We start from the raw sequence: 113,019 nt of genomic DNA on the forward strand, positions 1-113,019 counted from the left end.
CGCTGGAAGCCCAGCTCGAAGCACGCGTGCTGATGATGTCGACCAACAATATCCTCTCGCCCGCCAACGGCAAGCCGATCATCGTGCCGTCGCAGGATATGGTGCTGGGCCTTTATTATCTTTCGATGGACCGCGAAGGCGAGCCGGGCGAAGGCAAGGTGCTGGCCGACATCAATGAAGTGCACCAGGCGCTGCATGTCGGCGCGGTCACGCTGCACTCCAAGATCACGACCCGCGTCCCGCAGACGGACGAGGACGGCAAGGAGTTCATGGCGCGGGTGGAAACCACGCCGGGCCGCATGCTGATCGGCGAATGCCTGCCCAAGAGCCACACCGTGCCGTTCGACGTCGTCAACCGCCTTCTCACCAAGAAGGAAATCGGCGACGTGATCGACCAGGTCTATCGCCACACCGGCCAGAAGGACACGGTGCTGTTTGCCGATGCCATCATGGCGCTGGGCTTCCGCCAGGCGTGCAAGGCCGGCATCAGCTTCGGCAAGGACGACATGATCATCCCCGACACGAAGGATGGCATGATCGCGGAGACGAAGTCGCTGGTTGCCGATTACGAGCAGCAGTATCAGGACGGCTTCATCACCCAGCAGGAAAAGTACAACAAGGTGATCGACGCCTGGAGCCGTTGCGGCGACCAGGTTGCGGCCGCCATGATGGACGAGATCAAGGCCACGCCGAAGGACAAGGACGGGCGCGAGGCGCAGGTCAATTCCATCTACATGATGAGCCATTCGGGCGCGCGCGGCAGCCCCGCGCAGATGAAGCAGCTTGCCGGTATGCGTGGCCTGATGGCCAAGCCGTCGGGCGAGATCATCGAAACCCCGATCATCTCGAACTTCAAGGAAGGTCTGACCGTTCTTGAATACTTCAACTCCACCCACGGCGCCCGCAAGGGTCTCGCGGATACGGCACTGAAAACGGCGAACTCGGGTTACCTGACGCGCCGCCTGGTCGACGTGTCGCAGGATTGCGTGATCGTGGAGGAAAACTGCAAGACCTCCAACGCGCTCGAAATGCGCGCCATCGTGCAGGGCGGCAGCGTGATCGCCTCCATCGGTGAGCGTATCCTCGGCCGCACCGTCGCCGAAGACATCGTCAACGCCGCCACGGACGAAGTGATCGTCAAGGCCGGCACGCTGGTGGACGAGGCCATGGTAAAGGTGATCGAGGAGGCCGAAACGCAGGTCGCCAAGATCCGCTCGCCGCTGGTCTGCGAAGCCGAGCAGGGCGTTTGCGCGACCTGCTACGGCCGTGATCTTGCACGCGGTACGCCGGTCAATATCGGCGAAGCCGTGGGCGTCATCGCGGCGCAGTCGATTGGTGAGCCGGGTACGCAGCTGACGATGCGGACCTTCCACATCGGCGGTGCGGCGCAGGTGAACGAAACCTCGCACCTTGAATCCATCTCGGACGGCAAGGTCGTCTATCGCGACATGCCGACCATCAAGGACAAGAAGGGTCGCCGCCTGTCGCTGGCCCGTTCGGGCGAGATGGTCGTCGTCGATGCCGAGGGCCGCGAGCGTGCAATCCACCGCGTGCCTTACGGCACCGTGCTCATGTTCGAGGACGGCGCCAAGGTGAAGGAAGGCGATCGTCTGGCGGAATGGGATCCTTTCACCCTGCCGATCATCACCGAAACCGCGGGCGTGGTGCGTTACCAGGACCTGGTCGAAGGCAAGACGCTTGAAGAGCGTGTGGACGATGCCACCGGCATCGCCCAGCGCGTCGTCACCGAATTGCAGTCGCGCAGCGCGAAGAAGGAAGACCTGCGTCCGCGCCTGACCCTGCTGGGTGAGGACGATGCCAAGGGCAAGGGCAAGTCAAAGAAGGACGAGGAAACCGAAGCGCAGCGTTATATGCTCGCTCCGGGCACCACGCTTTCGGTCGAGGATGGTCAGGAAGTGCAGGCGGGTGACATTCTTGCCCGTGCTTCGCGTGAAGCCGCCAAGACGCGCGACATCACCGGCGGTCTGCCGCGTGTTGCCGAGTTGTTCGAAGCGCGCATTCCGAAGGACGCTGCCGTCATCGCCAAGGTCGACGGCAAGATGGAATTTATCCGCGACTACAAGGCCAAGCGCAAGATCGCGATCGTTCCGGAAGAGGGCGAACCGGTCGAATATCTGGTTCCCAAGACCAAGGTGATCGACGTGCAGGAAGGCGACTTCGTGAAGAAGGGCGATACGCTCATCTCCGGATCGCCCAACCCGCACGATATCCTTGAGGTCATGGGTATCGAGGCACTCGCCGAGTATCTCTGCACCGAAATCCAGGAAGTCTATCGACTGCAGGGCGTGAAGATCAACGACAAGCACATCGAGGTGATCGTTCGCCAGATGCTGCAGAAGGTCGAGATCACCGATGGCGGCGACACCGTGCTGCTGCCGGGCGAACAGGTCGATCTGGAAGAGATGAACGAAGCCAACGCCAAGCTGCCGCCGCGCAAGAAGAAGGCGCAGGGCAAGCCGATCCTGCTCGGGATCACCAAGGCGAGCCTGCAGACTCGCAGCTTCATCTCCGCCGCCTCCTTCCAGGAAACCACGCGCGTGCTGACGCAGGCCGCGGTCGAAGGGAAGAAGGACACGCTGATCGGTCTCAAGGAGAACGTGATCGTGGGCCGCCTTATCCCCGCCGGTACCGGCGCGGGCATGAACCGGATGCGCGTCACCGCCTCGTCCCGCGATGCTGCGCTGCGCGCGCAGTACAAGAAGATGCAGGACGCTCTAGTCGCTGCTGAGGAGGCTGAAGCTGCCGAAAAGGAAGCGTCGCTTGCCGAGAAGGAGGCCGCCATCGTCATGCCGAACTCCGCCGAGGAAGAGCACGCAGCCGAGCTCGCCCAGGGTCCGGAAGCGGCAATCGGAGACGATCCGCTGGCCCGGATGCAAGGCGAGACCCACGGCACCGACGAAGACGCCGGCGATTACAAGCGCGATGACGAAGGCACCGCGCCCGAAGCAATCGCCAAGGACGAGCAGGCGTCCGAGGACGATGCGAAGGACGGCGAATAAGCCGGCCTTTCATTGCCAAAGATAACGAGCCCCGGTGGAGCGATCCACCGGGGCTTTTTCTTTGCGCGAGCGCCAAGATAGCGAGCGCGCCTCGGTTTGTTCACGCTATTGCAAATCATTCGCATTGCAATGCCTGTGCGAATGGGTAGTTTCGTTGCGAATCGTTCGCAAATAACGGAACCAAGCTATGCAGCCAGATCGCCGGACACCGCCCACGACAAAAGCCTCGCGCAACCATGCCGCTACTCTGATTCGCGATCTCAATCGCGTCCCGGAGCTGCCCTATCGCTCTCAGCGCGCGATGCAGACGGTGCTCGGCATCCGCTGGCTGGCTCTGTGCTCGCGCCGCCGTCACGATCCGATCGTGGAGCTGACCCGCCGTCTCGGCTCGATCACCGCGGCCAAGGCGTTTATCGATTTCGCCGATCTGGCGGGGAGATGCTGGCCAGAGAACATTACGGTGCTGCGCCCGTGCTGCTCCGTGCTCAGCCCGGACGAGACCGTGTTCGTCGACATGATCGAGGCTGCACGCATGGGTGACCGCGCCGCCTTTTCGTCAGCACTCGATGGCTTCATCCGCGCGGACCGGCATGACCGGCTCTACGCCGCAGCCGTCGCCGCAATCGCGCTGATGGACTAGCCTAGTCGGCGTCTTCGGCGTCGGCTTGCGTCGGATCGACGAAAGGCACGGACGGGCCGACTTCGAGGCGGGAGAACGACACGCGCGCATAATCGCCATTGGCGTAATCGGTCGCCCAATCGCCCGTTCCGCCGCAGCCTGCATACCAGAAGCCCGCCTCCGAACGCGTCGAGCACTGGTTGTAGGCTCCGGCTTTGAAATAGAGCGAGTCTCCGCCATAGCCGAGCGGATTGTCGAGCGCGTCGACGCCCTCGATCAGGCTGACGGCCTGGCCGACATAGCCGTGGCGCGCATTGTAAAACGTCACATACATCGTGTTGCCGTGGACGTTGATCTCGTAGGAGAATTCCTCGCCCAGCGCGATGCCCGCTTCGCCCGGATCGTCGCCATCGTCCCACAGATTGCCGAAGACGGGCACGGGAATGTCGATGCGGTCCTCGTCGCCGCGCGCGAGATTGCGCTCATATGTCCAGAAGACGGAGCCGTAATCGTGGCCCGGCCACTTCTTGTAATAGATCTTGATCGGCTCGTTTCCGTAGCCGAAGCCGCTGCTCGTATCGTCGTATTTCACCGAATGGATCTGGCCGACGACCACTGAGTAGGCGGGCTTGCGATCGGGATTGGCGGCGTTCAGCGCGACGTGATCGACGCTCAGCGTGGCCTGCATCCGGCCGCCCACCATGCCATAGCGATCGGAATCGCGGCGCGCGGCGACAGCGAAATTGTTGCCGCCCGAATGCGTGCCGATGCGCGTATTCGTGCCCCGCAGCATCTGGCGCAATTCGCTGCGCGTATTGGTCGAATTGGCGGTGGTGATGGCGCGGTTCGGCGCGGTGAAGACCATTCGCCCGGCGTCATCGACATAGAAATAATCGGGATGCGAGTAATCCTGGATGTCGCGCACATCCACCTCGTCCGGTTTGCCATCGCCATCCTCGTCCATCGGCAGCGTGATCTTCCAGTAGCTGAGATCGAAGAGTTCGCCGGGCGCAGGATCGTCTGACGAGACAGCGTAACCGCTCGTGGACAGGCCCAAGAGCGCGAGGGAGGTGATGGCGGATTTGAGGAGAAGAGACTTCACGATGCGGCACCCACTCTATTCGGTTTATCGATTGGACTAGCATAGCGGCTGGACGCTGAATGCCAAACAACCTGTCCGCTTTCGGCAGGTGTCGCTCCGCTGGCAAAGGCCGGTGTGCTGCGCTAATCGCGCGGCCATGAGTACCAGAACCCGCTTCGCTCCTTCGCCGACAGGGCATCTGCATGTCGGCAATATCCGCACGGCGCTCCACAACTGGATGCTGGCGCGACAGGCGGGCGGCGAGTTCTGGCTGCGCGTGGACGATACCGATGCCGAACGCAGCGAGGAGCGCTTCGTCCACGCGATCCGCAAGGATCTCGCCTGGCTCGGCCTCCACACCGATGGCGAGACCCGCCAGTCCGAGCGGTTGGCGCTTTACGAAGAGGCGTTCGACACCCTGCGCGATGCCGGGCGCATCTATCCCGCCTACGAAACCCAGCAGGAGCTGGAGCTGAAGCGCAAGATCCAGCTCGGTCGCGGTCTTCCGCCGATTTACGATCGCGGCGCGTTGAAACTGAGCGATGCCGAAAAAGCGCAGCATGAGGCCGATGGCGTGGTGCCGCATTGGCGTTTCAAACTGGGCCATGACGAGGCCATCGCGTGGGACGATGGCGTGCGAGGGACGCAGAAATTCGAACCGGCGCAACTGTCCGATCCGGTGATCCGCCGCGCCGATGGATCGTGGCTGTATATGCTGCCGAGCTGCGTGGACGATATCGAAATGGGAATCACGGACGTGCTGCGCGGGGAAGACCATGTCTCCAACACGGCGGTGCAGATCCAGATGTTCACCGCGCTCGGCGCGCAGCCGCCGCGCTTCGCGCATGAGGCGCTGCTGGTGGGCAGGGAAGGCAAGCTGTCGAAGCGCCTCGGCTCGCTCGGCTGCGACAGTTTCCGCGAGCGCGGGATCGAGGCGCAAGCGCTGGTCGCCATGCTGGCAAGGCTCGGCACGGCGCTGCCCGTCGAACCGATCGCTGACATCGAAGAACTGGTCGAGACCTTCGATCTTTCCACCTTCGGTCGCGCGCCCGCAAGGTTCGACGATGCAGAGCTGGATCGGGTCAATGCGGCGATTGTCCATCAGATGGGCTTCGCGCAGGTTTCGGATCGCCTGCCGGACGGGATGGACGAGAGCGGCTGGCACGCCATCCGCCCCAACATCTCCACGGTGCCGGAGGCGGCGGATTGGTGGCGGATCGTCACCGGACCGGTCGAGCCGCGCGACTTCGATGAGGAAACGCGCGTTTTCCTGGCGACCGCAGAGGATTTGCTCGAATGGAGCGATACGCCGTGGCAGGATCTGACCGCCACGCTGAAGGAGCGCACGGGCCGCAAGGGAAAGGCGCTGTTCCTGCCGCTTCGCCAGGCGCTGACCGGCCGCGACTTCGGCCCGGACATGGGCGAATTGCTGCCGCTGATCGGTGAAGATCGGGCCCGCGACAGGTTGCGCAAAGCCGCCGAAAGCTGACTTTCGTCGCGCGGAAATCGCGTTTCGCCGATTGCTGCACGAACCGGCTTGACCCTCTCGCGCACATTGCTAGAGCGCGATATGTTACATTATCACGCAATCCGAATTGACGGGAATCCAATGAAAAAGCTTGCGATCACGCTGCTCGCCACGGCAGCGATGCCTCTCTCCGCCCAGGCGCAGGACGCCTCCGACGAAGCCGACCGCGCCGACGAGCAGGACCGCGTCGTCCATATGGATCGTATCGTCGTCACCGCGCCGGGTGTCGAAGACCTCAGCGTCCTTGCGGGAGCCTCCGTCATCGATGGCGAGGATTTGCTCCGCAACCAGTCGGGGCAGATCGGCGAAGTGCTCGACAATCTGCCCGGCGTCGCCACCACCGGCTTCGCCCCCGGCGCATCGCGCCCGATCCTGCGCGGCCTGGATGGCGAGCGCGTGCGGGTGCTGAGCGACGGCATCGGCAATATCGATGCATCGAATACGTCCGCCGACCATGCCGTGTCGATCGATCCGCTGACGGCCGAGCGCGTCGAAGTGCTGCGCGGCCCGGCAACGCTGCTCTACGGTTCGCAGGCCATTGGCGGCGTGGTCAATGTCATCGACCGTCGCCTGCCGCGCGTCATGCCCGAAGGCGGTGTGCGCGTGGATGCGTTCGGATCCATCGACACGGCCTACGATCTTCGCGAAGGCGGCGCCGCGGTCGATCTCGGCCTCGGCGACGATTTCGTGCTGCATTTCCATGGTAGCTATCGCGAGACCGACGATTTCGAGATCCCAGGCTTCCAGCTGACCGAGGATTTGCGCGCAGACCTGCTCGCCGATGCGGCGGAGGAGCTCGAGGAAGGCAATGTCGAAGAAGCCGAGGAGCTGACCGAACAGGCCAACGTCACCGGCGTCGTGCCCAACAGCTTCACCGAAACCTACTCCTTCGGTGCGGGCGCAGGCTATATCGGCGAAGGCTTCCGCATCGCCGGCTCGGCCAGCTATTACGACACTTTCTATGGCATCCCTTCCGGCCCGGGCGGCCATCACCATGGTGAAGAAGGCGAGGGCGAATTCGAAGTCGAAGAGGAAGAGGGCGAGGAGAACGTCTCGATCACGCTGGAACAGGCGCGGTTCGACCTCCTCACCGGAATTTCCCTCGGCGGCTTTTTCGATGAGCTGGTCCTGCGCGTAGGCCATTCCAACTACACCCACACCGAGCTCGAGGGTGAGGAGACCGGCACCGTGTTCGACGTGCTCGGCACCGAAGGACGTCTCGAGCTGACGCAGGCACCGACGGAGAACTGGCGCGGCGCGGTGGGTGCGCAATTCTACCTGCGCGATTTCGAGGCGGTGGGTGAGGAAGCTTTCGTCGCTCCGAACGAGACCGAGCAGTTCGGCATCTTCACGCTACAGGAGTTGCAGTTCGGCGCGCTCGAAGTGGAAGTGGGCGGCCGTTACGAAAACACCGCGCAGTCGTCCGATCCGCTCGGCATCGAGCGCGATTTCGACACCTTCTCGGCGGCGGGCGGCATTTCCTACGGCGTCACGCCCACCATCCGCGTCGGCGCGAATGTCACGCGCACCGAACGCGCGCCTTCGGGCGAGGAGCTTTTCGCCAACGGTCCGCACCTCGCCACCCAGCAATTCGAGATCGGCGATCCCGACCTGGATGTGGAAACGGTGCTCGGCCTGGAGGGCTACGTCACCGCCGATATCGGCCCGGTCGAGGCGCGGCTGGCAGTGTTCAGCAACGCCTTCGACGACTTCATCTACCTGTCCGAAACGGGTGACGAGGAAGACGATCTGCCGGTCTTCGAATTCCTGCAGGACGATGCGGACTTCATCGGTTTCGAAGCCTCTGCCTCCGCCCCGCTGTTCAGCGTTGCGGGTGGCCAGTTCATCACCGACCTCGGCGCATCCTATGTCGAGGCGGAGCTGGACGACGGCACACCGCTGCCGCGCATTCCGCCGCTGGAGCTGTTCGGCGCGCTGGAATGGCAGTCCAATGCCTTCGACCTGCGCGGCGAAGTGGAATGGTATGACGACCAGACCCGCACCGCCCCGTTCGAGGAAGCGACCGACAGCTACGCGCTGGTAAACCTCTCTGCCGCGTTGCACCCGTTCCGCGACGACCGTATCGTGTTGCTGCTGCAGGCAAACAATGTGTTCGACGAGGAGGGCCGCCGCCACACCAGCTTCACCAAGGAATATGTGCCGGTCGCCGGCCGCAATTTCCGTGTGACGGCGCGCGCAAGCTTCTGACACAGCGCTTCGGCCCGATTAGGGCCATCAATCGAAGGGCGTCGTGGCGAACCGCACCACGGCGCCCTTTTTGCTGTTCGTCAGAGCTTGGGCAGGGTGACGCCGCGCTGGCCCATATATTTGCCCGCCCTGTCCGCATAGGTCACTTCGGGCCGCTCATTGCCCTGCAGGAACAGGAACTGGCATGCGCCTTCATTGGCATAGATCTTCGCGGGCAGCGGGGTGGTGTTGGAAAATTCCAGCGTCACATGGCCTTCCCAGCCCGGCTCCAGCGGGGTGACGTTCACGATGATCCCGCAGCGGGCATAGGTGCTCTTGCCGAGGCAAATGACCAGCACATCGTCCGGGATGCGGAAATATTCGACCGTGCGGGCGAGCGCGAAGCTGTTGGGCGGGATAATGCAGACATCGGTCTTGCGATCCACCAGGCTGTCACCGTCGAAATCCTTGGGATCGACCACGGCGGAATTGACATTGGTGAAAATCTTGAACTCGTCCGCCACCCGCGCGTCGTAGCCGTAGGAGGAGAGGCCATAGGAGATATTCCCCTCCCGCCGCTGCGCTTCCACGAACGGTTCGATCATGCCGCGCGACTGCGCCTGTTCACGAATCCATTTGTCAGAGAGAATGGCCATGCGAGAGAGATTGCCGATGGCCGGGGTGTGGGCAAGAGGGCGACCCGGTTATCCCCTTTTTCGGTTGGGACGATCCCCAACAGAGCCTTCCATAGTCGCGAGCGTCAAGACATAAGCAAATTATGGATGGATCAGAAAAGCCCGCACGTGTCATGTGCAGCCAATGCGGACAACGCGGAGCTGTATTTACAATTGGTCACGAGCCAGTTTGCATCCAATGCGAGCACATTTTTCAACAAAGCCGCTACATGCAGTTCGCTCAAAACGCGGCAATGTTCAACATGGCTGCCGAAGAAATGGATGCCGTGATCGGTTTCGGTCCGCGGTCTCCAACCATCCACATTCCGAATGCTCCAGTACCTCCCCTGTATTACAATGACCAAAGCGTAAAGGTCAGTGGCGGGAACGTTGGCGCAATCAACATGGGCGCGGCGCGTGACATTCAGGTCAGCCTCCAAACAATCACCAAGAATGGTGACGTTGAAGTAGCTGACAAACTGGCTGATCTGACCAACGCGATCATGAATGCACCTGAAACCGACGATATCGTAAAGAACGACCTACTGGAACAAATCGCTGTTCTCTCTGAGCAGGCGAGCGCGTCGAAGGACGAGCGGAAGCCTGGGGCGATCAAAGCGATATTCTCGGCGATTAAGGATGGCGCAGCAGCGATTTCTGGTGTTGGTGGCGCTTGGGAAACGGTGGAGCCACTGTTGACCAATCATTTCGGTCTCTAGTTCGGCGCAACTGCAAACCTAAATCCCTGCCAGCAAGCTCGCATTGCCGCCCGCCGCGGTGGTGTCGATCGTCGTCACCCGTTCCGTCGCGAACCGCGTCACATAGTGAGGGCCGCCCGCCTTGGGGCCAGTGCCTGAAAGGCCTTCGCCGCCAAACGGCTGGCTGCCGACCACCGCGCCGATCTGGTTGCGATTGACGTAGAAATTGCCGACGCGGGCGTGGCTCTCCACGAATTGCCGTGTTTCCACGATGCGACTGTGCAGGCCGAGCGTCAGGCCGTAGCCCGTCGCGTTGATGTCATCGATCACCTGCCGCAGGCCGTCCGCCGGATAGCGCACGACGTGCAGAATCGGGCCAAATTGCTCCTCGTCGATATCGAGGATGGAGCCGACTTCGATGATCGTCGGTGCGACGAAATGACCGTCCTTGCACTCGACGGGAAGCGGCAGGCGCCAGACCGGAAAACCGGCCTCTGCCATCTCGGCGACATGCGCCTGCAACTTGCCCTGCGCCTCGGCATCGATGACCGGGCCGACATCGGTCGAGAGATGTTTTGGGTCGCCCACCACCAGCGCCTCGAACGCGCCCTTGATCATGGTCAGCATCGTGTCGGCGACGTCTTCCTGCAGATAGAGCACGCGCAGTGCCGAGCAGCGCTGGCCCGCACTCTGGAATGCGCTGGAAACGACGTCGCGCGTCACCTGTTCGGGCAGGGCGCTGGAGTCGACGATCATCGCGTTCTGTCCGCCGGTCTCCGCGATCAGCGTTCCGATCGCGCCATCGCGCGCGGCGAGCGAGCGATTGATGGCGAGCGCGGTGTTGGTCGAGCCGGTAAAGGCGACGCCGGTGATGCGCGGATCGCCGGTGAGCGCCGCGCCGACCGAGCCATCGCCCGGCACCAGTTGCAGCACGTCCTTCGGAATGCCCGCCTGGTGCGCAAGGTCGATGGCGAGCGCGGCGATGAGCGGTGTCTGCTCTGCCGGTTTGGCGAGCACGGCATTGCCCGCGGCAAGCGCAGCCGCGGTCGGCCCCATGAAAATCGCCAGCGGAAAATTCCACGGGCTGATCGTGGCGAAGACGCCGCGGCCATGCAGCCGCAGCAGGTTCTGCTCACCCGTCGGGCCGGGCAGCGGTTGCGGCGCGCCGAACAGCATGCGCGCTTCGCAGGCGTAGTACCGAAGGAAATCGACCGCCTCGCGCACTTCGAGCACGGCATCGGGGATGCTTTTGCCCGCTTCTCGCCGGCACAGGTCGATAAGGCGCGCGGTGTTCTCTTCTAGCAGGTCGGAAGCGGCGACGAGCAATTCGGCCCGGCGTTCACCGCCCAGTGCGTCCCATGTCGGCTGTGCGGCGGTGGCGCGCGCGATGGCGAGATCGACGTCCTTGTCGCTCGCCGCTACCCACTCGCCCACCGGTCTGCCGGAATAGGGCGCGAGCACCGGGTGCCGCTTGCCTCCACGCTCGGCGCGCAGAGTCGGCGTCGCGCGCGGCGTGGTGCTGCGCCATTCGGCCAGTTCTTCGGATAGCGGACCCCAGACCAGCGGATCGGCGAGGTCGACGCCTGCACTGTTGCGGCGATTGGGATAGATATGCGCGGGCAGCGGGATGTGCGGATTGCGATAGGGTGTCATCGCCGAAAGCTCCGCCATCGGGTCGCCCGTCATCTCCTCCACCGGCACATCGGCATCGGCCATGCGGTTGACGAAGCTGCTGTTCGCGCCGTTCTCCAACAGGCGGCGCACGAGATAGGCGAGCAATTCCTTATGCCCGCCGACCGGTGCGTAGATGCGGACCGTGGTGCGGCGATTGTCCTCGATCTGGGCAAGCGTGTCGTAAACTTCCTCACCCATGCCGTGCAGCCGCTGGAACTCATAGGGTTGTTCGCCCGCCAGCGATTTGATCGCGGCGATGGTGTAGGCATTGTGTGTCGCGAAGGCGGGGTAGATGCAGTCCTCCGCCTTCAGCAGCTCTGCCGCGCAGGCGAGATAGGACACATCGGTGCCGATCTTGCGGGTGAAGACCGGGTAACCCTTGTATCCGCCGACCTGGCTCAGCTTGATTTCGGCATCCCAATAGGCGCCCTTTACCAGCCGCACGAACAGCCGGCGGTCATGCTTGCGCGCGGCCTTGGTGACCCATTTGCACAGCGGCACGGCGCGCTTCTGATAGCCTTGTATGGCGAGGCCGAAACCGTCCCACTGGCTGCCATCGGCGCGGGTGAAAAGCGCGTCGTCGGCGAGCAGCGTCTCGATGATGTCCATGCTGAGTTCGAGCCGCTCGGCTTCCTCGGCATCGACGGTGAAGTGGATGTCCGCTTCGCGCGCGGCCTCTGCCAATTCCCGCAACACCGGCACGATATGGGCGTGAGCCGCTTCCGCGTGGAGAAAATCGTATTTCGGGTAAAGCGCGGAGAGTTTGACGGAGATACCCGGCCCGCCATGCACGCCGCCTTCTTCCTTGGCGAGCCGCGCGATGGCACCGGCATAGGCGCGGCGATATTTCTTCGCATCTTCCATCGTCATCGCCGCTTCGCCCAGCATGTCGAAACTGTGGGCAAGGTGGCGCTTGCGCTCCGGTGCGGCGCGCTTCATCGCCTCCTCGATGGTGCGTGCGTAGACGAATTGACCGCCGAGGATCTTCATCGCCTGCTGGGTCGCCTGCCGGATCACCGGCTCGCCCAGCCTGCCGGTGGTCCGGCGCAGCGTGTTGGCAAGACCCGCCTCGCTGCGCGATCCGCCACGCAGGACTTCTCCCGTCAGCATGAGCGAGAAGGTGGCTGCGTTCACGAAGACGGATTTGCTTTCGCCCAGATGCTCTGCCCAATCGACATTGGCGAGCTTGTCCCGGATCAGCGCGTCTGCGGTCTGCTCGTCCGGCACGCGCAGCAGCGCCTCGGCCAGGCACATCAGCGCGATGCCTTCTTCGGTATTGAGGCCGTAAGTCGCCATGAAGGCGTCGAGACCCTTGCTCGTGCGTTTGCGGGCGCCTTCGATCAGGCGCGCGGCAAGGTCCGCCGAAGTATCGTGAAGGGCGGAGACGGGCTTGGCCTGATCGATGCGCTGCGCGAGGCATTCATCCTCGTCCATGCGATAGGCTTCGCGAAGCTGTGTGCGGTCGATTGTCATTCGCTGGTGCCCATCGCATATCGTTTCATCGGCAATCAAGCGAAGTCGGTCGGTGGTTCGGTCGGGCGCGTCTGCAAGAAGGGGCATGACACTGAAAATCATCCTGTCCCGCAAGGGTTTCGACAGTGCGTCGGGCGGTGGTCCGTCTCCGGTGGTCGGTGGACGCGCGATAAGCCTGCCGATCCCCGATACGCAGGGAATTTCGCGCACGACCTACGGCAAGTTGCGGCTGGGCGGCCATGCGAAACGCGCGAGCCGCGGCAGGTTTTCAGGCCGCCATCTTTGCCACAACGATCCGCTGTTCTGCGAGAAAGGGCGCGCCCTGCTCGGCCAGTGCGGCGCGGCGCAGACGCATCTCGCGAATCACGGCGTGGGTGTCGGCGACCTGTTCCTGTTCTTCGGCCTGTTCCGGGAGAATGGTGCCGCGCCGCATCACCGAATCTTCGGCTATCTCCGCGTGGAAGAGGTTGTCTCGCTTTGGGATTGCAGCGATGAACGGCGCGGGGAGCTGGCGGCGCTCGGTCACCCGCATGCGCTCGGCATGCACGCCGCCAACGACGCGATTTATTGCGGACGCGGGGCCAGCGGCGCTCCGGCGAGCGACGCGCTGCGGCTCACAGTGCCGGAGGGTTCGCCCAGCATCTGGCGCGTGCCGAAATGGCTACGCGAAACTGGCCTGAGCTATCACGGCAGGGCCGACCGCTGGCTGGCCGATGACTGCCTGCAAAGCGTGGCGCGGGGACAGGAATTCGTTTGCGATGTTGGGACACGCGACGACGCGCATCGCTGGGCGGAGCGAATGATCGCTGAAATCGAGCGCTAATCCAAGCGCTCGGGAGCGTTCAGCGCATTAATGCCTTCGTGCACCCGCGCTTCGATCTCCGCGCGCTCGAGACCCGGCTCGATCACTTCGCCGAAATGCCAGGTGATCGTGCCGCGCGGCTTCAGCGTATTGCGATAGATGGGCCCGCTATCCACCGCGACTGGGACGACAGGCAGGCGCAGCAGCTTGTAAAGCCCGGCAAAGCCCGAACGCAGCGGCGGGCGCTGGCCATGGGGGATGCGCGTTCCTTCGGGGAAAATCACGACAGGCCGCCCTTGCTTTATCGCCGGGCGCGCAGCCTTCAGCATGGCACGCAGCGCCGAGGCGCCCTGGTCGCGCGCCACCGGGATAAGGCCATAGGCGATCCCTGCACGGCCCCACCCGGGCAGGTCGAAAAGTTCCGCCTTGGCGATGCCTGCCGGGTGATCGAACATGTGCGCCATCGCAATCGCTTCGTAAAAGCTTTCATGCTTGATGGCGTAGAGGGCGGGGTAGTCGGGGCGCGTCCCGGTTTCGCGGATCGTGATGCCAAGGAGGCGCGTTACGCACCAGTGATGCCAGTCGCTCCACGCATCGCAGAGCGGCTTCACCCATGCCGGGCGCACATAGGATGCGGCTGCTGCAGCAAAGGAAAGCATCAGCGATCCGGGATAGAAGAACAGATAGAAAGCGAGGTTGCGCAGCAGGATCATCGCTCGGCCTCAGCTCAGCGCATTGACCAGCCAGACGGCCAGGAATTTGTGATATTCGAGGAACAGCGTGTAGAGGCTGACTTCGGATCGCACGGCATCGCGGGAAATGTCGATCGTATCGGGCAACTGCTCCGCCAGCTCTTCCGCCGCGCGCCGCATGTGCCAGTCTGCCGTCACCAGGCGCAGCGAATTGTAGCCTCGTTCCTCCATCCACTGCGCCGTCTCACGGGCATTACCGCGCGTATCGAGAGCGGAAAAGCCAAGCGTCACGCAGCAATCCATCGCCCGGTCCGGCACGGCGAATTCGGCCTGGAATTCGTCGGGCTGCACGGCCGGGTCTACGCCGGTGACGAGCATCTGTTCGGCCGCGCCCAGCTGCAGCACTTCGAGGCCGCGCTCGATCCGGCCGCCGCTGCCCGTTGGGACGACGATGGCATCGGTCTCGGACACGGCCAGCGGGCGCGGCAGCGCGGCGGCAAACCAGACGAAACCGAGCGCCCAGGCGACCAGCAGGATGGCGAGTATTCGGCGGATCACGTCTTTGCCCCTACAGCATGCGCCTTAACGCTGCGATGACGGTGAAACGCGCCGTTATCACAGCCAGCGCGATGCCGATAACGGGAATTGCGACAATCGCGATCCAGTCCACCACGCCGAGCCCGCCCCCGGCGACGAGACCCGAGCCGAGCTGGGAGAATTGGCGGCCAAGTACGAAAATCGCCGCGAGCCCCAGCAGCAATCCGGCAAGCCCGCCGAGCGCGGCATCCTTGCCGATGGAGCGCTGGAAAATACGGGCGATCTGTCGGTCGGTCCCGCCAAGGTGATGGATGACCTCGATCGTGTCGCGATTGGTGCCGAGCGCACTTCGCGCCGCCAGCCACACTGCGGCCGCGCTCGTCACGGCAAGCAGCATGACGAGGCCGATGGCAAGCCATTGCAGCGAACGGACCGCGTCGAAAACCGGGCCTAGCCAGGACGCCTGCGCATCCATGCGGGCCGATGGCGCCACTTCGAGCAATTCGGCGCGAAGGGCGCGCAGGCGTTCCGCAGTCACCGGACCGGAGAGGCGCACATCGACCATCGCCGGGATCGGCACGGTGTCCTGTTCCGCACGCCCGATTTCGCCGAGCCAGGGCTCGAGCAATTCGGCGAGTTCCTCGTCCGGCACGCGGCGCACGTCAGCCACGTCTTCGCGATTGGCGAAATAGGATACGGCGCGTTCGGCCTGCCTGTCGCGCGACGCGGGCGCGCCCTCGACGATCTGCACGGTGATGCCGCCCGCAATCTCGGCGCGGGCGTTGGCGGCAAGATTGCCCAGCGCCAGCCCGGCGCTTGCCGCCATGACGGTGAGCGCGATCATGATGGCGATGACCCACGGCATCGGCCCCGCGATGCGCGCCTGCTGCAGAATGCGCGCGCTTTCGCCGATGCGCGGGCTGCGGCGACGGATGGGGGAGGGTGCCTCTTCGCTCATGCACCGACCGCCTCGCGCCGGGGCGGGTACCGCAGCGCACCGGTCGGGTCTGACAGCGTGCCCTTGTCGAGCCGCATGATCAGCGAATCCGGCACCTTGCGCAGCAAATGCACGTCGTGCGTCGCGACCACCACCGTGGTCCCCAATCGGTTGAGCGCCTCGAACAGTCGCAGCAGCTTTACCGCCATTTCCGGATCGACATTGCCCGTCGGTTCGTCCGCCACGAGGATGCGCGGGCGGGCGATCACGGCGCGGGCGATGGCGACGCGCTGCTGCTCCCCGCCCGAAAGGGTTGCAGGCTTGGCATCGGCGCGGTGGCCGAGGCCGACCCAATTGAGCATGTCGTCCACCGGCTTGGCGAGCTTGCCTTCCGACATGCCTGCAAGCCGCAACGGCAGCGCGACATTGTCGAACGTGCTGAGATGCTCGACGAGGCGGAAATCCTGGAACACGACGCCGATCCGGCGGCGAAGAGCCGGCAGCTCTTCGCGCGGAAGCGTTATCGCATCCTCTCCGAACATGGAGATCATGCCGCGACTGGGCCGCTGGGCGAGATATAGGAGGCGCAGCAGGCTCGTCTTGCCCGCGCCGCTCGCGCCGGTGAGGAAATAGAAGCTGCCGGGGTAGAGCGTGAAGGAGATATCGCTCAGCACTTCGCGGTCCGAGCCATAGCGCAGACCGACATTGGTGAACTGTACGATGGAGCCTTCCGCGTCGCTCATGCGGCCTGAATAGGCACACATGGCTCTCGCGCAAAGGCCGCAATGCGTGGCTTTGCGCACCTTCGTGCCGCGTCGCTTGTGGAAAAGCCCTGCCAATCGCCTCTCGTCCACACCGTTCGGCTTGTTGCGGCGGCGGGCGGGGCGTAGGCATTTCGCGAAAGCGCATGATCATCCAGTGTCCCGCCTGCGCGACGAAATATGTCGTGCCCGATGCCGCTGTCGGCGTGGAAGGCCGGACCGTGCGCTGCGCGAAGTGTCGTGAAAGCTGGTTTCAGGAAGGTCCGGCGCTCGATCTTGCAGACCGCGAGGATGTCGCTGTCGAGCCGGCTGCGCCTCCTCCGTCTCCTCCGCCTCCGCCAGGGGCACCCGCATCGCAGGAGACGGTCGAGAATGACGTCGCGCCTCCGCCCGATGGCCCCTCTGCCTCTGCCTGGCGTGACGAAGTGCGTCCGCCCCGCGCGCAGCAGCCTGTCGATTACGGCGATCCGCCGCATTCGCATTTCGATCACGAGCCACCCTTTCGCCCTCGCCGCAACTGGCTGAAAGTGTGGACCTGGGCGGGTGCGATCTTCGCGGTCGTCGCTGCGGCGCTAATCGTTGCCGTCTCCTATTGGGGCTTGCCCGACTGGGTGCCGGTGGAGCGGCCGACCTTCGCCGCCGGGGAGCCCGATCTGCAGCTCGACTTTCCGCAGCAGCAACAGGAACGCCGCCAGCTTCCCAACGGCACGGAATTTTTCGGGGCGAGCGGGACGATCACCAATGTCGGCACAGTGACGCGGACGATCCCGACCATATTGATCGTTCTGCGCGATTCGCGCGACCGCATCGTCTATAGCTGGGAAGTCCCGCCGCCCCAGCGAACCCTCGCGCCAGGCGAAACGGTGACGGTGAACGAGGCTGTGACGGATTTCCCCCGCTCCGCGCGCGCGGTGCAGATCGGCTGGAAGCCCGAATAGGCCCGCGAGAGCGCATGACAGCGCTTGCGGGCGTGAAACCTCTTTGCTAGGGGCGCGCTCCTACCGGGGCGGGCCTGCGGGCCTGTCTTCCAATCGATGTGCGGTCGTGGCGGAACTGGTAGACGCGCAACGTTGAGGTCGTTGTGGGTGAATAACCCGTGGAAGTTCGAGTCTTCTCGACCGCACCATCCCCCTTTCCCGCCGGAACCAGTGAGCCTTTTCGGGCGTTCGTCGGGAAAGGAGTATTACGATGATTGGTAAGCTTATCGGTGCGGCCGCAGGTGCCGCAATCAGCAAGGAAACCCGCAAGTTGGGCGGCGCTGGCGGCGCCATTCTGGGCGCGCTCGCCGTGCCCATCATCACGCGCATGCGCCTGCCGACGCTGCTGGCGCTCGGCTTTGGCGGCTATGCCGTGAAGAAGCTGTCGGAGAAGGACAAGTCGGGACGCATCGAAAACCCCGCCGCCGCGATCTGACGCAACGCATAAAAGAATAGACGGCCTCGCCATTGCGGCGGGGCCGTTTTCGCATGTGCGGCAAAGGCGTTGAGAAGCGGGCGGGCTTTGCTTGCACCGAATCGGGGGGCTTCCTACGTCGGTGGCCTGACGCGAGGAATTAACGACGCCATGACCACCCACAAGACCCGCATGCTCATCATCGGCTCCGGCCCGGCAGGCTATTCCGCCGCCATATATGGCGCGCGCGCCGGGATGGAGCCGATCGTGGTGCAGGGCCTCCAGCCCGGCGGCCAGCTGACCATCACCACCGACGTCGAGAATTATCCCGGATTCGAAGACGTGATCCAGGGCCCGTGGCTGATGGAGCAAATGCAGAAACAGGCCGAGCATGTCGGCACGCGGATGATGTGGGACACGATCGTCGACGTCGATCTGGAAGGCGGCTCGCCGTTCAGGGCCATCGGCGACAGCGGCGACGAGTATGTCGGCGATGTGCTGGTGATCGCCACCGGCGCGCAGGCCAAGTGGCTCGGCGTGCCGGGAGAGGCCGAACTGGGCGGCAAGGGCGTATCCGCCTGCGCGACCTGCGACGGTTTCTTCTATCGCGGAAAGAAGGTGGCGGTGATCGGCGGCGGCAACACCGCGGTCGAGGAAGCGCTGTACCTCACCAACCATTCCGACGACGTCACCCTGATCCATCGCCGCGACGAACTTCGCAGCGAGAAGATCCTGCAGGACCGCCTCTTCGCCAGCGAGAAGATCACGCCGATGTGGAACAAGACGGTCGAGAGTTTCGAAGCGGGCGAGAATGGCGCGCTTGGCCATCTGGTACTGATCGACACGCAGACCGGCGAACGCAGCACGCTGGAAGTTGACGGCGCCTTCGTCGCCATCGGCCATGCGCCCGCGACGGAGCTGTTCAAGGGCAAGCTGCCGATGGACGATGGCGGCTATCTGCTGGTCGAGCCCGGCACGCCGAAAACGAGCATTCCCGGCGTCTTTGCGTGCGGCGATGTGATGGATCACACCTATCGTCAGGCTGTGACCGCGGCGGGTACGGGCTGCATGGCCGCGCTCGACGCGGAACGCTTCCTCGCCACGCTGGAATTTGCCGAAAGGGAAATGGAAGCGGCCGAGTAAGGCGCGCGCCTCCCGCGCGCCTAGAATTTCGGCGCGCGCTTTTCCATGAAGGCGGTGAAGGCTTCGCGGGCCTCGGCGCTGGTCAGGCGCTGGCCGAAGATGCGGTTCTCCCGGTCCATCGCTGCGCCCACGGCGTCGCTATCGCGCATCAGCGCCTTCGTTGCGGCCACCGCTTCGGGCGGCAGTGCGGCGATGCGCATCGTCGCCGCCTCGACCGCCTGATCGAGCTTTTCCAGCGGCACCACTTCGTTCGCGAGGCCGCAGCCATGCGCATCTGCGGCGCTCATCGGCTGGCCCATGGCGAGCATGGAAAAGGCGCGCTGGTGGCCGATGGCGGCGGGCAGCAGGCGGCTGGAGGCGGCTTCGGGCACCAGGCCGAGCGTGACGAAGGGCGTTTTCAACTCGGCATTCTCCGTCAGCACGACGTAGTCGCAATGCAGCAGCATGGTCATGCCGATGCCGACTGCCTTGCCCTGGACGCCCGCCACCAGCGGCTTTCCGAACGTGCCGAGCAGGCGGATGAAGCGGAAGACGTGCGCGTCCGCCATGTTTGCGCCCGCCGCCAGGAAATCGCCGATATCGTTGCCAGCCGTGAACATGTCGCCCGCTCCGCGAATGGCGACCACGCGAACAGATGTGTCGTCCTCGGCCGCTTCCATCGCGTCGGACAGCGCCTCGTACATCGCGTCGGTCAGCGCGTTTTTCTTGTCCGTGCGATTCAGCGTCAGCGTCAACACGCCGCCTTCGGTTTGGGTCCTGACATGCTCGCTCATTCGCTCGTCTCCTGCGTGTGATCGGCGCGCCCGAAATCGGGCCGCGCATCGTCTTGTCCCTGTTCCAGAATACCGCGCCGGATTGCGCGGGTCCGGGTGAACAGGTCGAACATCGCTTCGCCGTCGCCCGCGTCGATGGCGTTCCGCATACTGCCCAGATCGCGAAGGAACCGGTCCATCATTTCCAGAACCGCGTCGCGGTTGTGAAGAAATACGTCGCGCCACATGGTGGGATCGCTCGCGGCGATGCGCGTAAAGTCGCGAAAACCGCCGGCGGAATATTTGATGACTTCGCTGCGCGTCACCTCCTCCAGATCGCTGGCCGTGCCGACGATGGTGTAGGCCACGAGGTGGGGGATATGGCTGGTGACGGCGAGCACCATGTCGTGATGCGCGGCGTCCATCACCTCGACCGTGGAGCCGAGCGCGCGCCAGAATTGCATCAACGCCCCGACTTTGGCCTCGTCGGCATGCGCGGGCGGCGTGAGAATGCACCAGCGCCCGGCGAACAGGCTGGCGAAACCGGCATCGGGGCCGGACCGCTCGGTCCCGGCCACGGGGTGCGCGGGGATGATCGTGTGATCGGGCAGGGTTTCGGCCAGTACGCGCGCGACGCGCTCCTTCGATGAGCCGACATCGCTGACCACAGCACCGGGAGAGAGAGCGGGCGCAATGGCCTCCGCAGCTGTCCGCATCGCACCGACCGGAACGCAGAGAATTACGAGATCGGCATCCTGCACGGCGATTGCCGCATCCTCGGCCACGCTGCCGCACAATCCAAGTTCGCGCGCTCGGCTGCGCACGTCGGAGTCCGCATCGAAGCCGACCGTCTCGAGGCTCGGCAGCCGCTCGCGAACAGCCAGGCCTATCGAACCGCCGAGCAGGCCGAGGCCGATGATCGCGACCTTGTTAAAGGGCATTCGCTCCGCCTGTCAGCTCGGCCAGCAAATCGGCGATCGCGTCCATATCTTCGCGCCGCCCGATAGTTATGCGCAGCGCATCGCCGAGCCCCTGGCCCGGCAGATGCCGCACGGCATAGCCCGCCTCGGCCATGGCGTTGAGCGCCGTCTCCGCGGTCAGTTCTCCGGTAAACCGCACCAGCAGGAAATTGGCCTTGCTCGGCACGGCAGCCAGCCCGCGATTGCCGAGCATGGCGATCCTCTCGGCAAAGCGCTCCCGCTCGGCGGCGTTATGATCGCGGCTGGCGGTGACGAAGTCCTGGTCCTCAAGCGCCGCGACGGCCGCTCTCTGCCCGCTGGTGGTGACGTTGAAAGGCCCCCTGATGCGGTTGAGGGCGTCCACCAGATGCGGCGCGCCGGTCGCCCAGCCGATGCGTTCTCCGGCCAGACCGTAGATCTTCGAGAAGGTGCGGGTGACGAGCACATTGCCATGCGCATCGGCGAGCGCCATGGCGCCATCGTCCTCGTCCGCCTCCAGATATTCGCCGTAAGCATGGTCCACCACCAGCAGCACATTGTCCGGCAGCCCGGCATGCAGCCGTTCGAGCTCTGCGCGGGGCAGGAAGGTGCCGGTCGGGTTGTTCGGGTTGGCGATGAAGACCACACGGGTCCGCTCGGTCACCGCGGCCAGCATGGCGTCGACGTCCGCTCCGAAATCGCGGTCCGCAACTTCGACGATGGTCGCACCGCAGCGCAGCGCAGCGATTTCGTAGACGACGAAGCTGTAGCGGCTGAAGACGACCTCGTCGCCCTCTCCGGCAAAGCCCTGCACGGCGAGGTTGAGCAATTCGTCCGACCCGGTCCCGCACACGATCCGCTCCGGCTCGATTCCGTGCAGCGCCCCGATGGCTTCGCGCAATCGGGTCGCGCCGGGATCGGGATAGAAAGCCGGCGCGCCTGCCAGGCCGAGCGCCTGCATCGCCAGCGGGGAGCAACCAAGCGGATTTTCATTCGCGGACAGCTTGATGAGCTGGCGACCGTCCGACGCCTTGGCCTTGCCCGGCACATAGGCGTGGATCTTCGCCACGTAGGGCTTCATCTGCGGGCGGTCGGTAGAGGCAATGTCGGTCACGGTTGCGGCGCATACCGCCGCGCGCACGCGATTGACAGAGGCAAGGCGCTCGCCCAATCGCCTTGGCCCGATGGCCCGCGCGCAAACCGCCGACTTTCGCAGCATCGCGCTGCCCGATCCGCTGCCGCTCGACAGCGGACGAGAGCTGGCGGACGTGCAGATCGCCTATGAGACCTATGGCGAGCTGAACGAGCGACGCGACAATGCGATTATGGTCTTCCACGCGCTGACCGGCGACCAGTTCGTCGCCAGCACCCATCCAATGACAGGCAAGCCGGGCTGGTGGGAGCGCATGGTCGGCCCGGGCAAGCCGGTCGACACCGACCGGTTCCATGTCATCTGCGCCAATGTGCTGGGCAGTTGCATGGGATCCACCGGGCCGGGCAGCGCGAATGCCGGGGGCGACCGCTACGCCATGAATTTCCCCGTCATCACGATCCGCGACATGGTCCGCGCGCAGATGCGCCTGCTCGATGCGCTGGGGATCGAGACGCTCCACGCCGTCGTCGGCGGATCGATGGGCGGCATGCAGGCGCTCTCCTGCGCGGCAAATTTCCCGGAACGCACGCAGCGCGTCCTCGCCATCGCCACCACCGCGCGGCACAGTGCACAGAACATCGCCTTTCACGAAGTCGGGCGGCAGGCGATCATGGCCGATCCGGACTGGCGAGGCGGGGACTATTACGGCGGCGAAGCGCCGACCAAGGGGCTGAGCGTAGCGCGCATGGCGGCGCACATCACCTATCTTTCCGAAGCCGGGCTGACGGAGAAATTCGGGCGGCGGCTGCAGGCCAAGGACGGAAAACCCGGTGCCAAGAGCTTCGGCTTCGATGCCGATTTCCAGGTGGAAAGCTATCTGCGCCACCAGGGCATCGCCTTTACCGATCGCTTCGATGCCAACAGTTATCTCTACATCACCCGCGCGATGGACTATTTCGATCTCGCCGAAGAACATGGCGGAAGATTGGCGGATGCTTTCGCAGACGCGAGCGACACGCGCTTCTGTCTTGTCAGCTTCGACACGGACTGGCTCTATACCACCGCCGACATGCGCGAAGTGGTGCATGCGCTGAACGCCGTCGCCGCGCCGGTCAGCTTCGTGGAGCTATCCGCACCCTACGGCCATGACAGCTTCCTGCTCGACGTGCCCGCGCTCGATCGCGTGGTGAGGGGTTTCATCCAGTGAGCAAGCTGCGCGCCGATCTCGCCCGGATCGCCGAATGCGTGCCGCAAGGCGTGCGCGTACTCGATGTCGGCTGCGGAGACGGGGCGCTTATGGCCGTCCTGCGCGATCGCAAGCAGGCTGACGCGCGCGGGATCGAGATCGATCCGGAAGCTGTGGAGCAGGCCGTCGCGCGCGGGCTTAGCGTGGTGCAGGGGGATGCTGACCGTGATCTGGCCGATTACCCGGACGCCGCCTTCGATGTCGCGATCCTCAGCCAGACATTGCAGACCGCCCGGCGACCGGATTGGCTGCTCGATCAGCTTCTGCGCGTCGGGCAGGAGGCCTTCGTCAGCTTCCCCAATTTCGCCTATTGGCGCATGCGCTTCGCCCTACTGGCTAAGGGGCGTATGCCGGTTGTGCGGCATCTACCCGTAAGCTGGTATGAAACGCCGAACATCCACCACCTGACCGTTGCCGATTTTCGCGAATTGCTCGTTGAAAAAGGCGTATCGGTAACAGGCAATTGGTTCTTCGCCGGTGGCCGGGAGATCTCCCCCTCGCGCGCGAACTGGCGTGCCGAGCATGCTGTGTTCCGCTTGCGCCGTTAGATCGCCGAACCCGCCACCGCTGCGAGCGAGATGGCGGGGAGCATGCCGAGCAGGCTGGCGGTGAGGAAGCTGCGGGCGCTGATCGGGGTTGCGGCGCAGCCTGCGGTCACGACGATATGCGGAACGCCCGTCAGCCGCGCGCCTGCCACGTATAGCGGCCCGCGGCGCGCAAGGTGGTCGCCCACGGAATCGAGCTTTGCGCCAAAGCGTCGGCGCATGAATCCCGACAGCCAGCGGCGGGAGGCGAGGAACAGGATGTGACTGCCCAGTGCCGCACCCAGCACCACCACCAATATGCCGCCAAAACCCATCAGCAGGCCGGAAAGGAAGGCCGTCGGCGTCAGCGCGCCGGGAACGGAAAAGGTCACGATGGACGTTGCCAGCAAGCCGATCGCGAGCGGGACGAGCACACCGCCATGCGGCGTCGCGGCGAGCGCCTCCACAAAGCCCAGCGGCAACCATGTCGCGATTCCGGTTTCCATACACTTATCCAGCGCAGCAAAGGGCTTGGGGTTCCCCAGATGCTTCGCCCGGATGGCCTGTATGGTTACCGACCGGACCCGGTGTCAGGCCTTCAACCGCTCCGCATGCCAGGCGATATGGTCGGATACGAAGGTGGAGACGAAGAAGTAAGAGTGGTCGTAGCCCTCCTGCATTCTGATCGTGGCGTTCATTCCCGCGTCGCGGCAGGCTTCTTCGAACAGGTGGGTCTTGAGTTCACCATCGAGCCATTCGTCCGCCGTGCCCTGGTCCACCAGCACCTCGTCCAGCCGCGCGCCGTCCTCGATCAGTGCGACGCTGTCATATTCGCGCCATGCCTGTCGGTCCTCGCCCAGATAGCCGGTCAGCGCCTTGTCGCCCCACGGGCAATTGAGCGGGCTGACGATGGGCGCGAAGGCGCTGGTCGAGTGGAAGCGGCCCGGATTGCGAAGGCTTACGGTAAGCGCGCCGTGCCCGCCCATGGAATGGCCGGAAATGCCCTGGCGATCCATGTCGACCGGGAAGCTCTTCGCGATCAGCGCGGGCAGTTCGTCCTCGATATAGCTGCGGATCTGGAAATGCTTGGCCCATGGATCTTGCGTCGCGTCGACATAGAAGCCCGCACCCTGGCCGAAATCGTAATCCTCATGATCCGGCACACCTTCGCCGCGCGGGCTTGTGTCCGGGCATACGACGATCATGCCATGCTCGGCCGCGGCGCGCTTGTACTCGCATTTGATCATCGCATTTTCATGCGTGCAGGTCAGGCCTGACAGCCACCAGAGCACAGGCAGCTTCGCGCCTTCCTCGTGGTCGGGAATGTAAATGGCAAAGGTCATCGGTGTGCCGGTGGCCGCGCTTTCGTGCCGCCAGACCTGCTGCTCGCCCGCATAGCAGCGCGAAGTCGAGATGTGTTCCAGCTCACTCATGCCTTGGGCCGGTGGATGGCGCAGATCTTATGACCGTCGAGGTCGCGGAAATAGGCGAGGTGGAGCGGACCGAGCGCACCGCCTTCGCGAAGGCCGGGCGGGTCCTCGATGCTGGTGCCGCCCGCTTCGACCGCCGCATCGTGCATTTCCTGGACCTGCTCGGGCGAATTGCAGGTGAAGCCGACGGTCATGCCGTTGGCGCAGGTCGCCGCCTCTCCGTCGATCGGTTCGCTCAGCATGAAGACGCTGCCATCGTGCATGAACATGGCCCGCATCGCGCCGCTCTTCGCTTGGTTCATTATCGGTTCGCGCGCGCCGATAACTCCCAAGACCTTGGCATAGAATGCGGCCGATTTTTCGATATCATTGGTGCCGATCATGATGTGGCTGAACATATGTTTCTCCTAATAGACGACGACGCTGCGGATGCTTTCGCCGGAATGCATCAGGTCGAAGCCCGTGTTGATTTCGTCGAGCGTCAGGCGATGGGTGATCATGGGGTCGATGGCGATCTTACCATTCATGTACCAGTCGACGATCTTGGGAACGTCGGTGCGCCCTTTCGCCCCGCCGAACGCCGTGCCGCGCCAGTTGCGGCCCGTCACCAGCTGGAACGGGCGGGTGGCGATCTCTTTCCCGGCTTCGGCGACCCCGATGATGATGGAGGTGCCCCAGCCCTTGTGACAGCATTCGAGCGCTGCACGCATTACATCGGTGTTGCCGGTGCAATCGAAGCTGTAATCCGCGCCGCCATCGAGCAGGTCGACAAGATGAGCGACCACGTTCGAGGTATCCTTCGGATTGACGAAATCGGTCATGCCGAACTTCTCGCCCCATTCGCGCTTCGCCGGATTGATATCGACGCCGACGATCCGATCCGCCCCCGCCATCCTCGCGCCCTGGATGACGTTGAGCCCGATCCCGCCCAGCCCGAACACGACGACGTTGTCGCCGGGCTTGACCTGCGCGGTATTCACAACTGCGCCCACGCCCGTCGTCACGCCGCAGCCGATGTAGCAGGAGGTATCGAACGGCGCGTCGGTGCGGATCTTGGCGACGGCGATTTCGGGAAGCACGGTGAAGTTCGAAAAGGTCGAGCAGCCCATATAGTGGTAGATCGTCTCACCCTTGTACGAAAAGCGACTGGTGCCGTCCGGCATCAGCCCCTTGCCCTGCGTTTCGCGGATGGCGCTGCACAGATTGGTCTTGCCGGAGAGGCACATTTTGCATGCCCGGCATTCCGGCGTGTAAAGCGGGATGACATGGTCGCCCGGCGCAACGCTCGTGACGCCAGCGCCCACTTCGCGCACCACGCCGGCCCCCTCATGTCCCAGAACGGACGGGAACAACCCCTCGCTATCCAGTCCATCGAGCGTATAGGCATCGGTATGGCAGATGCCCGTCGCCATGATCTCGACCAGTACCTCGCCCGCCTTCGGGCCTTCGAGGTCGAGCTCGACGATCTCGAGCGGCTTCTTCGGTTCGAAAGCGACGGCGGCGCGGGTCTTCATCGGCTGGTGTCTCCTTCCAACCGACCATAGGCGTCCGGTGCTTGCGGGCAATGCCCCTTGCGCATGAAAGGGGCCGAAGCGAAAGCCTCGGCCCCTTTCATGATGCTATCGAAAGCTGTGTGTATTACCAGGCAGCCTGGAAGCCGGCGCGCGCGCCGATTTCGCCTTCATCGAAGCCGAAGCCGACACCGCCGGTGAGATACGTGCTGTCGCTGATACGAGCCGAGAAGCTCGCTGCTGCGGCAGCGCGATCATTGTAATAGCCGACGCCGCCCGCAATGCCGAAGGAATCGGTGGGCATCAGTATCGGAGTGTCCATGGCGAGTGCCAGCGCGACACCTTCGTTCGCTTCGCGCACGCCGGTGGCGTTCTCATTGGCGAGGTCGAACAAGGCGACGGTCTGACCCTGCAGTGCACCGATGGCCGATGCGTTGGCGGCGATATTGCCCGTGTTGGCGGCGATGAGGCCCGAGTTCACATCGATATCGGCGCGCGCACCATCGAGCTGTGCCGACGTGGCAATGCTTGCCGAACGACCCAGCGTGCCGTTGTCGTCCGCCGTCACCACGAAGATCGAGCCCGTCTGCGAACCTGTGCTCGTGCCAAGCCCGGCAATCACGACCTGACCATCATTGGTGGCCATTGCGCCATTGCCGATAGCGATGGAATTTTCGCCCGACGCCACGCTTTCATTGCCGATCGATACGGCACCATCGCCGCTTGCCGTTGCCGCTTCACCCACGGCGACCGAGCGTACGCCATTGGCATTTGCGAGGTGACCGAGGGCCGTTGCGCGTTCGGCATCGGCGATCGAACGCCAGCCAAGCGCAGTCGCGCCCGGACCCTGCGCGATGCTTTCGCCGCCGATTGCCGTGGTCGAATTGCCGATCGCCTGTGCGCCGCCGGTCCCGTCGACACCGCCGCCAACCGCGAGAGCGTCTACGCCATCCGCAAAGGCTGCTTCACCGACCGCCGTGGCCGCAAGGCCATTGGCGGAAGCGAGGTGTCCAAGAGCGGTGGAGCGTTCGGAATTGGCTGTTGCGCGCCAGCCGAATGCCGTCGAACCGGGGCCCGTGGCGACGCTTTCGCCGCCCACTGCAGTGGTCGACGGGCCCATCGCCATCGCGGTGTCACCGATGCTCAATGCGTCGGTGCCATTGGCGATCGCTTCATTGCCGATGGCCGTCGAGAAATCGGTCTGCGCGTCGGCATTCTCACCGACGGCGAGAGAGCGCACGCCGCGTGCGGTTGCGAGGTGGCCAAGCGCGGTGGCACGTTCGGCACCGGCTTCGGCGCGCCAGCCAAAGGCGCTGGCCCCCGGGCCATCGGCACGCGAGCGACCGCCGACTGCCGACGTGGAATTGCCGCTGGTCGAAGAAAGCGTGCCAAGGGCGATCGCATCCGTGCCGTCGGCGTCGGCGTCGTAACCCAAAGCGGTGGACTGAAAGCCGTCTGCTTCGGTGTCGGTCCCGATTGCCGTTGCACGATCAGCGCCCGTCGAAGCGTTCTCACCGCAAGCCAGCGAGTCTTCGCCCTCGGCATCGGAATTGGCACCGGTCGAGCTGCTCGTGTCGCTGCTCAGGACGCATTCGTAGCCATCATCGCCGTCTATCGACTGAGCGCTGGCGGACGTGGCCGTAAGGCCGACACCCGCAGTGCTTACCAACAGGGCTACTGAAAGGCTTTTCGTAAATTTCGACATTGCAGTTCCTCACTCGTTGTATCGTTCGCGTTCAGAAAATGCGCACGATGCGATGTGAGAAGATGTGCCAACGCCTGCCCCTTTGCCCCGTTTGCGGTTCTCTGACCGGCCCGGTTCGTCCAGACACGGGACATAGAGAGCAAGTTTGTGATCGAATAAAGGCAAATAATTGATCAGTCTGAATATTTGTCCCGGTGAGGGACTCTACTTATCCTTCGTGCACCGTCTTCGGCACCATGCAAGCCATCACGCCCTCGCGCCCGTCCTCGCTGCCATAGCCCGACCATTTAACCCCCCCGAAGGGCGCATCGACGGCGGAGACGCCGCCGGTATTAATCGCCAGCATTCCCGCCTCGACCTGCGCGGCAAGCCGGCGGCGGCGGGCGGGGCTGTCGGTCCAGGCATAGGCGGCGAGGCCGTAGGGAAGGCGGTTGGCCTCCTCGATCATCGCCTCCTCGCCTGGCATCGGATTGATCAGGGCGACGGGGCCGAACGGCTCCTCATTCATGATCTCGGCATCGGTGGGCACTTCGGACAGCACGGTCGGCTGGTGGAAGAAGCCCCGATTGCCGATCCGCTCTCCGCCTGTCAGCAGATTTGCGCCATGCTCGGTCGCATCGGCGATAAGCCTGCCGATATTGTCGCGCCCGCGGGCATTCGCCATCGGGCCAATGTCCACGCCCTTGTCGAGACCGTTGCCGACCGTGAGCTTCTTGGCGCGCTCGACGAAGCCGTCGCGGAAGCGCTCGAAGACGTTTTCCTGTACCAGGAAACGGGTGGGGCTGACGCAGACCTGCCCGGCATTGCGGAACTTGTTGCCTGCCATCGTGTCGATCGCCTTGTCGATATCGGTGTCGTCGAACACCAGCACCGGACCGTGCCCACCAAGCTCCATCGTTGCGATTTTCAGGTCTTCCGCCGCCAGCTTGGCCAGATGTTTGCCGACCGGAGTGGATCCGGTGAAAGTCAGTTTGCGGATGATAGGGGAGCCGAGCAGGTGCTCGCTTACCGTGCTCGGCACGCCGAACACGCATTGCACCGCGCCGCCCGGCACGCCTGCATCGAGCAGGGCCTGCACCACGGCGATGCCGGACGCGGGCGTTTCTTCGCTCGGCTTGACGATGACGGAGCAACCCGCGGCCAGCGGCCCGCCGATCTTGCGCATCACGTTGATCGCAGGGAAATTCCACGGCGCGAAACCGGCCACTGGGCCGACGGGATGGTATTGCACCTCCACCCGGCTGCCCTCGGGGCGCACCAGCGTGCGGCCGTAGAGCCGCTTGCATTCGCCGGCATAGAATTCGAGCAGGCTGGCCGAATAATTCGCTTCGCCCCTGCCCTCGGTCAGCGGCTTGCCCTGTTCACGGCTGAGATTGGCGCCGATCGTCTCGGCCCGCTCACGCAGCAGGTTCGCCGCCTTTACGAGGATCGACGAGCGCTGATCCGCCGACATGCCGCGCCATTTGCGAAAGCCGCGATCGGCGGCTTCCAGCGCGCGGTCGAGATCGTCACTGGTCGCATGCGGAAGCGTTCCGAGTACCTCTTCGGTCGCCGGGTCGATGACCTCTTCCGTGTCGCGCCCGCCGCCGGAGACAGGCTCGCCATCGATCAGCAGGTGAAGCTCGGGGTAGTCGGTCATGCTCGGATCCTCGAAACGCTCTTTGCAGCGCCATGTAGGGCGATGTTCATCGCGATGCCACTATTGCGAGCCTCATGATTCGCATCCTCGCCCCGCTCGCCATCCTTGCTGCGCCCGCCGTCGCCATCGCGCAGGACGCCGCGCCGCAAATGTCGCTGGAGCAGCGTATGCTCGCGCGCTGTGCCGCTGCCATTGCCATCACTGCAGAAGGGCAGGCGAACGGCAATACCGAGGCGCTGGCCTATCCCGACATGACCGAGCGAGGCCGTGAGTTCTTCGTGCGTGCGGGCGCGCGGCTGATGGATGAATTGCAGCTCGATCGCGATGGTGTTTCGGCGCTCCTGTCTCGCGAGGCGCAAGCGCTATGGGACGACGGCACCATTCAGAAGGTGATGCCCGTTTGCGTGCCGCTTCTGCCATCCGACTAGGCATTCAGCCCCGGCTCATCGTCGAAACGCTATCAAGCGGACAACCCGAAATCACCGGAGAATTGCCATGCGCATGCCCTTGATCGCCGCAGCCCTTCTGACGTCCGCATCCCTTGCCGCGCCTGCCGCCGCGCAGGAAACCGAAGAACGCCCGCTCGCCGGATTGACCGAAGCGATGGAGGACCCGGCCACGCAGGAGCAGGTCTCGCACACCGTCGCGGCGCTGGTCGGCGCATTGATGGAGATGCCGGTCGGTCCGCTGGTCGAGGCGATGGGCGAAATGACTGGCGAGCCAGGCCCGGATATCGACCCCGATGCACGCATTCGCGACCTTATGGGTGCGGAAGCGGCCGACGCGCCTGAAATTGTGGCCGAGCGGCTACCGGCGATGATGGGCGCCATGGCGCAGATGGCGGGCGCTTTCGAAGCCGTGCTGCCGCAGCTGCGCGAAGCTGCCGAGAGCCTGCCGCGCGATCTGCCTGCGCAGGAGTGAATTTTCCGCGGCATTGGCTGGACCGGCGCAGTGCCTTCGGGCATTAGCGCTGGCCACCGATGTGGCATCTCTATCACTTTCCGCTCTGCCCTTTCAGCCGCAAGGTGCAGCTGTCGCTTGGCGAGAAGAAAATCGGATATGAACTTGTCACGCTATACCCGTGGGATGCCGATGAAAGCTTCCATCGCCTGAACCCAGCGGGTCGCGTGCCCGTGCTTTACGACGCGGCGAAGAAGGTCGCGCTGATAGATAGCCAGGCGATCTGCGAATATCTGGAAGAGACGGTGTCCGATCGGCCGCTGCTGATCGGATCGGCCAGGGCGCGGGCGGAAATCCGCCGATTGGTGGCGCTGTTCGACGAGAATTTCTACGGCGATATCACCGGGCCGCTGCTGCACGAGAAGATGCGCAAGCGCCTCGTCCTGCGCCAGTCGCCCGACAGCCGGGTGCTGCGAGAGACGATGCGGCTGCTGCACGAACATCTCGACTATATCGATTGGCTGGTGGACAATCGCCGCTGGCTAGCGGGGGCGCAGCTGAGCCTCGCCGACTTTGCCGCCGCGTCACAGATTTCGGTGGTGGATTATCTCGGCGGGATCGACTGGTCGGATCACGAGAGCGCGCATGGCTGGTACCGGGTCATCAAGAGCCGCCCGAGCTTCGCGCCGCTGCTCCGCCAGAAGATGGACGGTCTTCCCGCGCCCAAGCACTATGCGGACGTGAATGCGTGAGCCTTTGTGTTGCGAAGCCGCATGCGCGGCTTCGTCCTTACTGGACGCGCAGGCAAGCTGCGCCCGCTGCGGGTGGGCGTTCGCCCTTGCGGTCCGCTAGTCGCGGCCCGATATATCTCCCAAGCGAAACGACAGGGCCGAACCGACGCTGGGTCGGCAAGGCCGAATTGGCCGCCCGCAGGTGCCCCGCAGCGGAGCGATGGGAACAGCACCGAGGATGCTCGCATGGAACTGCGAGCGAAAGGAAAACAAATGAACGACAAGGTCGAGCACACCGAAGCCGAATGGCGCGAGAAGCTGACGCCCGAGCAATTCCATGTCCTGCGCGAAGCGGGAACCGAGCGGGCCTTCACCGGCAAGTATGAGAAGAACAAGGCGGCCGGTGAATACAAATGTGCAGGCTGCGGTCAGCCCGTGTTCGAGAGCGAGGACAAATATGACAGCGGTTCCGGTTGGCCGAGCTTCACCGCGCCTGCCGATCCGCAAGCGGTCAAGATGAACCAGGACGAATCCCACGGTATGGTCCGTACCGAAGTCGTTTGCGCGCGGTGCGAAGGCCATCTCGGCCACGTTTTCCCCGATGGCCCCGGCCCCGAGGGCCTGCGCTATTGCATCAACTCCGCCGCGCTCGAATTCGAGCCGGAAGAGAAAGGCGGCGATTAAGGCTGAACGCCTGTTCACGCTGGATTACGCTTGTCCTATGCACGTTTTGTGCTGATCGGATCGCTCAGGCGCTTGGGCGCCGCGAAACAGGAATGTGAAGTCTGATGGCGAGACGCCGGGGCTCGGGCTCCCAGAAAAGAGGATATCGCTCGCGCAAGGCTGCCGCCAAGATGCGTGAGCAGGATGCAGGCCAGCGCGGATGGAAGGCTGGCCTCTGGCGCTGGACGAAGCGGCTGGTGGTGTTCGGCATCGTGGCCGTCCTGCTCGGCGCGCTCGGCCTGTTCACTTCCGTGTACTTCGCGGCACAATCCATGCCGTCCTTCGCCTCGCTCAAGCAGAGCCAGGTCGGCCAGACGATCCTGGTGCGCGCGCGCGACGGTTCGGAGATCGTCGAGCTGGGCCCGAGTTACGGCCAGTGGCTCGACGCCGATGAAATTCCGCAGGTCATGAAGGATGCGATGGTTTCTGTGGAAGACCACCGCTTCTATTCGCATCTCGGCGTCGATCCGATGGGCCTGGCGCGCGCCGTCTACAACGCCACGATGGAAGACCGGCGGGTCAGCGCGACTTCCACCATATCGCAGCAGCTCGCGCGCAACATCTTCCTCAATTCCAACCGCACGATCGACCGCAAGATGCGCGAGGCCGTGCTGGCGATGGCGCTCGAATACAATTTCACCAAGGACGAGATCCTCGAACTGTATCTCAACAAGGTGTATTTCGGCGGCGGTGCCTACGGCATCGACAGCGCCAGCCGCCGTTTCTTCAGCCACTCGGCGCGCGACCTTTCCCTGGAAGAGGCGGCGATCATCGCCGGGCTGGTCAAGGCGCCCAGCCGCTATGCCCCCACCGCCGATGTCGAGGCTGCGGTCGGCCGCGCCAATGTCGTCATCGCGCAGATGGTCAAATATGGCGATCTCGATCCTGCGGTGGCCCGGCAGGTCGATGTCGAGGCGGTCAATCTGCGGGAGACCGAGGGGCAGAACTCGATCCGCTATTTCACCGACTGGGTGTTGCCGCAGCTGGATCTGCTGCTGCCCAGCGGCACGTTCGAGCCGATCGAGGTGTGGACCACGCTCGACGTCGGCATGCAGCGCGCGGCTACTGCTGCGGTGCAGTCCAACGCGCCCAGCGGCGCGCAAGGTGCGCTGGTGAGCATGGACCGCGACGGGGCGATCCTCGCCCTGGTGGGCGGCACGGATTACGTCACCAGCAATTACAACCGGGCAACCGACGCGATGCGCCAGCCCGGCTCGGCCTTCAAGCTGTTCGTCTATCTCTCCGCACTGGAGGCCGGCTACAATCCGGACACGATGGTGAAGGACGTGCCGGTCGAGATCAATGGCTGGAGCCCGCGCAATTCGGGCGGAAGCTATGCCGGCGATATCGATCTGCGTACCGCCTTTGCCTATTCCAAGAATTCGGTTGCCGCGCAGCTTGGTAACGAGGTGGGTTTCTCGAATGTCGCCAGCATGGCGCGGCGCTTCGGCGTCACCACGTCTATCAGCACCGTGCCGTCCATGACGTTGGGATCGAACGAGGTCCGCCTGCTCGATATGACGCGCGCTTATGCCGCGGTCTCGGCGGGAGGAGAGTCGGTCGAGCCTTACGGCATCATGCGCGTCACCACCGTCGATGGGGAGGAGCTGTATCGCCACAAGCAGGCGCGCGCGTATCGCCTCGTGCCCGATTACGTCGCCGCCGGGATCACCGACCTGTTGCAGACGGCGGTGGCGACCGGCACCGGTCGGGCGGCGCAGATCGGTCGCCCGGTGGCGGGCAAGACCGGCACCACCAATTCCAATCGCGATGGCTATTTCGTGGGCTTTTCCAGCGGCATCACCACCGGTGTGTGGATGGGGCGGGACGACAATGCGCGCGTTTCCGCTCTGCAGGGCGGCAGCGCGCCCGCGCAGGCCTTTGCCGCCTTCATGCGCTACGCGGTGCGCGATCGCCCGGTGGAGGAATTCGATACCGACCTGAAGCTGCCCGAATGGCAGCTGGAGCCGGACGACGAATTCTATCTCGGCGATGAGGACGATTATTATTACTACATCGACGAGCAGGGCAATCTGGTCGAGCCGGGCGGCACGCGCCGCCCGCCCGAAGAGGATTTCGACATTGAGGGCGAGCGCCCGGGCACCCAGCGCGATCCGGCCCAGAGGGACCGGCCCGCCATGCGGCCCGAGCCGCAGCCGCGCGTCACGCGCCAGCCGCAGCTGGAACCACCACAAGCCGCAAGCGACGACTTCCTGGAGCGCGCGACGGGCCGCGAGCTGCCGCAGGACGAACCGCGCCAACGGCGCGTGGACGATCGCTACCGCGAACAGCGCGACTAGATAGGCGACATGGAAAAGCCCGCCTTCCGCTGTCCGGAGGGCGGGCTTTTTCGTAGCCGCTGATCGGCTTTATCAGTCGTCGAGCCGCACCGGGATCGAGCGCGCCTGACCGCGCTGCGGCTGGACACGCAGCAGGATCGCGCCACGCCCCTCTTCGCGTGCTTCCGCAATAACGCTTTCGAGCGCTTCCAGCGTCGGCACCGCACGGCCATTTGCGCTCAGGATCACGACCCGGCGTGCAAGGCCGCGACGTGCAGCATCTGACGTAGGATCGACGCCGGTAATGGCGAGACCGCGCGTATCCGAAGAAATGCCCAGCTGGCGGGCGATTGTCGGGTCGATCGCAACCGCGCTGATGCCAAGGGCATCTTCCACCATGCTGCTGTCACCGCCGGGCGCCATTTCGCCCTCTTCATCGTCCTCGTTCTGGAACATCTGCTGCTGGCGCAGTTCCTCGTCGCTCGGACGGCGGCCGACGGTCACATCGATGCGGCGACGCTCGCCATCGCGCAGGAAGGTGACCGGCACGCTCGTGCCCGGCGCGATATTCGCCACGATGCGCGAAAGCGTGTTGTCGCGGGTGATCGTCTCGTCGTTCACGGTGAGCACCACGTCGCCTGCCGCAAGCCCCGCCCGCTCGGCCGGTTCGCCCGGCTGCACGCGCTGCACCAGTTCGCCGCGATTTTCGGCGATGCCGAGCGCTTCGGCGATATCGTCCGTCACCGGCTCGATCTGCACGCCGAGATAACCGCGTTCGATTTCCTCGCCCGCGATCAGCGCTCTGACGATGGGCTCCGCATCCTCGGCCGGAATGGCCAGACCGATGCCGACACTGCCGCCCGAAGGGGACAGGATGGCATTGTTGATGCCGATGACATTGCCTTGCATGTCGAATAGCGGGCCGCCCGAATTGCCGCGATTGATCGCCGCGTCGGTCTGAATGTAGCTGTCGAAAGCGCCGCCCTGACCGGTCACGCGTTGTAGCGCGGAGACGATGCCGCTCGTCACGGTTCCACCGAGACCGAAGGGATTGCCGATGGCGATAACCCAATCGCCCACCCGCGCCTGATTGGAATCGCCGAAGCGGACGAACGGAAACGGTTCGCCGCGGGAAATCTTCAGCACCGCCAGATCGCTCTGCGGATCGGTGCCAATCAGTTCGGCGGGATATTCGGTGCCATCGGGTAGGGTGACAGTCACTTCTTCCAGCGTGGCGCGCGCGCCGGGCGCGACGACGTGATTGTTGGTCACCACATAACCGTCTGCCGAAACGATGAAGCCGGAGCCCAGCGACGTCGCCTCGCGCGTGGCCGGGCCATTGCCCTGTGGCGCGCGGCGACGGTTGAAGAACCGGTCCAGCGGGGAGCCTTCGAACGGGTTGGCGCGCTGCTCCACCGTCACCGTCTGGCGGGTGGAGATGTTGACGACCGCCGGCTGCAGTGCCTCGGTCAGGTCGGCGAAGCTGGCTGGCGCCCCTGCGCGCGGTACGACATCCTGCATTTGCAGCCGATCGTTCTGGGCCACCTGCGCTCCGGCAGGCACGCCGGTGATAAGGGAAATGGCCGCCCCGCCAGCAAGCAGGGCCGAGGTAATACCGTAGGAATAGCGCACGCTTTTCACGTCCTTTGTTTCCTTCATGTCAAATCCGTCTCCACCATCCGGGTATCCAATGCCCGGAACGTGCGAGGTTTCCAGCGCAGGCGGGCTGAACCCCCCTTTAACGACAGCTGTAGTCGTCGATCGAGGGCGTATCGGCCCCGATCAGCGACCGCCGCGGAATTGGCGCAGATAGTCGTTATCGGGGCTCAGGATGACAGAGCTGTTGCCCACATTTTCCGGATTTTCGCCCTGCTGGGCCGGGCCGAATGTGGTGCGATAGCTCTGCATCGCGCGGAAGAAATCGTAGAAGCCCGGATCCTGGTTATATGCCGAGGCATAGATCTCCGCCGCTTCGGCTTCTGCCGTGGCGCGGATGATTTGCGCATCGCGGCGTCCGCCAGCGCGGATCGTCTCGGCCTCTTCCTGCCGTTCCGATTCCATCCGGGTGAAAGCCGCCTGCAATGGCGTGCCCTGCGGCAGATCGGCGCGCTTGATCCGCACGTCGAGCACCTGCGCACCATACTGCCGGGCCTGCTCGTCGAGCTGGTCGCGAATATTGTTCATCGCATTGCCGCGTTCGGGCGTCAGCAGGCTGGCAAAGGTGCGTCGGCCAAGCTCCTGCCGCAGCACAGAGGTGAGGATCTGGTTGAGCTGCCCTTCCAACCGCTCTTCATTGCCGACGCGCTCCACGAACTTGACCGGATCGTAAATGCGATAGCGGGCATAGGCGTTCACCTCGAGGCGCTGCTGATCGTTCGACAACACCGTCTCGTTCTCCATATCGAGATCGAGAATGCGGCGGTCGACGAACTGCATGCGCTCGACGATCGGCAGTCGCCAGGTCAGGCCTGCACCCGTTTCGCCGAACTCCTCGTTCGGATCGAAACGGTTGACGACCGAGACGGGCTCACCCGTGCGGATCTTCACCGCTTGATGCGTTTCGGGGACGATGACCACGGTGGTGAGCAGCGCCAGCAGCAATGCGGCCACGGCGATGATCGAGAGTTTGTGGTTCTGCCAGACAGTGTCCATCTTACTGGCCTCCCTGCGGTGTCACGGTCAGCGACTCTGTGCTCCGGTTCGACTGACGATTGACTTCGGGCAGCGCGAGATACGGGGTGACGCCATCGGGCTCGATTACCGTCTTGTCCGTTCCGCGCAGCACGCTTTCCATGGTTTCGTAGTAAAGCCTGCGCCGCGTCACTTCGGGCGCGAGGCGATATTGCGAGTAGATCTCGTTGAACTCGGCCGCACTACCCTGCGCGGACGCAAGCAGCTGCTGTTCGTAACGGCGGGCCTGGTTCAGCGCGCGCTCGGCATCCTGACGGGCGGCGAGCACATCGTTGAAGGCCTCGATCACCTGTTGCGGCGCTTCCGTCCGCGCGATTTCGACACCCTGCACGGCAATACCCGCGCCATAGGCATCGAGAATGGACTGCATGCGAAGGCGCACGCGCGCCTCGACCTGCGCACGGCCTGCACCCGACAGCACGGTGTCGAGATTGGTTTCGGCGATACTCTCGCGCATGGCCGACTCCGCGATTTCGCGCACCGTTTCGGGCGGATCGGGCAGCTCGTATTCGTACTGCACAAGGTCGGAGATATTCCAGCGCACGAGATAGGACAGATCGACCAGATTCTGGTCTCCTGTCAGGATCAGGTTTTCGCCGCCTTGTCCGATCTGTTCCAGCCGGATTTCACTCACATCGCGGATCGTCACGGTCTGGATCGGCCACGGCAGCGTCAGTTCGGTACCGGGATCGATGGTGCGCGAATATTTTCCGCCGAGCCATGCGACGGTGCCCTGCTCGCGCGGCTGCACGAAGTGGACCGATGTAGCGAAAATCCACACCGCGACGATTGCCATCATCGCGACGGGAAACCAGCTCTTGCCGCCGGGCCGCTGAGGGATCCGGAAATTCGGACCGCCCGGGCCTCCGCCGCCGCTGCGACGCGGGCCTTCGGGGCCGCGGTTCTTGAAGATATCTTCGATATTGGCGCTGCGACGCGGGCCCTGGCTCTTGCCGCCGCCCGGCAGCCACGGATTGCGCGGGCCGCGCGGCGGATCCTCGCCCGAAGGCGGCGTGTCGCCCCCGTCGCTGCCACCATCGTCTCCGCCACCGCCGGACGGCTTGCCCCACGGGTTGCGCTTGCCGGCCATCGCCAATCCTATTCTGTCCAGAAATCCGCCCAATCGTTCCATGCCCTCTTCTATAGGTAGCCTCCGCGCAAAAAACAGGGGGTCTTATGGCCAATTGTGCTGACCGCGCGCACCAGGAAGGCTAGGCCAGCCGCCATGAGTGACGAAAAAGCCGTTCGCGCCGCGCTGCCCGCCGAGCTTGCCGACATGGTGAAAGCCATTCGCGTGGAGCATGGCCGCGCGACGCTGGTCGTGGATGCAGCCGGCCTCGGCCGCGCGGCGGGCGCGCAGGTGCAGGGCGAGCTGGAAGCGGCAGTGTCTGCCGTCGAAGGCGTGGGCGAGGTGCGCGTGGCGCTGATGGCGGACAGGCCGCAGCGCCGCATCGTCGCCGTGGGTTCGGGGAAGGGCGGCGTCGGCAAGTCTACGCTCACCGCCAATCTCGCCGTCGCTCTGGCGCGCGCGGGTCACAAGGTCGGCGTGGTCGATGCCGATATCTATGGCCCCTCGCAGCCGACATTGCTTGGCGGCGCGGATGAAAAGCTGCGCGCGGAAGGCAAGCAGCTCGTGCCCTTCGACAGCCCGCATGGCGTAAAGACCGTTTCGATGGGCCAGCTCGTGGAACGCGGCAAGGCCATTGCCTGGCGTGGGCCGATGGTAGGGCAGGCCCTCGCGCAGCTGATGGATGCCGATTGGGGCGACACCGAACTGCTGCTAATCGATCTGCCGCCGGGCACCGGCGACGTGCAGCTGACGATGCTGCAGAAGTTCCGGCCGATCGGCGCGGTGATCGTTTCCACCCCGCAGGATCTCGCGCTGATCGACGCCACCCGTGCGATCGACCTGTTCGGACAGGCAGGCGTTCCGGTGCTGGGCGTGGTCGAGAATATGGCGGGCTATGTCTGTCCGCATTGCGGTGAGGAAAGCGATCCGTTCGGCAGCGGCGGCGCGCAAGCGGCGGCCGAGCGTATCGGTATACCCTTCCTAGGCCGGGTGCCGCTGTCGCTGGAAATCCGCGAAGCCAGCGATGCCGGGCAGCCGCCAGCCGCGAGTGACGGTGCGGCAGGCAAGCCCTTTGCTGCTATCGCCGCGCAGCTGGCGGCGGCGCTCGCGTGAACGTATCGCGTCGCGGGCTGCTGGCCGGTGCCGCAGTCGGTGGCGGGATCGTCATCGCCTGGGCGCTGATGCCGCGCGCCTTCGAAGAACCGCTCGAGCCTGCACCGGGCGAAATTGCTTTCGACGCCTGGCTCAAGATCGCCAGCGACGGTGTGGTGACGGTCGCCGTCCCGCAGCTCGAGATGGGGCAGGGGGTTACGACGCTGCTGCCGCAGATTGTGGCGATGGAGCTGGGCGCGGACTGGCGGCAGGTCGCGGTCGAGCCTGCACCGGTCAGCGGAGCCTACGCCAATATCCCGCTCGCCGCACAGTGGCATAGGCTGTGGCGCCCCCTCATTCCCGCGCTGGCGGATGAGCCGGACGATCTGCTGCTACGCCGCTGGGCGCAGGACAATCGCTTCACCGCCACCGCGGGTGGAACCACGCTCGCCGCCTACGAGCAGGCCTGCCGCGAAGCGGGCGCGTCGGCGCGGGCGATGCTTTCCATGGCGGCGGCCGAGCGCTGGGACGTGCCGTGGGAGCAGTGCCGGGCGGAAAACGGCTTCATCTATCACGATGGCGAGCGGGCGAGCTTCGGTGAGCTGGCGCTGGAAGCGGCGGCGTTCGATCCGCCCGATCCGCCGCCGCTGCGACCCGATCCGCCTGCCGACACCGTGCCCGCCATCGCGGCGGAGGCTGCCGAGGTGCGGCTGATCGAGTGGCCCCGGCTCGACCTGCCGAGCAAGGTCGATGGCAGCCATATCTTCGCCGGTGACGTGCGCCTGCCGGACATGGTGTTTGCCGCGATCCGCCACGGTCCACACGCCAAATCCGAATTGCTCGATTTCGACGCTTCGCTCGCCAGCGGGCAGCGCGGCATCATCCAGCTGGTCCGCTCCAAGCGCTGGCTGGCGGCGGTGGCGGAAAACTGGTGGGCTGCGGAAGAAGCGCTGCGCAAGATCGCTCCGCGTTTCGCCATAGATCGCCCGGTCGACAGCGCGGCCATCGCCGATGCGCTCGACGAAGCGGTGCGGCGCGGCGCGGCGCAAACGATCGAGAGCCGCGGCACGGGCGATGTCGACTACGATCCGAATTTCGCGCTGCGCTACGACATTGCGCCTGCCCTCCATGCGACGCTGGAGACGACGACAGCAACCGCGCGCTTTGCCGATGGCACGCTGGAAATGTGGCTGCCGACACAGACGCCCGAAGCCGCCCGAGTGGCGGCGGCGCGCGCAGTCGGCATCGCGCCTGCCGATGTCGTGCTCTACCCAGTCGGCGCGGGCGGCAGTTTCGACAGGAGGCTGGACAATCAGGTGGCGATCGAGGCGGCGGTGATCGCGCAGGAAGTCGGTCGTCCGGTGCAGCTCATGTGGTCCCGCTGGCAGGAGCATGTGGCCAGCTATCCGCGCGCGCCCGTCGCCGCGCTCGTCGGCGCGGAGCTCAACCAGGAAGGTGCCATCGCCGCCATGCGCGCGCGCATCGCCTGCCCGCCCACCATGCGCGAATTCGGGCTGCGCCTGTTCGAGAACATGGCCGACTGGGCGACGGTGGGGGAAGTCGGCAATGAGGCCGATCCCTTCGCGGTCGAGGGCTTCGCACAGAGTTACGCCATACCCGACATGGCGGTGCAGCACGTGCCGGTTCCGCTGGCTCTGCCCACGGCCCGTATGCGCGGCGGGGCGCATGGCTACACTTGCTTCATCCGCGAAAGCTTCGTCGACGAGGTCGCGCTGCGCAATGGGCGCGAGCCTCTGTCCTATCGTATCGCGATGCTCGGCCAGGATGCACCGATGGTGGATTTGCTGCAGCGCGCCGGACGGTTGGCGGGCTGGGATGGCGGAGCGCAGGGCAGCGGGCAGGGCCTCGCCTGTCACCGCATGGACGCGCTCGGCGCGACCGGGCGGATCGCCTGCGTGGCCGAAGCAAGCGCGGGGGAGGGCGGCGTGCGTGTGCGGCGGCTGTTCGCGGCGGTCGATATCGGCCGCGTCGTCAATCGCGACATCGCCCTGCAGCAGATCGAAGGCGGCATGATCTTCGCGCTCGGCCAGGCGCTGGGCGGGGCGACTGGCTATATGGAAGGCCTGCCCACCGTGCAGCGGCTCGGCGCGCTTACTCTGCCGACCCTGGCGGATGCGCCGGAGATCGTGATCGAACTGGTCGAGAGCACGAACGAGCCCTTCGATCCGGGCGAGATCGGGGTGCCTGCGGTCGCGCCCGCCATCGCCAATGCGTTTTTCAGTGCAACGGGCCGTCGCCTTCGTCGCCTGCCGCTGCTATCGGCGCCTGCGTGACCTGGCAGAAACAACAGCTTCCGTCCGACCATCCGCCCGTGAAGAGCGGGCGCGTCGGCGTCCTCCTCGTCAATCTCGGCACGCCCGATGCGCCCGAGACCGGCCCGGTGCGACGTTATCTGAAGGAATTCCTGTCGGACAAGCGCGTGGTCGAAATTCCGGCCATCGCCTGGCAGCCAATCCTGCGTGGGATCATTCTCAACACGCGGCCCAAGAAAAGCGCCGCCGCCTATCGCGAAGTGTGGACCGAAGACGGCTCCCCGCTCGCCGCGATCACCAAGGCGCAGGCGGAGGGATTGCAGGCGCGGCTGGGGGACGCGGCGCATGTCGACTGGGCGATGCGGTACGGCACGCCCGCAATCCCCGATCGGCTGGAAGCGATGATGGACGCAGGCTGCGACCGTATTCTGCTCGCGCCGCTCTATCCGCAATATAGCGGCGCGACCTCCGCCACCGTGGTCGATAAGGCGAATGACTGGCTACGTGACCGGCGCTGGCAGCCCGCCATGCGGACGCTGCCGCCCTATCACGACGATCCCGCCTATATAGAAACGCTCGCCGCCGATCTTTCGGCGCAGCTCGACGCGCTGGCTTTCGAGCCGGAGGTGCTGCTGCTGAGCTTTCACGGCATGCCGCAGCGCACGCTGGAGCTGGGCGATCCCTATCACTGCCATTGCAGCAAGACCGCGCGGCTGGTGGGCGAAAAATTGCAGCGCCCCGGCATGCGTCTGGTGACCACGTTCCAGAGCCGCTTCGGCCCCGCCAAATGGCTCGAACCCGCGACCGACGACACGCTGGAAGCCGAGGCAAAAGCGGGCACGAAGCGCCTTGCCGTCGCTGCGCCGGGCTTCTCGGCAGATTGCCTCGAAACGCTGGAAGAGCTCGTGATCCAGGGCCGCGAGCAGTTTACCGAAGCGGGTGGTGAGCAATTCGCCGTGCTAGAATGCCTCAACGCCCGCGAGCCGGGAATGGCGATGCTGGAAGAGATGGTGCGGCGTGAATTGAGGGGGTGGGTTTGAGCCGTAGCCGCATTACCCTCAACCTCATACTTGCGCATGTTATCGGTATCATTGGCATGGCGGCGATTATGGGAGTTATCGAAGGGAGACTGGAAAGTGTCGCCTTTTACGTCGCGTTTGCAGGACTGTTCTCAATACCGTTCGTCGCGATTGCCTTGGCGTTTGCCTTTCTTATGCACGTCGATGTCGAGCGGCATCCTGTTGCCTTTTGCGTCATCGGCTCGATTGCAATGCTGGCTGTCGGAGCGACATTGCTGAAGCCAGTTTTCGAGGCCGTAATGCTGACAGTCTGCTTCGGAAGTGTTGCCTTCGTGGCGCTGTTGAAACCCGTCAAAGTGTGAGGCCTTCGGTTTCCGAGCCGTCAAAAATCGATGGCGATGCCCTTGTGCACCCAGTCACCGTAGCGGGTGGGGCTTAGCACTTCGTCGACTTCGCCCTTCGCCGGTTCGGGCGGCGGGTCGTTGCTCCAATGGGCGGGCTTTTCGAAGCCCTCTGGTCGTTTGGTCGCACGCTTTGTCATGGCATGAAGATGGGCGCACTGGCGCAGCTTCGCAACTGGTCCTAAGGCCCGCCCATGGCCGACATACCCGGAATGCCCGCGCGCCGTGCTGCGCTCAAGATGCTCGATGCGGTGCTGCGCCGGGGCGAGACGCTGGAGCAGGCGGGCGGCGCGGCCAATGGCTTGCCGCATCCGGCTGACCGGGCGCTGGCCCGCGCGCTGGCGAGCGAAGTGCTGCGCTGGCTGGTCGATCTCGACGCGCTGGTGGACAGCGCCACCAAGACCAATCTCCCTGCGGATGCCAAGGCGCGCATGGTGCTGCGGCTGATGCTGGCGGGCTGGCTGCGACTGGACACGCCGCCCCATGCGGTGGTGGCGACCGCGCTGCCGCTGCTCACCGGTGGACCGAAGCGGCTGGCGCATGGCGTCTTCGCCGCGCTCACCCGGCAGGATGTGAAACTTCCCGACGCGCCGACCTTGCCGGATGCGGTTGCGGCGCGCTGGGACGAGCGGGCTGGGCCGATCGCGGCGGCACTGGCCGAGCCGCCGCCGCTCGACCTGACATTGCGCACCGAAGATGCCACCGCACCGGACGGCACCAGCCTTGCGCCGAGACATATCCGCCTGCCGCGCGGCGCGACGGTGGAGACGCTGCCCGGTTTCGAGGACGGCGCGTGGTGGGTGCAGGATATTGCGGCATCGATCCCCGCGCGGCTGCTGGGGGAAGGAAAGGGACGGCGCGTGCTGGACCTGTGCGCCGCGCCGGGCGGCAAGACGCTGCAACTGGCGAGCCAGGGCTGGCAGGTGACGTCGCTCGACAATTCCTCTCGCCGGCTAACGCGGCTGGAGCAGAACCTCGCGCGCACCGGTTTCGCGGCAGAGATCGTGGAAGCCGACGCAATGGGCTGGCATCCCGACGAATTGTACGACGCCATCCTGCTGGACGCGCCCTGCACCGCGACCGGCACCTGCCGCCGCAATCCCGATGTGCTCCACCGCATCGGGGAGCGCCAGATCGAAGCGATGGCGGACTTGCAGAGACAGCTTCTGGCCCGCGCCGCCAACTGGCTGAAGCCCGGTGGTACCCTTGTTTACGTAGTCTGTTCGCTGGAGCGAGAAGAGGGCGAAAACGTGGCCGAAGCCTGCGACCTCAAGCCTGCTCCAGCAATGAAGGAAGAGTTACCAGATGGCCTCGAACCCACGCCCGAGGGGTGGGTCCGCACCGATCCCGGCATGCTGGCCGAGGCGGGCGGAATGGACGGGTTTTTCGTCGCGCGGTGGACGGCATAGGCTGGGCCGGCGACGCAAATTCGCGCTTTCCTACAGCGTTCGGGTCGTGCTGCTTTCCGGCGCATGGCCGACCGGACACATCTCCACGAAAAGGTATCAATTCGCCGCGCGAAGAGTGACACTTCGGTGCCGCGCAAGGTGACAATCCGGTGCCGGAAAAGTCACGGATCGCGAAGCAAGGGTCACACTTCTCGCGGCAACGGACACACTTTGCGGCGCAAGGTCACAGTTTTTGCCGCAAATGGTCACAGATCGCGGTTTTTGCTCCTGGACACTGTGCCACTTGTCACACCCCTATGCGAGCTGCTCGCTCGGCGGTACGCCGAGGGCAAGGGCAAATGCCCGCCCGCAGACGCCCCTGAGCGTAGCGAAGGGAACAGCGTTGAGGACGCTCGCGCGGAGACGCGAGCGACAGAGGTTACGCCTTCACCTTGTCGGCGAAGCTCTTGCGCAGCTTCATCAGCTTGGGCGGGATCACCGCCATGCAATAGGGGTTCCGCTGGCCTTCGCCTTCCCAGTACTCCTGGTGGTAGTCCTCGGCCGGATACCACTCGCCGCTCTCGATCGTGGTCACCGCTTCGCCGTCATGGCCCTCGTTCCAGCGGGCGATGGCGGCTTCGGCCTCCTCGCGCTGTTCGTCGGAAAGCGGGAAGATGGCGCTGCGATACTGGGTGCCGACATCGCCGCCCTGCCGGTTTAGCTGGGTCGGGTCATGCGTGCCCAGGAACATGTCGTAGATCTCGGGAAGCGTCACGGTGTCGGGGTCGAATGTCACCTTCACGCCTTCGGCATGGCCGGTCGTGCCGGTGCACACCGCCTTGTATGTCGGGTGCGGCACGTCGCCGCCGATATAGCCGCTCTCCACGCTCTCGACGCCGATCACGTCCTTGAACACCGCCTCGGTGCACCAGAAGCACCCGCCCGCAACGATAACCGTCTCGCTCATCAACTCGTCTCCTTCGCCTGCCAGATGGGGGCTATGGCGGCGCTTGTCATCCCGGCAATGGTCTGTAGGAGCTATGCGCAGACACCATCCCGGAGATTGCACATGCGTTTCGCCCCCATCCTTGCCGCCGCCGCCATCGCGCTGGCCGCGCCTGCCGCTGCTCACAGCCACGAGGAGCATCCCGATCTCGCCGAAGTGCTGGCGATGGATCACCGCGACGAGGACCGCGCGCGCGACCAGTATCGCCATCCTGCCGAAACGCTTGCCTTCTTCCAGGTCGAACCGGAGATGGCCGTGGCGGAATACGGCCCCGGCGGCGGCTGGTACACGCGCGTGCTGGCTCCGTGGATCTCGCCGCATGGCAAGTATATCGCCTTCCAGCGCCCGAGCGACCCGCGCGAGGACGGCACGACCTGGCCGCAGCGCTTCATCTCTGCTGTGGTCGAAGCGGGCCTGGCCGATGACGGCTACGTCACCGCGATCGAGAGCGACGCGATCCCCGAGGATGTGGCCGGCACGGTGGACCGCGTGCTGATCTTCCGCTCGATCCACGGCCTGCTGAATGGCAACCTTGCGGATAGCGAGCTACGCGCCATCCGAACCCTGCTGGCCGACGATGGCATGGTCGGCGTCGTCCAGCACCGCGCGCCCGAAACCGCCAGCTATGAAGACAGCAATGGCTCGCGCGGCTACCTGCGCCAGTCCGACGTCATCCGTCTGTTCGAACTCAACGGCTTCGAGCTGGCCGCGGCGAGCGAGATCAATGCCAATCCGAACGACACGGCGGACTATGAAGGCGGTGTCTGGACCCTGCCCCCCGTGCTGCGCCTGGGCGATGAAGATCGCGAGCGGTACATGGCCATCGGCGAAAGCGACCGCATGACGCTGCTCTTCAGGAAGCGCGACTGACGATGCGCGCGGCATTGCTGCTGACCCTGCCGCTTGCGCTGAGCGCTTGTGGCGACACCGTCTACGATCCGCGCGGGGTCGAGAAGGCGGAAACGCTGCTCTCGGTCAGCGCCACAGGGGAAGCCGACATGAGGCCCGACGAGGCGCGCTTCACCGCGGGCGTGCAGAACTGGGCGGGCAATGCCGAAGCGGCATCCCAGGAAACGCGCGAGGATATCGCCGAGATCGTCGCCGCCCTTACAGAACTGGGCGTGGCGGAGGAGGACATCCAGACCAGCACGGTCAGCGTCCAGCGCATCGACTATGGCGACAGGCGCGGCCAGTTTCAGGCGTCGAACACGCTGAGCGTGCGGGTGCGCGATGTCGATCAGGCGGGTGCCGCCGTGGCCGCCGCCACGGGTGTCGGCGCCAACATCGTGAGCGGGCCAGACCTGCGTCTCTCCGATCCCGAAGCCGCTGCCAACACCGCCTATGCGGACGCCTACGCCAATGCGCGAGCTCGGGCGGAAGCCTATGCGGAGGCCGCGGACATGGAGATATCGCGCGTCCTCTACATTCGCGATGCAGGCGGCTCTCAAGGCAATCGCTACTTCCAGGGCGCGCAGCAAATCAGCGAGGTCGCCGTGCAATCTGCTTCGCCACCTCCCCCCGTCGCTCCGCCGCCGCTGGCGCGCACGGCAATGCCCGAGGAAGGCGGGGCGACGATCATGCCGGGCCAGACAACCAGCAGCGTGACCGTGCAGGTCGATTTCGCGCTGGTGGAGCGCTGAGGCGATGACGGTGCTGAAAGTCGCGGCTCTCCAGCTCGAACTCGGGCGCGAGGACGAGGGCGATAACATTGCCGCCGTCGCCGCTCTGGTGGAAGAAGCCGCACAACGAGGTGCGCAAATCGTGCTGCCTCCGGAACTGTTCAGCGGTCCGTACTTCTGCCGCGAGGAAAAGGACGCCTTCTTCGCCCTCGCTCGCCCAACTGCCGAACATCCCTCCGTGATCGCGATGCAGAAACTGGCAGCGAAGCTGGGCGTGGCCATCCCGACGAGCTTCTTCGAGCGGGACGGGCATCACTATTACAACACCCTCGCCATGATCGGACCCGGCGGCGAGATAATGGGCACGTATCGCAAGAGCCACATTCCCGATGGGCCGGGTTATGAGGAAAAGTTCTACTTCCGCCCCGGCAATGACGGATTCAAGGTTTGGGACGTCTTCGGTGCCCGTATTGGCGTCGGCATCTGCTGGGACCAGTGGTATCCCGAATGCGCGCGCGTGATGGCGCTGAAGGGCGCGCAGGTGCTGTTCTATCCCACCGCCATCGGCAGCGAGCCCAAGGATGCTGAGATGGACACCAGCCGCATGTGGCGTCGCGCGATGATCGGCCATGCGGTGAGCAATTGCATGCCGGTTGTCGCAGCCAACCGCATTGGCCATGAAGGCGGCGAAGCGGACGGCACGACTTTCTACGGTCACTCCTTCATCTGCGACGAATGGGGCGATTATCTGAAGCAATTCGGCGCGGAGGAAACGGGCGTGCTCGTCGCCGAGCTGGACCTCGATGCTGCGCGCGAGCACCGCGCCAGCTGGGGTTTCTTCCGCGATCGCCGCCCGCAGCTTTACGGCCGCATCGCCGAGGACATTTGAGCGAAACCCATCACTACCTGATCGCCATTGGCAGCAATGTGCGGCACCCGAAGGTCGGCAATCCGCGCGCCGTCGTGCGCTTTACAATCGCAGCGCTGGAGGATGCGGGTCTGTATTTCGAAGCGGCGTCTTCGATCGTCGATAGCCGGCCCGTTGGCCCATCTCGGCGCGCTTATGCCAATGCCGTCGTCAGGGTGAAGACCGATCTTGAACCGGAGCGCCTGCTGCGCCTGTTGCAGGATATCGAGAGTTCCGCCGGCAGGGTGCGACGCGGGCAGCCTTGGCGTGCGCGCGTGCTCGATCTCGACATCATCCTGTGGGACGGAGGCGCATACAGCTCGCCCGACCTGCAGATACCGCATCCGCTTTTTCGGGAACGGGATTTCGTTCTCCATCCCGCCGCGCAGATCGCTCCAGGCTGGCGCGATCCGGTGACGGGGCGCACATTGCGCCAATTGGCCGCGCGGCGTTAGTCGAGAACCGAAGCGGTCCCGCTCACGACGATGGCCTGGCCGATTTCGACCGTCTGCCGCTCGCTCCCGAATTGGAGCGCGACGATGCCCTCGTCACGCAGCGATCGCTCGGCGCGGGTAGTAACCTCGTAGAAATTCCACTCGGGTCCGATTTGCAGCGTCGTGTCTCCAAATCCGGGATAGGGCTCTCGGTTCTGCTGAAACCGCACGAAGACCCGGCCTTTGCCGTCTTCCGCCGCGCTTTCGATTGTGCGCGCGAAGAAACCGACCGTCAGCGTGTCGCCGGCGTCGGTGCGCGCTAGCAGCGGGATATTGAGCCCGCCGGCATACGCCTCGCCTGGCCGAGAATTTATCACGCGCAGGGCTGCACCGCCGCCGGGGTAGCTTTCGTCCACGATCAGCTCTCGGCTGAAAGAAGCGCCGTATGTCGTCCAGTTCAGGTCAGTCGGATCGTTGAGCAATCCGCCAGTGAGCATATCGTCGATGGGCCGCAGCTCGGCAGGGAGGCCAGGCGTATTCCGCGGCTCCACGGAAGCGGCGTCCTGCGCGGTGGCGGGCGTGGCGGCAAGCAGACAGACAGGCAAAAGGGCAAAACGAAGCAAGGCGATCCTCCCCGTGCAAACTCGAATCCTGATAACGTTATCAGGAATCCCATTGAACTGCCACCGAATGTCCGGCCGATCAAGCGCGTGGAAGTGCGCTTGACCGGCCATCGCGCTCCCCCTAGGTGAGCGCCCGGTGGATGGGCCCTTAGCTCAGTCGGTAGAGCAACTGACTTTTAATCAGTAGGTCGCTGGTTCGAACCCAGCAGGGCTCACCACCTTCTTCCAACCCTCGACCGGTCAGAACCGGAATGGCAGGCGAACGCCCACGGTCATGTCCGGACTGTCGTCGGTCAGGCCGATGCCGACCGTGGTGACGAGCGACAGCCTGTCGCTCAGGCCGAAAGTGGCGCCGAGATTGACAAGCGCTACATTGGCGTCGCTGCCGATGATGCGCTGCCAATCCTGGCCCTCCAACCGCACCCTCGACTGCCCGACAAGGCGCTGCGAATAGGACATGGAGATGCTCGACTTGTCGTTCAGCGCGAAGGCCAGCCCTGCACCGAACTGAAAGGCATCGCCCACATCCACCCGCCCCGGCTGGTCGCCCGGATTCTCGTCGATATCGCCGAAGTTGCGTTCGAAGTTGCGGAAGTAGTTGACGCTGCCGAAGACCACCATCGGGTCGAGCGTCTTGAGAGCCGAAAGACCTATCGACGCGCCGTAGACACCGCTTCCGGTGGCCAGCTGCTCGGGCACCTGGAGATTGCCCTCGCTTCCCTCGACTTCGATGAAGTCGATTCCGAAAGGCTCTTGCCCGGTGGGGAATTTGAGGCGGCTGCTCACTACGAGATTGGGCCGGCGAGCCGTTTCGCGCAGCAGCTGGTAGCTCGCTCCGAAGCTGACATCGCCCAGCCCCCATTCGTCTATGGTGGCCTCCACCGGCTCGTTCGCCGCGCCGCCCGCGCCGCCGCTGCGGAAGGCAGTCGTCCGGTAGAGAAAGGGCAGACTTGCATCAAAGAACAGATCGTCCGTCGCGCTGTATCGCATGGTGAGATCGGAGGTGAAGATATCGGAGTCCACCTCGTCGATGCTGATCGTGCCGAGGAAGATCGCATCGAGCGCGAGGAAGCCGTCGAGATTGATGCGGGCATCGCCGAAATGCGTGTAGCCGAAGGACAGATCCGCGCCGAAGCGGCTGCGTTGAAGACCCTGCTGCTGCTGCACGATGTCCTCCACCGCGACGCTCGCATCGGGTTCTCGTTGCACCGGTTCGTCATCCTGCGGTGCGCCGAGCGGAGGGGCGGGATCCTGCCACGGGAAGATAAACTCCGCATCATTCGGGCTGCGCGTGGGCGCGGCGGTGCGAAAACCGTCGAGCTCGGGCAAGTTTGTCATCGGATTGCTGGCGTCCGGCACGTAGCGCCCGCGAATTGTGAGCGCTTCTTCTGCGGAGATCGGCTCCGCCTCGATGCGCAGCAGCCGTTCCTCCAATTGCTGCAACCGCTCCTCATAGGCCGCTTCGCGCGCCTGCATTTGCGCGACCTGCGCGCGCAGCGCTTCCAGCTCGCTCTGTTCGTCCTGCGCGTGGACCGGTTGCGCCAATGCGAGCGCCGTTCCAGTGCAAAGGGTGGCTTTCCAGAAATGTGCACTCATCTTATCCCTCCTGTTCGGGCGCGATCCGCAGTTCGGATGTGCTGGCAAGTCATGGGTTCAGCAGCGTCCAGAGCGTTGCCGGGTCCGGCACGCCGGTTTCGACGAGTTCGCTGCGTTGCTGAAACGCCAGCAATGCATTGCGCATTTCCGGTGAGAAGCTGCCGTCCGTAGGCCCGTCATACAGGCCGTGCTGGCGCAGCGCTGCCTGCGCCCGCTCCAGTATCGTGCGATAGACGAAGGCGCGGTTCTCGCCGCTTCCTACCTCGACCAGCGGCGAATAGGCGGCGATGCGGATCGGTCTCAACGCGCCGACCATGCGCTGCGCCACGGAGACGACGGGGTCGTCAGGGTTCTCGCTGCAATGATTGTGCAGGATAAGGTCGAACGCCGCCGCATTGTGCCAGGGCGAAAGGTCGAACGTGTCGGGCTCGTAACGGTTGGCCGCGCTCATATAGCCTTCGACGAAGCCGATCAGCCGCTGATATTCGGCAGAGCCGCGATCGCTGCGGGCCTGGTTGAACGCCTCGCAGGTCAGTCGGCCGGAACCCTCGACCGCGAATTGGCCGGCGCCTTCCTCCTGAGGCTCTGCAGCCCCCATCGCGAACGGCGCTGCAAGCGCCATGAGTAGTTGCATTCCCATCGTCGTTTCACCTCTTCCGCTTAGAAACCGTGGCCGTGCATCACCGACAGCGCCTCGGTCGCCCGGACGGAGTTGAAAGCGCCGTTTGCGGCATCGGTGCCGATGATGATCGCGGCATTGTTCGAGACCGCGTTCCCGTCGCTATTCAGGATCGTCTGTTGCAGCATGCGGCCAAGATCCCCGCCGATGCTCTGTAGCGTGCTGTCACTGCCGGAATTGCCAGTCATGGTGAGCGAAAGCGCGTTCGCCCCGACATGGAAGCCCAATGTGTCGCCATCGGCAAACACCTGAGAGAAGCTGCCATCGAGCGATTGCAGCCCATCCTGGGACAGGTTCGGCAGCTGCGATGTGGGCACCAGCGCGATCCGCATGCCGTTCAGCGCGGAATTGTTCGCGCCCGCTATGATATTGGCCTGCGCCGCGCCGTTGGTGGAGCCGAGACTGCCGATCGGCAGGACGTCCTCACTTGCAAGGATCGGGGTGTAGCCGCCGTGGCTGCCCGTCACATCCATGTCGGGATCGCCATCCCGCATCCAGCCGACCACAAGCGTCGGTACCGGATCGCCGCCGGTCCCGCTGCCGAGAAAATCGACATTGAAGACGAGGCGCGCGACGGTCGTGATGCCGCTATCGTCCTGCCAGCTCGTCACCATCGAAATTCCGAAGAAGGAGATCGAGTCCGCGCGCAGGAATTTGCCGCGGATCTCGCCCAGCTCCTCGTCCGCCACTGGCGTGCCGAGGCCGGTCAGCGCCGCGAAGGGGTCGCCGTCTTCTGCATGAGCAGCGGGCGGCTGTACCGTGAGGGCAAGCGCCGCCGCGCTGGCTAGCAGCAGGCTCCTTGTTTTCGAATTTCGGCGCGTCATGTCATCCTCCTCAGAATGTGAAGTCGTATCCGGGGGCAAAGCCGTATTCGGCGGCGGAGGCCGCAGGCAGGCTGGCGGTCGCCTCAAGCAGTCGGCTTGCGGAAAGCGGGGGTGGCGGATCGAGAAGCGAGTTCTCCGGCTCGTAGCCGTCACCCATCACGATGAAGGCGATGCCGTTCCATGCTTCTTCGAATTGCGGACGGGTCATCACCCTGTTGCCGAGCGCCGGATCGCCAATGGCGATGCGGTCACCGAAAATGCGGCGGGCAATGACGAAATGCTTGTATCCGCGCACATCGATCAGGACGATGGCGGGAATCTCGATCTCGGCCAGCTGGTCGTAATCGAGGCGATAGCCCTCAGCGGCCATACCGATCGAGGCCGCGTAATTCTTCATATCGAGCAGCGAGAAGCCGCGTTCGCGAACGATATCGGGATCGGCGATGCGCAGCATGTTCACGAGCACCTGGTGCTCATTGGTCGAATGGCCGTAGGCGTGGTTGAAGATCGTCGCCATTACCGCCGCGCCGCAGCTGAAGTCGGCCTGCTGGCGGACAAGCCCGTCGAACTTCATCTCCATCCAGCTGCGCGGTTGCGTGCTGACGACCGGAGCGCCCGGCGTCAGCTGGCCGAGCCAGATGTCTGTGGGGCCGGCGGGCGCAGTCGCGCAGGATGACAGCGTCATCGCCGCTGCCAGCACGGCCATTTTTGACGAAAGATTGGATATTTGAGACACTATCGGTCTGCCTCTTTGCTTCGGGCAGCAGGTGCCCTTGCCTATTGGGGGCGGGGTACCTCCCCGGCCGTTCGCGTGACCGGGGAGGTAGGGGCGAGACGATCATGCAGATTGCCCTGCCGATCGCCTCGTCCCCGCCGGGGGGCGTCCTCAGCTAGGGTCGCCGGGGTCGCCGGTGCCGGGATCGCCCATCCCGTCGCCCTGCGAGGCAGCGATGGTCAGCGAGTTCAGCTGCTGATTGCCAGCACCCGCCGCCATGTTCACGCCGATATTGCCGGACGCGCCGCTGACCGACAGAGTGCCGATGCGGTTGATGCTGTCCTGCTGCTCGACGCCGCTGAACGCGATGCTCTGGACAAGGCCGGCATTGGCCTCCGCCAGATCGGCATTGTTGGCGACAGCCAGCGTCATCAGGTTGGACTGCTGGTTGAAGCTGCCCGCTGCCGCGTTCACGCCGATATTGCCCGATCCGGAAACCGTCGCACCACGAATGGTGTTGCGGTCGCGGAAATTGTTGTGTCCGCCACCGGCTTCAGGATCGTCCTCATCGGGCACTTCGCCAGGGGTACCACCCTGGAATACGCCGAGGATCGACTGCAGCGACGTGGTCGAGGCTTCCGCCCAGCCACCCGATGCATCCGTTGCGCTGTCTTCCGAGATCGCAAGCGATGCGCTGTTCATCTGCATGTTGAAGTAACCCGTCGCCAGGTTCACGCCGACATTGCCCGAGGCATCCACGTCGAACGTGTCGATCGTGTTGATGATCGGAGCGAAGAAACCGACGCGAATGCGCGGTTGCTCATCGCCATCGAACAGGCCGTCATTCGGATCCTGTCCGGCTTCGCTCACGCCCGGTCCGAAGACCGCTGAAACGAAGCCGTTTTCCCCGTTCAGCTCGTTCTCTTCGCGATAGTTCACTTCAACGCCGAGCAGCGATTGCTTGGCATCGGTGACTGCAACAGCCGAGCTGTCGACTTCGATGTCACCGCGAAGACGGACATTGCCGCGAAGCGAAACGTCCTTCTCGTAGGTGACGTCCGTCGTCACGCTGGTGTCGATGTTGTTGGCGTAGCGCAGATCGACTTCGAACGAGGACTGGCCATCCTGGCTGCCCGGGTCGCTGTCGTCCTGTGCCATGGCAGGTGCCGAGACGGCCAGTGCCGTCACCGCAACTGCGGCCATGAGTGTATTCTTCATCATCCATACTCCTTTGCTTCGGTTCATCGTTCGCCCCCGGCCGGAAACTGCAGCACGAAGGTATTGGCGGAGGAGTTCCTCTCGCCTCCGACGACATTGAGCTGCACCAGCCCGCTGTTTCCGGCGAAGGCGGCATCGTCGATTGCGATGGCGTCATTGCCGGGAGCGGCGGATGGTGCGGCCGATGCCGCTGGAGTTGTTGGGGCGCGTGATTGCGCCAGCATCTGGTCGGAGAGCGATGCGCTCCCGAAAACGGACAGGCTTGCCAGGTTTGCAGACTGGTTCTGGCTGCCCGCGGTGACGTTGAGGCTCGTCATGCCGGAATTGTTGGAAAAGGCGCCCGCGCCGATCTCGATGCGGGTCGCGCGGTCGATGTCGTCGCTTGCAGCCATGTCCTGCCGCAGGCTGTGAGTCATCACGGTGACGTCGCCGATGGCGATGACGGCAGAGCCCGCCTGCTGGTTACGGTCGCCGGCTGCGATGTTGATGGCAACGCGACCGCTATTGCCGCTGCCATCGCCCTCCGCGACGACCACCGCGTCGGCGGGATCGTCCTGCGCGGCGACAGGCGCCGCAATTGCGCAGCCGATCAGAGCAGAGGTCGAAGCCAAGCGCAGACGGATCATTCCGGGCCTCCCACGCGGGACAGGACGGAGAGGGCACCGGGCAAAACGCTCAGCGCGCCCGCAACGATACCGCCTGCGCTGGTCCCCCCGCTTTCGGAGCGGGTGAAATCGGCATTCGCCGTGGGACCTGAAATAACGGAAAGCCCGGTCGCGATCGCCGTTTCGGCTGTCGCCAGACTGCGGGAAAGCGACGCCGTGACGCCCGCCTGCTCCACATCGGTCAACGGTTGTAGACCGAGGGCAAGCGCGGCTTCGATCGTTGCCGACTGGTCGGGCGCAACGGTGTGCGCTTCGCCTTGCGCAATGCGGCGGGTGGCCGTGCCGCGCGGTACGTCACGTGAATAGACGATCTGTCCCGGGTGGGCTTCCTGGTTGGTCGGCCAGACGCCTTCCTCCTGGGCGAGGGCGGGGCATGCGGGAGTGACGAGGTAGATGGCGGCAAGGCCGCATACGGCCGAAACGCAGAGCTTACCGACGGCGTGATTGCCAAGCATTAAACCTCTCCCAAAAAGCTATCGGCCAGAACCGATTCCCGGCGCGGAAGAAATTCTTCCAACCGTGACCTCCTATCTGGACGACCGCTTATTTCTGATTGCTATTGAAGAGAGGTACTAGAGCGATTCGTTTCGAGTCGCATCGGCACATGTGAGTAATCAATGTGAGTCATGTAAAAATGCGACAGAAAAACGCGCGCGGAGAGATCTATCTAAGTCTATAGGGCGAAACTGTTCTCCAGAGTTCTTCGCGGGAGGAGACGTCCATCTTGTCGTAGCAGTGACGGACATGCGCGCGCACGGTGTTCACCGACACACCAAGCTTGCTGGCGATTTCGACCGGACAATGCCCGCTCATCAACAGTTCGACGATATGCGCCTCGCTTGGCGTCAGCCCGAATGCTTCTGTCAGGTCGGCGAGTTCGGTTTCGCAATGTGGATGCGCGCATTGCACGGTGACCAGAACGGAGCGCTCGCACAGGCCGACGCCGCGAAAGATGCAATGGCCATCCATCCGGCTGCTTCGGCGCATGATGGTGAAGGTGTCTTCCGGTTCGAGCGCAAGCAACGCCGCCAGGCTTTCGCTGGCGCCGTTTCCATTGGCGCTCAGCCGGTCGTCCTTGAGGCTGATCGCATCCACGCACTGCACCGCATCGCGCGTTCGCGGGCTTTCGGCCTGCAAGCGTCCTGCGCGGTCCACGATGAAGCGCGCGCGGCCGTCGATCCGTTCGAGCCCGCAAAGAAGCGCCTGGAAGGCGTCCTTGATGGAGCTCGTTTCGATATCGGCTTGTGCCAGGCTGGCAAAGACGGTGATATCGTCCCGGCCCGGCCGGTGATGGCTTTCCAGATGTTCGCTCATGGCTCGCTAGCTCCCTCGAAGCCTGGAAGGCCCCGGTCGGGACCGCCCTGTTCACAAATACAATGCCGAGAACCGAAGTCCTCGAACTCGCAATTGCGACCTCGGAAGCCATTGCCGCGATCGCCTCTACGACTCGCGGCGCACTGGCAATGTCGGGCGGATGGGGATACGCTTTTTGCCTGTCCTATTAAGGGCATGCGCTAATTTCTTCTCAACGCATCTTATCCACCTGAAGGCACCTATACATTGGACGGCGCGATTTCGTCAAATTTTATTAGCATTCATCAATTTTGATTATACGCGCTGTGCCCCTCTTCGCGGATTTACTATGGCCATGTCACTGATTTGACTGGACAGGTTTCCCGTGCAACGGGCTTGGTTCGAGAGAGGAGCGCCAATGTCAGCCAATATTGCCGAGATGGAACGCCGCCGCGAGGCCGCCCGGATGGGCGGCGGGCAGAAGCGGATCGACGCGCAGCATGCCAAGGGCAAGCTGACCGCGCGCGAGCGGCTCGACGTCCTGCTGGACGAGGACAGCTTCGAGGAACTCGACCGCTATGTGGAGCATGACTGCACCGATTTCGGCATGGAGGATCAGAAGATTCCCGGCGACGGCGTCGTCACTGGTAGCGGCACGATCAATGGTCGGCTGGTCTACGTTTTCAGCCAGGATTTCACCGTGTTCGGCGGCTCTCTGAGCAAGCGCCATGCGGAGAAGATCTGCAAGGTGATGGACATGGCGATGAAGGTCGGCGCGCCTGTCATCGGCCTCAACGATTCAGGCGGCGCGCGCATCCAGGAGGGCGTGGCGAGCCTTGGCGGCTATGCCGAGGTGTTCCAGCGCAATGTGCTCGCATCGGGCGTGGTGCCGCAGCTCTCCCTCATAATGGGCCCGTGCGCGGGCGGCGCGGTGTATTCGCCCGCCATGACCGACTTCATCTTCATGGTGAAGGACAGCTCCTACATGTTCGTGACCGGCCCCGAAGTGGTGAAGACCGTCACCAACGAGGAAGTCACGCAGGAGGAACTGGGCGGCGCGGTGGTGCACACCACAAAGACCTCGGTCGCTGATCTCGCGCTGGAGAACGATATCGAGGCGCTGCTGGCCGTGCGCGAGCTGATGGGCTTCCTACCCGCTTCCAACCAGTCTGAATTGCCCGAACTGCCGACCAGCGACCCGTGGGACCGGTTGGAAGACAGCCTCGACACGCTGATCCCCGTCAACGCCAATATGCCTTACGATATGCACGAAGTGATCGCGAAGGTGGTGGACGAGGGCACCTTCTTCGAAATCCAGCCCGCGCACGGCGCGAACATCATCACCGGTTTCGGCAGGATCGAAGGGCGGCCTGTGGGTTTCGTCGCCAACCAGCCGATGGTGCTGGCGGGCGTGCTCGACATCAATGCCAGCCGCAAGGCCGCGCGCTTCGTGCGCTTCTGCGATGCTTTCAGCATTCCCATCGTGACGCTGGTGGACGTCCCCGGCTTCCTCCCCGGCACCGCGCAGGAGCACAACGGCATCATCAAGCACGGCGCAAAGCTGCTCTTCGCCTATGCCGAGGCGACCGTGCCCAAGATCACCGTCATCACCCGCAAGGCCTATGGCGGCGCCTATGACGTGATGGCGTCGAAGCACCTGCGCGGGGATCTGAACTACGCCTGGCCCACCGCCGAAATCGCCGTGATGGGCGCGAAAGGCGCAGTTGAGATCATCTTCCGCAAGGACCGCGACGATCCCGAAAAGATCGCCGAGAAAACGAAGGAATACGAAGACCGCTTCGCCAACCCCTTCGTGGCTGCCTCACGCGGCTATATCGACGAGGTGATCTACCCGCACTCGACCAGGCGGCGGATCGCGCTGGGGCTGCGGAAGCTGGCGAATAAGAGCCTTGAGAACCCGTGGAAGAAGCATGACAATCTGCCGTTGTGAGTATGCGCTACGTGCCTGACAAGAAGCCGGAGGCGACGCTTAAGGATCACCTTGGTAAGTGGTTCATGCGGATAGCTTTCTTCCTACTATTTAGCCCGTTCGTGATTGTGTTTCTGTTGGGCCTAACCGGCGAACCAATACCTGAAGGCGCTTTCGGCACGTGGTTTATGGGCGCGCTGACTGTAGCTGGATTGGTGACTAGTTGGGATATGTTCAGATCGGTAAAGCGGCACGGGGCTAGCGAGCTGGGGTGCGCACTTCCAATCGCGGCAGTGACCTGCTGGTGGGGTTGGATATTCTTGCGCGATCTGGGAGCCTTTGAATGAAACTCGGCCGTCTCAATCATATCGGTGTCGCCACGCCCTCCATCGCGGACTCCATCGGGCATTATCGCGAGACGATGGGCGCGGTGAAGGTGACCGAGCCGTTCGATCTCGAGGCGCAGGGGGTGAAGGTCTGCTTCGTCGACACGCCCGGCGAGAATGGTACCCACGGCACGCAGATCGAGCTGATCGAGCCTTTGTCCGATGCCTCGCCCATTGCCGGTTTCCTCGCCAAGAACCCGCTCGGCGGGCAGCACCATGTCTGTTTCGAGGTCGAGGATATCGCAGAAGCGCGCGAATGGTTCGAGGAGCAGGGCAAGCGCATTCTCGGCCCCACCCGCATCGGCGCGCATGGCACGCCGATCTTCTTCCTCCACCCCAAGGACATGATGGGCCAGCTGACCGAAATCATGGAAACGCCCAAGGAAGGCGCGCACTGGTCGAATTGACCGACCCTCGCGGAACACGACAATGACCGACAAACCCACCAAAGCCGACTGGCAGGAAAAGGCCGCAAAGGAAGTAAAGGGCCGCGACCTCACCTGGCACACGCCCGAGGGCATCGCCGTGCAGCCGCTCTACACGGCGCAGGACACGCCCGCCGAACCGTCGCCCCCCGGTTTTGAGCCTTTCACCCGCGGCCCCTATGCCAGTATGTATACCGGCCGCCCGTGGACCATCCGCCAATATGCGGGCTTCTCCACCGCCGAGGAATCTAACGCCTTCTACCGCCGCAACCTTGCCGCCGGGCAGAAGGGCCTGTCGGTGGCTTTCGATCTCGCCACCCACCGCGGTTATGACAGCGATCACCCGCGCGTGGTCGGCGATGTCGGCAAGGCGGGTGTCGCCATCGACACCGTGCGCGACATGGAGATCCTGTTCGACCAGATCCCGCTCGACACCATGAGCGTCAGCATGACCATGAACGGCGCTGTGATCCCGGTGATGGCGTTCTACATCGTCGCGGCGGAGCGGGCGGGCGTGCCGCAGGAGAAGCTTAGCGGCACCATCCAGAACGACATCCTCAAGGAGTTCATGGTCCGCAACACCTACATCTATCCGCCCGAGCCATCGATGCGGATCGTGTCGGACATCATCGCCTATACCAGCGCGAACATGCCGCGCTTCAACTCGATCTCGATCAGCGGCTATCACATGCATGAGGCGGGCGCGACGGCGGTGCAGGAGCTCGCTTTCACCATTGCCGACGGCAAGGAATACGCCAAACGCGCGATGGAAACGGGCCTCGATATCGATGCCTTCGCGCCGCGCCTCAGCTTCTTCTGGGGCATCGGCATGAACTTCTTCATGGAGATCGCAAAGATGCGCGCCGCGCGCACGCTGTGGCACGATGTGATGACCGAACTGGGCGCGCAGAACCCCAAATCGAAGATGCTGCGCACCCACTGCCAGACATCGGGCGTCTCGCTGCAGGAGCAGGACCCCTACAACAACGTGGTGCGCACCACGATCGAGGCGATGGCCGCGGTGCTGGGCGGCACGCAGTCGCTCCACACAAATGCGCTGGACGAGGCGCTTGCCCTGCCGACCGACTTCTCCGCCCGCATCGCGCGCAACACGCAGCTTATCCTGCAGGAGGAAAGCGGCATCACCAATGTCGCCGATCCGCTGGGCGGCAGCTATTACATCGAGGCGCTGACCGCCGAGATCACCGAAAAGGCGCGCGAGCTGATCGCCGAGGTGGATGCGCTAGGCGGCATGACCGAGGCGGTCGCCAGCGGCATGCCCAAGGCCCGGATCGAGGAAGCCGCAGCGGAAAAGCAGGCCAGCGTCGACAAGGGCGAGACGGTGATCGTCGGCGTGAACAAGTATCGCCGCGACGAGGAAGACGAGATCGACACGCTCGATATCGACAACCACGCCGTGCGCGCGAGCCAGGTGGAGCGGCTCAAGCGCGTGCGCGCCAGCCGCGACGAGGCCGCCTGTTCGGAGGCGCTGGAGGCGCTGACCCGCGCCGCCTACAGCTCCGGCAAGTCGGATCCGCGCCTGGCCGAAGGGGAGGACGAGAACGGCGTTGCGCTCCCGCCCTCGCAGCTGGAAAACCTTCCGGCGGAATCGGGCAACAATCTCCTTGCTCTCGCTGTCGAATGCGCCCGCCACGATGCGACACTGGGCGAGATCTCGGCAGCGATGGAGGAAGCCTTCGGTCGCTACGACACGGTGCCGACGCCGGTGAAGGGCGTTTATGCCGCGGCATATGCCGATGACGCGCGCTACGCGCAGGTCGTCGCTGGCGTGGAAGCGGTCGCGCGCAGGCTCGACCACACGCCGTGCGTGCTGGTCGCCAAGATGGGGCAGGACGGCCATGATCGCGGCGCGAACGTGATCGCCAGCGCCTTTGCCGATATGGGGTTCGATGTGATCTCCGGCCCGCTATTCCAGACGCCGGAGGAAACCGCCAAGATGGCGCTGGAGCGGGAGGTCGATGCCATCGGGGCCAGCTCGCTTGCGGCAGGGCATAAGACGCTTATCCCCGAACTCATCCAGCACCTACGCGATGCGGGCCGGGCCGATATCAAGGTGGTCGCGGGCGGCGTGATTCCGCCGCAGGATTACGACTTCCTCAAGAAGGCCGGCGTGCAGGGCATTTACGGCCCGGGCACCAATGTCGTCGAAGCGGCGGCGGACCTGCTGCGCCTGCTCGGCCATAACATGCCGCCCGCCGACGCAGCGCTGGAGGGGGCGGAGTGAACCGCCGCCGCATCCTGCGCTCGGCCATTCTCACCCTGGTCCTGCTGCCGACTTCCTGCCTCGCGGGCGTGACGGCGTCCGACCGGATGGACGCGCGCATCATCGCGCGCGGCGGTGCGCAGGACCCGCTGTGGTACGAGAACCTTCTATGGCTCGTCGCGCTTGCGCTGATGCTGGTATGGGCGTGGGCGATGAAGCGGTTGTGGGAGGGGGCCGAGTGAGGTTCGTAATTGCGGCTATCGCCGTCCTTATACTCGCCAACTTCATTTTGCTGATATCGGGCGAGCGCGTTCTCCTGACCGAGACGCTTGTACAACCCGGCGAGGCGGTGAGTGTCGAAGGCTTCGGAGATTTGAGCGGGAACGCGCAGGCCTCGTTAGTTTGCAAATACTGGACAGGTCGCTCAATGGTCACCACCGTTTTCTGGTACGCTCCGAACAACATCTTCGGGCGCGACCAATGTCCGTTTTTGAACGGTTCGGAAGGTTCGTAATGTTCTCCAAAATCCTCATCGCCAATCGTGGTGAAATCGCGTGCCGGGTCATTAAGACCGCGCAGCGTATGGGCATCGCCACCGTGGCGGTTTATTCGGATGCCGATGCGCGCGCGCCGTTTGTGCAGATGGCGGACGAGGCCGTCCACATTGGGCCGCCGCCTGCTGCCGAGAGCTACCTGCTCGCCGACAAGATCATTGCCGCGTGCAAGCAGACCGGGGCCGAGGCTGTGCATCCGGGCTATGGCTTCCTTTCCGAGCGCGCCAGCTTCGTCGAGGCGCTCGAAAAAGAGAACATCGCCTTCATCGGCCCGCCCGCCAGCGCGATTGCGGCGATGGGCGACAAGATCGAGTCCAAGAAGCTTGCCAAGGAAGCGGGCGTCAACACCGTGCCCGGCTCAGAGGACGCCATCGACACGACTGAGGAGGCGCTGAGCGTCTCCAAAGAAATCGGCTATCCGGTGATGATGAAGGCCAGCGCGGGCGGCGGCGGCAAGGGCATGCGGCTCGCCTATAACGACCAGGACGTGAAGGACGGGTTCGAGGCGACCAAGCGCGAAGGTCTCAGCAGCTTCGGCGATGACCGCGTCTTCATCGAGAAATTCATCCTCGACCCGCGCCACATCGAAATACAGGTGCTGGGCGACAAGCATGGCAATGTGCTCTATCTGAATGAGCGCGAATGCAGCATCCAGCGCCGCCACCAGAAGGTGGTGGAAGAAGCGCCCAGCCCTTTCGTTACGCCCGAAATGCGCCGCAAGATGGGCGAGCAGGCGGTCGCGCTGTCGAAGGCCGTCGGGTATCACTCGGCGGGCACGGTCGAGCTGATCGTCAGCGGCGCCGATCCGACAGGGGAGAGCTTCTACTTCCTCGAAATGAACACGCGCCTCCAGGTTGAGCATCCCGTGACCGAGGCGATCACCGGCATCGATCTCGTCGAGCAGATGATCCGCGTCGCGGCGGGCGAGAAGCTGCCCATGGCGCAGGACGATATCGGCATTGACGGATGGTCCATTGAAACGCGCGTCTATGCCGAGGATCCGTATCGCGGTTTCCTTCCGAGCACCGGCCGACTGGTGCGCTATCGCACGCCGGTGGAGCCGTGGTCCGGCGATCTGCGCGGGGTCGACGGCGTGCGTTTCGACAGCGGCGTGCAGGAAGGCGGCGAGGTCTCGATCTTCTACGACCCGATGATCGCCAAGCTGGTGACCTGGGGCGAGACGCGGAACGAGGCGGCGGATCTGCAGGTCGAGGCGCTCGACCGGATCGAACTCGATGGCCTTGGTCACAATGTCGATTTCCTCTCTGCGCTGATGCAGCATCCGCGGTTCCGTAGCGGCGAACTCACCACCGGTTTTATCGCGGAGGAATATCCCGACGGGTTCGAAGGCGCGGCCACGTCCGAGCGCACCGAGCAGGTGCTTGCCGCCGTCGCGGGCGTGATCGCCACCGCCGATGCCGACCGCGCGCGGCGAATTTCCGGCCAGCTCGACGGGCCGCAATTGCCGCCCGGTGACTGGTCTGTGCGCATCGGTGACGCCGATCACGAAGTGACGCTGGGCGAAGACGGATTGCTGGTCGATGGCGAGCAGGTCGTGCTCGAATTCCACTACACGCCGGGGGACCGCATGGTGGACGTCGCCTTGTTCAACAGCGCGGACGAGGATGCCGAGGCCGTCGCCAGCTACGGCATCCGCATCGCGGCCACCCGGCTTGGCTATCGCATGACCACGCATGGCCGCCAGCACGATATCCGCGTCCTGCAACAGCGCCACGCCGCGCTGGCGGGTCACATGATCGAGAAGGAGCCGCCGGACACGTCCAAGATGCTGCTCTGCCCGATGCCCGGCCTGCTGGTGACGCTGCATGTCGGCGAAGGCGATGCGGTCGAGAGCGGACAGCCGCTCGCGACGGTGGAAGCGATGAAGATGGAGAATATCCTGCGCGCCGAAAAGGCGGGCACGGTGGCGACCATTAATGCCGAGGAAGGCGAGACGCTGGTCGTCGACGCCGTGATCCTCGAACTCGAATAGGAACGCATGAATGGCTTACGAAAACATCACCGTCGACACCAAGGGCGCCGTCACCGTGGTGACGCTGAACCGCCCGCAGGCGCTGAACGCGCTCAACACCGCGGTGCTGGGCGAGCTCACCGAGGCGCTCGCCGCTTTCGATGCCGATGACAGCCAGCGCTGCGCCGTCATCACCGGGTCGGGCGACAAGGCCTTTGCCGCGGGCGCCGATATTAAGGAAATGGCGGACAAGCCGGCCGCCGATTTCTACCTCGAGGATTTCTTCGCCGGCTGGAACGCAATGACCGCGAAGACGCGCAAGCCTTGGATTGCGGCGGTGAACGGCTTTGCGCTGGGCGGCGGGTGCGAGCTCGCCATGATGGCGGACTTCATCATCGCATCCGAGAATGCGCGCTTCGGCCAGCCCGAGATCAAGCTGGGCGTTGCCCCCGGCATGGGCGGCAGCCAGCGCCTCACCCGCGCTGTCGGCAAGGCGAAGGCGATGGATCTGTGCCTGACGGGTCGAATGATGGACGCCGCGGAAGCCGAGCGGGCCGGTCTGGTCTCCCGCGTGGTGCCGCATGAAGAGCTGATGGACGAGGCGATGAAGGCCGCCGAAGCCATCGCCGGAATGCCGCCCATGGCCGCGATGGTGAACAAGGAACTGGTCGACGCCGCCTTCGAGACGACGCTGAGCCAGGGGATGCTACACGAACGCCGCCTGTTCCAGATCCTCACCGCGACGGAGGACAAGGCCGAGGGCATGAAAGCGTTCGTCGAAAAACGCGAGGCGAACTGGAAGGGTCGATAACCCGCATACGCCTCGGCGGAACCGCGCCCCGCCCGTTGGACTTGTTGCAGATGAGGGCGTAGAGCGCCCGGCAACAAGTTACATTTGCAACGGGATTGGACCATGCGACAGATCGACCACGTCATTGCCGGGGGCACCGGCTCCGCAGGCGCAGCACGCACGCACAAGGTGTGGAACCCCTCCACCGGTGAAGTGCAGGCCGAAGTCGCGCTGGGCGATGCCGCGCTGCTCGACAAGGCGATTGCTAAGGCGAGGGAAGTGCAGCCCGGTTGGGCCGCCACCAATCCGCAAAAGCGCGCACGGGTGATGTTCGCCTTTAAGCAGCTGCTGGAAGAGAACATGCAGGAGCTCGCCGAGTTGCTGTCCAGCGAGCACGGCAAGGTGATCGACGATGCCAAGGGCGACGTGCAGCGCGGGCTCGAAGTCATCGAATATGCATGCGGTATCCCGCAGGCGCTGAAAGGCGAGTACACGAACGGCGCGGGTCCGGGCATCGATGTCTATTCCATGCGCCAGCCGCTTGGCATCGGAGCGGGCATCACGCCGTTCAATTTCCCCGCCATGATTCCGATGTGGATGTTCGGCATGGCGATCGCGGCGGGCAACGCCTTCATCCTCAAACCGTCCGAGCGCGATCCCAGCGTGCCTGTTCGCCTCGCCGAACTGTTCCTGGAGGCCGGGGCGCCCGAAGGGTTGCTGCAAGTCGTGCATGGCGACAAGGAAATGGTCGACGCGATCCTCGACCACCCCGATATCGCCGCGGTCAGCTTCGTCGGCTCCTCCGACATCGCGCACTACGTCTACAATCGCGGCGTCGCGGCCGGAAAGCGGGTGCAGGCGATGGGCGGGGCGAAGAACCACGGCATCGTCATGCCAGACGCCGATCTCGACCAGGTGGTGAACGACCTGTCCGGCGCGGCATTCGGCTCCGCCGGGGAACGCTGCATGGCGCTGCCGGTGGTGGTGCCTGTCGGCGAGAACACGGCGGAGCGGCTGAAGGAGAAGCTGATCCCGGCGATCAACGCGCTGCGGGTCGGCGTCTCCAGCGATCCCGATGCCCATTACGGCCCCGTCGTCACACCCGAGCATCGCCAGCGCATCGAGGACTGGGTGACCACGGCGGAGAAGGAAGGCGGCGAGATCGTGATCGATGGCCGCGGCTTCAGCCTGCAGGGCCACGAGGACGGCTTCTTCGTCGGCCCCACGCTGATCGACCATGTCACGCCCGACATGGAAAGCTACAAGGAAGAGATTTTCGGCCCCGTGCTGCAGATCGTGCGCGCCAGGGATTTCGAGGAAGCGCTGCGCCTGCCGAGTGAGCATCAATACGGCAATGGCGTTGCTATCTTCACCCGCAACGGACACGCCGCACGCGAATTCGCGCACCGGGTGCAGGTCGGCATGGTCGGTATCAACGTGCCGATCCCGGTTCCGGTCAGCTATCACAGCTTCGGCGGCTGGAAACGCTCCGGCTTCGGCGATGCGGACCAATACGGCATGGAAGGCCTGCGCTTCTGGACCAAGGCCAAGAAGGTAACGCAGCGCTGGCCCGACGGCGGCGGCGACGGCTCCAACGCCTTCGTCATTCCGACCATGGGGTGATCATGACGCGCGGTCTTGCAGCTGTAGTTCTCGTATGGCTACTTGCGGCCTGCGCGGCGGTGCAACCGGAAATGCAAGAGCGACGCATTGCTCTGACATTCGATGATGTGCCGCGCGGCGCAGGCGCCTTTCTTCCTGTCAAGGACCGCGCGGATATGCTCCGCCAGGGGCTTCGCGACGCTGGTGTCGAGCAAGCGGCTTTCTTTATCAATCCGGGAAAGCTGGCCGAAAATCCGGAACGCGCGGCCGACATTATGGCCTATATGGCCGACGGCCATGTGATGGCGAACCATACCAGCACGCATCCCTCGCTGCGCGATCTCACCGTGCCGCAATTTCTAGCCGAAATAGACGCGGCGGAAGAATGGCTCGTGCAGCTCGACAATCACCGTCCATGGTTCCGCTACCCTTTCCTTAATGAAGGCGGCGGTGATGCTGCCAAACGCGATGGCGTTCGGGACGGACTGGCCGAGCGCGGCCTTCGCAATGGATACGTCACGGTGGATGCGAGCGACTGGTTTTACGAGGCAAATTCACTCGCCGCACAGCGGGCGAGGTACACGATCGACATGGATGCGCTTTGCGACCTGTTTGTGGAAAGCCATGTCGAGGCCGCCGATTTCTTCGATCGGCTGGCAATCGACGCCATCGGACGCTCCCCCGCACATGTCATGTTGCTGCACGAGGCGGATGTAACGGTGATGTTCCTCGGCGACCTGGTCGAAGCTCTCCAAGCGGATGGATGGACGATCATCCCGGCCGATGAGGCCTATGATGACGCGCTCGGTGCCTTCGCGGCCACTTACGATACGCCGAGCGCGCAAGGCACTCTAATCGAAATGGTGGCATGGGAACGCGGCTTGCCCGCACCGCGCTGGTATCCGCGTAACGACATTGCAGTCGCGCGCGCAGAATATGATCGTCGGGTGCTCGGCATCGAAGAAGGAGCAGCGGAGTGAGAAATGCTTTCATCGCTATGGTCATCCTGCCATTGGCAGCCTGTTCGCAGGATGCCGAAGCGCCGGTCGATAGCGAGGTCGCCCCGACCTCCGCCGATGATGACGAGGTGCTGAGTCAAGGCGAGACTTCGCTCGCCGACGAGACCGATGAAGGACCGACCCGTGCCGCCGTGCGGCTGGTCCCCGGCATCCCCGCGCCCTTTACAGGCGTATGGGACTACGCGGACGGCAACTGCGACGCCATGTCCGATCTCCGCATGGAAATCGAACCGCAGATGATCACCTTCTACGAAAGCATGGGCGAAGTGCAGCAAGTCGCGGTGGAAAGCCGGGATACCATCGTCGTCGATCTCAACATGGAGGGCGAGGGCGAACGCTGGAGCGAGAGCACGCGCTTCACGCTGGAAGATGACGGCGAGCGCCTGATCCCGACCGATGCCGATGGCGAGCAGCGTTGGGATCCGATGCCGCGCAAGCGTTGCCCGCAGGACCGCGCCGCGCGCTAGGCCTCCCGCTCGAACATCGCACCAGCGCCATGCCGGCCAGCATGGCGATCACGAAGACCGCCGCGCTTGCCGGTTCGATCGCAAGAGCGGCAAAGCCGGGCCCGGGGCACAGGCCGGCAATGCCCCAGCCGATACCGAACAGCGCCGCGCCGCCGATGAGTTTCGGCGTAAGGTCGCTCCTCGCCGGCAGGTGAAAGCCGGCTTCGAACAGGGGCCGCGCCATGCCCGGCACGAAGCGCCAGGCGATCGCCATCACGATAAGCGCGCCGCCCATCACGAAAGCGAGCGTCGGATCCCAGTCGCCGAACAGGTCGAGAAAACCGCGCACGCGCGCCGGATCGGTCATGCCGCCCACGGTCAGTCCCGCGCCGAAAACGGTTCCGGCGATCAGCGCGGTGAACCCGCGCATCATGACAGCACCGTCCAGCCCGCCGCCTTCATAAGCGCGACCGTGGCTATGCCTGTCGCCATGAAGACGAGCGTTGCGACGATGGAGCGAGCCGACAGGCGGCTCATCCCGCAAACGCCGTGCCCGCTTGTGCATCCGCTGCCGAGCCGCGTGCCGACCCCCACGACGAGGCCCGCAATCACAAGCGGGATCGGACCGGCAAAGCTCGGCTCCAACCCGCCGCTGTCGAGAGCGACGATCAGCGCGCCTAGCGGAAGGCCGAGGATGAAGGTCAGCGCGCCGCCGCGACCGATGCCGCTGCCGCCAAGTCCGGCGGCCTTTGCGGCTATGCCGGAAACGCCCGCGATCCGACCGAGGCCGAGAAGCACGATTGCCGCCGCCACGCCGATCAGTGCGCCACCCGCCAGCCCTGCCAGCGGTGCGGCGTCTGGAAAGCCCGGCAGCGTCATACCGCGTTCACCGGTATCTTGATGTAACTCACTCCGTTATCCTCCGGTTCGGGCAGTCGCCCTCCGCGAATATTCACCTGCACGCTCGGCAGGATCAGCGTGGGCATATCAAGCGTGGCATCGCGCGCGGTACGCATCGCGACGAATTCGTCCTCCGTCACGCCGTCCTTTACATGCACGTTGTGCTCTCGCTGAAGCGCGACGGTGGTTTCCCACGCATATTCATCCCGCCCCGGCGCCTTGTAATCGTGGCAGAGGAACAGCCGCGTTTCCCTTGGCAGGGCAAGTATGCGGCGGATGGAGCGGAACAGTTGCCGCGCATCGCCGCCGGGGAAATCGGCCCGCGCCGTGCCGAAATCGGGCATGAACAGCGTATCGCAAACGAAAGCTGCGTCGCCGATGATGAAGGCCATGTCGGCAGGCGTATGACCGGGCACGTGCAGCGCGATGCCCTTAAGTTCGCCTATCGAGAACGCTTCGCCATCGCAGAAAAGATGATCGAATTGCGATCCGTCACGTTCGAAATCGGTGCCGGCGTTGAACAGCTTTCCGAACACCTCCTGCACCCGGATGATGCCTTTCCCGATGGCCAGCTTCCCGCCCAGTTTTTCCTGCAGGTAAGGTGCGGCGGAGATGTGATCGGCATGCGCGTGCGTCTCGATATGCCAGGTGACGGTGAGATCGTTCGCGGCGACGTATTCGACGATCCTGTCGGCCGATCCGTTCGATGTCCTGCCGGAAGCCGCCTCGTAATCGAGCACGGAATCGATCACGGCCGCCTCGCTGGTGGCAGGATCGCTGACGACGTAGCTGACCGTATTGGTCGCTTCGTCGAAAAACCCCGCAATGTTCGGCCTCAGGCACGTATCCGAACGCGCGCAAAGGATTTGCGCAGTCGCGGCATCGCGCGCCTCGTCCAATTCGTTCATCGCTCGGCCTCCTCGCGTTTCAGCATGGCCAGCGTCGCGAAACTTGCGAGCCAGTGGGAGCCCATATAGTGGCCGTCCACTGCACCCAAAGAGGCGACAAGGTGGCGCTCGGCATAGCCACCGCCAAGGTCGAGCGCGCGCCAGCACCAGGCGCGGGTGAGGTTCACCCCGTCGAGATGCGCGGCCTTGCCGTCGCTGGGATCGGTAACGCTGACCGGGACGAAAAGCGCCTCCGGCTCGCCGCGATCGAGCTTCGGAAGGAACGCAGCGAACCAGTCGGCGAAATCTGCTGGTGGAAGCACGCGCTTCATCAGCACGGCCTCGATGAGCAGCGGCGGCAGGAACTCGTCCCCGCCCGTTCCTGCAAAGCGCATGTCGCGATCACTGCCGTAGAAGCGCCGCGCCTGATTCTCGATCAGCTCCGCGAGATCGGTATCGCGCTTGCGCGCCCATTCGAGGGTGAGCGTCAGCGCAAAGGCCGTGTTGGCGTGCGCGCCGTGACGAATCGGCCCTGCCAGCGTAGCCAGATAGTCTCGCCACCCGGCTGCGAAATGCTGTGCGAGCGGAGAGATATGTCCGGCCCAGTCGCGATCCTCGTGCCGCCTCGCCTCCAGATGGAGGTAGAGCAGCCACGCCCAGCCATAGGGCCGCTCGAAGCTGCGCGCCGCGGGGCGCTGGGCGTAGGCAAGCTCCGCCTGCAATGCCTCTGCAGTAAGAGTGTGCTGTGCCAGAGTGTCGATCTCCATCGCTTCGGGCATGTCGGGATACATGCGGCGAAGCGTCAGCAGCATCCACCAACTGTGGACGCAGCTATGCCAGTCGAAACTGCCGAAGAAGGCCGGATGAAGCGCGCGCGGACTGGCGACATCGCCGGGCCCGTCCATTACGTGATCGAGCTTGTTGGGATATTCGCGCGTGACATGGCTCAGCGCTATCGCGGCGAAGCGGGCAGCGGTGGTGCGGTCCAGTTTCATTCCGGCGTCCCGTAGCCACCACCACCGGGCGTGCGGATGACCACCACGTCTCCGGGCGACACGTCCACCGCGCCGCCCGCGCCCAACGTGCTGATCGACCCGTCCTCATGCTCGATGAAGGTGTCTCCCGTCTCGGCGTCCTCGCCTCCAGCGATTCCGCGCGGGGCGACAGTACGGCGATTGGCGAGCATCTGGACCTGCATCGCCTCGAGAAAGGCAATGCGCCTTGTCACGCCGTCTCCGCCGCGATGTTTTCCCGCGCCGCCCGATCCCTCGCGAATGGCGAAGCGTTCCACGCGGACCGGCAGCCGCGTCTCCAGCACTTCGGGATCGGTGAGGCGCGAATTGGTCATGTGAGTCTGCACCGCGCTCGCTCCGTCGAAGCCCGGCCCCGCGCCAGCTCCACCGCAGATGGTTTCGTAATATTGATGCTCGGCATTGCCAAAGGTGAGGTTGTTCATCGTCCCCTGCGACGGCGCGAGCGCACCGCAGGCGGCCAAGATCGCATCGGTGACCACCTGGCTCGTCTCGACGTTGCCCGCAACCACCGCGGCGGGCGGCTCGGGCGCGAGCATGGAGCCTGCCGGAATGCGCAGCTCTACCGGGCGCAGGCAGCCATCGTTGAGCGGCACGTCGTCCTCTATCAAGCAGCGAAGTGCGTAGAGCGTGGCGGCACGGGTGATGCTGGCGGGCGCGTTGAAATTGTCGGGCAGCTGTTCGCTGGTGCCGGTGAAGTCCAACACGGTGGATCGCGACTTGCGGTCGATCGAAATGGCAACGCAGACCTTGGCACCGTTGTCCATCGCATAGGAAAAGCTGCCTTCCGGAAGGCGCGCCAGCAGATCGCGCACCGCCGCTTCGCCATTGTCGAGCACATGGCCCATGTAAGCGGAAAGCATCTCGCCAGAATGCTCGCCTGCCGCTGCGGCGAGCAGATCGGCTCCGCGCGCGCATGCCGCAAGCTGCGCTTTCAGATCGGCGATGTTGCGATCGACGTTTCTGGCCGGGTGCGGACCCCCGCCGAGCCTCCCGCGCACCTCGCTGTCCCTGAAATGCCCCTCATCGACCAGCAGCACATCGTCGAGCCGGATGCCCTCGTCATCGATCGTCTTGCTGCCGGGAGGCATGGAACCGGGCGCAGTGCCGCCGATGTCTGCATGGTGCCCGCGCGCTGCGACGAAGGCGTCCGGCGCGGTGCTGTTATCGCTCCAGAACACCGGCACGATCACCGTAATATCCGGCAGATGCGTCCCGCCGTGATAGGGATCGTTGAGGCAATAGGCATCGCCGCGCCGGATGCCGCGCTCGGTGCCGGAACGGCTCTCCATCACCCGCCCGATGCTCGCCGACATGCTGCCGAGGTGCACCGGAATATGCGGCGCATTGGCGATGAGCGCGCCTTGCGCATCGAATAGGGCGCAGGAGAAATCGAGCCGTTCCTTGATGTTCACAGAGGTGGCGGTCGCTTCCAGCACGACGCCCATCTCTTCGGCTATGGCCATGAAAAGATTGTTGAAGATCGAAAGGCGCAGGGGGTCTACTTGCGTTTCTTTGGCCAGCTTGCGTGTCACCGGCGTGGCCCGGATCAGGATCAGCGATCCGTCCGCGGCACTCTCGGCCCGCCAACCGTTTTCCAGCACGGTGGTCGAACCCGACGCCGGGATGACCGCGGGGCCCTCGATCGGCTCGGCAAGTGGGTCGATGGCATATTCCGAAAGGCCGCCGCTCTCGCCGCGCCCCTCCACGGTTATGGCATCGAGGATCACTTCGGCATCGGCATCGGACCATCCGAAGCGACGGCGATGCTCCTCGCGAAATTCGCTTTCGGCATTTTGCGAGAGCGGCATATCGAGAGCGGTATCGCTTCCCTTAAAGCGCAACCGCAGCCGACCGATCTGCGTCGTCCGGTCCGCCGGTATTCCCTGCGCCAGGAGTTCCGCGCGAACATCGTCCCCAAGCGCTTCCAGGACCGGCTGAAAGTCTTCGACGAGAGGCTGAACCACACCGCGCTCGCGCAGCGCCACGACCGGCGCGAGCCCGATGCCATACGCGCTCAGCATCCCGGCAAGGGGGTGTATGAGCACGGTCGAGATGCCGAGTTCATCCGCAACGCGGCAGGCGAATTGTCCACCGGCCCCGCCAAAGCAGGCAAGAGCATGCGTGGTCACGTCATGTCCGCGCGCCGTACTGATCTTGCGGATGGCATTGGCCATCTCGTCCACCGCCAGGGCGAGGAAATTCTCGGCCAGCGCCTCGGCCTCGATCGGTGGCGAAAGGTCGTCGCGGACCTCCTCCAGCCGCGCGCGAGCGGCGCTGACATCCAGCGGCTCCGTGCCATTCGTACCGAACACTCGTGGAAATTGCGCCGGATCGATGCGACCTAGCACGAGATTGCAATCGGTCACCGTCAGCGGGCCACCCTTGCGATAGCAGGCGGGGCCCGGATCGGCACCGGCACTTTCCGGCCCGACGCGCAGGCGCTGACCGTCGAAACGGCAGACCGAGCCTCCGCCCGCCGCAACGGTGTGCACTTGCATCATCGGCGCGGCGATGCGGATGCCGGCGACCACGCTTTCTCCCGTCCGCTCATATTCGCCGGCGAAGTGGCAGACATCTGTGCTGGTCCCGCCCATGTCGAAACCGATCAGCCGCGAATATCCTAGTCGTCGCGCCGTCTCGACCATGCCCACCACACCGCCCGCCGGGCCCGAAAGCACCGCATCCTTGCCGCGAAAGGCGTTGGCATCGGCAAGGCCGCCATTGGATTGCATGAAGCGCAGCGTGCCATGCTCCGGCAATCGCCCCGCCAGCTGCTCGACATAATTCCGGATGACGGGCGAGAGATAGGCGTCGGCGATGCTGGTATCGCCTCGTGGCACCAGCTTGATGAGCGGGGACACCTCATGGCTGGCGCTCACCTGTGTGAAGCCGAGTTCTTGCGCGATCGCGGCCAGTCGGCGCTCATGCGTCGAATGTTTCCAGCCATGCATCAGCACTATGGCGATCGCTTCCACACCTTTTGCGCGCAAGGTCGCAAGCTCTTGCCGGGCGGCATCCTCGTCCAACTCGCGCAGCACCTCTCCATCTGCCGCGACGCGCTCGCCGATTTCGACCACATGCCGTTCGAGCCGTTCGGGCTTGCGGATATCGAGCGCGAAGATGTCGGGGCGCGCCTGATTGCCAATGGCAAGAGCGTCGCGATGTCCGGCCGTGATGGCGAGAGCGACCTCGGCGCCTCGCCGCTCCAGCAGGGCATTCGTCGCGATCGTCGTACCTATTCTGAGTTCGGCAATCGGCGCGCCTGGAAATTGCGCTTCGTGGGCATCGATGATGCGTTTCACCGCCTCGCTCGCAGCGTCTTCGTAATTCAGCGGATCGTTCGAAAGCAGCTTTGCCGTCGTCAACTGCCCATCGGGCAATTGCGCGACGACGTCGGTGAATGTGCCGCCGCGATCGATCGCGAAGCGATAGGAGCCAGTCATGCGACGTCCCTATGCGCAAGGGTCGGTCTCGCCAAGCGCGAGCTTGGGCTTGCACCGCATGGAATATCGCCTAACGCATTGGCACAAGCTGTAAAAACAGATGAGGGACATGATGAAGTCCGAGCGTGACCGTTTTCCGCTGACCGGGCATTTCCTGATGGGCCGACTGCGCGATGCGATGTCGGAAGAGGAAAAGGCGACTGTCGAATCGCTGATCGAAGAAGTCGCCGAGTTCGAGACGGCCGAGGAAATCCTCGGCCGTGGCCAATTGTGCGATCGCTCCACGATGCTGATAGACGGCTTCATGCTGCGCGCGGTCAATACGCAGGATAGGCGATATATCGTCGGTGTGCAGGTGCCCGGCGATTTCGTCGATTTGCACGCCTTTGCGCTCAAACGGCTCGATCACGACATTGTCACGCTAGGCAGGGTGAAGGTCGGCTTTACCACGCATGAGCGCATCAAGGACGTCATGCAGACCAATCCGCACCTTGCGCGGCTGATGTGGTTCTCGACCTTGCTTGATGCGGCTATTCACCGCGAATGGATCATGAAGATGGAGCAATTGCGCGCGCCCCAACGCGTGGCGCATGTCTTTTGCGAGATCTGGAAGCGGCTCGATTTCGTCGGTCTAGGCGAAGAGGGAAAGATCACCACGCCGCTTATCCAGCAGGATCTCGCCGACATGTGCGGGACCACGGCAATCCACATGAATCGTGCGCTGACCGAATTGCGGGACAGCGGTCTTGCGGATTTCCGCCGCGGCACGATTACCGTGCCGGATCGAAAGCAACTCGAAAAATACGGCGTTTTCGACCCGGCATATCTCTACGGCGAAGGTGTGCTCGGACTGCGGGGAGAGCTTTCGATCGGCATGGATTAGCGGACGCCGACCGGTATCTGCACATCGTCTTCCAGCGTTGCGATATCCCGTTCAACATGCGCAACCGACGCCATGGGCAGATAATGCGGTAAGCGGTCCTTGCACTCGGCTCGCTTCAGGCGAAAGCGCTTTTCCTCGACGAGGTCGATGATGCCGACACGCTCGCCATCCGCATCCACCACGATCATGTCCTCCCGAATTTGCGATTTTTCGAACATGAACTTTCTTTCAAAAACATAAGGTTGCGTTTCGATAACGCCTTCGCGCGAGAGACGGTTCCGCAGATCGTCGCGCGGGGAAAACGGCTTGCGCGCGGGGTTCGTTAGAACCTACCTTCGGCTCGCGCGTATAGGACAAACGGCAAATTCGGAGGGCGTGCCATCATGGCGACAGGCGGGTACAGCACAGCGAGAAAGAAGCTCGACTGGAAGCTGGTCGTCCTGATCGTCATCCTCCATGTCGCAGCGCTCGCCGGACTGGCGCGCTTGCTCGCGCCGCAATTCACCGCCGACATCATCGAAGGCGCGACAACATTCGTTTCCGTGGATGTGCGCGAGATCGTCGAACCCGAGGTGGAGCCGAGCATATCTCCGCCTGCCCCGGACGAAGGCGCGGCGGGCAATGTCGGGCAGGAGGCAACCCCGCGCGAAGTGGTTGCGCCGGAGCCGGAGATCGAATTGCCGCGACCCAGCCCAGCACCGCGTGCTTCCTCGACCGGTACGGCGAATCGTTCCGGCGCGCGCGATCGCGGCGATGGCACCGGTGCGGGCGGCGAAGGCAGCGGCACGGGCAGTGGGCGCGGGGGATCGGGCACGGGCGGCGCAGTGGCCGTCAGGCCGTCCGTGCGTTCGGGAGAGCTGAACGAGGCGCGCGATTTCCCGATACCGGAAGGCGGGCGGCAAGCCCGGCTGGGCCGATCCGTGACAGTGCAGTTTATCGTCACCACCGATGGGCGGGCCCGCAATTGCACCGTTGCCAACACCCAGGTCGACGCGACCACGACAGCGCGGGTCTGCCCACTCGTCATCGAGAAAATTCGCTTCAACCCGGCCACCACGGCCGACGGAACGCCGGTCGAGGCGCGCTATGGCTACCGTGTCGATTTTCGAGCGCGCAGCTGAGGCAAGGCTTGCACTTGCCGAGGCAATTCAACAGGGCGTTGCCATGAACGATATCCATCCGGTGATCATGTGTGGGGGCAGCGGCACGCGTCTGTGGCCACGCAGCCGCAAGTCCAAGCCGAAACCGTTCCTACCTCTGGTGGGTGAGACCACCCTGTTCGAACAGACCCTTGCACGATGCGAAGGCGAGGGTTTTGCCGCTCCCGCCATCGTCACCGGCACGGCGCATCTGCCGCATGTCGAGGCGCAGCTCGGCGAACGCGATGCGCGCGTGGTGGTGGAGCCGGAAGCGAAGAACACCGCCGCGGCCATCGCGCTTGCAGCGCTGGTGCTGCCGGAGGATGCCGTGATGCTGGTCTGCCCGAGCGACCACCATATCGCCGATGTCGCCGCCTTTCGTGCCGCCACGCAGGCCGCCGCATCCTTGGCGCGGGATGATCGCATGGTCGCTTTCGGGATCACGCCGACGCACCCGGAAACGGGATATGGCTACATCCTGCGCGGCGATCGTTTGGGTGAAGGCTTTGCTGTCGAACGGTTCGTCGAAAAGCCCGATCTGGAGCGCGCGAACGAATTCCTCGCCCATGGCGGTTATAGCTGGAATGGCGGCATTTTCGCCTTCCGCGCTGGCGCTTTCATGGACGATTTGCAACTGCATCGCCCGGCGCTTGCCGAGGCGGTGCGCCGCTCTGTCGTCGAAGCCAGAGAGGATGGCGCTCGGCTTCATCCCGCACCGGCGCCCTTTGCCGAAATCGAAGGCGAATCCGTCGATTACGCCGTGATGGAAGAGACGCAGCGTGCCGCAATGGTGCCTGTCTCCATGGGCTGGTCCGACATTGGCGGCTGGCCCGCATTGCGCGATACAAGGGATGGCGACGCCGACGGAAACCGCGCGCGCGGATCGGTCGAACTGGTCGATTGCCGAGGCGTGCTTGCCGATACAGACGGGCCGCGCATTTCCGCCATCGGGCTGGAGAATGTCGCCATCGTGGTGGACGGCGATGAGGTGCTCGTGACCAGCATGGCGGGCGCTCAAAAGGTCGGGAAACTGGATGGAGCGAGCAACCAGTGAACGAAATTCTCACCAATCCCGACGGCACGATGATCGCGCAGACCATTCAGCTGGCGCTTGCGCCCGTGTTCGTGCTTGTCGCTATCGGCAGCATTATCGGCTCGCTGACACAACGCCTGGGCCGCGTGGTCGATCGCAGCCGCCAATTGCAGGATCAGTACGAGGCGACCGAAGGGCAGGCGCATGACAAGATCGTGCGCGAAATCCGCTCGCTCGACGAACGGATCGCGCTGATCGGCCACGCGCTGCGGCTAATGGTAATGGCCAGCATATCCATCGGTATCACGGTGATCATTCTGTTCGTCGAGGAGTTCGCCAATCTTGGCATCAACGTCTTCGCCGCCGGTGCCTTCATCATCGCCATCTGCCTGCTGATGTGGGCGCTTCTGCTGTTTCTGAAAGAGACGCGGCTGGCGACCGAGGTGCTGCGGATCGACGACATGTATCTCGAAAGCGACCGCGACCTGGAGCTTTAGTCGTCCCGGTCCTTTGGCGGCGCGATCAAGTGCTGCCCGCTCTGCCTGATCGCCCCTTCGACCATCGGTTTGATGAAGCCGAGCGCGGGTGGCAGCATGATCTGAAACACCAGCTGGGTGTCCTCGATATCGACATGGCCGCGGATCATCTGGCCCATGGCGTTGATCGACATTCCCATGCGGTCCTCGCTCGGCCAGTCGGTCTCGATCTCAGCCAAGCCGCCGGGAATGTAGTCCGCGATCTCGTGACTGTTTTCGCGCAGGCGACGGCGCACTTCGTCACGGCCCAGATCGTGGGGAATGGCGACGTTCATGTCTTTCGCGCCTTCTTGGCCTCGAAGTCGGGCAGCGGCACGCCGGAGCCCTGATCGTCCGCCGAAACCGCCTCGGCATCGCCGTAGCGGTATTCGAGATAACGGCTGCGAATGGCGAGATCGTCCAGCGACCCTTCGGCCAGTTGGCGGGTGACGCTGTCTATTTCCTTGCTGATTTTGCCAAGGCTGTCGACCAGCTGCCGATCCGGGGTCGTACCAACCCGCTCCTCGCGGCGCAGATGATCCGGAATGCGGCGATAGCCCTCGATGGTTTCGGGCAGATGCTCGCCCACCAGCTTGCGCACTTCGGCCGCGGCAGGGTGAGCGGGGTCGATATGTTCTAGCTGCTTGCCCAGCGCATCGAGCTGAACGCCCATCTCCTCGACGATTTTCGCGGCGGCGGCGGGAAGGGCGGGGCGCTGGTGCTCCAGCCACAATTCGGTGCGCGCGACCAATTGCCGCGCATCCTGCGTGCGCGTGAGGTCGGCCCGCTTCGGGATCTTCACCTTGGGATAGTTTGCGAAGATGAAGGCAGCGACCACGATGGCGAAGGCCGCCATCATCACGCCTGCAAAACCGATGCCGTTGAGGATGATGCCAGCGACGCTCGCCGCCATGAAGATCGCCAGCACGGCCGCGCCGAAAAGCCCGGCGCGCTTCAGCAGGTTCTTAGTTTTCAGCCGTTTCGAGCCGCGCCCGATGCTGCGCCCCTCTAGCCGATGCCGTCCGCCCGCCTGATTGTCGCGCAGCACGGCGCGGCTGTCTGACAGGATGCGGTCGGACTGGCGGGTGAGGTCTTCGGCCATCAGCTGCTCTCGAGGCTCAGCAGCCCGCTATCGTTCACCTGCTGCGCGGCTTGGGCCTGGCCTTCGGCGCGGGCGATATAGCCTTTCGACTTCTCGACTTCGGTCGAGAGCACGTCCACGGTCTGCTTCATGCTGTCGAGCGCGCGCAGCTTGAAGCTGTCGACCTCGTCCATCGTGTCGTAGATGTTCTGGAAGGCGCGCTGCAGCGTTTCCATCGGGATGGTGCTGCTGGCCGCCTGTTCGTGGATCTTCGCGGTGTTGTCACGCAGCATCTCGCCGGTGGAATCGATGATGCCGGCCGTCGTCTGGTTGAGCGCGGTGATCTGGCCGAGCACCAGCTTCTGGTTCGTCATCGCCTGCGCCACCGTTACGGCCGTGCGTAGCGCACCGACCGTGGTGGTGCTGGCGCGGTCGACGCCCTTCACCAGCTCGACATTGTTCTTCTTGACCAGATCCAGTGCGAGATAGCCCTGCACGGAGACCGCCATCTGCGTGAGAAGATCCTGCGTGCGCTGGCGGACATAGAACAGCGCCGTCTCGCGAATGGCCTTGGCCTTTTCCGGATCGGACGCGTCGAGTTCGGCGGCCTTTTCCTCCAGCTCGCCGTCCAGCGTCTTGGCGATGTGGATCATCTGTTCGAGCTTGCCCATCGCTTCCCACAGCTTTTGCCGCTCCACGTCGATGGCGGCGTTGTCCATGATCAGCTCGTCCTTGCCGCTCGACAGGCGGGCGAGGATCGACTGGATATGCCCCTGGGCGGAGGTGTAGCTGTCGAAGTAATTCTTCAGGCGATTGCCGAAGGGGATGATGCCGAACAGCTTGCGACCGGAAAGCTTGCCCTTGCGGCCGGGATCTAGATCTTCGACCGTCCGGCGCAATTCCGCCAGATCGGTGCCGACATTGCTGTCCGCATCCATTGCGCGCACGGGCCGATCGAGGAAGCGGTTGGACATCTGGCTGGCCGCCATGATTTCCTTGCGGCCCATATTGGTGATCTGATCGACCTTCTTGCCGAAGTCGGGGGAATTGGCATCGAGCGCAACGAGTTCGTTGACGAAACCGTCCACCTTCTCTTGCAGCGCGCTCTTCTTCTCTTCGCTGACGGGCACGAGACCCGCAGCCTTTTCCGGCGCGACGACGGGCACGGGATCGGGCGGCGTCAGCTCCAGATCGTTTTCGGTCTTGGTCGTCGTCTGGTTCGTGGTTGCCATCGCGCGCGAATTCCCTTCCTCTTCCTGCCCACTGTATTAGGCATGCAAGACACATTTTCAAGCTTTGTGCAAAGCGAGTTTCCGCGATATCGCGCGCCAATGCAAATGGCGATTGTCCGAGGGAGCAGGGCGCGATGGCACAGGAACTAACGGTATTGGCGCTGGCGGGCGTGCTGCTGCTCGTCCACATCTTCACCGCGACGCATTTCAAGACGAAGCAATATGGCGTGGATTGGAACACCGGCGCGCGGGACGAGGACACGCCGCCGCTGAACGATCTTGCTGCGCGGCTGGACCGCGCTCGCGGCAATTTTCTCGAGACGCTGCCGCTTGCGATCATAGCGCTGGGCGGTGTGGTTGTGGCGGGCAAAGCCACCGACCTTACCGCTATCGCCGCGTGGGTGTGGCTCGGCGCGCGGGCCGTCTATCTGCCGCTATATTGGAGCGGCGTCGCCATCTGGCGCACCGTTGTCTGGAGCGTGGCGCTGCTGGCGCTGCTCTATCCGCTCGGTATGCTGCTGCTGGGCTAAGCCGCCAGCTTCAGCGGCTCGATCTCGCCCGAAAGGTACAGCTTCTTTGCCTTGGCGCGGCTGAGCTTGCCCGAACTCGTGCGTGGCAGCGTCCGCGGGGGGACGAGTTCGACGACACAGCTCATGCCCGTGACGGAGCGGACTTTGTCGGCGATCTGATCACGCAGCTTCACGCGCTCGTCCGGGTCGGAAACGCGGCAATGGACGAGCACGGCAGGCGCTTCCTCGCCATTCTCGGTTTCCACTGCGAAGGCGGCGATGTCGCCGTGGTTGAAGCCGGGCAGCTGCTCCACGGCCCATTCGATATCCTGCGGCCAATGGTTCTTGCCGTTGATGATAATCATGTCTTTCGCGCGGCCGACGATGAACAGATAGCCGTTGGCCATATAGCCCATGTCGCCTGTGTCGAGCCATCCGCTGACCAGGCAATCCTGCGTCGCGGTTTCGTCGCGGAAGTAGGAGTGCATGACGCTGGGGCCGCGGCACCAGACCTTGCCGATCTGGTGATCGCTCTTTACCTCGTCATTTTCACCGCGGATCTCGACATCCATGTCGGGCAGCGGCTTTCCGCAATTGACGATCGCGCGGTAACGGGCGGGGCGGGAGAGATCGCGCGGGCTACCGGAAAGCCGCTCTTCCTCCACCAACTCCACCTTGATGCCTTCGCCCGGCGGCATGACGGTGACGGCCAGCGTCGCTTCGGCAAGGCCGTAGCTTGGCGTGAACGCGCCCGCCTTGAAACCCGCATCGGCAAAGGCGTTGACGAATTGCTGCATCACGTCGGGCCGGATCATGTCCGCTCCATTGCCCGCCAGCCGCCAGCGCGACAGGTCGAACCGGTCTGCCACATGGCTCTGGCTGGAAATCCGCCGCGCGCAGATGTCGTAGCCGAAGGTTGGCGAATAGCTCATCGAATTGCCCGGATTGCGACTGATCATGTCAAGCCAGGCAAGCGGGCGGCGGGCAAAATGCTCGGTCTTCAAATAATCGACGCTGACCTGGTTGCCGATCATGGACAGGAAACAGCCGACGAGGCCCATGTCGTGGTAGAGAGGCAACCAGGTCACCCCGCGATCGCCTTCGCCGATATGCATGGTGGTCGCGTGGCCGTAGAGATTGTGCAGCAACGCACGGTGAGTAACGGCGACGCCGGTAGGAAAGCGCGTGGAGCCGGAAGAATATTGCAGGTAGCAGATATCGTCGGGATCGGCATCGGGCAGCTGCGTGTCGGGCGCGTCATGGCCTGCGAATTCGTCCCAGTTCTGCCCGGTGCAGCCCTGCCTGTCGGCGGCGGCCTTCGCCAGCTCGTCGATTTCGGCGGGGTAGAGCAGCAGCTTCGGATCGCTGCTCGAAAGCTGCACGCCGAGCTGTTCGATATAGCTGTCCTTGCCGCCGAAGGTGGTCGGCAGCGGCAGCGGAACCGGCCAGGCCCCGGCATAGACGCAGGCGCAGAACATGGCTGTGAACTCGGGGCTGGTTTCCGCGATCAGCGCCACGCGATCGCCCTTTTCGATACCCATGCCGATCAGGCGCCGGGCATGCTCCAGCGCGTTCTCGCGCATTTCGCTGAAGGTATAGACCCGCTCCAGCGTGCCGCGTGCATCGTGAAAATTCATGCCCTTTTCGCTTTTCGCGGCGTAATCGATCGCCTCGTTGAACGTCGCGAAATCGGATCGACGGCGCGGCAGCGGGCAATCGTTGGGCGTTGGCGTGAGCGCGGGCGTGATCTGGGGGGTGAGTTCGGTCATGCGGAAGCTGTGAACCCTCATAGATGTATGGCGCATTGTGCGCTCTTTCGGCGCTGTGTCGCCTTGTAAAAAAGCGGTGTCGGATACACCGACCCCGCCGTAACGCTTTCCCATTTGAGGGGAAGTGTGGCACGAATAAGGCCAATGCAAGGCAATCGACAAGCGCGCAAACGGGTCCGCACGCCGCCAAAGCCGCTGACACGCGCGGTTCTGGAGGAGTTGGCGCTTGCCTATGTGGCGCGTTTTGCGACCAGCGCGGGAAAGCTGGAGCGGTATCTGCAGCGCAAATTGCGCGAGCGCGGGTGGAGCGAGGACGAGCCGGACGGGGCGGATGTCCCCGCCCTGATCTCTCGTTTCGTGGACAAGGGCTATGTCGATGACGAGGCCTATGCCCGCATGCGCTCGTCAGATCTGCTGCGGCGCGGCTATGGCGCGAACCGTGTGCGCCAGGCGCTCGGCGAAGCGGGGATTGTGGAAGGCGTGCGCGAAAGCGTGCAGCCGGGCGAGGCGGCGCGGAGGCGTGCGGCCCTTCACATGGCGCGCAAACGGCGCTTCGGCCCTTTCGCCGTTCAGCCTGCCGATAGGGAAAAACGGGAAAAACAGATTGCGGCGCTGCTGCGTGCGGGCCACAGCTTCGATCACGCACGCGCCGTGCTTGAAGCGGAAAGCGAGGAGCGGGCCGAAGAATGGCTCGCCGAAGCGGAGGAATGGGAAGAATGACTAGCATTGGCAAACTGTCGCTAATGGCCGCTTCGGCCGCACTGATGGCCTGCTCCCCGCAGGCTGCCGAGCAGGTGCCGGAGCCCACGCAAGCCGCCGCTCAGCAGGACAATGTCTCGCCCGCCGGGCTTGAAATCATTCCCGTCACCGTCACCACGGACGATGGCACGCATGTCTTCACCACCGAAGTGGCTGCGACCACGGAAGAAAAGGCCCGCGGCATGATGTTCCGCACCGAGATGGCCCCGGACGAGGCGATGATCTTCCCATACAATGTGGCTGAAATGCTCGGCTTCTGGATGCGCAACACGGTTCTGCCGCTCGACATCATCTTCATCGCCGAAGACGGAACGATCATCAATATCGAGGACGGCGTCCCCTATAACGAGACGAGCGTGCGCTCAGCCGCGCCGGCAGTCGCCGTGCTGGAGATCATCGGGGGTCGCGCCGAAGAGCTTGGTATCGAGGCTGGCGACCGCGTGGAATGGTGACTTCATTTTCTCTCGCTGCAGATCGCTGCGCGATCGCCTTCGAGGCGGCGGCCTGACCGGCCGGCGCGCATTCGCGCTTGCCCCGTCCGCGTTGCGGCGGCGATCTGGCAATGCCTATTGGAGTGACGGGAATATGCGGCTAATGGCGCGGCCATGAATTTGCTCAAGAAGATCTTCACCTGGTGGGAAGGCGCCACGATCGGCACGTCGCTCTTCACCTGGCGGCGCGGCGAGCATGTCGGCACCGATGCGCAGGGCAACAAGTACTATCGTTCGCGGAACAAGCGCGACCTCGCAACCGACGGGTCTTACACCGGCAAGGAACGGCGCTGGGTGATCTACGATGGCCCGAACGATTCCAGCCGCGTTCCTGCCGAATGGCATGGTTGGCTGCATGGCGCATTTGACGATACGCCGGAAAGCTTCCTGCCGCCGCCCAAGATCTGGGAAGCCGACTTCACGCCCAATGCGACCGGCACCGACAAGCGATACCTGCCCGCAGGTGCACTGGAGCGTGGCGGCAAGCGGGCGCAGGCGCGCGGCGATTACGAAGCATGGACGCCCGAGGGGTGAGACTGCGCCGCACCGCCGGGCTTATCGCCGTTCCGCTGGTGCTTGCCGCCTGCAATAACGACGCGCCCGAACCCGAAGCGCAGCAGACCGAAATTCCAGAGGAACTGCAGACCGACGAGGCCGATGCGCCCGCCATCGCCGTGGACGGTATCGGCACGCCGATGGGAGAGCGCGTGGCAACGCTCGGCCTTATCAACAAGCGCAACAATCTGAGCCGCGACATCGAAATCCGGCCGGGCGAATCGCAGCGTTTCGACGATGTGATCGTCCGCCTCTATGCCTGCGAGCGCACCGCGCCGTGGGAGGAGATACAGCAGACGGGCGGCTTCGTGCAGGTCTTCGTGAACGAGCGGCCGGAGGGCCAGGACGATCGACTGTGGAACCGCGTGTTCTCAGGCTGGCTGTTCAAGGAATCGCCCAGCCTCAACGTCGTCGAGCATCCGATTTACGATGTCTGGCTCAAGGATTGCGCGATGAGCTTCCCGGGCGAGGAAGAGGCCGTGGCCGACTCCTGACGAAACTCCGCCAGGGCGTCCGGCAGGGAGCAGCGCGGCTGCGCATCGCAGGCGTCGGCGAGCAAATCCTGATAGCGATCCCGCGTGATTTCGACGGCGCCGAGCGAGGCGAGATGTTCGGTCATGAATTGGCAATCGAGCAGCCGGAAATCCGCACGCCGCATCAGCGCCACCAGCCAGGCAAGCGCCACCTTGCTGGCATTATCCGCCCGTGCGAACATGCTCTCCCCGCAAAACACCCGCTCGAACGCGACGCCGTAAAGGCCACCCACAAGCGCGCCATCCTGCCAGCATTCGACCGAATGGGCATGGCCTTGGCGATGGAGATTGCGATAGCTGGCTTCGATGGTGTGGCTGATCCACGTTTCGGGATGATCGCGCCGCGGCTCGGCGCAGGCCTGCATCACCGCTCCGAAATCGCCGTCGATCCGCACCTCATACCGCTCGCTCTTCAGCACCTTCGCCAGCGATTTCGAAAGGTGGAAACCTTCCAGCGGCAGTATCGCACGGTTGCGCGGCTCGACCCAGAAGACTTCCGGATCCTCCCGCGAATCGGCCATGGGGAAGACCCCGCTGCGATAGGCGAGGAGAAGCACTTCGGGCGGAATCACGTTTGGCGACGGCGCGTGCATTGTTTGTATCCTATCACGACGCGCGCATCTGGTCGCTTGCCAATGCACCGCCGCCGATATAGAGGCGCCCATCGTTGCAGGGGTGTAGCTCAGTTGGTAGAGCATCGGTCTCCAAAACCGAGGGCCACGGGTTCGAATCCTGTCACCCCTGCCATTTTGTTTGCGATCCGACCTCCGTCGGATCGTCCTCGCCAGACGCGCAGCAAGCTGCGCCGCTGCGGTCGGGCATTTGCTCTCGCCTCGCTGCGCTCGGAGCTCCGCTGCGCTCGGAGCTCCGCTGCGCTCGGAGCTCCGCTGCGGGGCGGCTCGAAGGGCGACAACGACGCCCTTACACATCCGCACCTGTGCGTATCGCGCTGCTCCTTGCCAGCGCTGTCCCGGTTCGGCTCATCTCGTCGCGCGGAGGGAACCGCTTGGCGGCACGCGAATTGTAGGATGCGGACGGACCGCGAAACTTGAAGGAGTGCGACGTGTCGAGAATTTTCCGCAACAGCCGCCCCGACAGCTGGAGCAGCCCGCGTTTTCATAACGACCCGAGCATTCGTTCGATGTCGCATGGCAAGATTCTTCCGATGGAAGAGCCGGGCTTTCTGGCGAAACTGTTCGGCCGGCGCTGACGCCTGATATGGCAGAAAAAAGGGCCGCCGCTCGGGATGAGCGGCGGCCCTTTTTTCTGTGCGCCTTCGGAGCTGGAGGAGCGTCAGTACTCCTCCGGTTCCTCCGGCGTGTCGGCGGTATGCGTCGGCCCGGCATCCTTCTGGCCCTTCGCCAGCTTGAACACCACGCCAGACAGCAGCGCGAGAGCGAGCAGGTTCGGCAGCGCCATTGCGGCGTTGGAGATATCGCCCATGCGCCAGACCAGCGTCAGGTCCAGCGTGGAGCCGAGATAGATCACCACGCACCACAGCACGCGCCAGATCATGTGCAGCACCTTCTCGCCGCCGCGGGTCGAGCCCGGCACACGGTCGTAAATGAAGGTGATCGCCCGTTCGCCGTAATAGCTCCACGTCAGCAGCGTGGTGAACACAAAGAGGATGAGCGCGATACTGGCAATCAGCGTGCCGATGGGAACGCCGACGATCTCGAACGGGAAGGCTGCGGCAAAGGCGCCGCTCGTCATTGCGAAGCCTTCCAGATCGGAATTCCACGCATGCGCCACGCTTTCACCGCCTGCGGTAAAATCACCCTGCACCGTCAGCATGACGAGCGCTGTCATGGTGCAGATCACGATCGTGTCGATGAAGGTACCCAGCATCGCCATGCGGCCCTGCTGCTGCGGATCATTCGTCTGCGCAACGGCGTGGGCGATAGGCGTCGAACCCTGGCCCGCTTCGTTCGAAAACAGACCGCGCGCGACACCGGCACGGATTGCCAGCATGATCGCCGCCCCGGCAAAACCGCCTGTGGCCGCCTGTGGATTGATCGCCCCGTTGAAAATCAGCGCGAAAGTCGCCGGAAGGTCGCCGAAGTTCAGGATCAGCGCGAGCACGGCCATAACGATGTAAGCTGCCGCCATGAAGGGAATGATCTTTTCCGCCACGCTGCCGATCGACTTGATCCCGCCGATGATGACGATGAAGACGAGGATGGCGGTGACGAGGCCGCCGATCCATTCCTCGATGCCGAACAGCTCGTTCATGCCGTCCGCAATCGCATTGGCCTGGATGGAATTGCCGGTGACGAGCGCGGAGAACAGCGTGCCGAGGCAGAAGACGATGGCGAGCCATGTCCATTTCTTGCCGAGGCCCATCATGATGTAGGTCATCGGGCCGCCGCGATAGATGCCGTCCGACGTTTTCTCGCGGTATCGAATGGCGAGCGAACCTTCGGCAAAGGCAAGCGCCATGCCGACCAGCGCGGTGATCCACATCCAGAAGATGGCGCCGGGGCCACCCAGCGCGATGGCAGTGGCGACGCCGGCAAGGTTGCCCGTGCCGACCTGCCCAGAAAGCGCTGTCGAGAGCGCGGCGAAAGGCGAAATTTCGCCCGCGCCTTCACCCTTGCGGCTGGAGAACAGGCCCTTGAACGCGCTGCCCAGCTTGACGATGGGATAGAAGCGCAGGCCGATCATGATCCACATGCCGATGCCCAGCAGGATCAGCGTCATGGGCGGAATCGGCTGGCCGCCGATGGAAAGCCAGGACAGAGCTTCCCCGTTCCAGGTGCCTCCCCAGATGAAATCCGATACATTGGTGACCCGGTCGATCAACGAGACCGAGCCGCTTTCGCTGGCGGCAGACATTCTTTGAATTTCCCCTCACATCCCTTGTGAAGCACGCATAGCTATCGAGGCTTGCCCGTGCTGCATAGCCCAAATGTCGGTTTGCCCGCTCTTGCCAAGCGGCGGAGGTCGGCCTAAACGGCTCTCCGTCTTTCCGACATCGGAGCACTCGAAAGCCCCTCCCGGACATTGCCCGGGGCGGCGAGACCTCCTACCTGAAAGACACGATACAAGTTTTGACAGCAGGCGATCAGGCAATGGCCGAACAGGCACCCAACAAGAAGACCAGCCCGGGCGAATTCGTCCGCCAGGTCCGTTCGGAAACGTCCAAGGTGGTCTGGCCCACCTGGCCCGAAACCGCCCGCACGGGCATTTTCGTCGGCATCATGGTGATCATCCTGTCGCTGTTCTTCCTGGCCGTCGATTCGCTGTTCGGCTGGGTCGTGCGCCAGTTGCTGGCGTTGCTCTGACGCCCGCCGCGCACACACGATAATTCATAGGAAAACGAGAGACGCAATGGCTGCCCGCTGGTACATCATCCACGCCTATTCCGGTTTCGAAAACAAGGTGCGCGACGCCATCCTGTCCGAGGCGGACCGTCTCGGCCTTGCCGAAGGTGTCGAGGAGGTCGAAGTGCCGACCGAGACCGTGACCGAGATCAAGCGTGGCAAGAAGGTGCAGACCGAGCGAAAGTTCATGCCCGGCTACGTGCTGGCCAAGCTGAACATGACGGACGATGTATATCACCTCGTCAAGAACACGCCGAAGGTCACCGGCTTTCTTGGCTCGGGAAACAAGCCGCAGCCGATTTCCGAAAAGGAAGCGGCGCGCTATTTCGGCGGCGTCGAGGAAGCCAAGTCGGCTCCGAAGAAGGACATCAGCGTCGATTACGAGATCGGAGATCAGGTCAAGGTGCTGGAAGGCCCCTTCGCCAGTTTCAACGGCGAGGTCGAGGAACTCGATTTCGACAAGGCGAAGGTCAAGGTCAGTGTGTCCATCTTCGGCCGCGCAACGCCGGTGGAACTGGATTTCGACCAGGTCGAACTCGTCAAGTAAAGCGCGCGGGCCGCGTGGCCCGGCTCCGGAATGCAACACGACAGCGTTTCGCCTCCGGGCGGGGCGCTGTTTGCATTTGCGGCAATGAGGCTTGTCTTTTCCGATCATCGGCACATGGTGGGAAAATGTTGCTCTCAATCCGAAAGTCTATCGTTGTCAGGTCATGTCTCGCCGCGCTGGCGAGCATCGTACTGGCGTCCTGCGCCGCGCTTCCCGTATCGCTGCCTGCATTGCCGGTTCCGCCCCCTTCGTGGACGACGATCAATGGCGCTGGCCAACCCACAGCGCGGCATGAAGCAGGCTTTGTGGAGCATGATGGCAAGCTCTATCTGATCGGCGGACGCGGCGTGAAACCGACCGATATCTTCGATCCGGTGGCCGACAGCTGGAGCGCGGGCGCAGCAGTGCCGGTGGAAATGCATCACTTCCAGCCTGTTTCTGTCGGCGATGAAATCTGGATTGTCGGCGCGATGACGGGCGGTTGGCCAAACGAAACGCCGCTGCCCCATGTATGGCGCTACCTTCCCGGCGAGGATCGCTGGGAAGAGGGGATCGCTCTGCCGCAACACCGCCTGCGCGGCGGTGGCGGCGTGGCCATCTATGGCGGACGCCTTTGGTGGGCCGGGGGCATCACCGATGGTCATGTCAGCGGATCGAATGGATGGCTGGACAGCTATGATCTGGAAACCGGTGAATGGCGCGTCCATGCCGATGCGCCGCATCGGCGCGATCACTTCCAGCTGCTGGCGACCGGAAATCGCCTCTATCTCGCAGGCGGGCGGCGCACGGGTGAAGATCCGGATAGCGGCTTCGAGCCGACAGAACCGCAAGGCGATATGTTCGACATTGCCAATGACCGCTGGCTGCCGACAGACCCGGCCTTTTGCTTGGCCGAACCCAGCGCCGGTATGATGGCGGCGGTTTGGGATGGCAGGCTGATCTTTACTGGCGGTGAGAGCGGAGCCCAGCAGGCCGCACATGCGCGTGTGGCGGTGTATGACCCTGCCACCCGCATCTGGAGCGCTTTGCCTGCGCTCAACAATGGTCGCCACGGAACCGGCCTGGCGATCCACAATGGCCTCGCCTATGTCGCTTCCGGAGCGGGCGATCGTGGTGGCGGCCCGGAGCTGACCAGTATTGAAGCGTTGGGCATGCCCAGATTGTTGAAGCCGACGCAGGCCACGGCTTTCCAGCCCGTTACGCTGGACTTTCTGGCGTCTGAATACATGCAGGAAAGCGATCCTGCGACCTTCACCGATCATCGCCTGATGGTGCGTTTTACGTCCGACAGCGGTGATCCGTCGATTACAGTGCGCGGCTTTTTCGCAGGCGATGGCGATGCTGCCGATAGCAGCGCGGATGGCGGCCATATCTGGCGCGCCATTTTTACTCCGCCGGCTGCCGGCAACTGGCGCTGGACGGCCCGCTTTGCCGCCGGTGATGATATTGCCATCAGCACGGATTTTGCCGCTGGCGAGGATATGCCGATAGGAAGGCCCGCCCAGCGTGGCAGCCAGACCGGCGTTCTGGCCGTAGCGGAAAACCGACAGGACGGTTCCAGCTGGACCTCTGCCGATTACGGCCCGCTACGCGTCGTAGACGGCCGCTATCGCCTCCCTGATCAACGCGAATGGATCAAGAGCGGTGCGAATTCGCCCGAGAACCTGCTCGGCTTCGACGGCTTCGACGGAACCTATCGCACCAGCGGAAATGCTCGCGATGGCGAGGCGGATAGCGGCGATGCACTCCACACCTTCGCTCCGCATCTGAACGACTGGCAGCCCGGAGATCCGCAATGGGGCGCCGGCGAGGGGCGCGCTCTTGTCGGCTTGATGAATTACCTCGCCAGCGTGGGCGTGAATTCGCAATATTTCCTCACGTGGAATGTGGAGGGCGATGGCAAGGACGTGTGGCCCTACACTGCGCATGACACTTACGAGACCTTCGACGTCTCCAAGCTCGGGCAGTGGAACCGGCTGTTCGATCATATGCAGGCGCGGGGCATCGCATTGCATGTCGTCTTGCAGGAAACCGAGAACGAGTTGCTGATGGATGGCGGCAATACCGAGCGCGAACGGCGGCTCTACATGGCCGAAATGGTCGCGCGCTTCGCCCACCATAACGGGCTGATCTGGAACCTCGGTGAGGAAAATGGCCCCGTCCATTGGAGGCCCGAAGGGCAGACGGACGAGCAGCGCATGGCGATGATCGACCGGATGAGCGCCATCGATCCGTACAACCGCCCCTTGCTGCTTCACACCCATTCCGAAGCTGCCGACAAGGACGAAATCCTCACTCCGCTGCTTGGCTATCCGGGTCTGGACGGGCTTTCCTTCCAGGTCTCCGACCCTGAGCTGGTCGCATCAGAAACCGCCAAATGGCTGCACCTTTCGCGGGAAGCGGGCAATCCGTGGGTGATCACGATGGACGAGATCGGGCCGTGGCAGGATGGCGCAATCCCGGACGACGAAGCGTCGGATGATCATGCCCGCCTTCTGCAATTGGCAATGCAGGCGCATCTCGAAGCGGGCGGGTCCGGTGTCGAATGGTATTTTGGCGCCCATCACCCGCATAACGATCTTACGGCCGAGGATCTGCGCAGCCGCGACCTGTTGTTCCGCCGCGCGGCAGAGATCAGAAGGGCGTGGGAGGCGGCACAGTCACGCTAGCGCTTCCCAACCGGAAGTGTCGCATCCGACGATCAACCGATATGGATGTGCGCCTTGCCATCGCGCTCGGGCGTTTTTTTCGGCGCGAGCAGGAAATAGGCGAGGAAGAGCGGGCTCACACGGCCCGCGAACATCAGCACCATCACGATTCCCCGGCCGATGCCGTCGAGCCCTTCGGTCGCGCCCTGGCTAAGTCCGACCGTGCCGAAAGCGCTTACCGCTTCGAACATCAGCGCCTCGAATTCGCCCTGCTGCGTCATCAGCAGCGCAAAGACGCCCAGCACGACCAGCATGCCTGCCGAGCACAGGGCGGCAAGTGCGGCGAAGATCTTCTCCCGCTCCACCACCTTGCCGAACACGACCGGCTCGCGGCGGTGCCGGAAGAACGCGATGGTGGCGAGAACGACGATGGCCATCGTCGTCACCTTCACTCCGCCGCCCGTGGACCCGACGCCCGCGCCGATGAACATGAAGACGGTCGCGGCAAAGCCCGTTTCCTGCCGCATCGCGCCGAAATCGAGCGTGGCGAAGCCGGCCGTGCGCGTTGTGGCGGACTGGAAGAAGGCGGCGACCCAGCGCTCGCCATCGTTTGCCAGCGCCCCCATGGTCCGCGGGTTGCTCCACTCGGCTCCGGCGAAGATCGCGGTGCCGAGCGCCAGCAGGACAAGGGTCGCGACCAGCATCAGCCGCGAATGGACCGACAGCCCGTTCCGCTTCCCGCGCCGCGAAAGTTCAAGCAGGACGGACCAGCCGAGCCCGCCGATGATGAACAGCGCCGCGATGGTGAGCGTAACCTGCGGCAGCCCGTTATAATCCTGGAAGCTGTTGCCCTGCAGATCGAAACCCGCATTGTTGAAAGCGGCGACGGTATGAAAGACGCTGCGCCAGACGCCGTACCATCCCTCATCGGGCACCCAGGTGAGCGCGAGCACGGCCGCGCCTGCCGCTTGCACGGTTAATGCGAAGATCACCACCTTGGCGGCGACCTTGCCGATGCCCTTGACACTCGGCCGACCGAGCTCGGTCTGCAGCAATTCCTCGCCTGCATCGCCTTTCGCTTCGTCGAGCCAGACGATGATCGGGTACGCGAAGACGATCAGGCCGAGCCCGCCCACCTGCATCAGCAGCGCGATCACGACTTCGCCGAAAAGCGTGAAGCTTTCGCCCGTGGGCACGACGGTCAGCCCGGTCACGGTGGTCGCGCTGACCGATGTGAAGAGCGCTTCGCCGAAGCTCAGCGGTTCGACCTGCGCCCATGGCAGGGACAGCAGCATCGTTCCAAGCGCGATGGCGGAGAGATACAACATGCAGAGCGCGGCGGGCGGCGATATCGCTTCGAAGCCGGACTCCGCCGCGCCTGAATCGCCCTCTTCCGGCGCGCCTATGCCTTCATCTGCCATGCTTCACCTGAATAGAGCGCACGCCGCGGCGTTCCCGCAGGGCCCTACGGACTTTTTCCCGTAGAAACCACAAGGGCACCGGTGCGTTTACACCATGCGCCGGGTTCGCCTGCGTTCAACCTGACCGGTCGAGCTCCGCCGTTAGGCCGCCTATGCGCGGCACAGCAGGGAGCAGACCGATGCCGACAATCGAAAATTTCGTCGAAATGGCCGTCTGGCAATATGACGTGGTTCGCCACGCCTTTGCCTTCACCGTAGCCGTGTTCGCCGCAGGTCTCGTCTATTTCGCGATGACCGCTTACCAGACCGCGCCAGCCTATCGCGCCACGTCCATCATCTCCGCCGTCGTGATGGTGTCCGCCGCGCTGGAGATCGGCCAGCTCTGGATGCTGTGGAACGAGAGTTTTGCCTTCAATCCGGAAACGCAGATGTTCGCCGTGGTTGAAGGAGAACGCTTCTCCAACGGTTATCGCTACATGAACTGGATCATCGACGTGCCCATGTTGATGACACAGCTCGTGGTCGTCGCCGGATTTGCCGGCGCGGCGCTGTTCCGCAAATGGGCGCTGCTCACCTTCACCGGCGTCGCCATGATCCTAACCGGCTATGTCGGCCAGTATTTCGAACCCGCCGCCGCCGGCATTCCGGGCTATGAAAACGGCGAGCAGCTGTGGATCTGGGGTGCGATTTCCACGGCCTTCATGGTCTGGATGATCCTCATCCTGTCGGGCGCGGTGCGCAATATCCAGGGCGAGCACAGCGATGCGGTCCGCAAGGGTCTGGTGCAGTGCTTCTGGTTCCTGGTCATCACCTGGGCGATCTACCCGATCGCCTATATGTGGCCGGTGTTCGACAGCTCGGCGGACGGCGTGGTCATCCGCCAGACGCTCTACACCATCGCCGACGTGACTTCTAAGCTGGTCTTCGGCGTGATGCTGAGCCAGGTGGCGCTGCGCCGTTCGGCGGAGCTCGGCTATCGCCAGGCGCAGGTGTCGATGATGGACCAGACGCCCAGCGCAAGCATGATCAGTGCCGAAGAGCGCGGCGATCCAGCCGTCACGAGCACGACGACGCGCAGCTAAGCAACGCTTTGCGCAAAAAAGGCCGGGGGCGCTGCCTCCGGCCTTTTTCGTGCCACGGATCAGCCGACGGCCTGACCGTAGGCCAGCACCATGGATGTCGTGTTCACGGCCGCATGGACGATCACGAGAGGCAGCAGGCTGCCACCCAGCCGCCAACGCATCCAGCCGAACATGAAGCCGATCATGCCGGTGACGATCACGCCGCCCCAGCCTTGATAGAGATGCGGAAGGCCGAAGATTGCCGCCTGCAGGAACAGGACAAGCCAGATATTGCCGCCAATGCCGGGCGTGCGGGACAACCGATCCATCAGGAAGCCGCGAAACAGAAGCTCCTCTCCCAGCCCCGCCGCGAGGCAGGCGACACCGATGATCCAGATGGCGAGCGAAACGGGGCTTTCGGTGACGAGGTCCAGCACAAGGCTGGGGTCTGGGGATTCCAGCCCGATCGCTTCCATCGCCGCTCCGCCGAGGCCGAAGATGAGAAACGCTCCGACATAGCCTCCGAGCGCCCAGAGCAGGGTTTTCGTCCAGCTTGTCTGGCGGGTGAGGTCGAAGGCCTCCCTCACGCGCCCTTCGCGGCGCAGCCACAACCAGGCAACGAACACACCTGCCGCCATGCTTGTCATCACCGTGGAGGCCATGACGTAGGAGCCGACTTCGATATCCTCGGGAGCGACACCGGCCTGGATCTGCGCGAAGGTCGAAGGGATGATCGGAATCCCGGAAGCGAGGACATAGACCAGGCCGACGGTTACCAGCTGCGCAATCAGCAGCCCCCAGCCGATGCGCGCCTTGTCGGTCGGCGGTACATGGCCGTCGCGCGTTGCCGGCGTTGTGCTCTCGGTGTTCATGCGGTGATCCCTCCTGCCGGTTGTCGCCCTGTCGTATCGAAGCGCGCTGGCGCAAGCGAAAAAGCGGGCTGTCCTACACGCGGTCGGTCAGGGAAACGGTCCGTGGGGACGAAGGAGTGCGATTTTCCGCGAAGTACATCCCCGTTCCGCAGTTTGGGTTTAATCCGAAAGGTTACACGATGCAGGCTCGATCTACGCGTAAATGTCTGAATGCATGCTCAACTATTGGCGCCCGATGGTTCAGATTTTCGCGAATTCGTGTCACACCCTTGTCTGCCAACACTCTTGCAAATCGTCGGAAAACCGCTAATTGCGCGCCTTCCCTGCTTACAGCTTCGGGAACTCCCCGCGGAAGGTCTGCTCCGGCAGGCCGCTCGACCGCTTAACATGACCTTCGGCCCTGCGCCGCGGGAACAGTGAGAAAAGGAGGCCATCATGGCCAAGAAGATCGAAGGTTATATCAACCTTCAGGTGCCTGCGGGCGCCGCCAACCCGTCTCCGCCGATCGGCCCGGCCCTCGGCCAGCGCGGCGTCAACATCATGGAATTCTGCAAGGCCTTCAACGCCGCCACGCAGGAGATGGAAAAGGGTGCGCCGATCCCGACGAAGATCACCGTCTTCGCCGACCGCAGCTTCACCTTCGAAACGAAGACCCCGCCCGCCAGCTACATGATCAAGAAGGCGATGAAGATCAAATCCGGCTCCAAGGAACCGGGCAAGGACATCATCGGATCGATCAAGACCAGCCAGCTGGCCGATATCGCTGAAGCGAAGATGAAGGATCTGAACGCCAACGATATCGACCAGGCGGTCAAGATCATCGCCGGCAGCGCCCGCTCGATGGGCATCGAAGTGGTGGAGGGCTGATAGAATGGCACAGCTGACCAAGAAGCAGAAGAAGGTGGCCGAGCTCGATAACGAGAAGCTCTACACCGTTGACGAAGCGATCGCGACCCTGCGCGAGCACAAGGCCAATTTCGACGAAACCGTCGAAGTCGCCATGAATCTCGGTGTCGATCCGCGCCATGCGGATCAGATGGTTCGCGGCATGGTTTCCCTGCCGGGTGGTACGGGCAAGGACGTGAAGGTCGCCGTGTTCGCGCGCGGCGAGAACGCCGAAAAGGCCGAAGCTGCCGGTGCCGACAAGGTCGGTGCGGAAGACCTCATGGAAGACATGCAGAACGGCAATCTCGACTATGACCGCGTGATCGCCACGCCGGACATGATGGGTGTCGTCGGTCGCCTCGGCAAGGTGCTCGGCCCCAAGGGTCTGATGCCGAACCCGAAGCTCGGGACGGTCACCCCGAACGTGGAGCAGGCCGTGAAGGACGCCAAGGGCGGCCAGGTCGAATATCGCGTAGAAAAGCAGGGCATCATCCATTCGGGCATCGGCAAACTGTCCTTCAAGGATGCCGACCTGAAGAAGAACTTCGAAGCGCTCACCCAGGCCGTCGTGAAGGGCAAGCCTTCGGGCGCGAAGGGCAAGTTCGTGAAGAAGATCTCGCTGACCTCCACAATGGGCCCGGGCCTGAAGATCGACCTCGCCGAGGTCGAAGGGGCGTGATTTGCGTGTGTCCGCGCATCCGCGCGGACATCCTCGGTGCTGATCCCTCCGCTCCGCTACGTGGCTCCTGCGGGCGGCCGTTCGGCCTTGCCGCAAAATGGGCGGGTTAGCGCTGTCCTAAATTGATTGAAGTTGCCAAGGGGCGGGGGAAGCGATTCTCCCGCCCCTTCTCATGTCGTCGCGTGGCGGCTCCGTTCCGCCGTTCGATTCATGCTGCGGCAATCCGACGAGGCGGAACGCGCGCCAAGGGGCTTTGAAAAGGACACAAGCATGAAACGCATCACAACATTGGCTGCGCTCGCCGTGGCTTTCACCGCGACGCCCGCCTTCGCACAGGCCGAGGGCGGGCCCTTTATCGGCGTGATCGGCGGGTTCGAAGGAATCGATGTCGAATCTGGAGACGGCTCTGTCTCCGCCGACGCGGACTCGGCCGTCTACGGCATCAATGCCGGATACGATCTCAGCCTCGGCAGCGCCTTTGTCGGCATTGAAGGCGAGATTTCGACGAGCGAGAACAGCACGGACTTCCCCGGCGATTTCGACGATGCCTATGACGGGCTCGATACCGACGGCCAATATTACCTCGGCCTTCGCGCAGGCTTCGCCGTGACGCCGGGCATCGCCGCTTATGGCAAGGTCGGCTACACCTCGCTCGACACGACCGCGTTCACCCAATCCGGCTCGCTGGACGATCTGGAGGAGAACACCGACGGTATCCGCTTCGGTGGCGGCTTGCAGGTGCAATTGCCCGGCCCGCTGGAAGCGCGGCTCGAATATCGCCGCTCTCGCTATGGCGGCGTGGCGGATGACGATTTCGACGATATCACGACAGACCAGGTTGTCGCAGGCGTGGGTCTGCGCTTCTGATCCTGTGTGGCGGCGGGGTGTAAAGCGCCGCCGCCACCGCCCTTTTGCCGTGGCCCTTGCCGGATATTCCGCCAATCCTGCGCGTTGAGTGGGTGAAAGGAATATCCATGTCCAAAACTCTTATCGGCATCATCGCCGCTTTCGCCATCACCGTCGGCCTCGCCGTGTGGGTGGACAACCGCATAGCCGCAGGCGTTGGCGCGCTGCTGCTCTTCGTCTTCATCCTGTTCGGCTATGTCAGCAACAAGCGTGCTAGCGCCGAGAATTACCGCAAGGCCGAGCGCGGCGCGCGACAGGTGCGGGACGAGATCGCCAAAAGCTCGAAAGGCTAGGCTTCGGCGGCGGCGCGACTGCGGCTAGACAACTGGCGCGAATACACCCAGCCGATGCCGATCAGACTCGCGCCCAGCGCCAGGAAACTGCCGATCCGCAGCAGTCCTTCCAATTCCGCTGCGTCGAACAGAAAGACCTTCAGCACGGCCACCAGCATCAGCACCAGCGAACCTATGCGCCAGGTTCGTTGGTCGCTGCGCGATCCCCACCACAGGAAGCCGAGCGCCAGTACGATGCCGAGCAGCGAGCGGAGCAGGTCTTCGGTCTGCGTCATTGGCGCATAGATCAGGATACTGCCAGCGAAGGCGTGGCGCAATTCGGACAAGGCCCAGAACGCAGTCAGAAACATGAAAAGCCCGTCGCGCATGGGGCGCAACTTGCCACCCGTCCTCTCCCGCAGTGTGCTGGCCAGCAACCAGACGCCGATACCGGCAACGCCGTAAGCGGCGAGCAATGCGTTGGCGATCGGCGCGGGTCCGACGGCCTGCGCATCCCATAGCGGATTGTGGAGGATGAAGCTGAAATAGGCGAAATGCGCACACCCGGCAGCGATCGACGCAAGTGCCGGTTCGCGGAGTGAAGGGCGCAGTCGCAGCACTGCGGCGCCGCCTCCGATCAGCAGGGCCTGCCAGACGGTGCGTTCGAGCAGCCCGTAGTTCGTGAAGTCGCCAGGCGAGGCAATGGCAAAGATCTGCTTGAACAACGTGTGCAGCACCACGAGTGCGCCCGCGCCCGCCAGAGCGGTGAACAGAATACGCCACCGCCGCGCCATGCCGATGCGCCAGATTGCCAATGCAAGGACGGCGACGAAGGGCAGTACTCGGCGCAACGTATCGCCCACGGTGGGGAGGTCGCCGACGAAGGCCGGCCGCGCGCCGACCGCCTCGATGCCGGTGCCGAGCCATTCTATCATCGGCGCGACGGCCCAGAACAGACCGATGACGAGCAGCGCGCCCAGCGCTCCTAAGCGACGCGGAAGGAACCAGGTGACGGCGAGGGCGAGTGCGGCGGCGGTCCAAGCCAGCCACGCGCTCGGAATGAACTGCGCGAGCACGGTATAAGCCATCAAGGTGGTGATCGCGCCCGCGATCCGGCGCCCGAAGCGCCGCCACTCGACTGCGGCGAGGGCGAGGAACGGCAGGGTAGCGGAGGCCCATCGGATGAGCGATTGCCAAAGGATCGGATCGCCGTAGTCATCGCCGAATGCGCGGGACAGCTCGGCCAGGATGGTGCCGATCGAAAGCAGGGCGATGGCGGTCACGACGGCGCCGATCCAGGCGACCCCGGCAAGCGATTTGCCGCGACGGCGGCGGATCAGCTCGGCAAGCACGAGCGTGACCACCGCCGCTCCCACAACCTCTGCCCAGTCGGCCAGCACGACATGCAGCGCGGCGAAGGAGAGGATGGCGCTCGCAGCCACCGGCATGGCCAGCAGCCGATCGAGATCGCCCCCACGCCGCCAGATGCGATAGGCACCTGCCGCGACAATCGCCGCCAGCGCCGCGCTCGCCATTGCGAGACCGGGAAGATGGACCTCATTGTCCCACGATCCGAAGCGCAGGAAGAGCGCCCCGCCGAGCAGAAGCGCGCCCAGGCTCAGCTGGAGCAGGTCGGGATCGTCCGCCCGGCCGCGCCAGATAAGCGCCAGCGGCAGGCCCAAGCCAATGACACCGAGCGCTGCGGCAACGGTGACGAAATCATCGGCCGAGGAATTGGGCCAGAGCATGAGCAGGATCGCGCCCAGCGCCGTGGCAAAGCCGTTCCCGACGCGCAATTCCGCATGTCGCCATGCAAGCACCGCCAGCGCTGCAGCCAGCAGGAGGTATAGCCCCCAGGTCAGCAGATCGAACCCCGCCAGTCCCACCAGGGCCGCCAGCTGAGCCGCCGCCAGCGCGCTTGCCATCAGGCGCGTGAAAGGCAAGCGGGTCTCATCGGTCAACAGCAATGGCACGGCAATGCCGAGCACCAGAAGATACAGGCCGATGGAGATGAAGTCCGCGCTGTCCACCGGCTGCGCCAGCAGCATCAGGCCGCCCCAGCCGAACCCCCCGGCAAGAGCCGCCGCGCCGAGCCATGCGACGCCCAGGCGCCGTGCGGTGATCGCGAGGCCGCAGGTGAGAAGCGCGAGATAGAAGGCGAGCACGGGCACGTTGGCGTCTTCGCTCGCCACAAGCAGCGGGGTCGCAAAGCCACCGAGGAGGCCGAGGATAGCCGTCGGCAGGCCGAAGCGCGCGGTCAGTCCCAATGCCAGCGCGGTCACCAGCGCCAGGCCCACGAATGCGGTTGCCGGGCCGATCAGGCCGTAAAGCGAGCCTGCGAGGTAGAAGGCGGCATAAAGCGTCGCGATGCCCGCCCCGGCGAGCGCTTGGCGCACGCGGGGATCGGCGACCTTGTCCTCGAACCGGTAGGCCGCCTCCGCGCCGCCGAGCAGGACGAGGCCGAACAGGAAGCTGAGCGCAACGCGCACTTCGGGGCCGAGCAATCCGGCTTCGATCGAATAGATGACCAGAAAAACCCCGCCCACGGCGAGCGCGATGCCGCCCGCCCAGATCGGCAGTTTGCGACCGAAAATGTCTTCGAAATCGAAGCGCGGTGCGCGGTAGCTGCTGGCGTCGTCGTCATCGTGTTGCTCTACCGATGGCGGCTCTTCGACCACTGAAGGCGCGTCTGCCGCAGCCAGCGGCATGGCCGGTTCGGGTTGCGGCTCGGGCATTGCGACCGGTTCGACGTCGATCGGGTCATAACCGCGTTCATGGTCAAATTCGGGAGTCGGCTCGCGCGGGGCCGTGCGGACGATCGGCTCTTGATCGGCCACGTGTGTAGGCGGCATTTCGGGCGCGTAGCCATATCCCCTGCTCTCGGCATCGGCCAGTCGCCGTTCGAGGTCGTCGACGCGTTGCCACAGCCCGAACAGGACCGCACCGATCACGATGATGAGCAGGAATTCCAACTGCGATGTCCCCCGTCACCGCGCAGATTAGCGCGGCGCGGGCGCTAGGCAAGCGGAATGGACATCATATTGGGCGCTATATCCCACCGGGCGTGAAGTCATGCCCTTCCTCGCCAAGCGCTTCGCAAAGCGTGTCCACCGCGCTCGCGAGCACTTCGGCGCTGGTCGAGCGGACTACGAAGTTTGCGCCCACCCGGCCTTCGCGAAAGAAAGGATAACTGCCAATCTGGCAGTCGTCATGCGCGCTCTCGACTTCGCGCAATATGTCGGCAACTTCGCTTTCCGCGGTCCAGCAGCCCACGGTTTCGGTGATGAGCGGCGCGCCGCCCTCGAGCTCTCCGGTCAGCCCGTCCAGCATCTGTGCGGTGATGTGCGGCACGCCTGCCATCACAAAGAGATGGCCGTGCCGGATGCCGGGCGCGCCGGAGATGCGATTGGGGATCAGCTCCGCGCCGTCGGGCACGCGCGCCATGCGCAGCCGCGCCTCGGTCAGCCCGCCCGGCTTGTCGGCATAGTAGCGCTCCAGAATGGCGCGCGCGTCCGGATGCACGACCACGTCGACGCCCAGCGCCTTCGCCACCGCATCCACGGTAATGTCGTCATGCGTCGGTCCGATGCCGCCGGTGGTGAAAAGATAGTCGTTGCGTGCGCGCAAGGCATTCACGGCCTCGACGATGGCATCCTCATCGTCGGAAACCACGCGCACTTCGGCGAGGCGAATGCCTTGCACCTGCAACCAGCTGGCGATCTGGGCGATGTTCCTGTCCTGCGTGCGACCGGAGAGGATCTCGTCCCCGATCACCACCAATGCTGCAGTCCATATCTTGTCGCTCATTCCGCGGCGATCCTCTCATGCTCCGAGACGGCCTCGTCCTCGCGATCCGCCACGGCATCGGGATCGGTGAAAACGAGGACGCCGTCAGCCACCGGACGCGCGCGCAGATCCTTGCGATCCTCAATATAGCTATGCGTGAACGCCCAAGGCCGCTCCGCCCCCGTCTTCGGCATCAGGTGCCGCGCACGGGCGAGATAGCCGGAGGTATAATCCCACGGCTCGACCTCTTCCGGCTCGTCCTCCGGCGCGAGTTCGGGAATGGCGATGGTATGGCCGGTCTTCGCCATGTGATTGAGCACCCCGCAGGCGTAGCGGGAATTGAGATCGGCGCGCAGCGTCCAGCTGGCATTGAGATAGCCGAACACGAAGGACAGGTTCGGCATGTTGGAGAACATGGTCGAGCGGTAGAAGAAGTGCTCTGTGAAATCGACCGGCTTGCCGTCCTTCGATACCGCCACCTTGCCCGCCAGCACCAGCTTCAGCCCCGTCGCGGTCACGACGACGTCGGCGGGCAGGTGATCGCCCGATTTCAGCCGGATGCCGGTGGCATCGAAGCTGTCGATATGATCGGTGACGATGCGCGCCTTGCGCTGTTTGATCGCGTTGAACAGGTCGCCATCGGGCACCAGGCAAAGGCGCTGCTGCCACGGATTATAGGGCGGCTCGAAATGCTTTTCCTCATACGAACTGCCGAGCGAATCGTGCAGCCTGCCTCGAAGCATCTGCGCCAGGCGCGCAGGGTTCCGACGCGACATGTCGAAGAAGAAGCTGCGCAGCAGAATGTTCTTCTGCCGGGTCAGCCAATAGGCCCATTTGTCGGGCAGCACCTTGACCAGAAATCGGTTGATCGCGTCGCGGCGCGGGCCTTCGCCCATCCATGTCGGCGTGCGCTGCAGCATGGTGACGCTTCTCGCCTCGTCCGCCATCGCCGGGACGATGGTGACGGCCGTTGCGCCCGACCCGATGACAACGACATTCTTGCCCGCGAAATCCAGATCCTTCGGCCAGAATTGCGGATGAGCCACCTCGCCGCCGAAAGTGTCGATACCGGGCAACTGTGCATCGTGCGGATCGTCGTAATCGTAATAGCCGCTGGCGAAATAGAGCCAGCGCGCCGTGTGCTTCGTTTCGGTGCCATCCGTTCCGCGGGCGGTGATCGTCCATGTGGCGCTCGGCGTGTCCCATGCGGCGCTGATGACGGTCTGGCCGAAGCGGATGTTCGGGCGGATGTCGCGCTCATCCACGATGCGATTGAGATATTCGAGGATGGCCGGGCCGTCCGCTATCGAATCCTCATGCACCCACGGTTCGAAATCGAAGCCGAGCGTATGCATGTCGCTGTCTGAGCGCACGCCGGGATAACGGAACAGGTCCCATGTCCCGCCGATATCCTCACGACGCTCGAGGATGGTGTAGGTCCGTTCCGGACACTGCATCCCCATATGGCCCGCCATCGAAATGCCGGACAGGCCCGCCCCGATGATGAGAACGTCGGTATCGGGCTGGGTCATGCTGCGTATCACCTAGTTTGGAATCGAACCTGATCCGGTGAACATAGGGCGCGTGGGGCCGCCGGGAAAGTCGTTGCCGACATTCTTGTCAATACCGTAGGCGACGCGCGCCGCCTTCACCGTGTTGGACAGCAGGCAGGCGATGGTCATCGGGCCGACGCCGCCCGGCACCGGCGTGACGGCAGCGGCGTGTTGCACTTCGTCGAAGGCGATATCGCCCACGAGCTTCGTCTTGCCGTCCTCACCCTCGATACGGGTGATGCCGACATCGATCAGCACCGCCCCGTCCTTCACCCAGTGGCCGCGCACCAGTCGCGGCGCGCCCGCGGCGGCGACGATAATGTCGGCCTGGCGACAGATATCGGCAAGGCCGTGGGTGTAGATATGGGTGACGGTGACGGTCGCCTCGGCATCGAGCAGCAGGTTGGCGACGGGCTTGCCGACGATATTGGACTTGCCGATCACCACCACGTCCTTGCCGGTGAGATCGTCGACGACGCTGGCGATCAGCTTCATCACGCCCAAAGGCGTACAGGGCACGATGCCGCCGGTGCCTGTGGAGAGCCGCCCGACATTGACCGGGTGGAAGCCGTCCACATCCTTGTTCGGCGCGATGGCACCGAGCACCAGCGCGGGGTCGATCTGCTCGGGCAGCGGCACTTGGCACAGGATGCCGTGTACTTCCGGCTTGGCATTGAGCGTGGCGATCAGCGCCAGCAGATCGTCCTGCGAAGTGTCGGCGGGCAGCTGGTGCTTGCGCGATACGATGCCGACCCGCTCGCATGCCCGGATCTTGTGGCGGACATAGACTTCGCTCGCGGGATCGTTGCCGACCAGGATCACATCGAGCCCCGGCGCGGGATGGCCGTCCGCCAGCAGCGCGTCGACCTGCGCCTTGGTCACTTCGTCCAGCTGGGCGGCGATCGCGCGCCCGTCGATAATGTCCGCCATGATTTTCGATCCCGCTGCGCCGTTATGCCGCCTCCTGCCGATAGCACGGCGTGGCGGCAAGGGCGCTCTTGCCGATCTGCCCCGATGGCTGCATGGCGCGCCGATGGTGTCGCGTATCGTCATTGCCGCCGCGTTATTCGCGCTTCCCGTGTCCGTTGCTGCGCAAGAAGTGGACGTCACCGACCCCGAACAGGACGTCATCATCGTGCGGGGCGAGGGGCTGCCCGAAACGCCCGCCGCGCCTGCCTATTCCAGCGTGGAACTGGACCGCGAAACCATCGTCACCACCGCCAGCGGACGGCTGGAGGATGCGCTGTCTAACATCGCAGGATTCCAGCAATTCCGCCGTTCCGACAGCCGCTCGGCAAATCCCAGCGCGCAGGGCGCGACGCTGCGAGCCCTCGGCGGAAATGCCACGAGCCGCGCGCTGATCCTGCTCGACGGCGTGCCGGTGGCGGACCCGTTTTTCGGCTACATCCCCTTCAGCGCCATCGCGCCCGAGCGCTTGGAGAGCATCCGCGTAACCCGCGGCGGCGGGTCCGGTCCGTTTGGTGCGGGCGCGCTCGCCGGGACGATCGAGCTGGCCAGCGCTGATGCCATGACGCTCGGTCCGCTTACCGCGAGCGCGCTCGCCAATTTTCGCGGCGACACCGAGCTGTCCTCCAGCGTCGCGCCGCGGATTGGCGACGGCTATGCGGTCGTGCACGGCCGCTGGGACAGGGGCGACGGTTTCTTCACCACGCCGGAAGACCAGCGCGCTCCTGCCAGTAGCCGCGCGAATTTCGACAGCTGGTCCGCAGGTGGCAGGATTGTTCAGCGACTTGGCAGCGATCTCGAGTTGCAGGGGCGTATTCTTGCCTTCGAGGACAATCGCACGCTGCGTTTCGACGGGGCGGACAGTTCTTCGGAAGGGCAGGACGTGTCCCTGCGTGCGGTTAGCCGAGGGCCGTGGCAGGTCGATGCGCTGGCCTATGCCCAGTGGCGCAACTTCACCAATGTCGTCATCTCCTCGACCCGTTTCGTGCGCGTGCTGGACCAGAAGGACACTCCCTCCACAGGCCTCGGCGGCAAGCTCGAATTGCGCCCGCCCGTCGGCGATGACCACACGCTGCGCTTTGGCGTGGATTATCGACGCAATGAGGGCGAGCTTTTCGAGGATGCTTTCTCAGCGTTTACAGGCTCACTTCGGGAGAACCGATTCGCCGGCGGCGAGACGACCGATCTCGGCCTGTTCGTGGAGCATGACTGGCAGCTCGGCGCGCTTACGCTGACAGGTGGACTCCGCGCAGATCACTATACCATTGCAAACGGTTTCTACCGCGCACGTGATGCCGATGGCGCGACCGTTCGAGACGACAGTTTCGCCGACCAGGCAGGCTGGGAAACGACCTGGCGCGCGGGTGCGCTTTACGATCTGGACGAGGCCGCGAGACTGCGCGGCGCGCTCTATTCGGGGTTCCGCTTGCCGACGCTCAACGAGCTTTACCGGCCTTTCGTGGTCTTCCCGGTCGTCACGCAGGCCAATGCCGAGCTCGAGCCCGAGCGGCTTGAAGGTTGGGAAGTCGGTTTCGACCTGCTGCCCCTAGACGGCGTTTCGCTTGCAGCCACTTATTTCGACAACGATGTGGAAGGCGCCATCGCCAATGTCACGCTGGCGGAAAACCTGCGCCAGCGCCGCAATCTGGATGCCATCTCGGCGCAGGGGCTGGAGCTCGCTGCCGCAGTCGATCGGGGTGCATTCGGCCTCAACGCCACAATGGTGTTCACCGCTGCAGAGGTGATCGGCAGCGGCTTTGCCGAACCGCTTGACGGCAATCGCCCGCCGCAAACGCCAAGCTTCGCCGCCAGCCTGACCGCCAGCTACGACTTTGCCGAAGGCGCGCTCGCATCCGCGACGCTGCGCCATGTCGGCGAGCAGTTCGAGGATGACCGCGAGACGGATGTGCTGCCCGCCGCGACCACGCTGGACCTCTATGCCCAGATGCCACTGGTGGCGCAGCTTGCGCTGGTCGGGCGGGTCGAGAATCTGCTCGACGAAGCGATCGTCACGCGCAATTCGGGCGGCGCGATAGATCTGGGCACACCGCGCACGGTGTGGTTGGGCCTGCGCTGGGGCTATTGACGCACGGCTACTTCGCCGGGACCGGTTCGCCCACCATCATCTCGTGCTTGAGGCCAAGCCAGTCGGCAAGGTTCGCCAGTTCGCTCTCGACGCTATCCGCCATCAGATAGGCGCGGCTTTTATCGAAGCGAAGCACGAGCCTGTCGTCCTCGCGCCGCAAAGCGCTGCCCAGCAGGGAGATGCGCGTGCCCGCGCCGATCTTGCGGCACAGGCGATTGGCGAGACCCCATGCGGAGGCGCGGTGCAGCTGTTCCTCATCCGCCATGCGCAGGTAATCGGCGACGAGCTTCGGCGATCCGCAACTGGCGCGAAGACATTGTGCAATCATCGCGCGGCCCGTGTGGTCGAGGCCGAGCCATCGCTTCTCCAGCGCCCAGTCCGTCGAATGGGCGAGGCGCAGATTGGGCTCGATCCGCGCTGCAGCCTGCGTCAACATGGTTGCGGCAAGGCGGATGCGCTCACTGCCGCGATTGCGCCCGTCCACGGCCTCCGCCGTCCACGCTGCGGTCAGCGTCGCATTGGTGATGTCTGCGCCGCGCGGCGTGGTGAAATGCGTGACGGCAGTGAGCAAGGGATCCTGCTCTTTTGCGCCGTTCTTGAGCCGGTCGAACAGCAGCCCCTCGCGCAGGCCCCAGGCTGAAATGACGAGCGCCGAGGGTTCGAAACGCGCTAGCATGATGCGCAGCATGGCGGCGGCGTGCGGCAGCCCGGCGGCGCGGCTCGAGGATATGTCCGATATGTCGGTCAGCGTGTCGGGGTCGGCATCGGTCAGGCGAGCCGCGATACGGTCAGCCTCTTCGGGCGTAAGGCAAAAGGCCTGCGGATCGCTGATCGGATATTCCGCCTTGTGCATCGCAAAGCTGGCCAGCGCGCGCCATGTGCCCCCGACGAGATAGAGCGGGCCGTCCTGTTCGGCAGCCCATTGCGCCTTCGCGAGATGCCCTTCGACAGCATTGCGAAATGCTTCGTCTCCCTCATTCATCAGCGCGGGCAGACGCAGTGTGCCGAGCGGGAGGCTTACGCCCTCATGGCATGCCCCGTCCGCAATAGCCGCGAGTTCGAGGCTGCCGCCGCCGAGATCTGCCACGACTCCCGCAGCGCCAGGAAAGGCGCCCATTACTCCGCTGGCGGCGACTTCGGCCTCTTCCACACCTGTCAGCACGCGCGGCTCCAACCCGATGGCGCGGACCTTCTCGATGAAATCCGGCCCGTTGCTGGCGTCGCGCGAAGCGGCCGTCGCCACGGTAGCCACGTCGGCGATGCCGAGATCGCGAAGGATCGCGGCGAAGCGGGTCAACCCTTCCAGCGCCAGTGTTTCAGCCTCTTCAGGTATCGCGCCCGTCGCTGCGAGATCGCGGCCGAGACGCGCGGTCACCTTCTCGTTCAGCCACACATTGGGCGCGCGGCGCGGACCGGAATAGACGACGAGGCGGACGGTATTGGAGCCGATATCGATCACTGCCCGATCAGGCACTTCGATCTTCACAGCGCCCCGTTTCGTCAGTGCTGGTGTCACTGCGCGCCCTTGCGCAAGGTGAGCTTCGGCACGCCGCTTTCCTTCAGCGCGTCGCCACGCCCGCTGAGCGAAGGGTTGGTCATGAAATAGGCATGGCAGTTGAAGCCCGCCTCGTCACCATCCGCATGGACCCGCTCGTACTCGCCGGTCTCGCCATCGAGCAGCCAGCTTTGCTCGGTATCGAGCAGGTTGGCGAGCAGCACCTGGTCCAGCACCTGATCGTGCACAGTCTGGTTGGTGATAGGCACGAGCGATTCTACGCGGCGATGGAGGTTGCGTTCCATCAAGTCCGCGCTGGAGATGTACACCTTGGCCTTGTCGCCTGGCATCGCCTCGCCATTTCCGAAGGCGTAGATGCGGCTGTGCTCCAGAAAGCGGCCGATGATTGATTTGACGGTAATGTCCTCCGAAAGGCCCGGCACGCCGGGGCGCAGGCAGCAAATGCCGCGCACCACCAGCACGACCTCCACGCCCGCGTGGCTCGCTTCATAGAGCTTGTCGATCATCTTCTGATCGGTGATGGAATTCACCTTTGCCCAGATCGTAGCGGGCTTGCCCTCGCGCGCGAAAGCGATTTCCCGATCGATATTGTCGATGATCGTGTCGTCCAGCGTCAGCGGGCTGATCGCGAGGCGCTCCATGCCTTGCGGCTCGACATAGCCGGTGACGAAGTTGAACAGCTTTGCCGCATCGCGGCCCAGCGCCGGGTCGGCGGTGAAGTAGCTGAGGTCGGTGTAGATTTTGGCGGTGACCGGGTGGTAGTTCCCGGTGCCGAAATGGCAGTAGGTGCGGATGCCCTCTTCCTCCTCGCGCACGACCATGCTGATTTTCGCGTGAGTCTTCATATCGATGAAGCCGTAGATCACCTGCACGCCGGCGCGCTCAAGCTCGCCCGCCCATTTCAAGTTCTGTTCCTCGTCGAAGCGGGCTTTTAGCTCGACTACGGCCGTGACGGACTTGCCCGCTTCCGCCGCCGCGATCAGCGCGTTGATGACAGTGGGCTGGTTGCCCGCGCGGTAGAGCGCCTGCTTGATCGAGACGACTTTTGGATCGGCGGCCGCCTGCCGCAGGAAATCGACCACGACCTCGAAGCTTTCATAGGGGTGGTGGATGACAATATCCTTGGCGCGGATCGCGGCGAAGGCGTCGCCGTCCTGTTCGAGAATGCGCTCGGGATAGCGGGGCGAATAGGGCGTGAATTTCAGCTCGGGACGATCTTCCTTCACCACCTCTTCAAGCCCGGAAATGCCCAGCATCCCCTCGGTCGTGGTGACGAAGGCCTGTTCCAGCCCCAGCTTGTCGTGCAGCAATTCACCTGCCTCGGCGTCGAAGCTTTCGTCGATCTCCAACATGATGACCTGCCCGCGGCGGCGGCGCTGAATGGCGCTGCGGAACAGGCGGACCAAGTCTTCGGCCTCTTCCTCGATCTCGATATCGCTGTCGCGCAGCACCCGAAATACGCCATCGCCCTGGATCGTGAAGCCGGGGAAGATCAGCTCGGCATACCGACAGACTACGCGTTCGATCGCGACATAGATCGCCTCGTCGCCGAGCACCTCAGCCGGAATGCGCACGAAGCGCGGCAGCATGGCAGGGACCAGCACCATCTCGATCAGCTGGCTGCCATCGCTCTTGCGGCGAAGATTGAACAGCGCGCCGATCCCGGCATTGGCCACGAAGGGGAAGGGATGCGCCGGATCAAGAACCTGCGGCGTGATGACCGGCATGATGTGCTCGAGGAAATAGGCGCGCAGCCAGTCTTCGGCGTCCTCCTCGATGCGGTCCTCTCCCGCGATGTGGATGCCCTCATGTTCGAGCAATGGGCGCAATTGGGACAGGGCGCGTTGCTGCTTTGCCTCAAGCTCACGCACGCGGGTGGTGATGGCGGCGAGCTGCTGCGTCGGCGTCTTCCCGTCGATCGAGGTTTCGCAAACGCCGCTACGCACCTGGCCTGCCAGTCCGGCGACGCGGATCATCATGAACTCGTCGAGATTGCTGCCGGAGATCGACAGGAAGCGCAGCCGTTCGAGCAACGGGTAGGCGGTGTTGTTCGCCTCCTCCAGCACTCGGTCGTTGAAGGCGAGCCACGACAATTCACGATTGAAATATCGCGCCTCCGCCGGAAGATCGGCAAAGCTGGTGCTGTCATTGGCAGCGGCGGGATGCGCGGTGTCGGGGTGGCTGGCCATGGCCGCCTGTCTGCCGGTTTGCCGGGCTTTCCGCAAGAAAGCTCAGCGGCGTGTCACACAAGGAGCGGCAGTCTCAGCCCCAGCTATCGGCGAGGTCGCTCGCGCGAGCAATCGCGCTGATGCCGCGCTTTCCCTCGCTGCGGTCAAGCTGGACGATGACATCGATGACGCTGGCGGCGTAGGCGATGGTGTCGGAGCGGGAAAGGCCGATGCCGGTCTGCATGACCATCAGGCTCAGCTGTTCAAGAGCGCCGCGCAGACTGTTGGCGTGAATGGTGGAGAAGCTGCCGGGATGGCCGGTGTTGATGGCGCGCAGGAAGCTGACGCTCTCGGCCCCGCGCAATTCGCCCAGCACGATGCGATCGGGCCGCAGGCGCAGCGCCGATTGCAGCAATTCGTTCGCGGTGACCTTGGCCTCGCCAAGCTCGCCTTTCACCGCGACCAGTCCCACGCCGTTCGCGCCGGGCAGTTTCAGTTCGGGCGTATCCTCGACCAGCACGACACGCTCCTCGCGCGGAATTTCGCCGAGCATGGCGTTGAGGAATGTCGTTTTGCCGGTGCTGGTGCCCCCCGAAATCAAAATTGTCTTGCGCGCGCGGATGGCGGCGCGGAGAAAGTGGACCGGGTGTGCCTGCGCATCGGGCAGGTCGTCTTCTTCGCGGTCGGCAAGCGGGCCGGAATCATAGGCATCAAGCGGAAGGTCCAGACGGCGGTGGCGGCGGATCGCCATCGCCCAGTGCTTGCGCGTGGCGGGCGGGCCGCAGAACTGGATACGCGCGCCATCGGGCAGGGTCGCTCCGAGCAACGGGTGCTCGCGATTGATGCCCTGATGACTGACCCGTGCGACCTGTTCGGCGAGGCGCTGCACCAGTTTGTCGTCGATGGCGGCAAGCTCGACGCGCTGCATGCCGGGGTGCGCGGCGTCTTCCACCCACATTTCGCCCGGCTCGTTGACCAGGATCTCGGTGACCGTGTCCCGCTCCAGCCATTCGCGAAAGGGCGCCAGATAGGCGTCGAGATAGACCGAGCCGCTCGGCACTTGGGGTGCGTCCGCCTCCGGCCCCTCGGGCAGCTGGTGGATTTCGGCGCTCATGGCGGATTAGCGGACCTGCGGCGCCTGCGCGAAATCGAGATCGCGCGCAGTATAGACGCGGATCGGTTCACCCATGCGTACGCGGACGGTGGGTGGGCGCTGGCCGTCCTGCTGCAGCGCGGTATTCGCCGCGCTCTGGCCGCCGCCAAGCACGACGGACGCGCCGCCACTGGCGACATTGGCCAGCCCGCCGATGACGGAAAGCAGCATGGCCGAACCGAAGCGGCTGAAGAAATGGTTGTCGACCTCTCCCTCCAGGCCTGCCGTGCCGTCGAATGCGGTCCCCGGCGATTGCAGCGTAACCGCCACGCCATCGGGGCGGATCACCCGCTGCCAGATGACATAGGCGCGGCGCTGCCCCGCCTGCAGGCCGGACTGGTATTGGCCGACAAGGCGGCTGGAGCGCGGGATCAGGACGCGCGCGCCGTCATGGCTGCGCACATCCTGGCTCACCACTGCGCGCACGAAACCGGGCACGTCGGTGTTGATCGCGGTTTCGAGTATGGCGGGGATCATCGTCCCCTGCGTCACCGTGGTTGCCGGATCGAAATCGCGTCGTGCCGAGACGGGACCTCCGCCGACGCCTCCGATGCGCGCGGCGAATTCACCTGCCGCGCCCGCTCCGGGAATGGTGCCGGCGCTCTCTGGAACGGCATTCGCGGCAGTGGCAGCCGCCGCGACCTGCGCCGCGGACGCGGGGGCAGTGCCGCCATCGAAGACGAGCGTGGGGGATGAATACGGATTGCCGACGGGGCCGGGCTGATAGCCCGCACCGGGTCCGGCACTCGGCGCGCGGGCCAGCACAGGCGCGGGGCCGGGGATGGGCTGCGGAGCTTCGGCGATGGTGGCATTCGCGCTGGGCAGTCCGTCGGTCGGCGTCACGCCCACGCTTGTCGGCCCCGGCACTGCCGCGGATTGCGCGCCCTCGGCCACAGCATCCTCGCCATCGACCTTGCTCGCGTTGAGGCCCCAAAGTGTGGCCGCGCCGAGCAGGGCGACGAAGCCGATCCCGGCCGCAAGGCCGAGCGCGTCGGAACGGTTCTTCCGGTTCGCCACCGCCGGGTAGGACGTGCGGCTGGCGAGATCGATGATCTCGGTCGTCTCGCTATCACGCGGATCGGCGTCATTGGCGGCACCGGTTTTCGTTTCGGGAAGGCGCATCGCAAGTTTCATCGCATTCGCTCCGTTCAGTTCCGTTCCGCGCCGGGGCGCGCTGTGCCGTCGGCGAGGAAAGCTCCCGCCGCGCCCTGATTGACGAGGCGCGCCTCGTTATCGCCCGAGCGCAAGATTATAGTGCCGGGCACCAGGTCCAGCACGATGGTGTCGCCGCGAACGGCGTAGTTGACCGGGCCCTCATTGCCCTCATGATCCATCACGAGGATGGCGGGCATGGCGCGGCCGACCGGCCAGGTCATGAAAGTCGCATCGCCATCGTCGTAAATCTCTTCCGGCAGCAGGTTGATTGCACCGGTGCTTGCCCAGGCGCGGTTGACCGTGGCCGGATCGATAATGGCGTAATCGTCGTTCGCTGCGGCCATCTCTACGGCGTTTGCGGTGACGGCAGGCATGGCCTCGGCCAGCTGCTCATCGGGCTCGGGCTGGAGCTCCACCGGATAGGTAAAAGTCAGGATGTAAAGCGGGCTGCGCGAGGAAGGATTGGCGACCAGGTCGAACAGATAAGTGTGGCGGTTGGTCACCACCGTCATGTTGGTGCTGGCGCGCGGCGCGAGCGGCTTCACAAACAGGAGGTTCGCGCGGCGGTTCGGCGTGACCTGCCACGCCTGGCTGTCCCCGATGGCGACATTCTCGATAGCTTCGCCTTCGCCGAAGCGAATCGTCGTCTGCACATTCGTGCGGCCCTCGATGCGTACGATCTCCGTCGGATCGTAGAGCCGTTCCATCATGCGCGGATCGTTCTGCGCAGTTGCGGGAGCGGTCAGCAGGGCCGTGGCGAAAAGCGCGGCGGCTAGGCTGTGGCGGAACATCAGATTTTCTCCGTGGAGCGAATGGGCGCGGACCTGAAGCGGCTGCCGATGCCGCGCGCGCGCGATGGTGCCTGACCGTTAGTGCCGCCCGCATGAGGCGCGGCTGAACCGCCGATAATGCGGGTTTCGCGAATCGTGGTGCTGGATCCTGCGTCGTTGGCAGCCATGGGGGTGGCCGCCGCGACACGGATGTCGCGCGCTGGCGGCGGGCTCGCCTGCGCTGCGCGGTCCTGCGCCATCGTCCGGGTGAGGGTGGGAGAGACGGCGTGAACCTGCGGCGCGGCGGGCGCAGGTGCGGTAGGCGCTTCGCCCCGATCCTTGCTCGTCAGCCCGAACACCGTCCAGCCGGAAACCATGGTGGAAAGCACCTTCACCACCATGAACATCAGCGCCAGATGCACCGCGCCTATCATGAAGAATGCCATCGCCGGACGCACGTCGATCTCGCCTGGGCTGGCGGCGAGGCTGGACAGCACCGGAACCGCCAGTTCCAGCATCAGCGATCCGCCGAGCACGGCGAAAAGCGGCGTCATCGCCATCAGCACCACGCCCTTCAGCCAGCCCACGAAAAGCCCGCGCGTTGCATCGAACAGCGCAGTCATGATGAAGATCGGGCCGAGGCCCATCAGGATGGCGAGCGCGATCTTGGTGGTTGCCAGAAGGCCGACCGTGCCGAGCAGCAGCATCGTGCCGCCGCTCCAGAGCAGGCCGGGCGGGGAGAACACGCTGGTATTGGCATCCATCGCATCGCCGCCGGACGCTTCCATCAGCGCGAGCATGACGGCATCCAGCTTGTCGGCAAAGATGGTGGTGGCGCTGCCATCGGTCCCCATCAACCAGGTGGCGATCTGGTCCGGCCCCAAAACGGCGAGATTCCAGAAGAACATCTGGAAGACGAACCAGCTGGTGGCGAATGTCA

General features: G+C 64.2%; 109 protein-coding genes and 3 tRNA genes (2 of these 112 cut by a window edge). 58 read left to right on the top strand and 54 right to left on the bottom strand.

Annotation, left to right across the window (positions count from 1 at the left end):
* Positions 1-3,020, top strand: the 3' portion of a protein-coding gene (gene rpoC, locus D6201_RS10740) for a DNA-directed RNA polymerase subunit beta' (RefSeq protein ID WP_120048775.1). Its footprint begins 1,420 nt before the window's first position; the window shows 3,020 of its 4,440 coding nt (coding positions 1,421-4,440); its start codon lies off the left edge, out of view; its stop codon occupies positions 3,018-3,020.
* A 187-nt stretch (positions 3,021-3,207) separates the two neighbouring features.
* Positions 3,208-3,660 carry a hypothetical protein gene (locus D6201_RS10745; RefSeq protein ID WP_120048776.1) on the top strand — a complete coding sequence of 151 codons (453 nt, stop codon included), beginning with the start codon at positions 3,208-3,210 and terminating at the stop codon, positions 3,658-3,660.
* 1 nt (position 3,661) lies between these two features.
* On the opposite strand, the gene D6201_RS10750 is transcribed toward D6201_RS10745, so the two are convergent.
* Positions 3,662-4,741, bottom strand: coding sequence for a polysaccharide lyase family 7 protein (locus D6201_RS10750; RefSeq protein WP_199798186.1), 1,080 nt, complete (start codon positions 4,739-4,741; stop codon positions 3,662-3,664).
* A 136-nt stretch (positions 4,742-4,877) separates the two neighbouring features.
* On the opposite strand from D6201_RS10750, the gene gltX reads away from it, so the two are divergent.
* Positions 4,878-6,209 (top strand): glutamate--tRNA ligase, encoded by a 1,332-nt coding sequence (gltX, locus tag D6201_RS10755; RefSeq protein ID WP_120048778.1) that lies wholly within the window; start codon positions 4,878-4,880, stop codon positions 6,207-6,209.
* 120 nt (positions 6,210-6,329) lie between these two features.
* On the top strand, positions 6,330-8,456 hold the full coding sequence (locus tag D6201_RS10760) for a TonB-dependent receptor (protein WP_120048779.1): 2,127 nt from the start codon (positions 6,330-6,332) through the stop codon (positions 8,454-8,456).
* 80 nt (positions 8,457-8,536) lie between these two features.
* On the opposite strand, the gene dcd is transcribed toward D6201_RS10760, so the two are convergent.
* Positions 8,537-9,091 carry a dCTP deaminase gene (gene dcd / locus D6201_RS10765; RefSeq protein WP_120048780.1) on the bottom strand — a complete coding sequence of 185 codons (555 nt, stop codon included), beginning with the start codon at positions 9,089-9,091 and terminating at the stop codon, positions 8,537-8,539.
* Positions 9,092-9,339: 248 nt separating this feature from the next.
* On the opposite strand from dcd, the gene D6201_RS10770 reads away from it, so the two are divergent.
* A complete protein-coding gene (locus tag D6201_RS10770; RefSeq protein ID WP_120048781.1) occupies positions 9,340-9,828 on the top strand; it encodes a hypothetical protein in 489 nt (162 codons plus the stop codon).
* An 18-nt stretch (positions 9,829-9,846) separates the two neighbouring features.
* On the opposite strand, the gene putA is transcribed toward D6201_RS10770, so the two are convergent.
* A complete protein-coding gene (putA, locus tag D6201_RS10775; protein WP_120049366.1) occupies positions 9,847-12,954 on the bottom strand; it encodes a bifunctional proline dehydrogenase/L-glutamate gamma-semialdehyde dehydrogenase PutA in 3,108 nt (1,035 codons plus the stop codon).
* An 85-nt stretch (positions 12,955-13,039) separates the two neighbouring features.
* Between putA and D6201_RS10780 the strand changes: the two genes are divergently transcribed.
* The gene (locus tag D6201_RS10780) at positions 13,040-13,777 is read left to right on the top strand and encodes an Nmad3 family putative nucleotide modification protein (RefSeq protein WP_242447521.1); all 738 of its coding nucleotides are present in this window, start codon (positions 13,040-13,042) and stop codon (positions 13,775-13,777) included.
* On the opposite strand, the gene D6201_RS10785 is transcribed toward D6201_RS10780, so the two are convergent.
* From D6201_RS10785 to ftsE, 4 genes are read right to left on the bottom strand one after another with little or no spacing between them, the layout of a single operon-like run.
* Complete coding sequence (locus tag D6201_RS10785) at positions 13,774-14,469, bottom strand: lysophospholipid acyltransferase family protein (protein ID WP_120048782.1); 696 nt, start codon at positions 14,467-14,469, stop codon at positions 13,774-13,776. The two genes, D6201_RS10780 and D6201_RS10785, sit on opposite strands and share 4 nt — an antisense overlap.
* A gap of 9 nt (positions 14,470-14,478) precedes the next feature.
* The gene (locus tag D6201_RS10790) at positions 14,479-15,006 is read right to left on the bottom strand and encodes a YdcF family protein (protein WP_120048783.1); all 528 of its coding nucleotides are present in this window, start codon (positions 15,004-15,006) and stop codon (positions 14,479-14,481) included.
* Positions 15,007-15,016: 10 nt separating this feature from the next.
* The gene (locus D6201_RS10795; RefSeq protein ID WP_120048784.1) at positions 15,017-15,943 is read right to left on the bottom strand and encodes a cell division protein FtsX; all 927 of its coding nucleotides are present in this window, start codon (positions 15,941-15,943) and stop codon (positions 15,017-15,019) included.
* Entirely contained in the window at positions 15,940-16,665 is a 726-nt protein-coding gene (gene ftsE, locus D6201_RS10800) for a cell division ATP-binding protein FtsE (protein WP_120049368.1), read from the bottom strand. The genes D6201_RS10795 and ftsE overlap by 4 nt, the downstream gene beginning before the upstream one ends.
* A 164-nt stretch (positions 16,666-16,829) precedes the next feature.
* On the opposite strand from ftsE, the gene D6201_RS10805 reads away from it, so the two are divergent.
* From D6201_RS10805 to trxB, 4 genes are all read left to right on the top strand, one after another.
* Positions 16,830-17,621 carry a zinc-ribbon domain-containing protein gene (locus D6201_RS10805; protein WP_120048785.1) on the top strand — a complete coding sequence of 264 codons (792 nt, stop codon included), beginning with the start codon at positions 16,830-16,832 and terminating at the stop codon, positions 17,619-17,621.
* A gap of 100 nt (positions 17,622-17,721) precedes the next feature.
* Positions 17,722-17,809: transfer RNA gene (locus D6201_RS10810), tRNA-Leu, on the top strand.
* Positions 17,810-17,871: 62 nt separating this feature from the next.
* Entirely contained in the window at positions 17,872-18,096 is a 225-nt protein-coding gene (locus D6201_RS10815) for a hypothetical protein (protein ID WP_120048786.1), read from the top strand.
* Between the two features lie 150 nt (positions 18,097-18,246).
* Entirely contained in the window at positions 18,247-19,218 is a 972-nt protein-coding gene (gene trxB / locus D6201_RS10820) for a thioredoxin-disulfide reductase (RefSeq protein ID WP_120048787.1), read from the top strand.
* Positions 19,219-19,238: 20 nt separating this feature from the next.
* Here the strand turns inward: trxB and D6201_RS10825 are convergent, their stop codons facing one another.
* Genes D6201_RS10825 through hisC form a run of 3 tightly spaced genes read right to left on the bottom strand, consistent with a single transcriptional unit; the run spans position 19,239 to position 21,989 of the window.
* Positions 19,239-19,991, bottom strand: a complete 753-nt coding sequence (locus D6201_RS10825) for an enoyl-CoA hydratase (RefSeq protein ID WP_120048788.1) — start codon at positions 19,989-19,991, stop codon at positions 19,239-19,241.
* Complete coding sequence (locus D6201_RS10830) at positions 19,988-20,911, bottom strand: prephenate/arogenate dehydrogenase family protein (RefSeq protein ID WP_120048789.1); 924 nt, start codon at positions 20,909-20,911, stop codon at positions 19,988-19,990. The genes D6201_RS10825 and D6201_RS10830 overlap by 4 nt, the downstream gene beginning before the upstream one ends.
* A complete protein-coding gene (hisC, locus tag D6201_RS10835) occupies positions 20,901-21,989 on the bottom strand; it encodes a histidinol-phosphate transaminase (RefSeq protein ID WP_120049369.1) in 1,089 nt (362 codons plus the stop codon). The genes D6201_RS10830 and hisC overlap by 11 nt, the downstream gene beginning before the upstream one ends.
* Positions 21,990-22,092: 103 nt before the next feature.
* On the opposite strand from hisC, the gene metX reads away from it, so the two are divergent.
* Together metX and metW are read left to right on the top strand one after the other, a co-directional pair.
* Positions 22,093-23,208, top strand: coding sequence for a homoserine O-acetyltransferase MetX (metX, locus tag D6201_RS10840; protein WP_120048790.1), 1,116 nt, complete (start codon positions 22,093-22,095; stop codon positions 23,206-23,208).
* Positions 23,205-23,795 carry a methionine biosynthesis protein MetW gene (gene metW / locus D6201_RS10845; RefSeq protein WP_120048791.1) on the top strand — a complete coding sequence of 197 codons (591 nt, stop codon included), beginning with the start codon at positions 23,205-23,207 and terminating at the stop codon, positions 23,793-23,795. Before metX ends, metW begins: the two co-directional genes overlap by 4 nt.
* Here the strand turns inward: metW and D6201_RS10850 are convergent.
* The 6 genes from D6201_RS10850 to D6201_RS10875 all read right to left on the bottom strand — a co-directional run bounded on the left by D6201_RS10850 (position 23,792) and on the right by D6201_RS10875 (position 30,056).
* Positions 23,792-24,277 (bottom strand): TVP38/TMEM64 family protein, encoded by a 486-nt coding sequence (locus D6201_RS10850; protein ID WP_120048792.1) that lies wholly within the window; start codon positions 24,275-24,277, stop codon positions 23,792-23,794. The genes metW and D6201_RS10850 overlap by 4 nt on opposite strands.
* An 84-nt stretch (positions 24,278-24,361) precedes the next feature.
* Complete coding sequence (fghA, locus tag D6201_RS10855; RefSeq protein WP_120048793.1) at positions 24,362-25,204, bottom strand: S-formylglutathione hydrolase; 843 nt, start codon at positions 25,202-25,204, stop codon at positions 24,362-24,364.
* A complete protein-coding gene (locus D6201_RS10860; RefSeq protein WP_120048794.1) occupies positions 25,201-25,599 on the bottom strand; it encodes a VOC family protein in 399 nt (132 codons plus the stop codon). The genes fghA and D6201_RS10860 overlap by 4 nt, the downstream gene beginning before the upstream one ends.
* A gap of 9 nt (positions 25,600-25,608) precedes the next feature.
* Positions 25,609-26,715, bottom strand: coding sequence for an S-(hydroxymethyl)glutathione dehydrogenase/class III alcohol dehydrogenase (locus D6201_RS10865; RefSeq protein WP_120048795.1), 1,107 nt, complete (start codon positions 26,713-26,715; stop codon positions 25,609-25,611).
* 124 nt (positions 26,716-26,839) lie between these two features.
* Positions 26,840-28,417, bottom strand: a complete 1,578-nt coding sequence (locus tag D6201_RS10870; protein ID WP_133303998.1) for a YadA-like family protein — start codon at positions 28,415-28,417, stop codon at positions 26,840-26,842.
* 208 nt (positions 28,418-28,625) lie between these two features.
* Entirely contained in the window at positions 28,626-30,056 is a 1,431-nt protein-coding gene (locus tag D6201_RS10875) for an NAD-dependent succinate-semialdehyde dehydrogenase (RefSeq protein WP_120048797.1), read from the bottom strand.
* A 74-nt stretch (positions 30,057-30,130) separates the two neighbouring features.
* On the opposite strand from D6201_RS10875, the gene D6201_RS10880 reads away from it, so the two are divergent.
* From D6201_RS10880 to D6201_RS10900, 5 genes are all read left to right on the top strand, one after another.
* Positions 30,131-30,484 (top strand): hypothetical protein, encoded by a 354-nt coding sequence (locus D6201_RS10880; RefSeq protein WP_120048798.1) that lies wholly within the window; start codon positions 30,131-30,133, stop codon positions 30,482-30,484.
* A gap of 73 nt (positions 30,485-30,557) precedes the next feature.
* Complete coding sequence (locus tag D6201_RS10885) at positions 30,558-30,977, top strand: hypothetical protein (RefSeq protein WP_133303999.1); 420 nt, start codon at positions 30,558-30,560, stop codon at positions 30,975-30,977.
* Positions 30,978-31,036: 59 nt separating this feature from the next.
* A complete protein-coding gene (locus D6201_RS10890) occupies positions 31,037-31,708 on the top strand; it encodes a glutathione S-transferase family protein (RefSeq protein WP_120048800.1) in 672 nt (223 codons plus the stop codon).
* Positions 31,709-31,960: 252 nt separating this feature from the next.
* On the top strand, positions 31,961-32,371 hold the full coding sequence (gene msrB, locus D6201_RS10895; protein ID WP_120048801.1) for a peptide-methionine (R)-S-oxide reductase MsrB: 411 nt from the start codon (positions 31,961-31,963) through the stop codon (positions 32,369-32,371).
* 104 nt (positions 32,372-32,475) lie between these two features.
* Entirely contained in the window at positions 32,476-34,710 is a 2,235-nt protein-coding gene (locus D6201_RS10900) for a transglycosylase domain-containing protein (protein WP_422664709.1), read from the top strand.
* Positions 34,711-34,782: 72 nt separating this feature from the next.
* Here D6201_RS10900 and D6201_RS10905 read toward each other — a convergent pair whose 3' ends face one another.
* The 3 genes from D6201_RS10905 to hflK form a co-directional block, all read right to left on the bottom strand.
* Positions 34,783-36,348, bottom strand: coding sequence for a Do family serine endopeptidase (locus D6201_RS10905; RefSeq protein WP_120048803.1), 1,566 nt, complete (start codon positions 36,346-36,348; stop codon positions 34,783-34,785).
* A gap of 123 nt (positions 36,349-36,471) precedes the next feature.
* Positions 36,472-37,341, bottom strand: coding sequence for a protease modulator HflC (gene hflC, locus D6201_RS10910; RefSeq protein ID WP_120048804.1), 870 nt, complete (start codon positions 37,339-37,341; stop codon positions 36,472-36,474).
* Between the two features lies 1 nt (position 37,342).
* Positions 37,343-38,470, bottom strand: a complete 1,128-nt coding sequence (gene hflK, locus D6201_RS10915; protein ID WP_120048805.1) for a protease modulator HflK — start codon at positions 38,468-38,470, stop codon at positions 37,343-37,345.
* Between the two features lie 135 nt (positions 38,471-38,605).
* Here hflK and D6201_RS10920 point away from each other — a divergent pair, with 135 nt between their 5' ends.
* From D6201_RS10920 to D6201_RS10935, 4 genes are read left to right on the top strand one after another with little or no spacing between them, the layout of a single operon-like run.
* A complete protein-coding gene (locus D6201_RS10920) occupies positions 38,606-39,562 on the top strand; it encodes an Mrp/NBP35 family ATP-binding protein (RefSeq protein ID WP_120048806.1) in 957 nt (318 codons plus the stop codon).
* Positions 39,559-41,835 (top strand): molybdopterin cofactor-binding domain-containing protein, encoded by a 2,277-nt coding sequence (locus tag D6201_RS10925; RefSeq protein WP_120048807.1) that lies wholly within the window; start codon positions 39,559-39,561, stop codon positions 41,833-41,835. The genes D6201_RS10920 and D6201_RS10925 overlap by 4 nt, the downstream gene beginning before the upstream one ends.
* Positions 41,832-42,854: a ferrochelatase gene (hemH, locus tag D6201_RS10930; RefSeq protein WP_242447522.1), complete on the top strand. Its 1,023-nt coding sequence runs from the start codon at positions 41,832-41,834 to the stop codon at positions 42,852-42,854. Before D6201_RS10925 ends, hemH begins: the two co-directional genes overlap by 4 nt.
* Positions 42,851-43,195, top strand: coding sequence for a hypothetical protein (locus tag D6201_RS10935; RefSeq protein WP_133304000.1), 345 nt, complete (start codon positions 42,851-42,853; stop codon positions 43,193-43,195). Before hemH ends, D6201_RS10935 begins: the two co-directional genes overlap by 4 nt.
* Positions 43,196-43,215: 20 nt before the next feature.
* Here the strand turns inward: D6201_RS10935 and D6201_RS10940 are convergent, their stop codons facing one another.
* The gene (locus D6201_RS10940; protein ID WP_120048809.1) at positions 43,216-43,374 is read right to left on the bottom strand and encodes a DUF1674 domain-containing protein; all 159 of its coding nucleotides are present in this window, start codon (positions 43,372-43,374) and stop codon (positions 43,216-43,218) included.
* A gap of 54 nt (positions 43,375-43,428) precedes the next feature.
* On the opposite strand from D6201_RS10940, the gene D6201_RS10945 reads away from it, so the two are divergent.
* Positions 43,429-44,643 carry an RsmB/NOP family class I SAM-dependent RNA methyltransferase gene (locus D6201_RS10945; RefSeq protein WP_120048810.1) on the top strand — a complete coding sequence of 405 codons (1,215 nt, stop codon included), beginning with the start codon at positions 43,429-43,431 and terminating at the stop codon, positions 44,641-44,643.
* Between the two features lie 418 nt (positions 44,644-45,061).
* On the opposite strand, the gene msrA is transcribed toward D6201_RS10945, so the two are convergent.
* Entirely contained in the window at positions 45,062-45,589 is a 528-nt protein-coding gene (gene msrA, locus D6201_RS10950) for a peptide-methionine (S)-S-oxide reductase MsrA (protein ID WP_120048811.1), read from the bottom strand.
* 102 nt (positions 45,590-45,691) lie between these two features.
* Here msrA and D6201_RS10955 point away from each other — a divergent pair, with 102 nt between their 5' ends.
* Genes D6201_RS10955 through folK form a run of 4 tightly spaced genes read left to right on the top strand, consistent with a single transcriptional unit; the run spans position 45,692 to position 48,609 of the window.
* Positions 45,692-46,498 (top strand): class I SAM-dependent methyltransferase, encoded by an 807-nt coding sequence (locus D6201_RS10955; RefSeq protein ID WP_120048812.1) that lies wholly within the window; start codon positions 45,692-45,694, stop codon positions 46,496-46,498.
* 2 nt (positions 46,499-46,500) lie between these two features.
* On the top strand, positions 46,501-47,268 hold the full coding sequence (locus D6201_RS10960; protein WP_120048813.1) for an SIMPL domain-containing protein: 768 nt from the start codon (positions 46,501-46,503) through the stop codon (positions 47,266-47,268).
* Between the two features lie 4 nt (positions 47,269-47,272).
* Entirely contained in the window at positions 47,273-48,136 is an 864-nt protein-coding gene (gene aguB / locus D6201_RS10965; protein WP_120048814.1) for an N-carbamoylputrescine amidase, read from the top strand.
* Positions 48,133-48,609, top strand: coding sequence for a 2-amino-4-hydroxy-6-hydroxymethyldihydropteridine diphosphokinase (gene folK / locus D6201_RS10970; protein WP_120048815.1), 477 nt, complete (start codon positions 48,133-48,135; stop codon positions 48,607-48,609). The genes aguB and folK overlap by 4 nt, the downstream gene beginning before the upstream one ends.
* On the opposite strand, the gene D6201_RS10975 is transcribed toward folK, so the two are convergent.
* Positions 48,606-49,211, bottom strand: a complete 606-nt coding sequence (locus D6201_RS10975; protein WP_133304001.1) for a hypothetical protein — start codon at positions 49,209-49,211, stop codon at positions 48,606-48,608. The genes folK and D6201_RS10975 overlap by 4 nt on opposite strands.
* A 142-nt stretch (positions 49,212-49,353) precedes the next feature.
* Here D6201_RS10975 and D6201_RS10980 point away from each other — a divergent pair.
* Positions 49,354-49,429, top strand: a tRNA-Lys gene (locus tag D6201_RS10980).
* A 22-nt stretch (positions 49,430-49,451) separates the two neighbouring features.
* Here the strand turns inward: D6201_RS10980 and D6201_RS10985 are convergent.
* The 8 genes from D6201_RS10985 to D6201_RS11020 form a co-directional block, all read right to left on the bottom strand.
* A complete protein-coding gene (locus D6201_RS10985; protein ID WP_133304002.1) occupies positions 49,452-50,807 on the bottom strand; it encodes a hypothetical protein in 1,356 nt (451 codons plus the stop codon).
* Positions 50,808-50,856: 49 nt separating this feature from the next.
* A complete protein-coding gene (locus D6201_RS10990) occupies positions 50,857-51,447 on the bottom strand; it encodes a peptidoglycan-binding domain-containing protein (protein WP_120048818.1) in 591 nt (196 codons plus the stop codon).
* A 20-nt stretch (positions 51,448-51,467) separates the two neighbouring features.
* Positions 51,468-52,310, bottom strand: coding sequence for a hypothetical protein (locus D6201_RS10995; RefSeq protein ID WP_120048819.1), 843 nt, complete (start codon positions 52,308-52,310; stop codon positions 51,468-51,470).
* A 10-nt stretch (positions 52,311-52,320) separates the two neighbouring features.
* Positions 52,321-53,046 (bottom strand): C39 family peptidase, encoded by a 726-nt coding sequence (locus tag D6201_RS11000; protein WP_133304003.1) that lies wholly within the window; start codon positions 53,044-53,046, stop codon positions 52,321-52,323.
* Positions 53,047-53,196: 150 nt separating this feature from the next.
* Complete coding sequence (locus D6201_RS11005) at positions 53,197-54,243, bottom strand: hypothetical protein (protein WP_133304004.1); 1,047 nt, start codon at positions 54,241-54,243, stop codon at positions 53,197-53,199.
* Between the two features lie 23 nt (positions 54,244-54,266).
* A complete protein-coding gene (locus tag D6201_RS11010; protein WP_120048822.1) occupies positions 54,267-54,869 on the bottom strand; it encodes a hypothetical protein in 603 nt (200 codons plus the stop codon).
* Positions 54,866-55,363 (bottom strand): hypothetical protein, encoded by a 498-nt coding sequence (locus D6201_RS11015; RefSeq protein ID WP_120048823.1) that lies wholly within the window; start codon positions 55,361-55,363, stop codon positions 54,866-54,868. The genes D6201_RS11010 and D6201_RS11015 overlap by 4 nt, the downstream gene beginning before the upstream one ends.
* Before the next feature lie 208 nt (positions 55,364-55,571).
* Positions 55,572-56,222, bottom strand: a complete 651-nt coding sequence (locus tag D6201_RS11020; RefSeq protein ID WP_120048824.1) for a helix-turn-helix transcriptional regulator — start codon at positions 56,220-56,222, stop codon at positions 55,572-55,574.
* A 397-nt stretch (positions 56,223-56,619) separates the two neighbouring features.
* Here D6201_RS11020 and D6201_RS11025 point away from each other — a divergent pair, with 397 nt between their 5' ends.
* The 11 genes from D6201_RS11025 to D6201_RS11075 all read left to right on the top strand — a co-directional run bounded on the left by D6201_RS11025 (position 56,620) and on the right by D6201_RS11075 (position 67,570).
* Positions 56,620-58,152, top strand: coding sequence for an acyl-CoA carboxylase subunit beta (locus D6201_RS11025; protein WP_120048825.1), 1,533 nt, complete (start codon positions 56,620-56,622; stop codon positions 58,150-58,152).
* A complete protein-coding gene (locus D6201_RS11030) occupies positions 58,149-58,478 on the top strand; it encodes a hypothetical protein (protein WP_133304005.1) in 330 nt (109 codons plus the stop codon). Before D6201_RS11025 ends, D6201_RS11030 begins: the two co-directional genes overlap by 4 nt.
* Positions 58,475-58,924 carry a methylmalonyl-CoA epimerase gene (gene mce, locus D6201_RS11035; RefSeq protein WP_120048827.1) on the top strand — a complete coding sequence of 150 codons (450 nt, stop codon included), beginning with the start codon at positions 58,475-58,477 and terminating at the stop codon, positions 58,922-58,924. Before D6201_RS11030 ends, mce begins: the two co-directional genes overlap by 4 nt.
* 22 nt (positions 58,925-58,946) lie before the next feature.
* Entirely contained in the window at positions 58,947-61,187 is a 2,241-nt protein-coding gene (gene scpA, locus D6201_RS11040) for a methylmalonyl-CoA mutase (protein WP_120048828.1), read from the top strand.
* Positions 61,184-61,408 carry a hypothetical protein gene (locus tag D6201_RS11045; protein ID WP_120048829.1) on the top strand — a complete coding sequence of 75 codons (225 nt, stop codon included), beginning with the start codon at positions 61,184-61,186 and terminating at the stop codon, positions 61,406-61,408. The genes scpA and D6201_RS11045 overlap by 4 nt, the downstream gene beginning before the upstream one ends.
* Entirely contained in the window at positions 61,405-61,680 is a 276-nt protein-coding gene (locus D6201_RS11050) for a YobH family protein (RefSeq protein ID WP_120048830.1), read from the top strand. Before D6201_RS11045 ends, D6201_RS11050 begins: the two co-directional genes overlap by 4 nt.
* Complete coding sequence (locus D6201_RS11055) at positions 61,680-63,713, top strand: acetyl-CoA carboxylase biotin carboxylase subunit (RefSeq protein ID WP_120048831.1); 2,034 nt, start codon at positions 61,680-61,682, stop codon at positions 63,711-63,713. The genes D6201_RS11050 and D6201_RS11055 overlap by 1 nt, the downstream gene beginning before the upstream one ends.
* A 10-nt stretch (positions 63,714-63,723) precedes the next feature.
* On the top strand, positions 63,724-64,503 hold the full coding sequence (locus D6201_RS11060) for an enoyl-CoA hydratase-related protein (RefSeq protein WP_120048832.1): 780 nt from the start codon (positions 63,724-63,726) through the stop codon (positions 64,501-64,503).
* 102 nt (positions 64,504-64,605) lie between these two features.
* Positions 64,606-66,105, top strand: coding sequence for a CoA-acylating methylmalonate-semialdehyde dehydrogenase (locus D6201_RS11065; RefSeq protein ID WP_120048833.1), 1,500 nt, complete (start codon positions 64,606-64,608; stop codon positions 66,103-66,105).
* A 71-nt stretch (positions 66,106-66,176) separates the two neighbouring features.
* The gene (locus D6201_RS11070; RefSeq protein ID WP_242447589.1) at positions 66,177-67,064 is read left to right on the top strand and encodes a polysaccharide deacetylase family protein; all 888 of its coding nucleotides are present in this window, start codon (positions 66,177-66,179) and stop codon (positions 67,062-67,064) included.
* Positions 67,061-67,570 (top strand): hypothetical protein, encoded by a 510-nt coding sequence (locus D6201_RS11075; protein WP_133304006.1) that lies wholly within the window; start codon positions 67,061-67,063, stop codon positions 67,568-67,570. Before D6201_RS11070 ends, D6201_RS11075 begins: the two co-directional genes overlap by 4 nt.
* Here the strand turns inward: D6201_RS11075 and D6201_RS11080 are convergent.
* Genes D6201_RS11080 through D6201_RS11100 form a run of 5 tightly spaced genes read right to left on the bottom strand, consistent with a single transcriptional unit; the run spans position 67,461 to position 73,813 of the window.
* Positions 67,461-67,982 (bottom strand): DUF6691 family protein, encoded by a 522-nt coding sequence (locus tag D6201_RS11080; RefSeq protein WP_242447523.1) that lies wholly within the window; start codon positions 67,980-67,982, stop codon positions 67,461-67,463. The genes D6201_RS11075 and D6201_RS11080 overlap by 110 nt on opposite strands.
* Positions 67,979-68,428, bottom strand: coding sequence for a YeeE/YedE family protein (locus tag D6201_RS11085; protein WP_120048836.1), 450 nt, complete (start codon positions 68,426-68,428; stop codon positions 67,979-67,981). The genes D6201_RS11080 and D6201_RS11085 overlap by 4 nt, the downstream gene beginning before the upstream one ends.
* Positions 68,425-69,357, bottom strand: coding sequence for an MBL fold metallo-hydrolase (locus D6201_RS11090; RefSeq protein WP_120048837.1), 933 nt, complete (start codon positions 69,355-69,357; stop codon positions 68,425-68,427). The genes D6201_RS11085 and D6201_RS11090 overlap by 4 nt, the downstream gene beginning before the upstream one ends.
* Positions 69,354-70,331, bottom strand: a complete 978-nt coding sequence (locus D6201_RS11095; RefSeq protein WP_120048838.1) for a DUF2891 domain-containing protein — start codon at positions 70,329-70,331, stop codon at positions 69,354-69,356. Before D6201_RS11095 ends, D6201_RS11090 begins: the two co-directional genes overlap by 4 nt.
* Positions 70,328-73,813, bottom strand: a complete 3,486-nt coding sequence (locus D6201_RS11100; protein WP_120048839.1) for a hydantoinase B/oxoprolinase family protein — start codon at positions 73,811-73,813, stop codon at positions 70,328-70,330. Before D6201_RS11100 ends, D6201_RS11095 begins: the two co-directional genes overlap by 4 nt.
* A gap of 109 nt (positions 73,814-73,922) precedes the next feature.
* On the opposite strand from D6201_RS11100, the gene D6201_RS11105 reads away from it, so the two are divergent.
* Positions 73,923-74,696: a Crp/Fnr family transcriptional regulator gene (locus D6201_RS11105; protein WP_120049371.1), complete on the top strand. Its 774-nt coding sequence runs from the start codon at positions 73,923-73,925 to the stop codon at positions 74,694-74,696.
* On the opposite strand, the gene D6201_RS11110 is transcribed toward D6201_RS11105, so the two are convergent.
* Positions 74,693-74,914, bottom strand: coding sequence for a DUF2171 domain-containing protein (locus D6201_RS11110; protein ID WP_120048840.1), 222 nt, complete (start codon positions 74,912-74,914; stop codon positions 74,693-74,695). The two genes, D6201_RS11105 and D6201_RS11110, sit on opposite strands and share 4 nt — an antisense overlap.
* A gap of 165 nt (positions 74,915-75,079) precedes the next feature.
* On the opposite strand from D6201_RS11110, the gene D6201_RS11115 reads away from it, so the two are divergent.
* From D6201_RS11115 to D6201_RS11125, 3 genes are read left to right on the top strand one after another with little or no spacing between them, the layout of a single operon-like run.
* Positions 75,080-75,817, top strand: a complete 738-nt coding sequence (locus tag D6201_RS11115; RefSeq protein ID WP_120048841.1) for an energy transducer TonB — start codon at positions 75,080-75,082, stop codon at positions 75,815-75,817.
* Positions 75,818-75,860: 43 nt separating this feature from the next.
* Complete coding sequence (locus D6201_RS11120; RefSeq protein ID WP_120048842.1) at positions 75,861-76,889, top strand: mannose-1-phosphate guanylyltransferase; 1,029 nt, start codon at positions 75,861-75,863, stop codon at positions 76,887-76,889.
* Entirely contained in the window at positions 76,886-77,365 is a 480-nt protein-coding gene (locus tag D6201_RS11125) for a DUF2721 domain-containing protein (RefSeq protein WP_242447524.1), read from the top strand. Before D6201_RS11120 ends, D6201_RS11125 begins: the two co-directional genes overlap by 4 nt.
* Here D6201_RS11125 and D6201_RS11130 read toward each other — a convergent pair.
* The 3 genes from D6201_RS11130 to D6201_RS11140 are packed head-to-tail and all read right to left on the bottom strand — an operon-like array spanning position 77,362 to position 79,696.
* Positions 77,362-77,679 (bottom strand): polyhydroxyalkanoic acid system family protein, encoded by a 318-nt coding sequence (locus D6201_RS11130; protein ID WP_120048843.1) that lies wholly within the window; start codon positions 77,677-77,679, stop codon positions 77,362-77,364. The two genes, D6201_RS11125 and D6201_RS11130, sit on opposite strands and share 4 nt — an antisense overlap.
* Positions 77,676-78,485, bottom strand: a complete 810-nt coding sequence (locus D6201_RS11135; RefSeq protein WP_120048844.1) for a hypothetical protein — start codon at positions 78,483-78,485, stop codon at positions 77,676-77,678. Before D6201_RS11135 ends, D6201_RS11130 begins: the two co-directional genes overlap by 4 nt.
* The gene (locus D6201_RS11140) at positions 78,485-79,696 is read right to left on the bottom strand and encodes a toxic anion resistance protein (protein ID WP_120048845.1); all 1,212 of its coding nucleotides are present in this window, start codon (positions 79,694-79,696) and stop codon (positions 78,485-78,487) included. The genes D6201_RS11135 and D6201_RS11140 overlap by 1 nt, the downstream gene beginning before the upstream one ends.
* A gap of 134 nt (positions 79,697-79,830) precedes the next feature.
* Between D6201_RS11140 and D6201_RS11145 the strand changes: the two genes are divergently transcribed.
* Positions 79,831-80,226: an MAPEG family protein gene (locus tag D6201_RS11145; protein ID WP_120048846.1), complete on the top strand. Its 396-nt coding sequence runs from the start codon at positions 79,831-79,833 to the stop codon at positions 80,224-80,226.
* Here the strand turns inward: D6201_RS11145 and D6201_RS11150 are convergent.
* Positions 80,223-81,974, bottom strand: a complete 1,752-nt coding sequence (locus D6201_RS11150) for a fatty acyl-AMP ligase (RefSeq protein ID WP_120048847.1) — start codon at positions 81,972-81,974, stop codon at positions 80,223-80,225. The genes D6201_RS11145 and D6201_RS11150 overlap by 4 nt on opposite strands.
* 144 nt (positions 81,975-82,118) lie before the next feature.
* Between D6201_RS11150 and D6201_RS11155 the strand changes: the two genes are divergently transcribed.
* The 4 genes from D6201_RS11155 to D6201_RS11170 all read left to right on the top strand — a co-directional run bounded on the left by D6201_RS11155 (position 82,119) and on the right by D6201_RS11170 (position 84,273).
* Positions 82,119-82,694, top strand: a complete 576-nt coding sequence (locus D6201_RS11155; RefSeq protein ID WP_120048848.1) for a regulatory protein RecX — start codon at positions 82,119-82,121, stop codon at positions 82,692-82,694.
* Entirely contained in the window at positions 82,691-83,185 is a 495-nt protein-coding gene (locus tag D6201_RS11160) for a DUF192 domain-containing protein (protein WP_242447525.1), read from the top strand. The genes D6201_RS11155 and D6201_RS11160 overlap by 4 nt, the downstream gene beginning before the upstream one ends.
* 153 nt (positions 83,186-83,338) lie before the next feature.
* Positions 83,339-83,758 carry an NADH:ubiquinone oxidoreductase subunit NDUFA12 gene (locus tag D6201_RS11165; protein WP_120048850.1) on the top strand — a complete coding sequence of 140 codons (420 nt, stop codon included), beginning with the start codon at positions 83,339-83,341 and terminating at the stop codon, positions 83,756-83,758.
* Complete coding sequence (locus tag D6201_RS11170; protein ID WP_242447526.1) at positions 83,755-84,273, top strand: DUF2155 domain-containing protein; 519 nt, start codon at positions 83,755-83,757, stop codon at positions 84,271-84,273. The genes D6201_RS11165 and D6201_RS11170 overlap by 4 nt, the downstream gene beginning before the upstream one ends.
* On the opposite strand, the gene aat is transcribed toward D6201_RS11170, so the two are convergent.
* Positions 84,204-84,905 (bottom strand): leucyl/phenylalanyl-tRNA--protein transferase, encoded by a 702-nt coding sequence (gene aat / locus D6201_RS11175; protein ID WP_165853543.1) that lies wholly within the window; start codon positions 84,903-84,905, stop codon positions 84,204-84,206. The genes D6201_RS11170 and aat overlap by 70 nt on opposite strands.
* 78 nt (positions 84,906-84,983) lie before the next feature.
* Here aat and D6201_RS11180 point away from each other — a divergent pair.
* Positions 84,984-85,059 (top strand) — tRNA-Trp (locus D6201_RS11180).
* A 316-nt stretch (positions 85,060-85,375) separates the two neighbouring features.
* The gene (locus D6201_RS12980; RefSeq protein ID WP_165853544.1) at positions 85,376-85,522 is read left to right on the top strand and encodes a hypothetical protein; all 147 of its coding nucleotides are present in this window, start codon (positions 85,376-85,378) and stop codon (positions 85,520-85,522) included.
* An 83-nt stretch (positions 85,523-85,605) separates the two neighbouring features.
* Here D6201_RS12980 and D6201_RS11185 read toward each other — a convergent pair whose 3' ends face one another.
* Positions 85,606-87,147 carry an alanine/glycine:cation symporter family protein gene (locus D6201_RS11185; protein WP_120048853.1) on the bottom strand — a complete coding sequence of 514 codons (1,542 nt, stop codon included), beginning with the start codon at positions 87,145-87,147 and terminating at the stop codon, positions 85,606-85,608.
* Between the two features lie 236 nt (positions 87,148-87,383).
* Here D6201_RS11185 and secE point away from each other — a divergent pair, with 236 nt between their 5' ends.
* The 3 genes from secE (at position 87,384) to D6201_RS11200 (ending at position 90,851) form a co-directional block, all read left to right on the top strand.
* Positions 87,384-87,596: a preprotein translocase subunit SecE gene (gene secE / locus D6201_RS11190; protein ID WP_120048854.1), complete on the top strand. Its 213-nt coding sequence runs from the start codon at positions 87,384-87,386 to the stop codon at positions 87,594-87,596.
* Between the two features lie 46 nt (positions 87,597-87,642).
* Positions 87,643-88,182: a transcription termination/antitermination protein NusG gene (nusG, locus tag D6201_RS11195; protein WP_120048855.1), complete on the top strand. Its 540-nt coding sequence runs from the start codon at positions 87,643-87,645 to the stop codon at positions 88,180-88,182.
* 230 nt (positions 88,183-88,412) lie between these two features.
* The gene (locus tag D6201_RS11200; RefSeq protein WP_165853545.1) at positions 88,413-90,851 is read left to right on the top strand and encodes a DUF5060 domain-containing protein; all 2,439 of its coding nucleotides are present in this window, start codon (positions 88,413-88,415) and stop codon (positions 90,849-90,851) included.
* Positions 90,852-90,883: 32 nt separating this feature from the next.
* Here D6201_RS11200 and D6201_RS11205 read toward each other — a convergent pair whose 3' ends face one another.
* Complete coding sequence (locus D6201_RS11205; protein WP_120048857.1) at positions 90,884-92,251, bottom strand: TrkH family potassium uptake protein; 1,368 nt, start codon at positions 92,249-92,251, stop codon at positions 90,884-90,886.
* 179 nt (positions 92,252-92,430) lie between these two features.
* On the opposite strand from D6201_RS11205, the gene D6201_RS11210 reads away from it, so the two are divergent.
* Entirely contained in the window at positions 92,431-93,333 is a 903-nt protein-coding gene (locus D6201_RS11210; protein ID WP_165853546.1) for a bacteriorhodopsin, read from the top strand.
* A 59-nt stretch (positions 93,334-93,392) separates the two neighbouring features.
* Here D6201_RS11210 and D6201_RS11215 read toward each other — a convergent pair whose 3' ends face one another.
* On the bottom strand, positions 93,393-94,184 hold the full coding sequence (locus D6201_RS11215; protein WP_120048859.1) for a CPBP family intramembrane glutamic endopeptidase: 792 nt from the start codon (positions 94,182-94,184) through the stop codon (positions 93,393-93,395).
* A gap of 435 nt (positions 94,185-94,619) precedes the next feature.
* Between D6201_RS11215 and rplK the strand changes: the two genes are divergently transcribed.
* The 4 genes from rplK to D6201_RS11235 all read left to right on the top strand — a co-directional run bounded on the left by rplK (position 94,620) and on the right by D6201_RS11235 (position 96,947).
* Positions 94,620-95,051: a 50S ribosomal protein L11 gene (gene rplK, locus D6201_RS11220; protein WP_120048860.1), complete on the top strand. Its 432-nt coding sequence runs from the start codon at positions 94,620-94,622 to the stop codon at positions 95,049-95,051.
* Positions 95,052-95,055: 4 nt separating this feature from the next.
* The gene (gene rplA, locus D6201_RS11225; RefSeq protein ID WP_120048861.1) at positions 95,056-95,748 is read left to right on the top strand and encodes a 50S ribosomal protein L1; all 693 of its coding nucleotides are present in this window, start codon (positions 95,056-95,058) and stop codon (positions 95,746-95,748) included.
* Between the two features lie 270 nt (positions 95,749-96,018).
* Positions 96,019-96,615 (top strand): outer membrane protein, encoded by a 597-nt coding sequence (locus D6201_RS11230; protein WP_120049373.1) that lies wholly within the window; start codon positions 96,019-96,021, stop codon positions 96,613-96,615.
* Positions 96,616-96,722: 107 nt separating this feature from the next.
* The gene (locus tag D6201_RS11235) at positions 96,723-96,947 is read left to right on the top strand and encodes a hypothetical protein (RefSeq protein WP_120048862.1); all 225 of its coding nucleotides are present in this window, start codon (positions 96,723-96,725) and stop codon (positions 96,945-96,947) included.
* Here the strand turns inward: D6201_RS11235 and D6201_RS11240 are convergent.
* The 4 genes from D6201_RS11240 to folD all read right to left on the bottom strand — a co-directional run bounded on the left by D6201_RS11240 (position 96,944) and on the right by folD (position 103,195).
* Positions 96,944-99,898, bottom strand: a complete 2,955-nt coding sequence (locus tag D6201_RS11240; protein WP_120048863.1) for a DUF2339 domain-containing protein — start codon at positions 99,896-99,898, stop codon at positions 96,944-96,946. The two genes, D6201_RS11235 and D6201_RS11240, sit on opposite strands and share 4 nt — an antisense overlap.
* 76 nt (positions 99,899-99,974) lie before the next feature.
* Positions 99,975-100,733 carry a competence/damage-inducible protein A gene (locus tag D6201_RS11245; RefSeq protein ID WP_120048864.1) on the bottom strand — a complete coding sequence of 253 codons (759 nt, stop codon included), beginning with the start codon at positions 100,731-100,733 and terminating at the stop codon, positions 99,975-99,977.
* Positions 100,730-102,244 carry a flavin-containing monooxygenase gene (locus D6201_RS11250; protein WP_120048865.1) on the bottom strand — a complete coding sequence of 505 codons (1,515 nt, stop codon included), beginning with the start codon at positions 102,242-102,244 and terminating at the stop codon, positions 100,730-100,732. Before D6201_RS11250 ends, D6201_RS11245 begins: the two co-directional genes overlap by 4 nt.
* A gap of 12 nt (positions 102,245-102,256) precedes the next feature.
* Positions 102,257-103,195: a bifunctional methylenetetrahydrofolate dehydrogenase/methenyltetrahydrofolate cyclohydrolase FolD gene (gene folD, locus D6201_RS11255; protein WP_120048866.1), complete on the bottom strand. Its 939-nt coding sequence runs from the start codon at positions 103,193-103,195 to the stop codon at positions 102,257-102,259.
* Positions 103,196-103,298: 103 nt separating this feature from the next.
* Here folD and D6201_RS11260 point away from each other — a divergent pair, with 103 nt between their 5' ends.
* Complete coding sequence (locus tag D6201_RS11260) at positions 103,299-105,317, top strand: TonB-dependent receptor plug domain-containing protein (protein WP_120049374.1); 2,019 nt, start codon at positions 103,299-103,301, stop codon at positions 105,315-105,317.
* A gap of 7 nt (positions 105,318-105,324) precedes the next feature.
* Here the strand turns inward: D6201_RS11260 and D6201_RS11265 are convergent, their stop codons facing one another.
* From D6201_RS11265 to D6201_RS11290, 6 genes are all read right to left on the bottom strand, one after another.
* Positions 105,325-106,833, bottom strand: coding sequence for a Ppx/GppA phosphatase family protein (locus D6201_RS11265; RefSeq protein WP_165853547.1), 1,509 nt, complete (start codon positions 106,831-106,833; stop codon positions 105,325-105,327).
* On the bottom strand, positions 106,830-109,022 hold the full coding sequence (locus D6201_RS11270) for an RNA degradosome polyphosphate kinase (RefSeq protein WP_120048868.1): 2,193 nt from the start codon (positions 109,020-109,022) through the stop codon (positions 106,830-106,832). Before D6201_RS11270 ends, D6201_RS11265 begins: the two co-directional genes overlap by 4 nt.
* Before the next feature lie 73 nt (positions 109,023-109,095).
* Entirely contained in the window at positions 109,096-110,115 is a 1,020-nt protein-coding gene (virB11, locus tag D6201_RS11275; RefSeq protein ID WP_120048869.1) for a P-type DNA transfer ATPase VirB11, read from the bottom strand.
* 6 nt (positions 110,116-110,121) lie between these two features.
* On the bottom strand, positions 110,122-111,288 hold the full coding sequence (locus tag D6201_RS11280; protein ID WP_242447528.1) for a TrbI/VirB10 family protein: 1,167 nt from the start codon (positions 111,286-111,288) through the stop codon (positions 110,122-110,124).
* Positions 111,289-111,302: 14 nt separating this feature from the next.
* On the bottom strand, positions 111,303-112,100 hold the full coding sequence (locus D6201_RS11285) for a TrbG/VirB9 family P-type conjugative transfer protein (protein WP_120048870.1): 798 nt from the start codon (positions 112,098-112,100) through the stop codon (positions 111,303-111,305).
* Positions 112,100-113,019, bottom strand: the 3' portion of a protein-coding gene (locus D6201_RS11290) for a TrbL/VirB6 family protein (protein ID WP_242447529.1). 277 nt of this gene lie beyond the right edge of the window; only the last 920 of its 1,197 coding nucleotides appear in the window; its start codon lies beyond the right edge, outside the window; it ends in the stop codon at positions 112,100-112,102. The genes D6201_RS11285 and D6201_RS11290 overlap by 1 nt, the downstream gene beginning before the upstream one ends.

This window comes from Aurantiacibacter aquimixticola (assembly GCF_003605475.1).
In the GTDB taxonomy this organism is placed as follows: domain Bacteria; phylum Pseudomonadota; class Alphaproteobacteria; order Sphingomonadales; family Sphingomonadaceae; genus Alteraurantiacibacter; species Alteraurantiacibacter aquimixticola_B.

Bases quoted from the DNA above. Each gene is read 5' to 3' on its own strand.
- D6201_RS10745 (WP_120048776.1), top strand. From the start codon at position 3,208: ATGCAGCCAGATCGCCGGACACCGCCCACGACAAAAGCCTCGCGCAAC.
- gltX (WP_120048778.1), top strand. From the start codon at position 4,878: ATGAGTACCAGAACCCGCTTCGCTCCTTCGCCGACAGGGCATCTGCAT.
- D6201_RS10760 (WP_120048779.1), top strand. From the start codon at position 6,330: ATGAAAAAGCTTGCGATCACGCTGCTCGCCACGGCAGCGATGCCTCTC.
- dcd (WP_120048780.1), bottom strand. From the start codon at position 9,091: ATGGCCATTCTCTCTGACAAATGGATTCGTGAACAGGCGCAGTCGCGC.
- D6201_RS10770 (WP_120048781.1), top strand. From the start codon at position 9,340: ATGCAGTTCGCTCAAAACGCGGCAATGTTCAACATGGCTGCCGAAGAA.
- putA (WP_120049366.1), bottom strand. From the start codon at position 12,954: ATGACAATCGACCGCACACAGCTTCGCGAAGCCTATCGCATGGACGAG.
- D6201_RS10780 (WP_242447521.1), top strand. From the start codon at position 13,040: ATGACACTGAAAATCATCCTGTCCCGCAAGGGTTTCGACAGTGCGTCG.
- D6201_RS10785 (WP_120048782.1), bottom strand. From the start codon at position 14,469: ATGATCCTGCTGCGCAACCTCGCTTTCTATCTGTTCTTCTATCCCGGA.
- D6201_RS10795 (WP_120048784.1), bottom strand. From the start codon at position 15,943: ATGAGCGAAGAGGCACCCTCCCCCATCCGTCGCCGCAGCCCGCGCATC.
- ftsE (WP_120049368.1), bottom strand. From the start codon at position 16,665: ATGAGCGACGCGGAAGGCTCCATCGTACAGTTCACCAATGTCGGTCTG.
- D6201_RS10805 (WP_120048785.1), top strand. From the start codon at position 16,830: ATGATCATCCAGTGTCCCGCCTGCGCGACGAAATATGTCGTGCCCGAT.
- D6201_RS10815 (WP_120048786.1), top strand. From the start codon at position 17,872: ATGATTGGTAAGCTTATCGGTGCGGCCGCAGGTGCCGCAATCAGCAAG.
- trxB (WP_120048787.1), top strand. From the start codon at position 18,247: ATGACCACCCACAAGACCCGCATGCTCATCATCGGCTCCGGCCCGGCA.
- D6201_RS10825 (WP_120048788.1), bottom strand. From the start codon at position 19,991: ATGAGCGAGCATGTCAGGACCCAAACCGAAGGCGGCGTGTTGACGCTG.
- D6201_RS10830 (WP_120048789.1), bottom strand. From the start codon at position 20,911: ATGCCCTTTAACAAGGTCGCGATCATCGGCCTCGGCCTGCTCGGCGGT.
- hisC (WP_120049369.1), bottom strand. From the start codon at position 21,989: ATGAAGCCCTACGTGGCGAAGATCCACGCCTATGTGCCGGGCAAGGCC.
- metX (WP_120048790.1), top strand. From the start codon at position 22,093: ATGGCCCGCGCGCAAACCGCCGACTTTCGCAGCATCGCGCTGCCCGAT.
- D6201_RS10850 (WP_120048792.1), bottom strand. From the start codon at position 24,277: ATGGAAACCGGAATCGCGACATGGTTGCCGCTGGGCTTTGTGGAGGCG.
- fghA (WP_120048793.1), bottom strand. From the start codon at position 25,204: ATGAGTGAGCTGGAACACATCTCGACTTCGCGCTGCTATGCGGGCGAG.
- D6201_RS10860 (WP_120048794.1), bottom strand. From the start codon at position 25,599: ATGTTCAGCCACATCATGATCGGCACCAATGATATCGAAAAATCGGCC.
- D6201_RS10865 (WP_120048795.1), bottom strand. From the start codon at position 26,715: ATGAAGACCCGCGCCGCCGTCGCTTTCGAACCGAAGAAGCCGCTCGAG.
- D6201_RS10870 (WP_133303998.1), bottom strand. From the start codon at position 28,417: ATGTCGAAATTTACGAAAAGCCTTTCAGTAGCCCTGTTGGTAAGCACT.
- D6201_RS10875 (WP_120048797.1), bottom strand. From the start codon at position 30,056: ATGACCGACTACCCCGAGCTTCACCTGCTGATCGATGGCGAGCCTGTC.
- D6201_RS10880 (WP_120048798.1), top strand. From the start codon at position 30,131: ATGATTCGCATCCTCGCCCCGCTCGCCATCCTTGCTGCGCCCGCCGTC.
- D6201_RS10885 (WP_133303999.1), top strand. From the start codon at position 30,558: ATGCCCTTGATCGCCGCAGCCCTTCTGACGTCCGCATCCCTTGCCGCG.
- D6201_RS10890 (WP_120048800.1), top strand. From the start codon at position 31,037: ATGTGGCATCTCTATCACTTTCCGCTCTGCCCTTTCAGCCGCAAGGTG.
- msrB (WP_120048801.1), top strand. From the start codon at position 31,961: ATGAACGACAAGGTCGAGCACACCGAAGCCGAATGGCGCGAGAAGCTG.
- D6201_RS10900 (WP_422664709.1), top strand. From the start codon at position 32,476: ATGGCGAGACGCCGGGGCTCGGGCTCCCAGAAAAGAGGATATCGCTCG.
- D6201_RS10905 (WP_120048803.1), bottom strand. From the start codon at position 36,348: ATGAAGGAAACAAAGGACGTGAAAAGCGTGCGCTATTCCTACGGTATT.
- hflC (WP_120048804.1), bottom strand. From the start codon at position 37,341: ATGGACACTGTCTGGCAGAACCACAAACTCTCGATCATCGCCGTGGCC.
- hflK (WP_120048805.1), bottom strand. From the start codon at position 38,470: ATGGCCGGCAAGCGCAACCCGTGGGGCAAGCCGTCCGGCGGTGGCGGA.
- D6201_RS10920 (WP_120048806.1), top strand. From the start codon at position 38,606: ATGAGTGACGAAAAAGCCGTTCGCGCCGCGCTGCCCGCCGAGCTTGCC.
- D6201_RS10940 (WP_120048809.1), bottom strand. From the start codon at position 43,374: ATGACAAAGCGTGCGACCAAACGACCAGAGGGCTTCGAAAAGCCCGCC.
- D6201_RS10945 (WP_120048810.1), top strand. From the start codon at position 43,429: ATGGCCGACATACCCGGAATGCCCGCGCGCCGTGCTGCGCTCAAGATG.
- msrA (WP_120048811.1), bottom strand. From the start codon at position 45,589: ATGAGCGAGACGGTTATCGTTGCGGGCGGGTGCTTCTGGTGCACCGAG.
- D6201_RS10955 (WP_120048812.1), top strand. From the start codon at position 45,692: ATGCGTTTCGCCCCCATCCTTGCCGCCGCCGCCATCGCGCTGGCCGCG.
- D6201_RS10960 (WP_120048813.1), top strand. From the start codon at position 46,501: ATGCGCGCGGCATTGCTGCTGACCCTGCCGCTTGCGCTGAGCGCTTGT.
- aguB (WP_120048814.1), top strand. From the start codon at position 47,273: ATGACGGTGCTGAAAGTCGCGGCTCTCCAGCTCGAACTCGGGCGCGAG.
- D6201_RS10985 (WP_133304002.1), bottom strand. From the start codon at position 50,807: ATGAGTGCACATTTCTGGAAAGCCACCCTTTGCACTGGAACGGCGCTC.
- D6201_RS10990 (WP_120048818.1), bottom strand. From the start codon at position 51,447: ATGGGAATGCAACTACTCATGGCGCTTGCAGCGCCGTTCGCGATGGGG.
- D6201_RS10995 (WP_120048819.1), bottom strand. From the start codon at position 52,310: ATGACGCGCCGAAATTCGAAAACAAGGAGCCTGCTGCTAGCCAGCGCG.
- D6201_RS11005 (WP_133304004.1), bottom strand. From the start codon at position 54,243: ATGAAGAATACACTCATGGCCGCAGTTGCGGTGACGGCACTGGCCGTC.
- D6201_RS11010 (WP_120048822.1), bottom strand. From the start codon at position 54,869: ATGATCCGTCTGCGCTTGGCTTCGACCTCTGCTCTGATCGGCTGCGCA.
- D6201_RS11015 (WP_120048823.1), bottom strand. From the start codon at position 55,363: ATGCTTGGCAATCACGCCGTCGGTAAGCTCTGCGTTTCGGCCGTATGC.
- D6201_RS11020 (WP_120048824.1), bottom strand. From the start codon at position 56,222: ATGAGCGAACATCTGGAAAGCCATCACCGGCCGGGCCGGGACGATATC.
- D6201_RS11025 (WP_120048825.1), top strand. From the start codon at position 56,620: ATGTCAGCCAATATTGCCGAGATGGAACGCCGCCGCGAGGCCGCCCGG.
- mce (WP_120048827.1), top strand. From the start codon at position 58,475: ATGAAACTCGGCCGTCTCAATCATATCGGTGTCGCCACGCCCTCCATC.
- scpA (WP_120048828.1), top strand. From the start codon at position 58,947: ATGACCGACAAACCCACCAAAGCCGACTGGCAGGAAAAGGCCGCAAAG.
- D6201_RS11055 (WP_120048831.1), top strand. From the start codon at position 61,680: ATGTTCTCCAAAATCCTCATCGCCAATCGTGGTGAAATCGCGTGCCGG.
- D6201_RS11060 (WP_120048832.1), top strand. From the start codon at position 63,724: ATGGCTTACGAAAACATCACCGTCGACACCAAGGGCGCCGTCACCGTG.
- D6201_RS11065 (WP_120048833.1), top strand. From the start codon at position 64,606: ATGCGACAGATCGACCACGTCATTGCCGGGGGCACCGGCTCCGCAGGC.
- D6201_RS11070 (WP_242447589.1), top strand. From the start codon at position 66,177: ATGCAAGAGCGACGCATTGCTCTGACATTCGATGATGTGCCGCGCGGC.
- D6201_RS11080 (WP_242447523.1), bottom strand. From the start codon at position 67,982: ATGATGCGCGGGTTCACCGCGCTGATCGCCGGAACCGTTTTCGGCGCG.
- D6201_RS11085 (WP_120048836.1), bottom strand. From the start codon at position 68,428: ATGACGCTGCCGGGCTTTCCAGACGCCGCACCGCTGGCAGGGCTGGCG.
- D6201_RS11090 (WP_120048837.1), bottom strand. From the start codon at position 69,357: ATGAACGAATTGGACGAGGCGCGCGATGCCGCGACTGCGCAAATCCTT.
- D6201_RS11095 (WP_120048838.1), bottom strand. From the start codon at position 70,331: ATGAAACTGGACCGCACCACCGCTGCCCGCTTCGCCGCGATAGCGCTG.
- D6201_RS11100 (WP_120048839.1), bottom strand. From the start codon at position 73,813: ATGACTGGCTCCTATCGCTTCGCGATCGATCGCGGCGGCACATTCACC.
- D6201_RS11105 (WP_120049371.1), top strand. From the start codon at position 73,923: ATGATGAAGTCCGAGCGTGACCGTTTTCCGCTGACCGGGCATTTCCTG.
- D6201_RS11110 (WP_120048840.1), bottom strand. From the start codon at position 74,914: ATGTTCGAAAAATCGCAAATTCGGGAGGACATGATCGTGGTGGATGCG.
- D6201_RS11115 (WP_120048841.1), top strand. From the start codon at position 75,080: ATGGCGACAGGCGGGTACAGCACAGCGAGAAAGAAGCTCGACTGGAAG.
- D6201_RS11120 (WP_120048842.1), top strand. From the start codon at position 75,861: ATGAACGATATCCATCCGGTGATCATGTGTGGGGGCAGCGGCACGCGT.
- D6201_RS11130 (WP_120048843.1), bottom strand. From the start codon at position 77,679: ATGAACGTCGCCATTCCCCACGATCTGGGCCGTGACGAAGTGCGCCGT.
- D6201_RS11135 (WP_120048844.1), bottom strand. From the start codon at position 78,485: ATGGCCGAAGACCTCACCCGCCAGTCCGACCGCATCCTGTCAGACAGC.
- D6201_RS11140 (WP_120048845.1), bottom strand. From the start codon at position 79,696: ATGGCAACCACGAACCAGACGACGACCAAGACCGAAAACGATCTGGAG.
- D6201_RS11145 (WP_120048846.1), top strand. From the start codon at position 79,831: ATGGCACAGGAACTAACGGTATTGGCGCTGGCGGGCGTGCTGCTGCTC.
- D6201_RS11150 (WP_120048847.1), bottom strand. From the start codon at position 81,974: ATGACCGAACTCACCCCCCAGATCACGCCCGCGCTCACGCCAACGCCC.
- D6201_RS11155 (WP_120048848.1), top strand. From the start codon at position 82,119: ATGCAAGGCAATCGACAAGCGCGCAAACGGGTCCGCACGCCGCCAAAG.
- D6201_RS11160 (WP_242447525.1), top strand. From the start codon at position 82,691: ATGACTAGCATTGGCAAACTGTCGCTAATGGCCGCTTCGGCCGCACTG.
- D6201_RS11165 (WP_120048850.1), top strand. From the start codon at position 83,339: ATGAATTTGCTCAAGAAGATCTTCACCTGGTGGGAAGGCGCCACGATC.
- aat (WP_165853543.1), bottom strand. From the start codon at position 84,905: ATGCACGCGCCGTCGCCAAACGTGATTCCGCCCGAAGTGCTTCTCCTC.
- D6201_RS11185 (WP_120048853.1), bottom strand. From the start codon at position 87,147: ATGTCTGCCGCCAGCGAAAGCGGCTCGGTCTCGTTGATCGACCGGGTC.
- secE (WP_120048854.1), top strand. From the start codon at position 87,384: ATGGCCGAACAGGCACCCAACAAGAAGACCAGCCCGGGCGAATTCGTC.
- nusG (WP_120048855.1), top strand. From the start codon at position 87,643: ATGGCTGCCCGCTGGTACATCATCCACGCCTATTCCGGTTTCGAAAAC.
- D6201_RS11205 (WP_120048857.1), bottom strand. From the start codon at position 92,251: ATGGCAGATGAAGGCATAGGCGCGCCGGAAGAGGGCGATTCAGGCGCG.
- D6201_RS11210 (WP_165853546.1), top strand. From the start codon at position 92,431: ATGCCGACAATCGAAAATTTCGTCGAAATGGCCGTCTGGCAATATGAC.
- D6201_RS11215 (WP_120048859.1), bottom strand. From the start codon at position 94,184: ATGAACACCGAGAGCACAACGCCGGCAACGCGCGACGGCCATGTACCG.
- rplK (WP_120048860.1), top strand. From the start codon at position 94,620: ATGGCCAAGAAGATCGAAGGTTATATCAACCTTCAGGTGCCTGCGGGC.
- rplA (WP_120048861.1), top strand. From the start codon at position 95,056: ATGGCACAGCTGACCAAGAAGCAGAAGAAGGTGGCCGAGCTCGATAAC.
- D6201_RS11230 (WP_120049373.1), top strand. From the start codon at position 96,019: ATGAAACGCATCACAACATTGGCTGCGCTCGCCGTGGCTTTCACCGCG.
- D6201_RS11235 (WP_120048862.1), top strand. From the start codon at position 96,723: ATGTCCAAAACTCTTATCGGCATCATCGCCGCTTTCGCCATCACCGTC.
- D6201_RS11245 (WP_120048864.1), bottom strand. From the start codon at position 100,733: ATGAGCGACAAGATATGGACTGCAGCATTGGTGGTGATCGGGGACGAG.
- D6201_RS11250 (WP_120048865.1), bottom strand. From the start codon at position 102,244: ATGACCCAGCCCGATACCGACGTTCTCATCATCGGGGCGGGCCTGTCC.
- folD (WP_120048866.1), bottom strand. From the start codon at position 103,195: ATGGCGGACATTATCGACGGGCGCGCGATCGCCGCCCAGCTGGACGAA.
- D6201_RS11260 (WP_120049374.1), top strand. From the start codon at position 103,299: ATGGTGTCGCGTATCGTCATTGCCGCCGCGTTATTCGCGCTTCCCGTG.
- D6201_RS11270 (WP_120048868.1), bottom strand. From the start codon at position 109,022: ATGGCCAGCCACCCCGACACCGCGCATCCCGCCGCTGCCAATGACAGC.
- virB11 (WP_120048869.1), bottom strand. From the start codon at position 110,115: ATGAGCGCCGAAATCCACCAGCTGCCCGAGGGGCCGGAGGCGGACGCA.
- D6201_RS11280 (WP_242447528.1), bottom strand. From the start codon at position 111,288: ATGAAACTTGCGATGCGCCTTCCCGAAACGAAAACCGGTGCCGCCAAT.
- D6201_RS11285 (WP_120048870.1), bottom strand. From the start codon at position 112,100: ATGTTCCGCCACAGCCTAGCCGCCGCGCTTTTCGCCACGGCCCTGCTG.